This is a genomic window from Rhodococcus quanlei, assembly GCF_055231015.1.
Genome location: NZ_JBUYWD010000003.1, coordinates 57,672 through 152,869 on the forward strand (window position 1 = coordinate 57,672; position 95,198 = coordinate 152,869).

Annotated in this window: 92 protein-coding genes, 2 tRNA genes and 1 pseudogene (1 of these 95 only partly in view); 26 read left to right on the forward strand and 69 right to left on the reverse strand. The window is 64.4% G+C overall.

The genetic code is table 11. The features are described from left to right. A protein-coding gene (locus tag ACZI8Q_RS02080; RefSeq protein ID WP_463371844.1) for a glycoside hydrolase family 3 C-terminal domain-containing protein crosses the window boundary here: on the reverse strand, window positions 1-172 show its 5' portion. Its footprint begins 2,063 nt before the window's first position; the window shows 172 of its 2,235 coding nt (coding positions 1-172); the start codon lies at window positions 170-172; the stop codon falls past the left edge of the window. A 156-nt stretch (window positions 173-328) separates the two neighbouring features. Between ACZI8Q_RS02080 and ACZI8Q_RS02085 the strand changes: the two genes are divergently transcribed. Continuing rightward, a complete protein-coding gene (locus tag ACZI8Q_RS02085) occupies window positions 329-895 on the forward strand; it encodes a YdeI/OmpD-associated family protein (protein ID WP_463371845.1) in 567 nt (188 codons plus the stop codon). A gap of 10 nt (window positions 896-905) precedes the next feature. Here the strand turns inward: ACZI8Q_RS02085 and ACZI8Q_RS02090 are convergent. Further along, window positions 906-979 (reverse strand) — tRNA-Ile (locus ACZI8Q_RS02090). A gap of 126 nt (window positions 980-1,105) precedes the next feature. Then, a tRNA-Asn gene (locus tag ACZI8Q_RS02095) sits at window positions 1,106-1,178 on the reverse strand. A 137-nt stretch (window positions 1,179-1,315) separates the two neighbouring features. Here ACZI8Q_RS02095 and ACZI8Q_RS02100 point away from each other — a divergent pair. Further along, entirely contained in the window at window positions 1,316-1,564 is a 249-nt protein-coding gene (locus tag ACZI8Q_RS02100) for a hypothetical protein (protein WP_463371846.1), read from the forward strand. A 7-nt stretch (window positions 1,565-1,571) separates the two neighbouring features. Here ACZI8Q_RS02100 and dnaG read toward each other — a convergent pair whose 3' ends face one another. The 4 genes from dnaG to ACZI8Q_RS02120 form a co-directional block, all read right to left on the reverse strand. Next, on the reverse strand, window positions 1,572-3,500 hold the full coding sequence (gene dnaG / locus ACZI8Q_RS02105) for a DNA primase (RefSeq protein WP_463371847.1): 1,929 nt from the start codon (window positions 3,498-3,500) through the stop codon (window positions 1,572-1,574). A 50-nt stretch (window positions 3,501-3,550) separates the two neighbouring features. Then, window positions 3,551-4,849: a deoxyguanosinetriphosphate triphosphohydrolase gene (locus ACZI8Q_RS02110; RefSeq protein WP_463371848.1), complete on the reverse strand. Its 1,299-nt coding sequence runs from the start codon at window positions 4,847-4,849 to the stop codon at window positions 3,551-3,553. A 7-nt stretch (window positions 4,850-4,856) separates the two neighbouring features. Beyond that, window positions 4,857-5,465 (reverse strand): YdcF family protein, encoded by a 609-nt coding sequence (locus ACZI8Q_RS02115; protein WP_463371930.1) that lies wholly within the window; start codon window positions 5,463-5,465, stop codon window positions 4,857-4,859. 156 nt (window positions 5,466-5,621) lie between these two features. Further along, window positions 5,622-6,434: a helix-turn-helix domain-containing protein gene (locus ACZI8Q_RS02120; RefSeq protein ID WP_463371849.1), complete on the reverse strand. Its 813-nt coding sequence runs from the start codon at window positions 6,432-6,434 to the stop codon at window positions 5,622-5,624. A gap of 135 nt (window positions 6,435-6,569) precedes the next feature. On the opposite strand from ACZI8Q_RS02120, the gene ACZI8Q_RS02125 reads away from it, so the two are divergent. Further along, complete coding sequence (locus tag ACZI8Q_RS02125) at window positions 6,570-6,911, forward strand: DUF1330 domain-containing protein (protein ID WP_463371850.1); 342 nt, start codon at window positions 6,570-6,572, stop codon at window positions 6,909-6,911. Window positions 6,912-6,963: 52 nt separating this feature from the next. Here ACZI8Q_RS02125 and ACZI8Q_RS02130 read toward each other — a convergent pair whose 3' ends face one another. Continuing rightward, window positions 6,964-8,355, reverse strand: a complete 1,392-nt coding sequence (locus ACZI8Q_RS02130) for a glycine--tRNA ligase (RefSeq protein ID WP_463371931.1) — start codon at window positions 8,353-8,355, stop codon at window positions 6,964-6,966. Between the two features lie 125 nt (window positions 8,356-8,480). Further along, window positions 8,481-10,136: a glycosyltransferase family 39 protein gene (locus tag ACZI8Q_RS02135; protein WP_463371851.1), complete on the reverse strand. Its 1,656-nt coding sequence runs from the start codon at window positions 10,134-10,136 to the stop codon at window positions 8,481-8,483. Window positions 10,137-10,402: 266 nt separating this feature from the next. Here ACZI8Q_RS02135 and ACZI8Q_RS02140 point away from each other — a divergent pair, with 266 nt between their 5' ends. Beyond that, the gene (locus ACZI8Q_RS02140) at window positions 10,403-10,744 is read left to right on the forward strand and encodes an ArsR/SmtB family transcription factor (protein WP_463371932.1); all 342 of its coding nucleotides are present in this window, start codon (window positions 10,403-10,405) and stop codon (window positions 10,742-10,744) included. Between the two features lie 5 nt (window positions 10,745-10,749). Then, on the forward strand, window positions 10,750-11,163 hold the full coding sequence (locus ACZI8Q_RS02145) for a Fur family transcriptional regulator (protein WP_463371852.1): 414 nt from the start codon (window positions 10,750-10,752) through the stop codon (window positions 11,161-11,163). 89 nt (window positions 11,164-11,252) lie between these two features. On the opposite strand, the gene ACZI8Q_RS02150 is transcribed toward ACZI8Q_RS02145, so the two are convergent. Together ACZI8Q_RS02150 and ACZI8Q_RS02155 are read right to left on the reverse strand one after the other, a co-directional pair. Then, window positions 11,253-11,888 carry a hypothetical protein gene (locus tag ACZI8Q_RS02150; protein ID WP_463371853.1) on the reverse strand — a complete coding sequence of 212 codons (636 nt, stop codon included), beginning with the start codon at window positions 11,886-11,888 and terminating at the stop codon, window positions 11,253-11,255. 163 nt (window positions 11,889-12,051) lie between these two features. Then, window positions 12,052-12,909 carry a class I SAM-dependent methyltransferase gene (locus ACZI8Q_RS02155; RefSeq protein WP_463371854.1) on the reverse strand — a complete coding sequence of 286 codons (858 nt, stop codon included), beginning with the start codon at window positions 12,907-12,909 and terminating at the stop codon, window positions 12,052-12,054. A 269-nt stretch (window positions 12,910-13,178) separates the two neighbouring features. Between ACZI8Q_RS02155 and ACZI8Q_RS02160 the strand changes: the two genes are divergently transcribed. Beyond that, a complete protein-coding gene (locus ACZI8Q_RS02160) occupies window positions 13,179-13,829 on the forward strand; it encodes a DUF6636 domain-containing protein (RefSeq protein ID WP_463371855.1) in 651 nt (216 codons plus the stop codon). A 202-nt stretch (window positions 13,830-14,031) separates the two neighbouring features. Here the strand turns inward: ACZI8Q_RS02160 and ACZI8Q_RS02165 are convergent, their stop codons facing one another. The 6 genes from ACZI8Q_RS02165 to ACZI8Q_RS02190 are packed head-to-tail and all read right to left on the reverse strand — an operon-like array spanning window position 14,032 to window position 18,314. Next, window positions 14,032-14,424 (reverse strand): YbjN domain-containing protein, encoded by a 393-nt coding sequence (locus ACZI8Q_RS02165; protein WP_463371856.1) that lies wholly within the window; start codon window positions 14,422-14,424, stop codon window positions 14,032-14,034. Next, window positions 14,421-15,230 (reverse strand): isoprenyl transferase, encoded by an 810-nt coding sequence (locus ACZI8Q_RS02170; RefSeq protein ID WP_463371857.1) that lies wholly within the window; start codon window positions 15,228-15,230, stop codon window positions 14,421-14,423. Before ACZI8Q_RS02170 ends, ACZI8Q_RS02165 begins: the two co-directional genes overlap by 4 nt. Next, window positions 15,196-16,011, reverse strand: a complete 816-nt coding sequence (gene recO, locus ACZI8Q_RS02175; protein WP_463371858.1) for a DNA repair protein RecO — start codon at window positions 16,009-16,011, stop codon at window positions 15,196-15,198. The genes ACZI8Q_RS02170 and recO overlap by 35 nt, the downstream gene beginning before the upstream one ends. A gap of 46 nt (window positions 16,012-16,057) precedes the next feature. Next, window positions 16,058-17,011 (reverse strand): MBL fold metallo-hydrolase, encoded by a 954-nt coding sequence (locus ACZI8Q_RS02180; RefSeq protein ID WP_463371859.1) that lies wholly within the window; start codon window positions 17,009-17,011, stop codon window positions 16,058-16,060. 54 nt (window positions 17,012-17,065) lie between these two features. Further along, window positions 17,066-17,554 (reverse strand): mycothiol transferase, encoded by a 489-nt coding sequence (locus ACZI8Q_RS02185; RefSeq protein WP_463371860.1) that lies wholly within the window; start codon window positions 17,552-17,554, stop codon window positions 17,066-17,068. 10 nt (window positions 17,555-17,564) lie between these two features. Continuing rightward, window positions 17,565-18,314: a DUF998 domain-containing protein gene (locus tag ACZI8Q_RS02190; protein WP_463371861.1), complete on the reverse strand. Its 750-nt coding sequence runs from the start codon at window positions 18,312-18,314 to the stop codon at window positions 17,565-17,567. 137 nt (window positions 18,315-18,451) lie between these two features. On the opposite strand from ACZI8Q_RS02190, the gene ACZI8Q_RS02195 reads away from it, so the two are divergent. Together ACZI8Q_RS02195 and ACZI8Q_RS02200 are read left to right on the forward strand one after the other, a co-directional pair. Beyond that, window positions 18,452-19,903, forward strand: a complete 1,452-nt coding sequence (locus ACZI8Q_RS02195; protein ID WP_463371862.1) for an amidase — start codon at window positions 18,452-18,454, stop codon at window positions 19,901-19,903. Between the two features lie 30 nt (window positions 19,904-19,933). Next, complete coding sequence (locus tag ACZI8Q_RS02200; protein ID WP_463371863.1) at window positions 19,934-20,518, forward strand: TetR/AcrR family transcriptional regulator; 585 nt, start codon at window positions 19,934-19,936, stop codon at window positions 20,516-20,518. On the opposite strand, the gene ACZI8Q_RS02205 is transcribed toward ACZI8Q_RS02200, so the two are convergent. The 7 genes from ACZI8Q_RS02205 to ACZI8Q_RS02235 all read right to left on the reverse strand — a co-directional run bounded on the left by ACZI8Q_RS02205 (window position 20,471) and on the right by ACZI8Q_RS02235 (window position 26,147). Further along, window positions 20,471-21,148, reverse strand: coding sequence for a pyridoxamine 5'-phosphate oxidase family protein (locus ACZI8Q_RS02205; protein ID WP_463371864.1), 678 nt, complete (start codon window positions 21,146-21,148; stop codon window positions 20,471-20,473). The genes ACZI8Q_RS02200 and ACZI8Q_RS02205 overlap by 48 nt on opposite strands. Before the next feature lie 17 nt (window positions 21,149-21,165). After that, window positions 21,166-22,083 carry a GTPase Era gene (gene era / locus ACZI8Q_RS02210; RefSeq protein WP_463371865.1) on the reverse strand — a complete coding sequence of 306 codons (918 nt, stop codon included), beginning with the start codon at window positions 22,081-22,083 and terminating at the stop codon, window positions 21,166-21,168. A gap of 1 nt (window position 22,084) precedes the next feature. Continuing rightward, window positions 22,085-22,411 carry a cytidine deaminase gene (locus ACZI8Q_RS02215; RefSeq protein WP_463371866.1) on the reverse strand — a complete coding sequence of 109 codons (327 nt, stop codon included), beginning with the start codon at window positions 22,409-22,411 and terminating at the stop codon, window positions 22,085-22,087. Continuing rightward, entirely contained in the window at window positions 22,408-23,742 is a 1,335-nt protein-coding gene (locus ACZI8Q_RS02220) for a hemolysin family protein (RefSeq protein WP_463371867.1), read from the reverse strand. The genes ACZI8Q_RS02215 and ACZI8Q_RS02220 overlap by 4 nt, the downstream gene beginning before the upstream one ends. 23 nt (window positions 23,743-23,765) lie before the next feature. Beyond that, entirely contained in the window at window positions 23,766-24,311 is a 546-nt protein-coding gene (gene ybeY / locus ACZI8Q_RS02225) for an rRNA maturation RNase YbeY (RefSeq protein ID WP_463371868.1), read from the reverse strand. 37 nt (window positions 24,312-24,348) lie between these two features. After that, a complete protein-coding gene (locus ACZI8Q_RS02230; protein ID WP_463371933.1) occupies window positions 24,349-25,350 on the reverse strand; it encodes a PhoH family protein in 1,002 nt (333 codons plus the stop codon). Window positions 25,351-25,481: 131 nt separating this feature from the next. Then, entirely contained in the window at window positions 25,482-26,147 is a 666-nt protein-coding gene (locus tag ACZI8Q_RS02235; RefSeq protein ID WP_463371869.1) for a TetR/AcrR family transcriptional regulator, read from the reverse strand. A 140-nt stretch (window positions 26,148-26,287) separates the two neighbouring features. On the opposite strand from ACZI8Q_RS02235, the gene ACZI8Q_RS02240 reads away from it, so the two are divergent. Then, on the forward strand, window positions 26,288-27,904 hold the full coding sequence (locus ACZI8Q_RS02240) for an MFS transporter (protein ID WP_463371870.1): 1,617 nt from the start codon (window positions 26,288-26,290) through the stop codon (window positions 27,902-27,904). On the opposite strand, the gene ACZI8Q_RS02245 is transcribed toward ACZI8Q_RS02240, so the two are convergent. The 4 genes from ACZI8Q_RS02245 to hrcA form a co-directional block, all read right to left on the reverse strand. Continuing rightward, the gene (locus tag ACZI8Q_RS02245) at window positions 27,845-28,624 is read right to left on the reverse strand and encodes an alpha/beta hydrolase family protein (RefSeq protein ID WP_463371934.1); all 780 of its coding nucleotides are present in this window, start codon (window positions 28,622-28,624) and stop codon (window positions 27,845-27,847) included. The two genes, ACZI8Q_RS02240 and ACZI8Q_RS02245, sit on opposite strands and share 60 nt — an antisense overlap. 38 nt (window positions 28,625-28,662) lie before the next feature. Beyond that, window positions 28,663-29,424 carry a 16S rRNA (uracil(1498)-N(3))-methyltransferase gene (locus tag ACZI8Q_RS02250; protein WP_463371871.1) on the reverse strand — a complete coding sequence of 254 codons (762 nt, stop codon included), beginning with the start codon at window positions 29,422-29,424 and terminating at the stop codon, window positions 28,663-28,665. 3 nt (window positions 29,425-29,427) lie between these two features. Next, window positions 29,428-30,582: a molecular chaperone DnaJ gene (gene dnaJ / locus ACZI8Q_RS02255; RefSeq protein WP_463371872.1), complete on the reverse strand. Its 1,155-nt coding sequence runs from the start codon at window positions 30,580-30,582 to the stop codon at window positions 29,428-29,430. 80 nt (window positions 30,583-30,662) lie between these two features. After that, window positions 30,663-31,706 (reverse strand): heat-inducible transcriptional repressor HrcA, encoded by a 1,044-nt coding sequence (gene hrcA / locus ACZI8Q_RS02260; protein ID WP_463371873.1) that lies wholly within the window; start codon window positions 31,704-31,706, stop codon window positions 30,663-30,665. 137 nt (window positions 31,707-31,843) lie between these two features. Here hrcA and ACZI8Q_RS02265 point away from each other — a divergent pair, with 137 nt between their 5' ends. Further along, window positions 31,844-32,161 (forward strand): type II toxin-antitoxin system VapB family antitoxin, encoded by a 318-nt coding sequence (locus ACZI8Q_RS02265; RefSeq protein ID WP_463371874.1) that lies wholly within the window; start codon window positions 31,844-31,846, stop codon window positions 32,159-32,161. A gap of 3 nt (window positions 32,162-32,164) precedes the next feature. On the opposite strand, the gene hemW is transcribed toward ACZI8Q_RS02265, so the two are convergent. Then, window positions 32,165-33,358, reverse strand: a complete 1,194-nt coding sequence (gene hemW / locus ACZI8Q_RS02270) for a radical SAM family heme chaperone HemW (RefSeq protein WP_463371875.1) — start codon at window positions 33,356-33,358, stop codon at window positions 32,165-32,167. A 356-nt stretch (window positions 33,359-33,714) separates the two neighbouring features. Here hemW and ACZI8Q_RS02275 point away from each other — a divergent pair, with 356 nt between their 5' ends. From ACZI8Q_RS02275 to ACZI8Q_RS02300, 6 genes are all read left to right on the forward strand, one after another. Next, the gene (locus ACZI8Q_RS02275; protein ID WP_463371876.1) at window positions 33,715-35,424 is read left to right on the forward strand and encodes a nitrite/sulfite reductase; all 1,710 of its coding nucleotides are present in this window, start codon (window positions 33,715-33,717) and stop codon (window positions 35,422-35,424) included. Further along, complete coding sequence (locus ACZI8Q_RS02280) at window positions 35,421-36,161, forward strand: phosphoadenylyl-sulfate reductase (protein ID WP_463371877.1); 741 nt, start codon at window positions 35,421-35,423, stop codon at window positions 36,159-36,161. The genes ACZI8Q_RS02275 and ACZI8Q_RS02280 overlap by 4 nt, the downstream gene beginning before the upstream one ends. Further along, on the forward strand, window positions 36,158-37,114 hold the full coding sequence (gene cysD / locus ACZI8Q_RS02285; protein ID WP_463371878.1) for a sulfate adenylyltransferase subunit CysD: 957 nt from the start codon (window positions 36,158-36,160) through the stop codon (window positions 37,112-37,114). The genes ACZI8Q_RS02280 and cysD overlap by 4 nt, the downstream gene beginning before the upstream one ends. Window positions 37,115-37,116: 2 nt before the next feature. Beyond that, entirely contained in the window at window positions 37,117-38,439 is a 1,323-nt protein-coding gene (locus tag ACZI8Q_RS02290; protein ID WP_463371879.1) for a sulfate adenylyltransferase subunit 1, read from the forward strand. 7 nt (window positions 38,440-38,446) lie between these two features. After that, on the forward strand, window positions 38,447-39,223 hold the full coding sequence (locus ACZI8Q_RS02295) for a sirohydrochlorin chelatase (RefSeq protein WP_463371880.1): 777 nt from the start codon (window positions 38,447-38,449) through the stop codon (window positions 39,221-39,223). A gap of 166 nt (window positions 39,224-39,389) precedes the next feature. Continuing rightward, entirely contained in the window at window positions 39,390-40,277 is an 888-nt protein-coding gene (locus tag ACZI8Q_RS02300; RefSeq protein WP_463371881.1) for a universal stress protein, read from the forward strand. Between the two features lie 30 nt (window positions 40,278-40,307). Here the strand turns inward: ACZI8Q_RS02300 and ACZI8Q_RS02305 are convergent, their stop codons facing one another. The 9 genes from ACZI8Q_RS02305 to ACZI8Q_RS02345 all read right to left on the reverse strand — a co-directional run bounded on the left by ACZI8Q_RS02305 (window position 40,308) and on the right by ACZI8Q_RS02345 (window position 48,376). Next, complete coding sequence (locus ACZI8Q_RS02305) at window positions 40,308-41,312, reverse strand: sulfate/molybdate ABC transporter ATP-binding protein (RefSeq protein ID WP_463371882.1); 1,005 nt, start codon at window positions 41,310-41,312, stop codon at window positions 40,308-40,310. Further along, window positions 41,309-42,115: a sulfate ABC transporter permease gene (locus ACZI8Q_RS02310; RefSeq protein WP_463371883.1), complete on the reverse strand. Its 807-nt coding sequence runs from the start codon at window positions 42,113-42,115 to the stop codon at window positions 41,309-41,311. The genes ACZI8Q_RS02305 and ACZI8Q_RS02310 overlap by 4 nt, the downstream gene beginning before the upstream one ends. Beyond that, window positions 42,112-42,951 carry a sulfate ABC transporter permease subunit CysT gene (gene cysT / locus ACZI8Q_RS02315; RefSeq protein ID WP_463371935.1) on the reverse strand — a complete coding sequence of 280 codons (840 nt, stop codon included), beginning with the start codon at window positions 42,949-42,951 and terminating at the stop codon, window positions 42,112-42,114. The genes ACZI8Q_RS02310 and cysT overlap by 4 nt, the downstream gene beginning before the upstream one ends. 7 nt (window positions 42,952-42,958) lie before the next feature. Beyond that, window positions 42,959-43,987 (reverse strand): sulfate ABC transporter substrate-binding protein, encoded by a 1,029-nt coding sequence (locus ACZI8Q_RS02320; protein WP_463371884.1) that lies wholly within the window; start codon window positions 43,985-43,987, stop codon window positions 42,959-42,961. Window positions 43,988-44,107: 120 nt separating this feature from the next. Next, a complete protein-coding gene (locus tag ACZI8Q_RS02325; protein WP_463371885.1) occupies window positions 44,108-44,200 on the reverse strand; it encodes an Ms4533A family Cys-rich leader peptide in 93 nt (30 codons plus the stop codon). Window positions 44,201-44,322: 122 nt separating this feature from the next. Beyond that, window positions 44,323-44,514: a hypothetical protein gene (locus ACZI8Q_RS02330; RefSeq protein ID WP_463371886.1), complete on the reverse strand. Its 192-nt coding sequence runs from the start codon at window positions 44,512-44,514 to the stop codon at window positions 44,323-44,325. Window positions 44,515-44,548: 34 nt separating this feature from the next. Next, a complete protein-coding gene (locus ACZI8Q_RS02335) occupies window positions 44,549-45,517 on the reverse strand; it encodes an NAD(P)H-dependent flavin oxidoreductase (RefSeq protein ID WP_463371887.1) in 969 nt (322 codons plus the stop codon). Between the two features lie 20 nt (window positions 45,518-45,537). Continuing rightward, complete coding sequence (lepA, locus tag ACZI8Q_RS02340; RefSeq protein ID WP_463371936.1) at window positions 45,538-47,379, reverse strand: translation elongation factor 4; 1,842 nt, start codon at window positions 47,377-47,379, stop codon at window positions 45,538-45,540. A gap of 106 nt (window positions 47,380-47,485) precedes the next feature. Beyond that, window positions 47,486-48,376 carry an SGNH/GDSL hydrolase family protein gene (locus ACZI8Q_RS02345; RefSeq protein WP_463371888.1) on the reverse strand — a complete coding sequence of 297 codons (891 nt, stop codon included), beginning with the start codon at window positions 48,374-48,376 and terminating at the stop codon, window positions 47,486-47,488. A gap of 95 nt (window positions 48,377-48,471) precedes the next feature. Here ACZI8Q_RS02345 and ACZI8Q_RS02350 point away from each other — a divergent pair. Further along, window positions 48,472-49,035: pseudogene (locus tag ACZI8Q_RS02350) on the forward strand (type II toxin-antitoxin system PemK/MazF family toxin). Window positions 49,036-49,038: 3 nt separating this feature from the next. On the opposite strand, the gene ACZI8Q_RS02355 reads toward ACZI8Q_RS02350, so the two are convergent. Further along, window positions 49,039-49,917, reverse strand: coding sequence for an SGNH/GDSL hydrolase family protein (locus ACZI8Q_RS02355; RefSeq protein ID WP_463371889.1), 879 nt, complete (start codon window positions 49,915-49,917; stop codon window positions 49,039-49,041). 298 nt (window positions 49,918-50,215) lie between these two features. Between ACZI8Q_RS02355 and rpsT the strand changes: the two genes are divergently transcribed. Then, window positions 50,216-50,476, forward strand: a complete 261-nt coding sequence (gene rpsT, locus ACZI8Q_RS02360; RefSeq protein ID WP_012688238.1) for a 30S ribosomal protein S20 — start codon at window positions 50,216-50,218, stop codon at window positions 50,474-50,476. Window positions 50,477-50,562: 86 nt separating this feature from the next. Here rpsT and holA read toward each other — a convergent pair whose 3' ends face one another. From holA to ACZI8Q_RS02415, 11 genes are all read right to left on the reverse strand, one after another. Then, on the reverse strand, window positions 50,563-51,534 hold the full coding sequence (gene holA, locus ACZI8Q_RS02365) for a DNA polymerase III subunit delta (protein WP_463371890.1): 972 nt from the start codon (window positions 51,532-51,534) through the stop codon (window positions 50,563-50,565). After that, window positions 51,488-53,077 carry a ComEC/Rec2 family competence protein gene (locus ACZI8Q_RS02370; RefSeq protein ID WP_463371891.1) on the reverse strand — a complete coding sequence of 530 codons (1,590 nt, stop codon included), beginning with the start codon at window positions 53,075-53,077 and terminating at the stop codon, window positions 51,488-51,490. The genes holA and ACZI8Q_RS02370 overlap by 47 nt, the downstream gene beginning before the upstream one ends. Before the next feature lie 20 nt (window positions 53,078-53,097). Then, window positions 53,098-53,931, reverse strand: coding sequence for a ComEA family DNA-binding protein (locus ACZI8Q_RS02375; protein ID WP_463371892.1), 834 nt, complete (start codon window positions 53,929-53,931; stop codon window positions 53,098-53,100). 57 nt (window positions 53,932-53,988) lie between these two features. Next, window positions 53,989-54,897, reverse strand: coding sequence for a DegV family protein (locus ACZI8Q_RS02380; RefSeq protein ID WP_463371893.1), 909 nt, complete (start codon window positions 54,895-54,897; stop codon window positions 53,989-53,991). Window positions 54,898-54,899: 2 nt separating this feature from the next. Beyond that, complete coding sequence (octT, locus tag ACZI8Q_RS02385) at window positions 54,900-55,688, reverse strand: diglucosylglycerate octanoyltransferase (RefSeq protein WP_463371894.1); 789 nt, start codon at window positions 55,686-55,688, stop codon at window positions 54,900-54,902. After that, window positions 55,675-56,325, reverse strand: a complete 651-nt coding sequence (locus ACZI8Q_RS02390; RefSeq protein ID WP_463371895.1) for a histidine phosphatase family protein — start codon at window positions 56,323-56,325, stop codon at window positions 55,675-55,677. The genes octT and ACZI8Q_RS02390 overlap by 14 nt, the downstream gene beginning before the upstream one ends. After that, on the reverse strand, window positions 56,322-56,729 hold the full coding sequence (gene rsfS / locus ACZI8Q_RS02395; RefSeq protein ID WP_463371896.1) for a ribosome silencing factor: 408 nt from the start codon (window positions 56,727-56,729) through the stop codon (window positions 56,322-56,324). Before rsfS ends, ACZI8Q_RS02390 begins: the two co-directional genes overlap by 4 nt. A 23-nt stretch (window positions 56,730-56,752) precedes the next feature. Continuing rightward, on the reverse strand, window positions 56,753-57,517 hold the full coding sequence (nadD, locus tag ACZI8Q_RS02400) for a nicotinate-nucleotide adenylyltransferase (RefSeq protein ID WP_463371897.1): 765 nt from the start codon (window positions 57,515-57,517) through the stop codon (window positions 56,753-56,755). A 19-nt stretch (window positions 57,518-57,536) separates the two neighbouring features. Further along, window positions 57,537-59,000, reverse strand: a complete 1,464-nt coding sequence (locus tag ACZI8Q_RS02405) for a vWA domain-containing protein (protein ID WP_463371898.1) — start codon at window positions 58,998-59,000, stop codon at window positions 57,537-57,539. 13 nt (window positions 59,001-59,013) lie between these two features. Further along, window positions 59,014-59,916 carry an AAA family ATPase gene (locus ACZI8Q_RS02410; RefSeq protein WP_463371899.1) on the reverse strand — a complete coding sequence of 301 codons (903 nt, stop codon included), beginning with the start codon at window positions 59,914-59,916 and terminating at the stop codon, window positions 59,014-59,016. 71 nt (window positions 59,917-59,987) lie between these two features. Further along, the gene (locus tag ACZI8Q_RS02415) at window positions 59,988-61,349 is read right to left on the reverse strand and encodes a glutamate-5-semialdehyde dehydrogenase (protein ID WP_463371900.1); all 1,362 of its coding nucleotides are present in this window, start codon (window positions 61,347-61,349) and stop codon (window positions 59,988-59,990) included. Window positions 61,350-61,570: 221 nt separating this feature from the next. Between ACZI8Q_RS02415 and ACZI8Q_RS02420 the strand changes: the two genes are divergently transcribed. The 7 genes from ACZI8Q_RS02420 (at window position 61,571) to ACZI8Q_RS02450 (ending at window position 69,410) form a co-directional block, all read left to right on the forward strand. Continuing rightward, entirely contained in the window at window positions 61,571-63,034 is a 1,464-nt protein-coding gene (locus ACZI8Q_RS02420; RefSeq protein ID WP_463371901.1) for an MFS transporter, read from the forward strand. Window positions 63,035-63,067: 33 nt separating this feature from the next. After that, window positions 63,068-63,958, forward strand: coding sequence for a ribokinase (locus ACZI8Q_RS02425; RefSeq protein ID WP_463371902.1), 891 nt, complete (start codon window positions 63,068-63,070; stop codon window positions 63,956-63,958). A gap of 57 nt (window positions 63,959-64,015) precedes the next feature. Then, on the forward strand, window positions 64,016-66,118 hold the full coding sequence (locus tag ACZI8Q_RS02430) for a RecQ family ATP-dependent DNA helicase (RefSeq protein WP_463371903.1): 2,103 nt from the start codon (window positions 64,016-64,018) through the stop codon (window positions 66,116-66,118). 142 nt (window positions 66,119-66,260) lie between these two features. Continuing rightward, window positions 66,261-66,776 carry a diaminobutyrate acetyltransferase gene (gene ectA, locus ACZI8Q_RS02435; protein ID WP_463371904.1) on the forward strand — a complete coding sequence of 172 codons (516 nt, stop codon included), beginning with the start codon at window positions 66,261-66,263 and terminating at the stop codon, window positions 66,774-66,776. Window positions 66,777-66,799: 23 nt separating this feature from the next. Next, window positions 66,800-68,062 carry a diaminobutyrate--2-oxoglutarate transaminase gene (gene ectB, locus ACZI8Q_RS02440; protein ID WP_463371905.1) on the forward strand — a complete coding sequence of 421 codons (1,263 nt, stop codon included), beginning with the start codon at window positions 66,800-66,802 and terminating at the stop codon, window positions 68,060-68,062. 13 nt (window positions 68,063-68,075) lie between these two features. Further along, window positions 68,076-68,474 carry an ectoine synthase gene (locus ACZI8Q_RS02445; protein WP_463371906.1) on the forward strand — a complete coding sequence of 133 codons (399 nt, stop codon included), beginning with the start codon at window positions 68,076-68,078 and terminating at the stop codon, window positions 68,472-68,474. Window positions 68,475-68,483: 9 nt separating this feature from the next. Beyond that, window positions 68,484-69,410, forward strand: a complete 927-nt coding sequence (locus tag ACZI8Q_RS02450; protein ID WP_463371907.1) for a D-isomer specific 2-hydroxyacid dehydrogenase family protein — start codon at window positions 68,484-68,486, stop codon at window positions 69,408-69,410. A 159-nt stretch (window positions 69,411-69,569) separates the two neighbouring features. Here the strand turns inward: ACZI8Q_RS02450 and proB are convergent, their stop codons facing one another. The 15 genes from proB to ACZI8Q_RS02525 form a co-directional block, all read right to left on the reverse strand. Beyond that, entirely contained in the window at window positions 69,570-70,670 is a 1,101-nt protein-coding gene (gene proB / locus ACZI8Q_RS02455; protein ID WP_463371908.1) for a glutamate 5-kinase, read from the reverse strand. Beyond that, window positions 70,667-72,127, reverse strand: coding sequence for a GTPase ObgE (gene obgE / locus ACZI8Q_RS02460; RefSeq protein WP_463371909.1), 1,461 nt, complete (start codon window positions 72,125-72,127; stop codon window positions 70,667-70,669). Before obgE ends, proB begins: the two co-directional genes overlap by 4 nt. Before the next feature lie 187 nt (window positions 72,128-72,314). Continuing rightward, on the reverse strand, window positions 72,315-72,578 hold the full coding sequence (gene rpmA / locus ACZI8Q_RS02465; RefSeq protein WP_463371910.1) for a 50S ribosomal protein L27: 264 nt from the start codon (window positions 72,576-72,578) through the stop codon (window positions 72,315-72,317). Window positions 72,579-72,622: 44 nt separating this feature from the next. Continuing rightward, window positions 72,623-72,934: a 50S ribosomal protein L21 gene (gene rplU, locus ACZI8Q_RS02470; RefSeq protein ID WP_378577566.1), complete on the reverse strand. Its 312-nt coding sequence runs from the start codon at window positions 72,932-72,934 to the stop codon at window positions 72,623-72,625. A gap of 196 nt (window positions 72,935-73,130) precedes the next feature. Next, window positions 73,131-76,289: a translation initiation factor IF-2 N-terminal domain-containing protein gene (locus ACZI8Q_RS02475; RefSeq protein WP_463371911.1), complete on the reverse strand. Its 3,159-nt coding sequence runs from the start codon at window positions 76,287-76,289 to the stop codon at window positions 73,131-73,133. Window positions 76,290-76,750: 461 nt separating this feature from the next. Continuing rightward, entirely contained in the window at window positions 76,751-77,170 is a 420-nt protein-coding gene (gene ndk / locus ACZI8Q_RS02480) for a nucleoside-diphosphate kinase (protein ID WP_463371912.1), read from the reverse strand. Window positions 77,171-77,188: 18 nt separating this feature from the next. Next, a complete protein-coding gene (locus ACZI8Q_RS02485; RefSeq protein ID WP_463371913.1) occupies window positions 77,189-77,590 on the reverse strand; it encodes a DUF4233 domain-containing protein in 402 nt (133 codons plus the stop codon). After that, the gene (gene folC, locus ACZI8Q_RS02490) at window positions 77,587-79,017 is read right to left on the reverse strand and encodes a bifunctional tetrahydrofolate synthase/dihydrofolate synthase (protein ID WP_463371914.1); all 1,431 of its coding nucleotides are present in this window, start codon (window positions 79,015-79,017) and stop codon (window positions 77,587-77,589) included. The genes ACZI8Q_RS02485 and folC overlap by 4 nt, the downstream gene beginning before the upstream one ends. Further along, a complete protein-coding gene (locus ACZI8Q_RS02495; protein WP_463371937.1) occupies window positions 79,014-81,647 on the reverse strand; it encodes a valine--tRNA ligase in 2,634 nt (877 codons plus the stop codon). The genes folC and ACZI8Q_RS02495 overlap by 4 nt, the downstream gene beginning before the upstream one ends. Before the next feature lie 89 nt (window positions 81,648-81,736). Further along, on the reverse strand, window positions 81,737-83,173 hold the full coding sequence (locus ACZI8Q_RS02500) for an HAD-IB family hydrolase (RefSeq protein ID WP_463371915.1): 1,437 nt from the start codon (window positions 83,171-83,173) through the stop codon (window positions 81,737-81,739). Further along, window positions 83,170-85,458 carry a glycerol-3-phosphate 1-O-acyltransferase gene (locus ACZI8Q_RS02505; protein WP_463371916.1) on the reverse strand — a complete coding sequence of 763 codons (2,289 nt, stop codon included), beginning with the start codon at window positions 85,456-85,458 and terminating at the stop codon, window positions 83,170-83,172. The genes ACZI8Q_RS02500 and ACZI8Q_RS02505 overlap by 4 nt, the downstream gene beginning before the upstream one ends. Beyond that, the gene (locus ACZI8Q_RS02510) at window positions 85,459-86,916 is read right to left on the reverse strand and encodes a wax ester/triacylglycerol synthase domain-containing protein (protein WP_463371917.1); all 1,458 of its coding nucleotides are present in this window, start codon (window positions 86,914-86,916) and stop codon (window positions 85,459-85,461) included. It abuts the gene before it with no gap. A gap of 86 nt (window positions 86,917-87,002) precedes the next feature. After that, a complete protein-coding gene (locus ACZI8Q_RS02515) occupies window positions 87,003-89,039 on the reverse strand; it encodes a S9 family peptidase (protein ID WP_463371918.1) in 2,037 nt (678 codons plus the stop codon). Window positions 89,040-89,079: 40 nt separating this feature from the next. Then, on the reverse strand, window positions 89,080-89,682 hold the full coding sequence (locus ACZI8Q_RS02520; RefSeq protein WP_463371919.1) for a GNAT family N-acetyltransferase: 603 nt from the start codon (window positions 89,680-89,682) through the stop codon (window positions 89,080-89,082). Window positions 89,683-89,731: 49 nt separating this feature from the next. Continuing rightward, window positions 89,732-90,730, reverse strand: a complete 999-nt coding sequence (locus ACZI8Q_RS02525; protein WP_463371920.1) for an iron-siderophore ABC transporter substrate-binding protein — start codon at window positions 90,728-90,730, stop codon at window positions 89,732-89,734. A gap of 159 nt (window positions 90,731-90,889) precedes the next feature. Between ACZI8Q_RS02525 and fdhD the strand changes: the two genes are divergently transcribed. Continuing rightward, window positions 90,890-91,717 carry a formate dehydrogenase accessory sulfurtransferase FdhD gene (gene fdhD, locus ACZI8Q_RS02530; RefSeq protein ID WP_463371921.1) on the forward strand — a complete coding sequence of 276 codons (828 nt, stop codon included), beginning with the start codon at window positions 90,890-90,892 and terminating at the stop codon, window positions 91,715-91,717. Window positions 91,718-91,721: 4 nt separating this feature from the next. On the opposite strand, the gene aroQ is transcribed toward fdhD, so the two are convergent. The 4 genes from aroQ to ACZI8Q_RS02550 all read right to left on the reverse strand — a co-directional run bounded on the left by aroQ (window position 91,722) and on the right by ACZI8Q_RS02550 (window position 95,048). Then, window positions 91,722-92,162: a type II 3-dehydroquinate dehydratase gene (gene aroQ / locus ACZI8Q_RS02535; protein WP_463371938.1), complete on the reverse strand. Its 441-nt coding sequence runs from the start codon at window positions 92,160-92,162 to the stop codon at window positions 91,722-91,724. Window positions 92,163-92,186: 24 nt separating this feature from the next. After that, window positions 92,187-93,467, reverse strand: coding sequence for an ATP-dependent Clp protease ATP-binding subunit ClpX (gene clpX, locus ACZI8Q_RS02540; RefSeq protein ID WP_463371922.1), 1,281 nt, complete (start codon window positions 93,465-93,467; stop codon window positions 92,187-92,189). 292 nt (window positions 93,468-93,759) lie between these two features. Continuing rightward, the gene (locus tag ACZI8Q_RS02545) at window positions 93,760-94,422 is read right to left on the reverse strand and encodes an ATP-dependent Clp protease proteolytic subunit (RefSeq protein ID WP_463371923.1); all 663 of its coding nucleotides are present in this window, start codon (window positions 94,420-94,422) and stop codon (window positions 93,760-93,762) included. A 44-nt stretch (window positions 94,423-94,466) separates the two neighbouring features. Further along, entirely contained in the window at window positions 94,467-95,048 is a 582-nt protein-coding gene (locus tag ACZI8Q_RS02550) for an ATP-dependent Clp protease proteolytic subunit (protein ID WP_463371939.1), read from the reverse strand. Window positions 95,049-95,198: the final 150 nt, after the last annotated feature.

The window sequence follows — 95,198 nt, forward strand, 5'->3', positions numbered from 1 at the left end:
CGAGATTGTCACCTCCCTCCGTCTGCTTGCGCAGACCGTGCGGACCGTCGGTCATGAAGACGGATGCGATACCGACACGGTCGATTGCTTCGGTCTCCCAGAAGTTCCGGCCACTGGTGAGTGCCGCCTTCTCCTTCGTGCTCAGATCGGCGATACGCGGATGAGTCACCATCGAGTGGTCTCCGTTCGAAGTGCTGGGTAGGACAGAAGTCGCCCCCAGGCTACGGACCGGTAGCGTTTCGCGCCCCGGATGCAGACCTGCAGATCTCACCGATCCGATCAGGAATCGAGAAGCGCCAGGTACGCGACCCCGATTAGTCTCGGTGTCATGACGGAGAAAACACCTGGAAGGACGGACTCCGATCGGCCAGTGGTCGGTTTCGAAGGTCACATTAAGCAGATCGGTGACAAGACCATAGTGCGGTTCCCGGACGACGCGAGCACCAGGCTTCCGTCGCGAGGCCAGGTGGCGGTCACCGCGTCGCTGAACGATCGTCCCTTCTCCGCGGTTGTCGAACCTGATGGCAGGCGTGGGCACTGGCTCCCAATCGACGAGGAGTTGCAGCGCGCCTTGGGGCTCGGTACCGGCGACATCGTGACAGTCGAGGTCGAACCGACGAAGAACTGGCCCGAGCCCGACGTTCCGGAGGACTTGAAGTCTGCGTTGGCCGATACACCGGACATCGTCGAGGTGTGGGAGGACATCACACCGATGGCGCGCTGGGAGTGGGTGCGCTGGATCAAGGCCACCAGAAACCCTGCCACACGCGAGCGACGAGTCGAAGTCGCGATGTCGAAGCTGGAATCCGGTAAGCGCCGCCCCTGCTGCTTCGATCTCTCGTCCTGCACCGACCCGGACCTGTCGAAGAACGGCAAGCTGATGGACGCAGAGTGAGCGACTCTTGTGGGGCGGGCGGGGCTCGAACCCGCGACCAATGGATTATGAGTCCACGGCTCTAACCGACTGAGCTACCGCCCCAGCGCGAAGGTCCCCTCGCAGCGAGACTGAATGCTACCGCCACGCCGGCACCACCGGACACGCGGCACCCGCCCTCACATACGAGAGAAGGCCCGCAGATTCCATCTGCGGGCCTTCTCTTCGGTGCTCCCCCGGCTGGACTCGAACCAGCAACCGTCCGATTAACAGTCGGAAGCTCTGCCAATTGAGCTACAGGGGATTATTCTTGCGTGCTTCGCCGTCTCCGGCGTTGCGTGGAAGACTTTAGCCTATTGCCCCACCCAAGTACCAAATCGCCTGCCGAACGAGACATCAGGCAGGATGGTGGAAGTCCATGTGCACTGGGAGGAAGCGGGAATGATGCGGTTGTTGATCGGTATCGCGGCAGGGTACGTCCTGGGTACGCGCGCAGGACGCGCACGGTACGAACAGATCAGTAAGGCAACCAAAGCGGTGGCCACCAGTCCGGCCACCAAGAAGGCGTTGCAGATGTCGCGTCAGCGCCTGTCCGATTCGCTGAACACGAGACCGAAACTCGAGCCCATGCGTCCGATCGACGAGGACACGACGGTCATGGTCCCGCAGGACCAGCTGAAGAAGAAGTAGCGCAGGGTCAGCCCGCGAGTCCGTCGCTGCTGGTGTCGCCGATCGCCTGATCGAGCAGACTCCGACGGTACTGCTCGAGGGCCACCAGGTCGCCGAGCAACGAATGGAACTCGTCCGACTCCGTAGCGGGCGAGACTCGCTGCAGCCTCGACTTCAACTCGGCTACCTGCTCTCCCACCCACACTTCTTGCAGGCGCGCGAGAACCCCGGAAATGTAGCGGGGAACGGTGTCTTCCTCTGCCGGCAGCGACTCGACTGCCAGTTCGGACAACAACGAGGTCGTCACCGGATCTTCGAGACCACGGCCGACGGCTTCGAGCCATTCCGCACCGCCGAGCCCGGCGCTCGCGCCTCCCGCGGTGGTCATTGCGTGGCGAATGGCCGAGTACGCCGGGTGTGTGAACGTCTCGGCCGGCAACGAATCGAACACCGTCCCCGCAATCGCTGGGTACTGAAGTGCTGCCTTCACCGCTTCCCGTTGCGGCCACAATGCGGGGTCATTCGGCCGCGGTCGGGGAATGCCGACCGGCGCGGCAGACTGCGGTTCGGGTTCCTGGCGAATCCGACGCCGCGACGATGCCGGTGCTCCCCCACCCTTGGCTCGCCGTTGCGCCTCCTCACGAACCCGGCGCCGCACGGTCGGGATGTCGTCCCAACCCACCCAACCGCACAATTGGACGGAGTAGCTGTCGCGCAGCGTGGTTTCCTTGATCTGTGCGACCACGGGCACCGTCCGCTTCAACGCCTCGACGCGCCCCTCGGCTGTCTCGAGATCGTGCTCGGTCAGCATCGACTTGACGACGAATTCGAACATCGGAGTACGTCGGGCCACGAGATCGCGCACCGCACCATCACCCGACTGCTGACGCAATTCGCACGGGTCCATACCGGCGGGCGCGACGGACACGAATGTCTGCCCCGCCATCTTCTGGTCACCTGCGAAGGCCTTCATCGCGGCTGCTCGACCGGCGTCGTCACCGTCGAAGGTGTAGATGATCTCACCGCGAAAGTAGCTGTCGTCCATCAGAAGACGTCTCAGCATCGACAGGTGATCGTCTCCGAATGCGGTACCGCAGGCGGCGACAGCCGTCTTCACTCCGGCGAGATGCATCGCCATCACATCGGTGTAGCCCTCGACCACGACCGCTTGATGTCCCTTGGCGATGTCGCGTTTCGCGAGATCCAGCCCGAAGAGAACCTGAGACTTCTTGTACAGCATCGTTTCCGGCGTGTTGACGTACTTGCCGGGCATGGTGTCGTCATCGAACAATTTGCGGGCACCGAACCCGATCACGTCACCGGAGAGGTTGCGGATCGGCCACAACAGGCGCCTGTGGAAACGGTCGATGGGTCCGCGCCTGCCCTCACGCGAGAGTCCCGCCGCCTCGAGCTCTTTCACCTCGAACCCCTTGGACAGCAGATGCTTGGTGAGCACATCCCAGCCGGCGGGGGCGTAACCGCAACCGAAGGTCCGCGCGGCCTGCTCGTCGAAATTCCGCTCGGTCAGGTAATCGCGTGCCGCCTGCGCGTCCGGTTCCTGTAACCGCGCCGCATAGAACTCCTGCGCGGCTGCGTTGGCGGCCACGAGCCGGGCACGGGTGCCGCGATCACGCTGAACCGAGGTGCCACCACCCTCGTACGAGATCGTGTAGTTCACCCGATCGGCGAGTTGTTCCACCGACTCCACGAAGCTGACGTGGTCGATCTTCTGCAGGAACGAGTAGACGTCACCGCCCTCCCCACAGCCGAAGCAGTGATACGTGCCGTGATTCGGACGCACATGGAATGACGGCGACTTCTCGTCGTGGAAGGGGCACAATCCCTTCATCGAATCCGCGCCGGCGCGTTTCAGCGAAACGTACTCGCCGACGATGTCCTCGATACGGGTGCGGTCGCGGATGGCCGCTATGTCGCGATCGGGGATTCTGCCAGGCACGCCGACAGTCTAGGCGCTAGCGGTTCGAGGGAGCCGGTACGCCCACGAAGTCAGCCCCAGCCGGCCTGCGCTCCCAAACTCGCCTTGTCGACACGCTCGAGCCGGCTCTCGGTGTACGACGCAATCTGATCCACGATCACTCGCACCCGGGCGGGGTCGCTGTCCGCAGCCTTCCACGCCGGAAGCAACAACGGGTCGAGTCCGGCCGGAGCCGTGGTCAGCAACCATTCCGCCACCCGATGCACCCGGTCCCGCTGACGATCCTGGCGCGCCCGATGACCTCGGTCGGACATGACGTAGTGCAGCGCCACCGTCTTGAGAAGTGCGACCTCGGCAGCCACCACCGGCGGGATCTCGAGATCCGCATCGTAGCGCGTCAACAGCCCAGTCCCGTTCACCTTCAGCGTTCCGCCGATCGCTGCCGTAGCGAAGCGGCCGACGAGCTCGCTGGTGAGGTTCTTCAGCGCCACGGAACTGGTCAATGTGCCGTCGTAGCGGCCGACCTCCGACACGACAGGCAACCGCGACAGACGTCTCGCTGCCTCCACCAGGTCGTCCACGGCCAACCCGGAGAACTCGGATGCGCCCAGCGACGCCAGTGCACGCTGCTCCGTCGGGTCTGCCAGTGATCGCAGGTCGATGCGCCCGGCTATGACACCGTCTTCGACGTCGTGGACCGAATACGCAACGTCGTCGGCCCAATCCATCACCTGAGCTTCGAGGCAGCGCCGACCGGGCGGCGCATCGTCACGCACCCAGTCGAGAATATCCGCGTCGTCGTCGTAGGCGCCGAATTTGGCGCCCGGCTTCGGCCTCGTCCACGGGTACTTGATCGCGGCGTCGAGTGCCGCGCGCGTCAGATTCAGACCGGCGCTTCCGCCTGCCGCGTCGATCACCTTCGGTTCCAGGCTGGTGAGGATCCGAAGGTTCTGCGCATTTCCCTCGAATCCGCCGCAGGACTGAGCCACCTCGTCCAGGGCCTTCTCGCCGTTGTGGCCGTACGGCGGATGACCGATGTCGTGCGCGAGGCCGGCAAGGTCGACCAGATCCGGATCACACCCGAGTCCGTCCGCGATCCCCCGCCCGATCTGCGCCACCTCGATCGAATGCGTCAATCGCGTACGCGGTGTATCGCCGTCCCGTGGTCCGACCACCTGGGTTTTGTCTGCAAGCCGACGCAGGGCCGCCGAATGCTGAACGCGGGCACGGTCACGGGCGAAATCGGACCGGCGAGGCGCGATACCCTGCTCGGCGCCCGGTAGACCAGCCCGTTTGGCTGCCTCCGGTACTCGCCGTTCGAGATCGTGTTCGGAGTACACGCCGCGTGATGCCGAGAAAATTGCTGTCATCGAATGCTCAATATCCAACGTTGTAGTGGAAGTCTGCCGAGAAGTGTGTGAGCTGATACCACAGGAGTGCGCCGGTCTCGCGCACGATCCCGTGAAACTGCGACTCGCGCGTGAAAACTGCCGGACCCTGGCGTGTCGGCGAAGTCCAGGCATCGATGCCCGCGTCACGAGCCATGGTGCGCGCGCGCAGCGAATGCCAGGGATCGCTCACCAACACCGCCGTGTTGATTCCCTGAGACGCCATTTCGTCCCGGACGGCCTCGATACTGTGCAGGGTGTCCGACCCCGTTTCGACCGCGGTGATGTCGTCGGCAGGAACTCCGCGGTCGGTGAGAAACATCTTCCCCGAAGCGGCCTCCGTGTATTCGTCCCCCTCTTGCTTGCCGCCGACGGTGATCACTTGGGGCGCCACCCCACGTTCGAACAGCTTGTATGCCTGTTCGAGGCGAGCTTCGAACACCCAGGACGGCGTTCCGGAGTACTGGGCCGCCCCGAGCACCACGATCGCGTCTGCCGGGGTGGTGTCGTCGATGCGCGCCACCTGCCACACCCGTACCGCAGTGCCACCCACCAGAACGAGCGCCATGAGGATGCTCCCGAGCAGCAGACGCCGCATCCAACGGAAGAACCCGTCCACCGCACCGTTACGCGTGGAGGTATGCGTCACCGCGTGCTGCTTGCGATCCAGCGTTGAGTTCACTCCACGAGTCTGCCAGTTCGCGGCAAGGTGGCACGATCTCGACTCGCCAAAACTGACACATTCGCAGCCGGATCAACGCTGGTCTGCGCGGCGACGAAAGAAGTCTGCGGTCTCGTTGTCGGACGGATAGAACGCCTCGATGGCGATCTCGGACAGGGTGACCTCGCGCGGTGTTCCGAACACTGTCGTCGTACTGAACATGGACAGTTCGACGCCGTCCACCCGGTATCGCAGGGGAACAAGGAGAGACTGCGATGCCGGCGCCGACGAATCGTGCCCCCGCGATTCGTCGGCGCCACCCGGGTAGGTGCACAACTCGTCGTGCAGATTCGACAACGCTGCATCCCCAGCCGCCTCCGCCTCGTGTGCCAAGCGATCGAGAAGGTGTGCACGCCACTGTCCCAAGTTCACTATTCGCGGCGCCATTCCCTCGGGGTGCAAACTCAAGCGCAGGACGTTCACGGGCGGCTCCAACAGATGGCGCGAAGCCCCTTCCATCAGTATTCCGGCGGCATTGTTGCCGGCCATCAGTTCCCAGTTCCGGTCCACGACGACGGCAGGGAAGGGTTCGTGTGCTGCGATGATCCGGTCGATCGCGTCACTGAGAGCTGCCATCGGAATGTCCGAAAGCGTGTGCTGCGGATAAGCAGGCGCGTGCCCGCCCGCGAGCAGCAACGTGTTCTGTTGCCGCAACGGCACTTCCATGCATTCCGCGAGACGCAAGATCATGGCCCTCGTCGGCTGCGACCGACCGTTCTCGATGAAGCTCACATGCCGGGCAGAGACACCCGCACGTGCCGACAACCCCAGTTGGCTGAGACGACGGCGGTCACGCCACTCCCGCAACAGGATTCCGACGGGCCGCTCCAGATCGGTCGTGGTCATGAAACCAACCTATCGACCTGCGGTAACGCGGTCCATTACCTCTCGGGTAATCGACACTGCGCCACGGCGACTGCACTGTGGTCTCACACCGCTTCGCCGCCAAGGGCAAGCCTCCACGAGTGAAAGGCCGCACCCATGAATCATTTCCACGAACAGGCTCCGGCATACGGCGTCGCTCACCTGCGCAGCGTGAACATGGGACCCGAGATCGTCGAATATCTGGAACGGATCGATGCAACGCTCGTTCCGTTCGGCGGCAAGTTCCTCGTTCACGGTGCAAAGTCCGACGTTCGCGAAGGCGATTGGTCCGGCAATCTCGTCGTGATCGAGTTCCCCGACATGGCGAGCGCCGCCGGATGGTACGAATCGCCCGCATACCGCCAGCTCATCCCGCTACGCGCCGACAACTCCGATGGCACAGTCTTCCTGGTGAACGGTGTCGGCCAACCCCACAAGGCCACCGACATTCTTGATTGAACAGCACGAGAGCGGTTCCCCGGCAGGGAACCGCTCTCGTGTCGTGGTGTGGTCAGGCCCCGATGAGGCGTGCCGCCAGGTAGCTCTCGACCTGGTCCAACGCCACCCGCTCCTGCGCCATGGAATCACGTTCACGCACCGTGACCGCGTGATCGTCGAGCGTGTCGAAGTCCACCGTGATACAGAACGGTGTGCCGATCTCGTCCTGACGACGGTAACGGCGGCCGATGGCACCGGCGTCGTCGAACTCGACGTTCCAGTGCTGACGCAGCGTCGCCGCCAGGTCCTTCGCCTTCGGCGTCAGATCGGCGTTGCGCGACAGCGGGAGCACTGCCGCCTTCACCGGTGCGAGACGGCGATCGAGACGCAGCACGGTCCGCTTGTCGACCCCACCCTTGGCATTGGGAGCCTCGTCCTCGGTGTAGGCATCGACAAGGAACGCCATCAACGAGCGAGTGAGCCCTGCCGCAGGCTCGATGACGTACGGGGTGTAGCGCTCGCCGGTCGTCTGGTCGTAGTAGTTGAGTTCCGTACCCGAGTGCTTGGAGTGTGTGGACAGGTCGAAGTCGGTGCGGTTGGCCACGCCTTCGAGTTCGCCCCATTCACTGCCCTGGAAGTGGAAGCGGTACTCGATGTCGACCGTCCGCTTGGAGTAGTGCGAGAGCTTGTCCTGCGGGTGCTCGAACAGACGCAAGTTGTCGCGGTCGATACCGAGGCCGGTGTACCAATCCATGCGGTAGTCGATCCAGTACTGGTGCCACTCTTCGTCGTCGCCTGGCTTGACGAAGAATTCCATCTCCATCTGCTCGAACTCGCGGGTGCGGAAGATGAAGTTTCCCGGCGTGATTTCGTTGCGGAAGCTCTTGCCGATCTGGCCGATTCCGAAGGGCGGCTTCTTGCGCGAAGTGGTGAGTACGTTCGCGAAGTTGACGAAGATGCCCTGCGCCGTCTCCGGACGCAGGTAGTGCATGCCCTCTTCGCTCTCGACGGGCCCGAGGTACGTCTTGAGCATCATGTTGAAGTCACGCGGTTCGGTCCACTTGCCGACCGTGCCGCAATCCGGGCAGCCCAGGACGTCCATCGGCACGTCGTCCGGGTTGTCGAGGCCCTTCTTCTCCGCGTACGCCTCCTGCAGGTGATCCTGGCGGTGACGCTTGTGGCAGTTCAGACATTCGACGAGCGGATCGTTGAACACGCCCACGTGCCCGGACGCCACCCACACCTCGCGGGGCAGGATCACCGACGAGTCGAGTCCGACGACGTCCTCGCGGCTGGTGACCATGTTTCGCCACCATTGCTTCTTGATGTTGTCTTTGAGTTCGACGCCGAGCGGACCGTAGTCCCAGGCGGACTTGGTGCCGCCGTAGATCTCACCGCACGGGAAGACGAGTCCACGCCGCTTGGCGAGGTTGACGACGGTTTCGACTTTGGACTTGGGTGCCACTCGGGTGCTCTCCATCTGGGTAATAGATGCATGGTTCACGTGCGCTTTTCGGCATTCAGCCTATCTGTCCGAACTTCGCGCTCCTATCCGCCCGTTATCTCGACGACGCGGTGCAGCGTGTGGGTCTACCGGCAGCCGTCGCGGTAGACCCACAACTGGGCCGTGCCCGCGACCACGAGGGGCCGGTAGGTCCAGACCGTCACGGCGCCCTGGCCGGAGCGCTGCGCGGCGGTCACCAGGTAACAGGAACGGCTTCCGGGGAACTTCCACGATCCTGGCGGGGACATACCGACGGCCGAGTGGTGTCCGTTCCACTCCAGTCCGGAGTTGACGTCGGTCGCCGGGACACCCATCGCGACCATGCGCTCGGCTGCCTCCCATCGGGCGGAGTCATAGGCCAGACCGGCCGCGGTGATCAGCAGCGAGACAACGGCCAGAACTGTCAGAGCAGCCGCAGCAGGCACCCGCTCCGCCAGGCGGGCGAAGGGCCGGCGTTCCGAAGGCTCCGACGGGGCTTCCGTCCGTTCGGCCAGGATTATCGCCAGCATCGGCGGCAACGCCAGAAGCCAGTATCGATCGAACAGGTTCTGCCCGGTCAGCGCGGTCGCGAGATTGCCCAGCACCATCAAAACCCCGAACACGCCAAGCACCGGGTCGGCCCTGCGGAACCGCCGCATCATTATCCCGGCGAGCAGGACTCCCGAACCGCACGCGAGTGCCACGACAACCCACCACAGTGCGGTCGGAAAGACCACCTCGGGGCTGCCGTTTCCCGCGGCCCGGTACGGCCCGGCGGGGTCGAGGTAGTTGCCGAGGAAGAAGTTCTCCACACTGCCGTGGTAGAGCGCAACCGCGGCGACGACGGCGGCTACGGCGGAGGCGGCAAGCGCGCCACACCCCCAGCGCCAGGGGCGCGCGACCAGCAGCACCGCCGGCGCCGATGCCAGAGCCAGCAGGAAGTAGCCGTCGACCAGTGTGTTTCCGCCGACTTGCACCAGACCCTCCGGCACTGCCAGCACTGGTGGGTCACCCGCATCGTAGGAGCGGCGCCACAGTTCGAATCCCACGGCTGCGGCGAGGAAGATCGCGGTCGTGAAGGCCACCGTCCTGCGACGCACTCGCTCCGAGCGCCACGCGGCCACGGCAGCGAACAGCAACACTGCGGCGGGTGCTGCGAGCGCCTGCTCACGGATCGTGAAACCCCAGAATCCGACAGCAGTCGATACCGCCAGCAGCACCGTCGACTCGTTTCGCAGCGCCCTTCGCCCGACGGCGAGGCAGACCATCATCGCAGCCATGGCGGGCACGTCGAGCATGAAACTGGTGGCGAGCAAACCGAATCCCGGCCAGATCGCAACGATGAGCGCGGCGAACGCGGCACGCACCCGGTCCACCGTGTCGACGAGAAGGTCGTACACCGCCGCGAGCGTGACCACGCCCAGCAGGGCGACGAAGACGTGTTGGGCGATCAACCATCGGGCGAGCGGTCCCAACACCAAGAACTGCCCGAACAGTGCAGAACGGTTCCATCCGAGCAGTTCGATGTTTCCGGTACTACCGAATGTCTGCGCGATCCGGCTGTACGACCACGCATCGTTGTGCGGAATGGACAGGCCGCCAGTGATCATCGCCAGCGCCAACGGCACGAGTACTCCGAGCAGTCCGGCCGCAGCGAACGATAGCCAGACGATCCGGCTCGGAGTTGCAGCGCGGCTTCTCCCCGCACGTGGGAGCTCGTTCGGGGATGTCGACACGGCGCTGGGAAGCAGCGTCCGAGTCATATCCACCCTTTCGCCGTCAGATCACCCACCGGCCGACATTGTGGACGTTATCACCGCCTCGAGCCCCACCCTGGCAGGACACGAAGGCACTTCCGGGCAGGCGGGACGGCGGGAGGTACGTAGTTGACATGCGTGGTTATGCATATAAAAATGGAATCGGTTTGCAATAAGGTGACGGAAACCAATCCTCCGTCACCGCGAAGAAGGGTGCCACTGTGAGCGTTACCGAAACCGGTGAACCTGCCGTGGCCGATCACGCTGCCACCATGCACCCAGTCGACGCGCATCCCCACGACAGGTTCGACGCACCCCCCGCCCCGGTCCCGTCGAAAGAAACGTTGGCGGCGGCCGGTGACCTTTTGCGCGCGCTGGCCGCGCCGGTCCGCATCTCCATCGTGCTGCAACTGCACGAGTCCGACCGCTGCGTTCACGAACTCGTGGAGGCCTTGGGCGTCACCCAACCACTCATCAGCCAGCACCTACGTGTTCTCAAAGCCGCGGGAGTCGTACGCGGCGAACGGAACGGACGTGAAGTCATGTACCGACTGGTCGACGACCATCTGGCACACATCGTCGTGGATGCCGTCGCCCACGCCGAGGAAGGATAGAACTGTTGCCCCAGCACGCCGGCCGGGCGGAGGTGGGAATCCGCTCGACAAAGCAGCGCAGCGCGATCTCCGCTCTTCTCGACGACATCGAAGAGTTCCGTTCTGCGCAGGAGCTCCACGATGAGCTACGCAAGCGCGGCGAAGGAATCGGCCTCACCACGGTTTACCGAACACTGCAGGCCATGTGCGATTCGGGAACCGTCGACGTACTCCGCACCAACACCGGTGAATCGATGTACCGCAGATGCTCGTCGGGGCATCACCACCACCTGGTGTGCCGCGAATGCGGTTTCACCGTCGAAGTCGAAGGACCCACCGTCGAGCAGTGGTCGCAGTCGGTCGCCGAATCCAATGGGTTCACCGACATCAGCCACACCGTCGAGATTTTCGGTGTCTGCTCGGAGTGCGCGTCCGCATAGACGGCGCCGAATCAGCCGGTACGGCTCAGGGTCCTGGATATCCAGGCCCTTGAGCCGTGCCGCATCGTGCGCTCCGCACTTGTCGTCGATCAGGGCTGACCGGTGAAGTACTGGTAACCCGCATCGATGAGCGGTTGCCCACCGGTGTTCACCAGTCCGGCAACACCCCCGACAGCGGCGCCGATCAGCACACCCGGGATACAGCCCACGAAAACACCGACGACGCATCCGACCACGAGGCCGATACCGGCGCCTACCGCAGCGCCGACTCCACCACCGAACGACGCACGGTTCAGTTCGTTATGGAAGTTGGCAGCGGCGTTGATGTCCTGCAAGGACAGCGGACTCACCGCGGTCGCCTCGGACGGGTCGGTCTCGGGGGTGAGGGTAAGGCTGTGACCGTCCGCACCGAGCAGCGCCTCGATGTCGAACTCCTGATCGTTCACGCGGTAGCTCAGCGGCACCGATCCGACGATCTCGCCCTCCGCGTCGACCACCGAGACCACGTCCGAGTCCTTCTCGAGGCGGAACATGCCGGCATCGAGCACGGTGGTGATCGACTTCCCGTCCTCGGTCACGGCAACCTGATAGTCGACACCCTGATCCACACCCTGGACCAGGGCAGGTTTGTCAGATGCTGCGGGCTCTGCGTGAACCGTTCCGGCGGTGACCCCCATGGCGGCAACTGCAAGAGCAGCGGTTGCAGAAAGTTTCCCGAACTTCATCAATGCAATACTCCCCGGTCGGCCCGGGGTCGACTCCCCGGGAACTCCGAAGCACAATAGCCCATTTCGGACAAATTCGAGCCGCAGTTTCTGTCAGGAGCGGACAGTGCCCCCAGTGTTCTGCTGCCTCACAGATTGACATCGCCGACCCTGTTGTGGGCGACTAGGGCACGATCCCGATCCCGATGTTGATGCCGCAGTGCAGTTCGGCCACCCGCTCATCCGAACGCCCCTGCTCCCCCGCGCGCTCCTTCAACATTCCCCTCAACCTCTGTTCGACCGCTGACTTCTGCTCGGGTGTCAGGTCCGCAACGAAACGCGCGCCGATCGGATTGCTGAACATGAAGGTGTTCAACAGGTGTTCAGCAGAGTCGAATCTCGTGTGACATGTTCTGCGATGGACGGCCACATCACGCAGGCTCGCGTCGGTCAGCCTGCTGTACAAGACCTCCGGGTCGGCAACCTGAAACGGCAACGGCGGCGGGTCGACCGGCAGTGGTGTGAATGCGGGCACGACCGCCTGCATCGCCCTCATGACGAATCCGATGAACTCGACCATCGGCGGCGGCCCGAAACAGACGAGTACGACGCGCCCGCCGCGCCGGGTGACTCGCATCATCTCGGCGAGGCCCATTGCCAGATTCGGAAACGACGACACCCCGTTGACGGAGACGGCCACCTCGAAGTTGTCGTCGTCCAGGTCGAGGGCGGTGCCGTCCATCACCAGGCCTTCCACGCCGGTCAGCCCTTCGGCTTGCGCCCGTTCGTTCAGCAGATCGATCATGCGAGGCGAGATGTCGGTGGCAACCACTTGGGCACCGACTCGCGCGGCAGGAAAGCTCAGCGCCCCGGTTCCGGCGGCAACATCGAGCAATCGCATCCCCGGTCGGAGGTCGAGGATGCGTAGCGCTTCCTGCGCAATAGTCGCGGTTTCCGGGGTAACGAACTCGTCGAAGCCGCTCGCCAGCCCGTCCCAGGCAGTACGGATCCGGTCGGTTGTGGGCGTGCGCTGCGTTTCCATGACGTGCCCCCATCGGGCTTGATCGGACGATTCGGCCGAATCAACAGTCCTGTTCTCTGATGGTAGTCCTCGGGCAGACGAGCGACGACCTGCTCGACGATCACGTGGTCGCTCTTGCGTCGGGCGGTTGACGGCTGACCGCGAGCAGTGCCGAGCTGTGGAGCAGGGTTCACCGCGAGTTGGTTACTGTTCCATGAGCGCGGGAGACGTTATCGCTCGTACTCGCGATTGCGACTGGACTTTCGAGTGAAATACAGAGGGGACGACTCATGAGATCAGCGATAATGGTGGTCGCGCTAGTGGCGCTCGCGGGAGGACTCGTGGCGTGTGGCAACTCGGACAGCCCTGCCTCGAGCGGGCCGACGAGCCCCACCCAGGCGGCCGGGACATCAGTACGTCAGAGCGGCGTGCCGGTTGACGAGCCGACGGTCGTGCCCAGCCTCGATGCTACGGACCCGACGCCCGCCCCGTATTCTCCCGGCCCCAGCCCTGTCGATGTGCCACCTCACGAGGAGCCGACCGTCGATGCACGCGACTATCAGCAGCGTGACAGCTTCTACTTCCAGTCGCCCACCGGCAACATCATGTGCGGAATCGTCCCGACGGCCACACTCGGCGTCGGTTGCCAGCTCGGTTACGCGAATGTCATCCCGCCTGAGCTGCCCGACTGCACCGACGCCCCCGATCGCAAAGTCGCCGTGCACATCTACGGCGGCAAAGTCGAGTTTCTGTGTACCAGGCAGGGTATCTTCATCGGTGATTCCGTCGACGGCACGCGCAAGGGTGGCGGCAAGGTCCTGAATTACGGCGACACCATCGTCGCCAACGGCGCAGCCTGCACCTCCACCCGGCAGGGCGTGCGCTGCGATGCAGGCGGACGAGGCTTCCTGATCGCTACCGACAGCCAGACCACCTTCTGAGAACGACGATACGGGTGGCGCGGCCAGATGTCTGCCGCCCCGCCCGTTGAATCGCCCGAGGTTTCCCGGCACTTCCTTTCGGGCCAGGAAGCATGCGTGTGCCGCCAGTCCACCCGGCGCGTCCAATGGTGTTCTCGGGTCGAGCCTGCGTGGGCCGGCAGATCGACTTCACCGGCATACCTCGTCCAGGTAACCCCCAACGTTAAGGCAGGAGACCTTGCCGCGCTGAATCCGCTCCGGACAGAACAAGCAGCAACATGGTGGTGAGGGCTTCGTCGCTCAGCCCGGCGGCCGGGAACGTGTATCGCAAAATAACGTCACCGAACCTGCCGTGGGCGAACAACGCCACAGAACCGAACTGGACCGACTGATTACGCTGCGCCACCTTCTTGTGCAGTGCGGCACTGATCGGACGGTCCCAGGCGAGCACACACGTCAGCGACAAGACGTCGAGGCCGTCCGACAGCGTCATCGCGCTCAGCGAGCACAGCGCCCCAGCAAATTCGAACCCCAGCGAACCGTCGTCGACGGTGTCGACGGAGACGAAGTTCGCCAGGGCCTCGGAGGCCCGGCTCTGCAACTGATCCGCGGTCACTTCACTCCCCCGAACCGCCGATCCCGTGACGCGAACTCCACACAGGCGTCCCACAGGTCGCGTCGATCGAAATCGGGAAAGAGCTTCTCCTGGTACACCATTTCGGCGTATGCCGATTGCCACAACAGGAAGTTCGATGTCCGTTGCTCACCGGAAGGGCGGAGGAACAGGTCGACATCGGGCATATCGGGTTCGTCGAGGAAACGGCCGATGGTGGCCTCCGAGATCTTCTCCGGATCGAGCGTTCCAGCCGCAACACGGCGACCGATCTCACGAGCAGCGTCGGCGATCTCTGCGCGACCGCCGTAGTTGACGCACATCGTCAGGTTCATGACGGTGTTGTGCTTGGTCATCTCCTCGGCGATCTCGAGTTCCTTGATCACGCTGCGCCACAGTTTCGGGCGACGACCTGCCCACCGGACTCTTACGCCCATCTCGTGCATCTCGTCACGACGACGGCGGATCACGTCACGGTTGAACCCCATGAGAAACCTGACTTCCTCGGGGCTGCGCTTCCAATTCTCTGTGGAGAACGCGTAGGCGGACAACCATTCGACACCCATTTCGATGCAGCCACACACGGTGTCCATCAGGACAGCTTCGCCGCGTTCGTGTCCGGCGGTGCGGGGCAGCCCGCGCTCTTGCGCCCAACGCCCGTTGCCGTCCATGACCAGTGCTACGTGGCGCGGAATCAGTTCTGTCTGCAGCTTCGGAGGTGTGGCACCGGACGGGTGCGGGTCCGGAGGTCGAACTTTCCGGTCTACCGAGGCGTCATGCGCTGCTCGCGGTTCGCGTCGTCGAATCACGGCCCCCATCCTGCCTGACCGGGTCTGCCCCACCTACCGCCGCATGGGGGCGTGCCCGCTCGATCAGTGGCAACGTGCGCAGTTGTCGTTCCAGGTGCCATTGCAAGTGTGCGGCCACGAGCCCGCTGGCTTGTGCACGAAGCGATGCTGATGCCATCTCTGCGCCTGCCCACTCGCCGCGATACAACGCATCCATGTGGTCGAGAACCCCGGGCGACGGTGTCGCTGCACCGGGCGGGCGGCAGTGCACACACACCGCTCCCCCTGCTGCGACGTGGAAGGCCCGGTGCGGGCCCGGTGCCGCACATCGCGCGCATTCCTCCAGCGCCGGTGCCCACCCGGCATATCCCATTGCCCGCAACAGGTAGGCGTCGAGAATCAGCTCGGGTGCCCTCTGGTGTTGGGCGATCGCCCCCAAGGCACCCACGGTGAGGCGGTGTAGCTGCGGTGCCGGTGCGCGTTCCTCACCCGCCAGACGCTCCGCGGTCTCGAGGATCGCGCAGGCTGTGGTGTAGCGGCCGTAGTCGTCGACGATGTCGGTGGCGAACGCGTCGACCGTCTGAACCTGCGTGACGATGTCGAGATTGCGACCCGGATACAGCTGCACGTCGATGTGCGCAAACGGCTCGAGCCGGGCACCGAACTTGGACTTCGTCCGCCGCACCCCCTTGGCCACCGCCCGCACCAGACCGTGCTGCCGTGTGAGGAGCGTGACGATACGGTCGGCTTCCCCCAGCTTGTGCTGGCGCACGACCACCGCATTGTCTCTGTACAGCCTCACCTGCCCAGTCTCTCACGATGAGCCGACAACCAGGCCCAGCGAAGCGTCAGTTCAACGACTGCGCGGCATCGTGATCATGGGTCGGCACGATGCGCACCCGATCACGAACCGCGTGCAGTCGGTGCAAAGTCCGGAACGTCTCCTCGCGATCGGCGTCGACCAGCATCCCAGGAAACGACGCCTTGCTGCGAACGTTCTCGATCTGCAGGTGATGCCATGCGGCATCGCCCGAAAGCAACACCGGACCGCGCGCCGTGTTGAGCAGTAAACCGATGCTTCCCGGCGTGTGCCCCGGCAGGTCGACGAGCGTCACCGACCCGTCGCCGAACATGTCGTGACTGCGGGTGAACGTGAGAACCGGTGGCCCGCCCAGCACGAACTCGTCGATCTCCCGACCCTCGAGGGACGGCCGCACTCCACCGACCGGCGCCGTGACGTCGTCCATCACCCATGCTCGTTCGGGGGCATGCACCCGCACCGGAAGATCCGGCATGTCCAGCAAGCCGGAGACGTGATCCCAGTGCAGGTGCGTGGGCAACGCGAAATCGAGGTCGTCGGGCGACATCCCGACCCGATCGAGGGAGGTGCAGATGTCCAGCGCCCCGTCCGAAGGCCGAACCAGGGGCCGGAGAAGGCCCGGCAACTCGGCGACGGCACGATCGACCACGTCGGTGCAGATACTCGGGTCCACAACGAAAGTTGCTGCGGGATGCCGTACCAGATACGACGTCATCGAATTGCCGGACATCACAGGACGCCGGACACCTTCGGCAAGGATCGCGGTCGGCACTTGCCGTGAAACCTGCGGCAGTGCCAGAACCTGAACCTCCGCACGGGCATTCGGCAGACCCACGTCCTCGAGGCCACCCAGGAACGCCCCGTCGACCGGCCGTGGGCGAATCAGCCCGGGAACCATGCCACCGATGGCGGCACAACACGTCAACAGACTCGGCTTGGCTACGGGAGGTTTGGCTACGGGCTGGAGACCGTTTCGCGGCATGACCGCCACAGTACGTGGCCGAACCGGACCGATGCCGAACAAGTCGGTTCGGGGTCAATCTCGAGCGAGAAGGTCCCTCGTGATCTCCAATTGCCCCAGATGCTGAGCCAATTCACGGCTGATGTGCATGAGCACCCACTCCGGGGTCGCGCTCGCCACGCTTGCGGATCGAGTACTCCCCACTGCGTTTCGGTCGCGGATACCGTCCGTCAGCGCTATGTCGACCCACTCCGCGAACTGCGCTTTGACCAGACGAACATCGGCGACCAAGTCTTCGACAGACCCGCTCGCCGTGAACTCCGCATCCCGGTCGCGCGGTATCTGTAGGCCGGCGACCACCGATCCACCCCAGAACCGCAGCATTCCCACGCAGTGGAACACGATGGCGTAGGGCGAATTGGCTCCTGGCAGATCGGGCACTCGGTTGGCATCCGGATCACCGAGGTCCTGCAGGATCGTCACCATCGCGTCGAGGCTCTCGCCACAGATATCGAGTACCGCTGACGAGAGTCCGGATTCCGAATTGGTACGAGGCACGTCCATGAGTGTCAGTTCACCACGACCCCGGCCGGAGCGCAGCGGGGGAACCCGCGCAGGACGGGCACGCAATTGCGGTGACGTCGTGCAGCGTCAAGCCGCGACGCCATACCACCGGCCCGAATCCGGGCAGCGAGGACGCTGCCCGACCGAGCAGGTTCGACCGCACGACGGACACGAACACCGCCATACCGACCACGACCATCCAGATCGGGAACGGATACAGAATGATCCGTTCGGTCAGGCCGAAGTACATGTCGGGGAAGGCAAGGAGTCCCCCGCCTGCGATGCCGATCACCGCGCAGACCGTCGTCCATACGGCGGTCCAGCGCATCCGGCGCCACAGTGTCCACGCGACGAGAATCAACAGTATGTGCCTGCCGACGAACCCCGGCAGTACGGCAACGAAATGCCCGATCGGATTGTCGTTGGCAGGAAAGAACCCGGTGGCAGCCGTACTCACGCCGATCATCACGGCCAGAACCACCGACCATCTGCGTCTTCGGCCCGGGGGCAGATGGCGGCGCAGCAGCACGGCCCCTGCAATCACGAGCAGGCCCATGATCACGAACGAGATGTTCATGTACCAGTGCAACGGCGAACACACCTGCTGACAGTCGGTGACACCGAGATCGCTGATCGAGTTGCGGACGAAGCTGTAGGGCGTCGACCACGCCTCCGCGGTGAGGACCTCCGACACCAGATATCCCACTGCGAGAATCCAGAAGAGGCTGCCGACGAGTAGCCGAATGTCGTGCGCGTCCATTCCCTGCTTTCACGGTTGTCCGTCATCGATCTGGCCACGCTACCTGGTTTCGACCCGTGAGTGTTACCAATTCGTTATCACACCAACCGCTCGCCCTGATACTGTTCGTTCGAACGAACAACCGCGGAAGAGGGTAGATGAGCACTGAAAACGTGAGCGAGCGCGCACCGGATGCAACCGACCAGCGCGGTACATCGACGTCTCCTCGCCTGGTCGACCAGGTAGCGGACCTCGCGTCCGGCAAGATCACGTCGGTCGAAGCAACCCGCACGGTCCTCGATCGCATCGACGCCAGCCAGCCCACCCTCAATGCGTTCAGGATCATCCGCCGCGAAAAGGCTCTCGCCGAAGCCGCCGAGGCCGACCGCCGACTCGCTGCAGGCGAGCGTCTCCCCCTCCTCGGCGTACCGATGGCCGTCAAAGACGACATCGACGTTGCCGGCGAACCCACAGCCTTCGGCGCTCCCGGAAATTTCCCACCGAAGGCCGCCGATTCCGAAATGGTTCGTCGGCTGCGCGCGGCGGGGGCCGTCATAGTCGGCAAGACCAATGCACCCGAACTCGGATGGTGGCCGCTGACCGGAGGTCACTTCGGCTACACGCGCAATCCATGGCACCGCGATCACACACCCGGCGGATCCTCCGGGGGCACCGCCGCGGCCGTGGCCGCGGGAATCTTCCCAGCACTTATCGGGTCGGACGGTGCGGGCTCGGTCCGAATCCCGGCCGCATGGACCAACCTCGTCGGCATCAAACCCCAGCGCGGTCGCATCTCCACGTGGCCGCACGCCGAGGCGTTCTACGGACTGACCGTAAACGGCCCACTGGCCCGCACGGTCGGCGATGCCGCACTGCTCCTCGACGTCGCCTCGGGAAATCACGATGGCGACATCCACCGCCCCGACCCCGTCAGCGTGAGCGATGCCGTCGGCCGAGACCCTGGCGTGCTGCGGATTGCGCTCTCACTGCGAATGCCCTTCACCGGCACACCGTCAACCCTGCACCCCGAGATTCGCCGCGCAGTATGGAACACTGCGCGCGTCTTGCGAACACTCGGACACCATGTCGTGGTCGACGACCCGGACTACGGAATCCTGTTCGGCCTCAACTTCCTTCCACGGTCCTATTCCGGCTTGGACGACTGGCTGCGCACTTTCCCCGACGTCACTTTGGCCGACGCCAGGACACGACTCAAAGCACGGAACGGTCGGATCCTGCATGGGCTCCCCCTGCGCGCCGCACGCGCCGCCGAACCCCGAATGCGCCGCCGAATCGGTGCGATCTTCGACGAGTACGACATCGTTCTCGCACCGACGACCGCATCACCGCCACCGCACGTCGAGGCGCTGGACGGCATCAGCTCGTGGGAGACCGACAGGGCCGTCACCGCGTTGTGCCCCTACGCCTGGCCGTGGAACGTGCTCGGCTGGCCCAGCGTGAACGTGCCCGCAGGATTCACCAAGGAGGGACTCCCCGTCGGAGTGCAACTGATGGGTCACGAGAACTCCGAGCCACTGCTCGTTTCCGTTGCAGCACAGCTCGAGTCGGTGCTGCACTGGGAGCGATCCACTCCTGACCAGTGGTGGTAACGTGCCATCGATGACTACGGGTCCGCAATCGTGAGCGCCTCCACCGGTGCCCGCGAGAAGATTCTCGCGGCAGCACTTCATATCGTCGGTACCGACGGCATTCCCGCGCTCACGAACCGCAGCATTGCCGCGCGGGCCGAGGTGTCGCTGGGCTCGATCACCTACCACTTCCCGACTCAGTCGGATCTGCTCAGGTCGGCGTTGACGAGCTTCGTAGCGGAAGAAACCACCCGCATCACCGACATAGCACAGGAATACCGCGACAAAGGCCTGAGCATCGAGGATGCTGCCGAACTCACCGATCAGGTGGTCAAGGACCTCGCGTTCTCCGCCGAACGAATCGCACCGTTCGAATTGTTCATTCAGGCCGGCCGCGATCATTCTCTGCACGAAGCAGCGGCCGAGTGCTTCGCCGCCTACGACGAACTGACGTCGACGATCCTGTCCGCACTCGGCATACCCGAACCAGAAACGGTGGTTCCGACGGTCGTGGCAACCATTGCCGGCCTTCAACTTCGCCGACTCGCGACCGGGAACTCCGAGCAGGACATCACCGGCGCGCTGCTACTACTCCTGCGCGGGGCCATCGCCGCCGCTCTCGACCCGCAATCCTGATGCGCTGCGGTCGACGAGCCGTGCCACCGAGTCCGGTACCGTCGTTCCGCTCTTCACCCACGGGGCCGCAACGGGTGACCCTGCGACCGAGCGAACGGGAACGACCCCTGCCCAATTTCCGGTGAACTCAGCCGGCTCGCCCGGCGGCGCGTCGCGAACCTTGACGGTCCATTGACCAGGGGAAATCGGCAGAGCAAGCGCGAGCGTCGCGGCCAGTTCCTTGGGGAGGTGCCCACGCACTTCCTCACTGCGACCCGGAATCACCGAATCGGAAAGAGCGTTCAGTGCCGATACAGATTCGCCCCCGTCAAGACCGACGAGGTTGCCACGCACTACCGCCGACCGATAGTTGGCCGAGGAGTCGAACAGCGTGTCCGCCACCACGATGCCATCGAGCAGAGTGACGCACAGCGTGGCGGGCGCCCCTTCCGCCACGTGCCGCAATGCACCGGCACCGGTGGAGCCGTGCAGTAGGACTCGGTCTCCGTCGCGCGCGTACAGCATCGGCACGGCCCACGGCATACCGTCGACCACGGTGGCGAGGGTCCCCACCACCGCGGCATCCAGAACTGCATCGAGGTCCGCGCGTTCGGTCCGCGCGCGTTCAGGGTATCTCCGCACCTTGTCCATCTCAGACTCCCAAGAGGTCAGAATCCCAAGCGGCCCATTTGCTTCGGGTCGCGCTGCCAGTCCTTCGCCACCTTCACGTGCAGTTCCAGGAAGATCTTGGTGCCCAGGATCTTCTCGATCTGCCCGCGCGCGTTGGTGCCCACGTCACGCAAGCGGGCACCGCCCTTACCGATGACGATGCCCTTCTGACTCTGACGCTCCACATAGAGCAGGGCGTGCACATCGAGCAACTCCCCCTGCTTCTCCGTGCGCCCTTCGCGCGGGATGATCTCCTCGATCACGACAGCGAGCGAATGTGGAAGCTCGTCCCCGAGGCCCTCGAGCGCAGCCTCACGAATGAGTTCCGCCATCAGGACCTCTTCGGGTTCGTCGGTGAGCTCACCGTCGGGGTAGAAGGCAGGCCCGGGCTCCATCTGCGCAGACAGAACATCGACCAGCAGTTCTACCTGCTCCCCCGACGCCGCAGACACCGGCACGATCTCTGCATCCGGGCCCAGCAGCTTCGACACCTCGAGCAACTGCTTACCGACCGCGTCACGCCCGACCTTGTCGATCTTGGTGACGATGCCGACGATCTGCGTCTTGGGAGCAATCTGCCTGACCTGCTGGACGATCCACCGATCGCCCGGCCCGATTCGCTCGTCGGCCGGAATGCACAAGCAGATCACATCGACCTCGGAATAGGTGTCCTGCACCAGATCGTTGAGCCGCTGCCCGAGCAGGGTGCGGGGGCGGTGCAAGCCCGGTGTGTCGACGAGGATCAGCTGCGACGTCTCGCGATGCACGATTCCACGGATGGTGTGGCGCGTAGTTTGCGGACGCGACGACGTGATCGCAATCTTGCTCCCCACCAACGCATTCGTCAGTGTGGACTTGCCGGTATTCGGTCTTCCCACGAAACAGACGAATCCGGAACGGAATTCGGGCTCACTCATGTCACTCCTCGATCACGGATCCATCAGGTCGCGCGAAGACTAGCGTCGCCTCCGCGCCGAGTTCACGGAGCGCGGCCACTCCGGGATCGGTGTGGTCGCCGCCGACCACCACTGCCGCTTCGAAACCACGCGCACCGCTCGATACCGCCGCCGCAACAGCACCCTGAAGCGCTGTCAACGTCAACGAGTTCAGCCGTATGGCACCCGCCGCATAACTGCGCCCGTCCACGTCGCGAACCGCCGCACCCTCACCACTCTCGGTGCGCGCGAGCGCACCCCGGGCGAGAACCAACAGCTTCGTGTCCTCTTCTCCCAGCTCGGTCGTCATCGATCCCCGCTGTCGGCGTCCGCGACGTCCGTACCGTCATGCGTTTCGCCGAGTTCGGGTTCGCGCGGCGCACGATTCACGAGGACGGTATTGATCCGCACCCGTCCGCGAACATCGCTCGCTCCCTCTCCCCGCAGCACCAGGCCCGCCACGGTCACCTCGGAGCCGGGCAGCGGCACTCTGCCCAGTTCGTACCCGATGAGACCACCGACGGTCTCCACCTCGTCGTTCTCGATGTCGATCTCGTACAGTTCGCCGAGACTCTCGATGGGAAGCCGCGCGGAGACGCGATAACTGCCGCGCCCGAGGTCCTCGACCGGAGGTGTTTCGTCCTGATCGTATTCGTCGGCGATCTCACCGACGATCTCCTCGAGAACGTCCTCGATCGTCACGAGTCCCGCGATTCCTCCGTATTCGTCGACGAGAACCGCCATGTGGTTGCGGTCGCGCTGCATCTCGGCGAGCAGGCTGTCCAAGGCTTTCGAATCGGGAACGAACACGGCTTGCCGCATCACGTCCCCCACGCGCACACTGCGGCCGCCGTCACGCGAATGATAAGTCTGCTGCACCAAATCCTTGAGGTAGACGACACCGAGAACGTCGTCCACGTTTTCTCCGATCACCGGGATCCGTGAGTGTCCGCTGCGCACCGCCAGCGACGTCGCCTGACCGGCACTCTTGTCCGCCTCGATCCACACCATCTCCGTGCGCGGCACCATCACCTCGCGCGCCGACGTGTCACCGAGCTCGAAAACGGACTGGATCATCCGCCGCTCGTCGTCGGCGACCACTCCGCGTTCCTGTGCCATGTCGACCAGTTCGCGAAGTTCGATCTCGGATGCGAACGGGCCGTTGCGAAATCCGCGGCCCGGAGTGATGGCGTTACCGACCAGAATCAGCAACCTGCTGAGCGGCCCCAGCACCACGCCGATGACGTGCAGAGGCAGGGATGCGCCGAATGCGATCGAATACGCGTGCTGACGGCCCAGGGTTCGTGGGCCGACACCGATCACCACGTAGTCGACGAGGACCATGATGACAGCGGTGACCGTCAACGCCCACACCAGCGGGAACAGATCTATGAAGGCACCGGCCAGAACCACCGTTGCGGTGATCTCGCACAGGATGCGCAGCAACACCATCAAGTTCACGTAGCGCGGGCGATCTTCGAGAATTCGCACCACACGCGCGGCGCCTGTGCGACCGTCCTTGGCCATCTCGTCCACCCGCGCAGGTGAGATGGTGTTGAGGGCCGAGTCCACAGCCGCGAAAACCCCACCCAAGGGGACGAGAATCACCGCAAGAACGATCAACGGTATCGCGCCGGTCACCGGCGCACCTTCCCAGCCGGCATCTACTCGTGCCCCGTGCCGTCGAAGAATCCGGTCTTGCCGAGCAGCTTCTGGTCGCGTGCAGCGAGTGCGGCGTCGCGTTCGGCTCGACGAAGATCCTCGTACCACTCCTCGAGCAACCGGTTCTGCAGACCGAACATCTCCTTCTCTTCCCCCGGCTCGGCGTGGTCGTACCCGAGGAGATGCAAGACGCCGTGCACGGTCAGAAGGGCGAGCTCGTGAGCAAGTGGATGACCGGCTTTGTCGGCCTGGTCCGCAGCGAACGACGGGCACAACACGATGTCGCCGAGCATCGACGGACCCGGCTCGGGGGCATCCGGTCGGCCGCCCGGCTCGAGTTCGTCCATCGGGAACGACATGACGTCGGTCGGGCCGGGAAGGTCCATCCAACGCATGTGCAGGTCGGCCATGGATGCGGAGTCCACCAGCACCATCGACAACTCTGCCGCGGGATGGACGTCCATCCGCGCAATCACGAAGCGGGCGACACTGATCAACTCTCCCTCGGAGACGTCCATGCCCGATTCGTTCGAGACTTCGATGCTCATGTGTGGTGTTTCCTCCTGGTTCTTCGCGACGCTCACCCTACCGGCGCGGAGAGCGTGCGTGCGCCGACCGTCGCTGTGCGCGGTTGCCCAGTCGCACGTCGCTGTCACGCTCCTCCTCGAAACGTGCGTAGGCGTCGACGATGTCGGACACCAGGCGGTGCCGCACCACATCGCTGCTGTTCAGTTCTGCGAAGTGGATGTCGTCGATACCACCGAGAATCTCGGTGGCGGCCCGAAGACCGGACCTGGCGCCGCCCGGGAGGTCAACCTGCGTGACGTCGCCGGTGACGACCACCTTCGAACCGAAGCCGAGCCGCGTGAGGAACATCTTCATCTGCTCGGCCGTGGTGTTCTGGGCTTCGTCCAGGATGATGAATGCGTCGTTGAGAGTGCGACCACGCATGTAAGCCAATGGCGCCACCTCGATGACCCCGGATTGCATGAGCTTCGGGATCGCCTCGGGGTCCATCATGTCGTGCAGGGCATCGTGTAGGGGCCGCAGGTACGGGTCGATCTTCTCGTGCAGCGTGCCGGGCAGGAAACCCAGGCGCTCACCGGCTTCGACCGCCGGACGGGTCAGGATGATCCGCGACACATCCTTCGCCTGGAGAGCCTGCACAGCCTTCGCCATCGCCAGGTAGGTCTTGCCCGTGCCGGCCGGACCGATCCCGAACACGATGGTGTTCGCGTCGATCGCGTCGACATAGCGCTTCTGATTGAGAGTCTTCGGGCGAATCGTCTTCCCGCGACGGGAAAGGATGTCGAGTGTGAGGACCTCCGCAGGCGACTCTCCCACCCCCTCGGTGAGCATGCCCACCGTTCGGCGGACAGCGTCCGGAGTCAACGGCTGACGGCGAGCCACAATCGACGCCAGCTCGGCGATCACGCGCTCCGCCAACGCCACGTCGGCTGGGCGACCGCTGAGCGTCACCGTGTTCCCGCGAACGTGCACGTCGGCGTCCAGCACCCGCTCGAGCGCCCGCAGGTTCTCGTCCGACGATCCCAGGAAGGACAGCATCGACTCGGATGCGAGGTCCATCGTCGACTTCACCACACGCTCGGCAGGAGGAATGTCCTCGCGGTTCTCTTGTACTTCACTCACGTGGGGAATGTGGCCTACTTCCTGGTCCTTCACCGCAGCACGGCACTGCAGCGTCGATGCCCCAAAGTCTAACGCTCGCCGCCCGGGTCGCCCACCGAGTTCTCGGACAGCCGATCCACGACGCCGTCCACGACTGCTCGCGCCCGTTCGGGGGGCAGGCCCATCAGAACGAGACCGGTGACAGCGCACGTCTGCCCCCTGTCGGTGATCAACCCACGGTTTGCCTGTTCGAGATGCCCGAGAGTCACAGCTTCTGCGGTCGCCACGAGTACATCGACGGGCAGATACGTCGAAAACGTGCCGTTGTCTCGGCCGCGCTGGACGATGTCGCGGAGGAGACCCCGCATCGGTTCGAGCATGTGGTGAATTCGGGTATCGCCGATCTCCTTGCGTGCTACCGAGAGGAGCAGGCGAAACCTGTCGCCGACCGGCCAGATCTGCAGCGTCAGTTCCGCCATTGCGTCGGCAGGATCCCGAGAAGTCTCGTCGGCCTGCCCGGATGCGGCCATGAGTTCGGCGAACGCTTCCTCGGCAAGACCCTCCATCAGCTCGTGCCGACTGGGGAAGTGCGCGTAGACCGTGCGCCGCACCACTCCGGCCGCTCGCGCTACATCCTCCATGCTCGCATCCGGATCTGCGGCGAGCGCGACGATGGCCGCGTCCACGATGGCAATACGGTTCGCACGCGCATGGCGACGCCGCGGTGTTACCTCCTTCGGGCGTCCGATGGCCACCCGCCTCACCTCCTGGTGACAGCTTGCCTGTGAATCCGCGAATGTGATCCACGACAACAATACTTGCACAGTCGTGTGCAAGTTATTAAATTGCACAGCGTTGTGCAGTTTTCTGTAGCTGATATCGAGAGGGAAATGCGATGGTCACATTGGCAAGTCAGCCCGTGTCGCAGATGAACAGTCCATACCCACGGCGTTGGGCAGCACTCGGAGTGCTGTGCCTGAGCCTGCTCATCGTGGTGATGGCAAACACCGCCCTGATCGTCGCTGCTCCGAGCATGACCCGCGACCTGGGTCTGACGAGCGCCGACCTGCAGTGGGTGATCGACGGTTACACGGTTCCCTACGCCGCACTGATGTTGTTGTTCGGCGTGATCGGCGACAAGTACAGCCGACGCGGAGCGCTCCTGACCGGCCTCGGAGTATTCGGTGCCGGCGCAGTGTTCGGCAGCCTCGCAGACACCACCACCGTGGTCATCGCGGCGAGGATGGTGATGGGCGCCGGTGCCGCAATGATCATGCCTGCGACCCTGTCGCTGCTGGTCGCGACCTTCCCCCGAGCAGAACGCTCACGCGCTATCGCCGTGTGGGCCGCAACGTCCGGCCTTGCCATCGCCCTCGGACCGTTGCTCGCCGGATGGCTCCTCGAATCCAGCTCGTGGAACTCCACATTCCTGATCAATGTTCCGATCGCCGCCATCGCAGCGGTGGGCGCCCTCGCGTTGGTTCCACCGTCGAAGTCCGAGACCCAGGGCACCATCGACTGGATCGGCGGACTCCTGTCCGTGGCCACGATCGGCGGCCTGGTCTATGCGATCATCGACGGCTTCCACTTCGGAATCGGCTCGTCGACCGTCATTGCCGGACTCAGCGCAATCGTGGGCGCACTGCTGTTCCTGGCCTGGGAACTCGAACATCCACGTCCCCTGCTCGACGTCCGTAAGCTCGGCGACCGGACCGTCGGCGGTGCATCTCTCGCAGTTCTCATTCTGTTCCTCACCGCATTCGGGATCATCTACACCGTTGCTCAGCAGTTCCAGTTCGTGCTGGCCTACGGCCCTCTGGAAACCGGAGTCCGGCTTCTCCCGCTCGCGATCTGCGTGTCGATCGGCGCGGCCGTCGGCGGACGTCTGGTCGGACCGATCGGCATACGGTTCACGATCTCCTTCGGCATGGCTGTCGCTGCCGCCGGCGCGATGATCCTCACCGTCGTCGACGCAGACTCGGGATACGGCGTCTTTCTCGCCTCGCTCATCCTGACCGGCCTCGGAATCGGACTGTCAGTCTCGCCTTCCACGGACGCCATCATGGGCAGCTTCGCCGAACGCGACCTGGGCGCCGCCGGCGGCCTGAACGACACGGCCATCGAGTTCGGTGGTGCGCTCGGCATCGCGCTACTGGGGTCGGTGCTGGCATCGAACTACAAGGAGGGAATCGCAGGGTTCCTGGCATCCCTGCCGCTCGGTCAGCTGACCGGCCCGCAGGCCGAACAGGCGCAGCAGGCGATCGACATCGCCGGTAACTCGGTCGGTGGCGCGACTCTCGTGGCCCAAGAACTCGCCGAGAACCCCGTCGCCGCAGCGCTGGCAGAGCCCATGCTCGACGCGGCCGGGGTGGCGTTCACCGACGCAATCACACATGCGGGGCTGGTCGGCGGTGCCATGCTCGCCGTCGGCGCAGTCGTGGTCGCGTTCGTCCTACCCACCAACGCGCCGAGCGTCTCCACAGAGCAACCCCTCGAGCACAGCCTCGCGTGATACGGCCCAGCACCGGCTAGCGGTGTCCAAGAATGCGAAGTGGTCCTCCCCCTCGATCAGTTGGAGGGCCACTTCGTCTCCTGCGGCAACCGCAGCGTCTCGGTAGCGGGCACTGACCTCGGCCGGAATCTGCTGGTCTTCGGTGCCGTGAACGCACACCACAGGTACCCGGATCGGGACGCGATGGTGCGGTGAGGCCGACCGATACACATCCGGATTCTTGTCGTAGGTGACGCCGAAGAGCTGCTCGATGTAGCCGATTCGCCTCCCCCTCTCGCCCGCCGTGGCCAGATCGAGTGCCCCCGCCTGGGAAACCACACAATCGGGTGTATACGAAAGAGACTGTCCCGCAAGCCACACCGCCAGCTGTCCACCAGCAGAATGACCTACGATCCTCGACCGGGACACGTCCAGCCTCAGATCGGTGGACCCGGCGACCGGTCCGCCGATCGCCTCCCAGGCCGCCTTCACATCCGCCGCCATCTCCGGCCAGGCACCGCCTGCTCCGAGTCGGCGATATTCGATGTTCCAGACGGCAACCCCGTGTCGTGCCAGGTCGAGAGAGAACGATGTAGCCAGGTTCAGTTTGTAGTCACCGCTCCACGATCCGCCATGAATCACCATCACGACGGGAACCGGATCGCCTGCCGGCTCCTGCGGGATGTACAGGTGCCCGAACTGTTCGGGTTCGGAGCCGTACTCGATTCGAATGCGTGCCACGTCGGCGACAACCTTCCTGGTCATGACAGGCGGCGGACTCAGCCGACCGGCGGGTGCCCCCATCTGTGAGTCAATGCGCCGATCGCGCCGAGCGCTACGGCCGCCGCAGTAGACGTGCGCAGTACCTGCGGCCCCAACAGGACCGGAGAAGCACCTGCCTGCGCAAGCTTGTTCACCTCGTCGTCGGAGAGCCCGCCCTCGGGTCCGACGACGAGCACCAGCTCGGAAAGCTCCCGGAGTGGCAGCGAGGTCAACGACACCGTCGCCGACTCGTGCAACACCGCGACCGTGCCTCCCCGGGCGACCACATCTCGAACCAACGTCACCACGTCGGCAGTGCGACGGAGGTCGGCGATGTCGGGAACGATCGCCCGCCGCGACTGCTTGGCAGCCGCCTTGGCGGCATTTCGCCACCTGGCCAGGCCCTTCGCAATTTTGGGACCCTCCCATCGCGCCACGCACCGCGACGACTGCCACGGCACGATCGCATCGACACCGGCCTCGGTGGCCAGTTCGACCGCGAGTTCGGAACGATCGGCCTTGGGTAGCGCCTGCACCAACGTCACCCTCGGCGTCGGCACGGACACTCGGCGCACAGTGTGCACGATCAATTCCAGACGGTCCTTGCCCGCTGCGGTGACTTCGGAATCAGCGAGGCCACCCCGGCCGTCCGACAACACCACACGCTCGCCTACGGCGGTTCTTCTCACCGTCGCGGCGTGCCTGCCCTCGGGACCGTCGAGGACGGCAGCCGATCCGGCCTCCGGCAGCGGATCGAGGTAGAAGACCGTCGCGGCCACCGATCAGCGTCCGCTGAACGCTTCGCGCAACCGCGAGAACAGGCCACCCGTGTGCTGCGACTGGGTGGTGACGACCTCGGCTTCGTCGCGCGCCCGCAGATCCTTGAGCTCCCGCAGAAGCTTGGCTTCCTTGTTGTCCAACTTGGCGGGCACCACGACGTCGAGATGCGCATGGACGTCACCTCGGACACCGGACCGCAGCTTCGGCATACCGAAGCCGCGCACGATCGTGACAGCGCCGGGCTGTGTTCCCGGCTCGACCTCGATCTCCTTGGGTCCGTCGATGATCGACTCGAAGGTGACCTTCGTACCCAGAGCTGCGTCGATCATCGGTACGCGAACCGTGAAATGCAGATCTTCGCCGTCGCGGACGAACACCTCATGCTGCTTCTCGACGACCTCGACGTAGAGATCGCCGGCAGGGCCACCGCCCGGACCGACCTCCCCCTGCGCCGCAAGACGGATACGCATACCGCCGGCCACGCCCGCAGGAACCTTCACCGTGATGTCGCGGCGAGCCCGCACGCGGCCGTCACCGGCGCACTTGTGGCACGGATCCGGGATGGTTTCGCCGGCGCCGCGACAGGTCGGGCACGGCCGTGACGTCATGACCTGGCCGAGGAACGACCGCTGCACCGACTGCACTTCACCAGCACCGTTGCACGTCTCGCAGCGAATGGGCTTCGAGTTGCCGTTGGTGCCCGCACCCGTGCAGCTGTCGCACAGGACCGCAGTCTCGACGGTGACATGTTTGCTGACGCCCGTGGCGCATTCTTCGAGTGTGAGTTTGGTGCGGAGCAACGAGTCCGCTCCGGGCTGCACACGGCCACGAGGTCCGCGACCGGCTCCCCCGCCGCCACCACCGAAGAATGCCTCGAATACGTCACCGAGGCCGCCACCGAAGCCACCGCCGAAGCCTGCTCCGCCTCCGCCGCCACCCGAAGAGAGCGGGTCGCCGCCGAGGTCGACGATGCGACGCTTCTCAGGGTCCGACAACACCTCGTAGGCGGTCGAAATCTCGCGGAACCGGACCTGTGCTGCCTCGTCGGGGTTGACGTCGGGATGCAGTTCCCGGGCAAGCTTGCGGTACGCGCGCTTGAGCTCTTGGTCGGTCGCCTTCTGGTCGACGCCGAGCGTTCCGTAGTAATCCCGTGCCACGTTCGTCTCTCTCGTCCTTCTCTACAACTTGGTTCGATCACGTCTTGTTCGGTTTCGGTCGGCGCATCGCCGAACCGACGCTACCGCTCGGCGAGTACCTCGCCGACGTACTTCGCAACGGCTGCGACCGAGGCGATTGTTCCCGGATAGTCCATCCGAGTGGGTCCGAGCACACCCATACCGCCCAGCACGGTCCCTGCAGCGCCGTAGCCGGTCGAGATGACCGACGTTCCGCGCATCTGCTCGACCTTGGTTTCTTCGCCGATCTGCACCGTGACCTGTCCGCTCGTCTGCCTGGCGGCCAACAGCTTCAGTACGACCACTTGCTCTTCGAGCGCCTCGAGCACGGAGCGAAGCGAGCCCGGGAATCCGCCGATTCCAGGGAAATCCGCCGCATTGCGGGTCAGATTCGAGGTACCGCCGAGCACCAGTCGGTCCTCGGGATGCTCCACCAGCGTTTCCACCAACACCGTCGCCGACCGAATGACCGCATCACGCAAGTCGTCGGGCGCCTCGTCCGCCAGTTCGGACACGGCGATCGACGCAGCGGCCAACCGCTTGCCTTCGAGCGCGACGCCCAGCAGAGTCCGCAAACGCACCAGATCCTCGTCGTCGAGAACATCCCCGAGTTCGACGATGCGCTGATCGACACGGCCCGAATCGGTGATGAGCACCAGCAGCAAACGAGCCGGGGTGAGCGCCACCACCTCGAGGTGCCGGACAGACGAGGCCGACAACGTCGGATACTGGACCACCGCCACCTGCCGGGTGAGCTGTGCCAGCAGTCGCACACCGCGACGCAGCACATCGTCGAGGTCGACTCCGTTCTCGAGAAACTCGAGAATTGCGCGCCGCTCCGCCCCCGACAAGGGCTTCACATCCGCAATCCGATCCACGAAGAGTCGGTATCCCTTGTCGGTGGGGACCCGACCCGAACTCGTGTGCGGTTGAGCAATGTATCCCTCGTTCTCGAGCACTGCCATGTCGTTCCGGACAGTGGCGCTCGACACACCCAGATTGTGGCGGTCCACGAGCACTTTCGACCCGACCGGTTCCTGCGTGGAAACGTAATCGGCCACGATCGCGCGCAGCACCTCGAAACGTCGATCGTCGGTACTCGACACGCTGACCACCTCCGTTTCCGATTGCTACCGCCCAGACAGCGACTCCTTCACGCACGCCACCATCGGCGGTCGTGTCGCCTGCACCCAGTCTAATCGCCGACCGACCGCCATCCGGTCGAGGCCTTACTCTGGAGTCGATGATCTTCAAAGGCGTGATGGACGGCAAGCCGTATCCCGAGCACGGACTGTCGCTGCGCGACTGGGCCAAGATTCCGCCGCGCCAGGTACGACTCGACGAGATAGTGACGACCACGAAAGTGCTCGAACTCGACAGACTGCTGTCGGAGGATTCCACGTTCTACGGCGATCTCTTTCCCCACGCCGTGCAATGGCAGGGCGTGTTGTACCTCGAAGACGGATTGCATCGCGCAGTCCGATCGGCGCTCCGAAATCGAGTCGTTCTGCATGCACGCGTCTTCGACTACGACGAGATGCCGGGGATCATCACCGGCTGAGGCTCACGCGAGAACGGAGCGGACGACTGCGTCGGCGAGCAATCGCCCACGATCGGTCAGCACAAATCCTTGCCCGCCGCGGATCAGAAGCCCATCGACGACCAGTTGTTCCGCAGCCTGCACCTCTTCCGGTGCCAGGTCGCCCGACGGAATCCCGGTTCGCAGCCGGGCGGTGAGCATCACGCGTTCGGTGTGAATGTCCTCGGCGGTGAGCGTCTCACTTCCGCCCACGGGAAGTCGGCCCGCCGCGAGTTCCTCCGCATACCGGGCGGGGTGCTTGACGTTCCACCACCGCACGCCACCGACGTGACTGTGAGCGCCTGGACCGAATCCCCACCAGTCGCCCCCATCCCAGTAGCCGAGATTGTGGCGGCATGCACCGCCGGTCCCCTGCGCCCAGTTCGACACCTCGTACCAGGACATGCCCGCCTCGCCCAACCGAGCATCGATGCGCTCGTACCGGGTGGCCAGCACATCGTCGTCGGGTGAGGGAAGCTCACCCCTGCGAACCTTTCGCGCCAGCGCAGTTCCGTCTTCCACGATCAACGCATACGCCGATACATGGTCGACTCCGGCGGCCAGCACCGCGTCCAGGGAGGCGTCGAGGTCTTCGTCGCGTTCGCCGGGTGTGCCGTAGATGAGATCCAGGTTCACGTGGGCGAACCCGGCTGCACGCGCTTCCCGCGCTGCCGCCACCGCGCGCCCCGGCGTGTGCGTGCGGTCCAATACCCGCAGTACGTGCTGGGCAGCGGACTGCATGCCGAGCGAGACGCGAGTGAATCCGCCGGACCGCAGTGCGTCGAAGAACTCGGGCGACGTCGACTCCGGGTTCGACTCCGTGGTCACCTCGGTAGCGTCCGTCAGCGGAAAATGCGTCCGGACAGCGGCGAGTACGTCCGACAAACCGTCCCCGCCCAGCAACGAGGGTGTCCCGCCACCGACGAACACGGTGTCCACCGTCGGGGAGTCCGTCATCTGGGCAGCTGCCGCCAACTCACGGCGCAACCCCTCCATCCACGATTCGGGCGACGCCGAAGTGCCGAGTTCACCGGCCGTGTACGTGTTGAAATCGCAGTAGCCGCATCGCGTCGCACAGAACGGCACATGGATGTAGATGCCGAACGGCCGCGAGCCCACCCCGTCGGTCGCCGATGCGGGTAGACGAAACTCCGATTCGTGCGTGTTCACTGCGTTCACGACTCCAGTGTCCCAGCTTCCGGACACACCTCTGCCATGCCCGCGTACCGCCTATGTGTGACATTTCCCCCAAAATCGGTGGAAATATGTCCCCACTCTTCGTTTCACCGATCTGACGTGGCACAATCGTTGCCATGACTGGACCTGGGGTACGACTCGTGGCACGCCGCCATGTCGACCTCAAGCGTGTCTGCAGCTGCGCATGTCAGCGTCTCGGCGCGCGGTAAATTCAGCGCAGACCACCCTTCCAGCCCGTCACGCTCTTCCCGACATCCGGCCGGATTTGGATGCCCCGAGGCAGGACAGCCCTCCTCCTCGGCCCCGGACCGGTGCATCGTGAGATCCAGGAGTAATCCATGACGTCGACCACCGACGCCCCCGCGCCCGCGCCTGCACGGACGCGAAGCGCCAAGCCCGTGAAGCGCCGCGCCGAAGGCCAGTGGGCACTCGGCTACCGGGAGCCGCTCAATCCGAACGAGCAGTCCAAGAAGGACGACAACCCACTCAACGTGCGTCGCCGCATCCTCGACATCTACTCGAAGTCCGGCTTCGACAGCATCGACAAGGGTGACCTTCGCGGACGATTCCGCTGGATGGGTCTGTACACCCAGCGCGAGCAGGGCTACGACGGCACCTGGACCGGCGACGACAACGCCGACCTCCTCGAGGCCTCCTACTTCATGATGCGAATTCGCACCGACGGCGGCCAGCTCGACACAGACCAGGTCCGCACCATCGCCGGTATCTCCAAGGAGTTCGCCCGCGACACCGCCGACATCTCGGATCGGCAGAACATCCAACTGCACTGGGTCGAGATCGAAAACATCCCGGAGATCTGGCGGCGGCTCGAGGCCGTAGGCCTGCGGACCACGGAAGCATGCGGTGACTGCCCGCGCGGCATGCTCGGGTCTCCGCTCGCCGGATTGTCCCCCGACGAGGTCATCGACGCCAGCCCCGCACTGGCCGAGATCCAGCGCCGCTACATCGGTAACCCCGAGTACTCCAACCTGCCCCGCAAGTTCAAGACGGCCATCTCCGGCCTCCAGGATGTGGTGCACGAAATCAACGACGTCTCGTTCGTGGGCGTGAACCACCCCGAACACGGCCCCGGATTCGACCTGTGGGTCGGCGGCGGACTGTCCACCAACCCGATGCTCGCGAAGCGCACCGGCGCCTGGATTCCACTCGACGAGGTCCCCGACGTGTGGGAAGGCGTCGTCGCGATCTTCCGTGACTACGGCTACCGGCGTCTGCGTTCGAAGGCTCGGCTCAAGTTCCTGATCAAGGACTGGGGCATCGAGAAGTTCCGCGAGGTACTCGAGACCGAGTACCTGAAGCGCCCGCTCATCGACGGACCCGCCCCCGTTGCGCCCACCCATCCCATCGATCACGTCGGTGTCACCAAGCTCAAGAACGGACTCAACGCCGTCGGTTTCTCCGCGGTGTCCGGTCGCGTGTCGGGCACGATCCTCGACACCCTCGCCGATTCGATGGACAAGGTCGGCAGCAACTCCGTTCGTCTGACGCCCTACCAGAAGCTCATCGTCGTCGACGTTCCCGAGGACAAGATCGCCGGTCTGGATGCAGACCTCGAGGCGGTGGGCCTCACGTCCCGCCCCTCCCGCTGGCGACGCAACCTCATCGCCTGCACGGGGCTCGAATACTGCAAGTTGTCGTTCACCGAAACTCGCAGTCGTTCACAGGCACTGGTTCCGGAACTCGAGAAGCGTCTCGAGGAGCTGAACTCGCAGCTCGACGTCCCGATCACCATCAACATCAACGGCTGCCCGAACTCGTGCGCGCGCACGCAGGTCGCCGACATCGGATTCAAGGGCATGCTCGTCGACGACGGTAACGGCAACCACGTCGAGGGCTTCCAGGTTCATCTCGGCGGAAGCCTCGGATTCGACACCGCATTCGGCCGCAAGCTTCGTCAGCACAAGATCCTCGGAAACGAGATCACGGACTACGTGGAACGCATCGTGCGCAACTTCATCAAGAACAAGGACGACCGCGAACGATTCGCGCAGTGGGTCGTCCGCGCAGACGAGGAGGACCTGCGATGACAGACCTCACCACAACAACCCAGGACGACCTGCGCGCACTCGCAGAACGTGGTGCCGAAGAAATGGCAGGCGCCTCGGCACAGGAACTCCTGCAGTGGACCGAGAACACTTTCGGAGCAGCATCCGCCGGCACCGCAGACGCCCGTGGCGGCTACATCGTCGCGTCCAACATGCAGGACGGTGTGCTGGTCCATCTCGCCGCACAGGTTCACCCGGGCGTGGACGTGCTCTTTCTCGACACCGGGTACCACTTCGCAGAAACGCTCGGCACGCGTGACGCCGTCGAGCAGGTCTACGGAGTCAACGTCATCAACGCCCGCGCCGCGGCAAGCGTCGCCCAGCAGGATGCCGCGGAAGGCAAGGACCTGTTCGCTCGCGACCCGAACCGCTGCTGCGCGCTGCGCAAGGTTGCGCCACTGAAGCAGACACTGAGCGGGTACCAGGCGTGGGTGACCGGCATTCGCCGCGTCGAATCGCCCACACGTGCCAATGCTCCTCTGATCTCGTTCGACGACGCATTCGGTTTGGTCAAGATCAATCCGATCGCGGCATGGTCGGACGACGAGATGCAGGCCTACATCGACGAGCACTCGATTCTGGTGAATCCGCTCGTCGAAGAAGGCTATCCGTCCATCGGGTGCGCTCCGTGCACCAGCAAGCCAGCCCCCGGCAGCGATCCGCGCAGCGGACGCTGGGCCGGTCAGGCCAAGACAGAATGCGGGTTGCACGCCTCATGACAATCGACACCACACTCACCGACAGCACTCTCACCGAAACCGTGGCACGGCTGAGCGGACACCGCTTCGACACCCTCGACGCACTCGAGTCCGAAGCGATCCACATCTTCCGTGAGGTCGCCGGCGAGTTCGAACGCCCGGTCATCCTGTTCTCGGGAGGCAAGGACTCCACGGTGCTACTGCACCTCGCGATCAAGGCATTCTGGCCAGCGCCGCTGCCGTTCGCGCTGCTGCACGTGGACACCGGACACAACCTGCAGGAAGTGCTCGACTTCCGCGACCACGTCGTAGAAAAGTACAACCTGCGACTGCACGTCGCGAAGGTCGAGGACTACATCGCCGACGGCCGCCTGACCGAGCGCCCCGACGGCATCCGCAATCCGCTGCAGACGGTTCCTCTGCTGGACGCCATCTCCGAGAACCGCTTCGACGCCGTGTTCGGCGGCGCGCGGCGCGACGAGGAGCGTGCCCGCGCGAAGGAACGCATCTTCTCCCTCCGCAACGCGTTCGGCCAGTGGGATCCGAAGAAGCAGCGTCCCGAGCTGTGGAATCTGTACAACGGCAAGCATTCTCCGGGCGAGCAGGTGCGCGTGTTCCCGCTCAGCAACTTCACGGAACTCGACATCTGGCGCTACATCGCCCGCGAGAACGTCGAACTGGCCAGCATCTACTACGCCCACCAGCGACCGGTCTATCAGCGTGACGGCATGTGGATGACGCCCGGTGTGTGGGGCGGCCCTGCCGAGGGTGAAGCGCTCCAGACCCTGTCCGTGCGTTACCGCACCGTCGGCGACGGCTCCACCACGGGCGCCGTACTGTCCGAGGCCGCCGACAACGAGGCCATTCTCGCCGAAGTTGCGGCATCGCGTCTCACCGAGCGTGGCGCCACCCGTGGCGACGACCGAGTTTCCGAAGCGGCCATGGAAGACCGCAAGCGAGAGGGCTACTTCTGATCATGAGCGAAACCAATTCGCAGCTCGCCGAGGGTGCACAGCTACTCCGACTGGCGACCGCAGGAAGCGTCGACGACGGCAAGTCCACACTCGTCGGCCGTCTGCTGTACGACACCAAGTCGGTTCTCGCCGATCAGATCGACGCGGTGACTCGCGCATCCGTCGACCGTGGCCTCGACACTCCCGACCTTTCGCTGCTCGTCGACGGTCTGCGGGCCGAGCGGGAACAGGGCATCACGATCGATGTCGCGTACCGCTACTTCGCGACGCCGAGCCGGACCTTCGTCCTCGCGGACACCCCAGGACACGTGCAGTACACCCGCAACACGGTGTCGGGCGCGTCCACGGCACAGCTCGTGATCCTGCTTGTCGATGCCCGCAAGGGTGTCATCTCGCAGACTCGCAAGCATGCAGCGGTGCTCGCCCTCCTCGGTGTCCCGAAACTCGTGCTCGCGGTGAACAAGATCGATCTCGTCGAGGACCCGGAAACCGTGTTCCGCGATATCTCGGCCGAGTTCGGCTCGCTCACCAACTCGCTCGGTTGGAACTCCGAGGACGTACTCGAGATTCCGGTGTCGGCACTGCACGGTGACAACGTTGCCGTTCGGTCGGAGAACACCCCCTACTACGACGGACCGACCCTCATCGAGCACCTCGAGTCTGTGCCGGTCGACGCAGAACCCCACCGCGTGGGACTGCGTTTCCCCGTCCAGTACGTGATTCGTCCCCGCACCGCCGAGTTCCCGGACTACCGCGGGTACGCCGGCCAGATCGCAGCAGGCGAGGTCGCTCCCGGTGACGAGGTGGTGGTCCTGCCGTCCGGTGTGCGTACCACCGTCACCCGCATCGACACCGCGGACGGTGAACTCGACACCGCTCACGCCGGTCGCAGTGTCACGCTTGTTCTCGGCGACGACGTCGACGTCTCGCGCGGCGACACGATCACGTCCGTCGCCGATGCACCGACTCCCATCGACGAATTCGATGCGACCGTGTGCTGGCTCGCCGAGAAATCACTGCGCCCCGGCGCCCGTCTGCTCCTCAAGCACGGAACCCGGACCACGCAGGCGATCGTCGGCGGACTGGTCGAACGCTTCGACGAGCAGAACCTCACGTCGGTGCAGGGCCCGGAGTCGTTGGAGCTCAACGAGATCGGCAAGATTTCTGTCCGAGTTGCCGAGCCGATCGTTGCCGACGACTACACCGTCAACCGGCACACGGGCAGTTTCCTCCTCATCGACCCGTCTGGTGGCAACACCCTCGCCGCCGGACTCGTCGGCGACGCCATTGCCGCTGTCGAACTCGGTGACCCCACCCCGGCATGATCGCCCGATGATGGGACCGGCGACGACACCGATGGTTGCCGTCGCACACGGCAGCCGTGATCCCCGGAGTGCCCGGATGGTCTCGGCTGCGGTGGCGGCCGTTCGCCGTCGCCGTCCGGATCTGGATGTGCGGCTGTGCTTCCTCGACCTCAATGCGCCGTCGGTCGAACAGGTGCTGCACGGGCTGGCTGCCGAAGGTCACACCTCGGCGGCCGTGGTACCGCTGCTGCTCGGGAACGCGTTCCACGCCAGGGTGGATCTGCCCGCGATCCTCGACCGTGTTCGGGTTCGGCAGCCGGGATTCACCATCGTGCAGTCCCCCGTCCTCGGCCACGACGTGCGGCTGGTCGCAGCCGTCCGTGACCGCGTCGTCGAAACCGGATTCGGCGAGAGCGACTCCACCGTCGGCGTTGCGTTCGCTGCGGTGGGTTCGTCGGACGCATGCGCGAACGACCGTACCCTGCGTCTCGGAGCCACTCTCGGTCACGGAACGAATTGGGTCGGAGTGCAGACCTGCTTCGCAACCGCGAGCGAGCCGCACATATCCGAGGCCATGTTGCGACTGCGCGACGCGGGTGCCGAACGAATCGTGATCGCACCCTGGTTCCTCGCCCCCGGACTGCTCACCGACCGACTCGGTCGTGCGGCCCGTGAAACGGCACCCGACGCGGTGTTCGCACCTCCGATCGGGGCCCACGGCAACCTCGTCGACGTCGTACTCGATCGGTACGCGGAATCCGTAGCGGTCAGCCCTCACCCGCACCTGCTCACCCGATCTGCCTGACCTGCCTCACCCCGCCGCCACCGTCTGACCACCCTCCCCCGACGAATGTCACAGCCGTTCGACGGAGTAGAAGCCGTGTGACATTCGTCGGGTGCGGACCTTTCGTTTCACTAGCGCAGAGCTTCCTGTCTGCTTCAGACTGGAAGCAAGGCTAGGAGAGACGATCATGACGACAGCACCGGTTCGACACGGGATCGTGGCGGGCATCGATGGATCGGACAGCGCACTCGAGGCTGCAAGATGGGCGGCTACGGCAGCCGAACGGTTCGGCGAACCCGTCCATCTGACCCATGTGGTTCGCGGAAACACCGATCTCGCCTCACACGGAGACGACGAAGTCGCGACACGAGACGCACACCCGAACAGCCACGCGTTCCTCGACGCCGCCGAGACCGCAATCCGCGACGGTGCCGCGAACGTCACCCTCGAACGGCGAATCCGGCAAGGGCCTCCGGCGAAAGCGCTGGTCGAGATGTCACGCACCGCCCGGATGCTGGTACTCGGCCCAGCGGAAACAACCGAGATGCAGTCGGTGTTCGTCGGCTCCAACGTGGTCCGCATCGCGAATCACGCCAAATGCCCCGTCGTGGTCTGGCGCGGACCTGCAGTGCCCGCCGACCAGGACCGACGTCCGATCGTCGTCGGTGTGGACGGCAGCGACCTCAGCGACATGGCTGTGGCCCACGCCTTCGAGTTCGCCGCGTTCTTCGGGGCACCGCTCATCGCCGTGCACACCTGGTCCGAGCACTCTTCACTGGGCGGATACTCGGAGGCACGGCGCTTCATCGACTGGGGCCCCCACGAGCAGCACGAGCACGCCGTGCTTGCAGAAGCACTTGCCGGGTGGAGCGAAAAATACCCCGATGTCGAGGTCACCCACAGTGTTCAGCGCGGCGGCCCGATGCGCATTCTTCTGGAACACTCCGCCGAGGCGCGAATGGTCGCCGTAGGAAGCCACGGCCGCAATCCGTTCATGGCCTCCGTGGTGGGCTCTACGAGTCAGGCACTCATTCACCGCGCGTGGTGCCCGGTGTTGATCTGCAGAGAGGGCTGACACATCACCGACGATGACACTGCTACAGCTTCACGACAGCGCCATCTCCGGGAGTTGGGGAACCCGGGTCGCACGGGCATACACCGTCTCGCCCGCTTTGAGGCCCAGGGCTTCGCTGTCACCGCGGGTCACTTGCGCAGAGAACAACTCCCCCGTCGCAGCATTCACCAGGTCCACCCGCACCTCGAATCCGAGATGCACCACGCGCTGTACGGTGGCTCGGGTGATGCCGAGCGTTTCGGCTGTTCCTGATTCCTGCGCCAACGCCAAGCTCGAATCCCGGCCGAGCCGAATATCGTGCGGCCGCACCAGCTGCCCGTTCAGCTTGGCGACGGGACCGAGAAACGACATCACGAAGCCGTTCGCCGGGCGGTCGTAAAGGTCTTCGGGCACGCCGACCTGCTCGATCCGCCCCTTGTTCAGTACGGCGATCCGGTCGGCGACGTCGAGTGCCTCTTCCTGATCGTGCGTCACCAAGACCGTCGTGACGTGCACTTCGTCGTGCAGACGCCGCAACCAGGTGCGCAGGTCTGTACGCACCTTGGCGTCGAGAGCTCCGAACGGTTCGTCCAGAAGGAGAACCTGCGGATCGACCGCGAGCGCGCGTGCCAAAGCCATCCGCTGACGTTGACCGCCGGACAACTGTGCCGGGTACCGGTGCTGAAATCCGTCCAAACCGACGATCTCGAGCAGCTCGTCCACGCGCGTAGCGATCTCGGACTTGGGGCGCTTACGAATCTTCAATCCGAATGCGACGTTGCCGCGAACCGTCATGTGTTTGAACGCCGCGTAGTGCTGAAAGACGAAACCGATGTCCCGTTTCTGCGGTGAAACGCCGGTGACGTCCTTCCCGCCGATCGTGACGATCCCGGAATCGAGCCCCTCGAGGCCGGCGATAGCGCGGAGCAATGTCGACTTTCCCGAACCACTAGGACCTAGCAGAGCGGTCAGACTGCCCGCCGGAATGTCGATCGTCACGCCGTCGAGGGCCGCGAAGTCCCCGTAGTTCTTGCGCGCGCCGGTGACCGTGATCATGTCGTGCCCCTCTTTCGGTCGAGCAGAGTCATCAGCAGCAGAGCGACAAGCGCGATCCCCATGAGCAGCGTTGCCGCACAGTATGCGCCGAACGTGTTGTGGTCGTCGATGTACCGCGCGTGCACCAGGAGAGTCAGAGTCTGGGATACGCCCGGAAATCCGGAGGACACCATGATCACTGCCCCGAACTCGCCGAGTGCACGGGCAATCGTGAGAACCACCCCGTATGTGAGACCCCACCTGATCGCCGGCAGAGTCACGAGCCAGAAAGTCTGCAATTTGGTTGCCCCGAGTGTCGCGGCCGCCTGTTCTTGCTCGTCACCGATTTCGTGCAGGACGGGTTCGACCTCTCGGACAACGAACGGCAATGTCACGAATATCGTGGCCAGCACCATCCCCGGCAGGCCGAATATCACCTTGAAGCCGAGGGATTCGATCCCGCCGAACCATCCGTGCACTCCCCACAACAGGATGAGCGAGACACCCACGATGATCGGTGACACTGCGAACGGCAGATCGACCATCGCCTGAAGAACCCCACGCCCGCGGAATCGGCCGCGCACCAGCGCCAGCGCCGTCACGACACCGAACACCACATTGATCGGGACGACGATCGCAACGATGAGCAATGAGAGGTTCAGCGCGGAAATGGCTGCGGGCGTGCTGATCCAACCGAAGAACGTACCGATACCGTGCTCGAACGCACGATAGAGAATCATCAGAATCGGAACGAAGACCAGTCCGAACAGGTACAGCAGGGCAGCGGTGCGCAGCCCGAGCCTGACCGGCGTCGACGTCTTCACGCGGCCTGCTCCTGTCGCCTCTGGTTGCGCCCCGCGAGGATCCGTAATACGAAGAGCACCACAAAGGCGATCGCAAGGAGCGTCACCGAGACGGCGGCTGCGTTCACCTGTCGGTCGATCTCGATCTGCTGCTGAATGTATTGCGACGCAACCTGGGTTTCGCCGGGAATGTTTCCGCCGATGAGCACCACGGAACCGTATTCTCCGATTGCCCGGGCGAACGCCAGCCCTGCACCACCGAAGATCGCCGGCGCCAACGTGGGCAGGACGACCCGTCGAAAAATCGTCAAATTGTTCGCACCGAGCGACGCAGCCGCTTCCTCCACATCCAGGTCGAGTTCGATCAGTACCGGCTGAACGGACCGCACGACGAAGGGCAGCGTCACGAAGGCGAGCGCCACGACCAGCCCGGGCTGCGTTGCGTTGAGGTGAATGTCGATCGGACTGTCGGGACCGTACAGCGACAACAACACAATGCTCGCCACAATGGTGGGCAACGCGAACGGGAGGTCGATCAACGCGTTGACGATCCGTTTGCCGGGAAAGTCGTCGCGCACCAGGACCCAGGCGATGAGTGTGCCCATCACGACATTGATCAGCGCCACGACAGCGGAAACCAGTACGGTCACCTGCAAGGTAGCCAACGCGGCCGGCTCGGTCACAGCGTCGACGAACCCGCCGATCCCGTCATCGAGCGAGGCCACCGTCAACGCGGCCAGAGGCAGCAACACGATCACACTCAGCCAGAGGGTCACGATTCCGATGCCGATCGGCCCCACGGCCCCGGTGACATTCGTCAACCGCGAGCGACCACCGGCAGGCACTGTCGATGTCATGGCGGCATCACCTGGTTGCGTCACCGTAGATCCTCGCGATCGCGCCCACATCCTGCTGGAACAGATCGGCGTCGACAGTCGGCCAGCCCCCGAGGTCGTCGATCGTGTACAGCTGCTCCGGCTCGGGGAACTTGTCCGCGAACTCCTTCGCGACCCCGGGATCGACCGGGCGGAATCCTGCCTCGGCCCACAAGCGTTGTGCCTCCGTCGTGTAGAGGAAGTCTTGGAAGGCGCTGGCCTTGTCGAGGTGAGGACTGTTCTGAATCACCGCCACCGAATTCTCGATGTCGAACGTTGTCGGCGGCGTGACGTGCTCCACGGGTTCGCCCTCTGCTTCGATGAACAGGGCTTCGTTCTCGTAGCTGAGCAGCGCGTCGCCTGCCCCCTGTAGGAATGCCTCCGTCGCCTCACGCCCCGACTTCGGCTGAATCCGGACATGCTCGTCGATCAACTGCTCCACGTAATCGAGCCCTGCCTGTGGGTTCCGGCCGCCATCACTCTTGGCTGCATACGGCGCCAAGAGATTCCATTTGGCCGAGCCCGAACTGAAGGGGTTCGGCGTGACCACCTCGATCCCCGGTCTCAGGAGATCATCCCAGTCGCGAATTCCCTTCGGGTTACCCTCCCGCACCACGATCGTGACGACAGATCCGAACGGGGCGCCGCCGTAGGCGTCCTCGTTCCAGTCCTCCGCAACGAGCCCTGCATCCACCAACCGGGTCATGTCGGGCTTCACGGAAAAGCTGACGAGATCTGCCGGCGCGCCGTCCTTCGTCTTGCGTGACTGGTCCCCCGATGCCCCGTACGACTGATGAAACTCGACGTCCTCGCCTGCTTCGGTCTCCTGGAACGCCGGGATCACCTTCTCGAACCCGACTTTGGCCACCGCGTAGGCATACAGGTTGACCGTTCCGGCTTCACCGCCCGAGTCCGGCTCGGCACCCGGAACATCACTCGAACCACCGCTGCACGCACTCACCGTCATCGCGGTCACCGCAGCCAGTACGGCGAGCACCAGACGGGAGCGTCGTCTCATGTCGAGCAACCTTTCGGATGGGGCCACGCGCGCAGCCGTCGGATGGATGGGAATCGAACGATCAACTGATCGAACGGCATTCGTTCGTCAATCGAAGGCCGGATCAGCCCACCGAAAGGGCTATCGGTAACAGGCGATATCGGCGACTGCCGACACGCCGACTGCAATCAACGCCAACTCGTGGCGGACCTGGTGGGCGGCAGTATCGGGCACGGAGCCGACTTTATCAGGTGGTCGGCGCGCCACCCGAAACGACGTCAGAGTGTCAACAGCCATGCGACGACGACGAGGATCAGCAGTGCGATCAGCGCCAGTGTGACTCGTGAACGCGGCATCTATGGATCCTCCGATTTCGACGTGTCTCTGCGTAGCAGGACGAAGACCGCGGCAAGCCCGCGATCGAGTAGCCGCGCGACGGCGGCACACAGCGGGACGAGGACGAGCAGCACCAAGACCACCTGCGGTACGAACGGGAGTCCGACAACCCACAGCTCGAAGCTGTCCCACCACCCGGCCGCGCGTTCCATTCGCCCAGCTTAACGTCCGGGCACACCGGTACGCCTAGCCGGTGCGCGGCGACCGACGACGTGGGTGAGTGCGCAACCGTGCAAGCATCTCGTCCGCCTGATCGGCAATGCCGCGGACCACATCTGCCGCGGGAACCGATTCGTGAACCAACCCTGCCGCCTCGCCCGCGTAGACCACTCCGATGCGCGGATCTGTCGGATCATAGGCATCGGCCAGCGTGCTCTCTTCCGCGTCGGTCCCGTGCCAGCGGGCGGTGAAGTCGTTGGTCAACGCCCGACCGCCCCACCGCTGCGGCCACGGCTGGCTTCGGGCGCGGTCGAAGATTGCGGTGTACACGGTATCCGCACTCCCTGCGGATACCACGCGATCACGGGCGTAGTCGGGACCGATCGTTTCCGGGCTTGCCAGCAATGCCGTCCCGATCAAGGCTCCTTCGGCCCCTGCCGCGAGCACGGCTGCCAGTCCCCGGCCGGTGGCGATACCACCTGCAGCGAGCACTGGAAGGCTTGTCGACTCCAACACCTCCTGAAGCAGCGCAAGTGTGCCGATCCGACCCGTGTGGCCACCTGCTTCACCGCCCTGTGCCACCACCACGTCGACGCCGGCCGCCTCCACCACGCGGAGGTCGTCCACCGAGTTGATCTGTGACATGACCAAGGCACCTGCCTCGTGCGCACGAGGCACGTACGGGGCGGGGTCACCGAACGACAACGAGATCAACGGCGGCCGATGTTCCAGTGCGGCATCGAGCAGCGAATCGTCGTCGTCCAACGCCCACGTCATCAAGCCGATTCCGAACGTGTCACCGCCGATCTCGCGTGCCGTGGCCACTTCGTTTGCAATCCATTCCGGCGTGGCATACCGCGCCGCACCGAGTAGACCTATTCCGCCGGCTTTCGACACTTCACCGGTCAACGCACCACCGGCCCGGCCTCCCATCGGCGCGCCGACGATCGGATGATCGATCCCCAGAGTTCGAGTGAGCCACGTATCGATTGCCACGGTGTCAGTCCTCTCGCACGCTACTTCTTCGACTTCTCCTGTGCCGTGTCGGACGACAGCGCAGCCACGAAGGCTTCCTGCGGAATGTCGACTCGTCCGATCGTCTTCATCCGCTTCTTGCCCTCCTTCTGCTTCTCGAGCAGTTTGCGCTTACGGCTGATGTCACCGCCGTAGCACTTCGCGAGCACGTCCTTGCGGATCGCCCGAATGTTCTCACGCGAGATGATCTTCGACCCGATGGCAGCCTGAATCGGCACCTCGAACTGTTGACGCGGAATCAACTCCCGCAGTTTGGTTGTCATCTTGCCGCCGTATGCGCCGGCCGCGTTGCGATGCACAATCGACGAGAAGGCGTCGACAGCCTCACCCTGCAACAGGATGTCGACCTTCACCAGGTCTGCCTGCTGTTCACCGGACTCCTCGTAGTCGAGGCTCGCGTATCCCTTGGTACGAGACTTCAGGGCATCGAAGAAATCGAACATGATCTCGCCCATGGGGATCTCGTAGCGCAGTTCCACGCGACTCTCGGAGAGGTAGTCCATTCCCCCGAGCTCGCCGCGGCGGCCCTGACACAACTCCATGATGGCCCCGATGAACTCGCTCGGGGCGATCACCGTGCATTTGACCATCGGTTCGTACACCTCACGTACCTTGCCTTCCGGCCAGTACGACGGGTTCGTCACCGTATGTTCGACCCCGTCCTCCATCACGACGCGGTACACGACGTTGGGTGATGTCGAGATCAGGTCGAGGCCGAATTCGCGCTCGAGCCGGTCACGGGTGATCTCCATGTGCAGCAGCCCCAGGAATCCGCAGCGGAACCCGAACCCGAGAGCCACGGATGTCTCGGGCTCGTATGCGAGCGCGGCATCGTTCAGGAGAAGCTTGTCGAGCGCATCACGCAGTACCGGGTAGTCGGATCCATCGAGCGGATACAGACCGGAGTACACCATCGGTTTCGGATCGCGGTATCCCACCAACGGATCGGACGCGCCGCCGCGGGCTGACGTCACGGTGTCACCGACGCGAGACTGACGGACGTCCTTCACACCGGTGATCAGGTAGCCCACCTCGCCGACCCCGAGACCGGCGCTGGCCTTCGGTTCGGGCGAGATGATTCCGACCTCGATCAGGTTGTGAGTGGCACCGGTGGACATCATGGTGATCTTCTCGCGTGGCGATATGCGGCCGTCCACGACACGGACGTACGTGACCACGCCGCGATACGCATCGTAGACAGAGTCGAAGATCATCGCCCGCGCAGGACCATCCGCGTTTCCGACCGGGGCCGGCACCTGCTTGATCACCTCGTCGAGCAACTCGGCGACACCGACACCGGTTTTACCGGACACCCGCAACACATCACCCGGTTCGCAACCGATGATGTGCGCGATCTCTTCCGCGTACCGATCCGGATCAGCGGCGGGGAGGTCGATCTTGTTGAGCACCGGGATGATGGTGAGGTCCTTCTCCATCGCCAGATACAGATTGGCCAGCGTCTGCGCCTCGATACCCTGCGCCGCGTCGACCAGCAAAATCGCACCCTCGCACGCCTCGAGCGCCCGCGACACCTCATAGGTGAAGTCGACGTGCCCGGGAGTGTCGATGAGGTGCATGACGAAGTCTTCGCCGTCGACCGTCCACGGCAGCCGAACGTTCTGCGCCTTGATGGTGATGCCGCGCTCACGCTCGATGTCCATACGGTCCAGGTACTGCGCGCGCATCTGCCGTTCCTCGACCACACCGGTCAGCTGAAGCATGCGGTCGGCCAACGTCGACTTGCCGTGGTCGATGTGGGCGATGATGCAGAAGTTCCGGATCTGCGCAGGATCCGTGAACGTCTTGTCTGCAAAGCTGCTGATGGGGAACCCCTAACCTGGACCGGCACCGACCCGAATTCGGGCCAACTGTCACACCACAGGATATCCAAGGTGGACCGTGTGACCACAGGGCACCCTGGCGAGCGAATCAAATACCCAATTCATCCACGATCATCTCGGCAACGGCCTGCATTCCCTGCTCGTTGAAGTGACCCGGTTGCGCCCAGGATGTGGGGACCAACCCCTCGAACCACTTGTCCTCCGGGGCAGCGCACGGGTCGTGATCACCTTCGACGGTGGCGGCACCGATGTCGATGTAGTGCACGCCGTACTTCTCGGCCGCATCCACATACACCTGATTGAACCGTTCGAAGTAGGTGACCAGCCACTTCGCATCCTCGTCCGAGTAGGGCAACGAGGGCCAACAGCCCCGGTTACCGACCGCACCGCCGTGACCGACGATCACGATCTCCGCGTTGGGAGCCTTGTCGACGATCGCGCCGATCACACGGTCGATCTTCGGTGCGACCTTCGCGATCCCTTCGACGACCTTCTGTTCCACCTCGGGATTGCTGCGGCAGCGGCGATCCATACCGGGCAACGGAATGGCGCAGCTCTCCCGCGTGATGACGACATGGTTGGAATCGACACCGCCGATACTGATGGTCACGAGATCGGTATCGGCATCCACAACGTCGAGTTGTGGAGGCGCCGTCGTGGTCCCCATCCGCTGCGGGGTGTCGATCACATGCTTGACCTGGGCCGCGATGCAGGAAACGTCGGTGAATTCCGAAGCACCGATCCGACGGGCCAGCTTGGATGCGTAGTTCTCGTCCGAGCGCATGCAGAAGTCCTCGTGGGAGGTCGGGTCGATGAACGGGCCGGCAGCGCGCGAATCACCGAGAGCGACGTACGTCAGCCCGGTGCCGGTCGCCTCACTCTCGGTCGGCCCCGCCACGGCCACGGTGCCTGCACTCCCCCACAGCACCAAACCCGAAACTGCCACTGCAGCCGCCCTCACTACGAAACGCTTCGCCATCTCACCCACTCCACACTCGGTCGGCCCGCCCATCGCGCCGCCCGGCAAATCATGCCGTATTCGCGGTCGATGCTCACCCGCTAGGCTCGGGAACCATGGCAGGTGCGTGGAGCAGCATAGGCAGAGACCTCGGCAGGTTCGCGGTGTCGCGAGGGCCGCAACTGCTTCGTCGATTGCAACGGTCAGGGGTACTCGAGCTGGCCGGCAGAGCACTGACCGGCTCGGAGTCCGGTGCGCCGGCGACCACACCCGGTCGCCCGGTGGCGTCCACCTTCGTCCCGACGGCGCAGCGCGCCCGGCGTATCGAATACTCGCCGCAACTGGACGGCCAGGCAGATCCCGGAGAAATCGTGTGGACCTGGGTCGCATACGAGGACGACCCCACACAAGGCAAGGATCGCCCCGTCCTCGTCGTCGGCCGTGACGGCCACACCCTCCTCGGCTTGATGCTGTCGTCGTAAAGCAAACGCGACGGTCATCCCGATTGGCTCCCCATCGGGTCCGGCAGTTGGGATGCAGAAGGGCGCCCGAGTTGGCTACGCCTCGATCGCATCCTCGATGTTCCCGAAGCCGGCATCCGCCGCGAGGGCGCCATCATGGAGCCCAGCAGGTTCGATGTCGTCGCACAGCGTCTACGCAACGACTTCAGCTGGAGTTGACGCTTATCGCTGCGCCAGGTCCGCGGCTACCATCTCGGCGATCGCGGTCATGGCCAATTCGTTCGGGTGCGCCGGCTCTGCGGACGCTTGCGGGATGATCCCTTCGAACCACCGCTCCCCGGTAGGCGCACATGCATCGTGACCGCCTTCCACCGCAGCCTTCGCGATGTCGACGTAGTGCACTCCGTACTTTTCCGCAGCCTCGACGTAGATCTGGTTGAACCGTTCGAAGTAGTCGTGCAACCACACGACGTCCTCCTCCGACACCGGCATGATCGGCCAGCAACTGCGTAGCCCGACCGATCCACCGTGCCCGATGATGTACACCTGCGCGTCAGGTGCCTTGTCGACGATGGCTGCCACGGTGGCGTCCACCTCTGCCCGCATCTTGTCGATGCCCTCCACCGCAAGCCGCTCGGCTACGGGGTTGTTGCGGCATCCGGAATCGAGTCCGGGTGCCGGAATCGCGCACCGCACCGACACCGGCATGTGGTTCGAGCCACCGCCGCCGATGCTCAGTGTCACCAGTTCGGTATCCGGATCGAGCGCCTCGATCTGCGGGGGAGCAAAGCCGGTCCCCACGAACTGCGGGGTGTCGATGACGTGCTTCGGCTTGGCTGCAGCGCAGGTCACGTCCGTGAAGGTGCTGGCGTCGACCAGTTTCGCGAGTTGCGCCGGATAATTCTTGTCGGCAGAACGCAAACAGAAGCTACGGTGCGACGGCGCGTTGACGAACGGCCCCGACGCGCGCGAATCCCCGAGCGCAACGTAGGTGGGGCCGTCCCCCGTCTCGTCTGCCGCAGCGACAGCGCCGGACGACAGCACAGCGGTGAAAGCGACGCACACCGCTGCCGTTGCAGCGAACAACCGATTCTTCGTCACACCAACCACCAATCCGTACCACTGTGGCCACGTACGTCGATGGCCGTCGACGCCTCATCATGCCGCATGTTCGGCAGACGGTCGCTGCAGGCGTGAGGTCCGACTCCGCGAGCGGTCGAACCGGCCAACCTTGCCGCCTGCGAACACCAACCTTGTCGCCTGCGAAGACCGGTCCGCGACCCTGTGGACGATCCACGGTTTGGGATCGGGCCCCCAACACTGGTAACCTCGTCTGTCGGTGCGTGTGCACCCACAGCTTTCTCGACCGAAACCAGCTAAAGACGACAGGATTTTACGCGTGGCCAACATCAAGTCCCAGGTGAAGCGGATCCGTACCAACGAGGCAGCTCGACTGCGCAACCAGTCGGTGAAGTCCTCGCTGCGCACGGCGATCCGCTCGTTCCGCGAGGCTGCGGCGGCCGGTGACAAGGACAAGGCCAACGAGCTCCTCGTCGCTACCAGCCGCAAGCTCGACAAGGCAGCCAGCAAGGGCGTCATTCACGCCAACCAGGCTGCAAACAAGAAGTCCGCACTTGCGCAGGCCGTCAACAAGATCTGACGACCTCTTCATCGCGGAAGAGCCGCCGATCCCTCGTGGATCGGCGGCTCTTTGCTGTCAGCGCGGGACCCGTCCGAACGAACCACTCACCGGTGTAGGAGTGACACCCTGCGAACAGCCGCCTCCACGGCGTAATCGGCGTCGGCGGCCGCGCCCTTGACATCGGCATTGAGCGCCGCGACGACGCGTAGTGCTTCCCCGACGGTGGCCGGTGTCCATCCGCCGACGAGTGCCTGCGTCTTCTTGATTTTCCACGGTGGCATTCCGAGCTCCGAGGCCATCCGGAACGGATCGGCCCGTGCCACCGGCGCGACACGGGCGATCGCGTGCACAGCGTCCGCCAGAGCATCGGCCAAGAGCACGTGGGGTACTCCACGGAGCATCGCCCAGCGCAACGCCTCGAGAGCTCCGGCACTGTCACCCGCAACAGCCTTCTCCGCCACCTCGAAGCCCGTCACCTCAGCCTTGCCCGAGTAGTAGCGCTGGACCGCGGAAACGTCGACACGCCCTCCGGTGTCGGCAACCAACTGCGAACAAGCTGCCGCCAGCTCACGCAGATTCGAACCGACACTGTCCAGCACCGTCTGCACCACCTCCGGCGTGACCTGAACCCGGTGCGCACGAAACTCTGCCCGCACGAAGCCCACGAGTTCGCCCTGCTTCAGCTTGGTACACGGATGAACGGCGGCCCCCAGCTTCTCGAGCGAACCCGCGAGTGACTTCGCGCGTCCTCCACCCGAGTGCACGACAATCATCACGACACCATCGGGTGGATCCGCCGCAGCGTCCTGTACCAGCGCGACAGCATCCCTTCCTGCTTCGCCGGCCGCCTCGAGCACGACAATCCTGTCCTCGGCGAACAATGACGGGCTCAGCAGTTCCGCAAGTTCGGTCGGCGTGGCGTCGCCGGCCCGAAGCCGGGTGACCGGTATGTCGTCGTCCGATCCGCCACCCGCCCCGCGCACATCCGAAACGATCTTCGATACGGCACGTTCGACGAGAAACTCCTCGTCACCGAGCACGAGATGCAGCTGATCGACCTGAGCGGAATTCGGCACGGGACGATCGTGCCACGCCACACCGACGGGTACGCCGCAGGGCCGGGTTCATCCATCTCACCACAAGCCACACCGCTACCCCTGCACCAGTGAGAACAGCAACGGTGAGCACGGCTCCGTACATGCCGGACGGCACCGCCACCCCAGAACCAGGGAACCCGGAAGCCTTGTCCGCCACGGTGAGGAGCCACCACAGCGGTAACGTAACCGAGCGAGCGCCCCATTCTGCGACCGGAATCGACACCACTGCTACCAGTGCGGTGATGCCGCCGCACACGGTGATGATCGCCACCACGGGCGCCACCAGAATGTTCGCCGCAATCGATACGACACTCACAGTCCCTGCCATCGCCGCAACCAGAGGTGCCGTCACCACGAATGCCGCTGTCGCGACTGCCACGGTCTCTGCAACCGAACGAGGCCAACCACGTGCACGCAAACAGTCGGACCACACCGGTGCCATGACGACCAGGGCGAGTGTCGCCACCACCGACAACGCGAACCCGAAATCCACCGCCAGTTCCGGGTGCAGAAGCAACAACACGACGACGGAACCGGACAGTGCGGGTAGCGCCTGCCGCCTGCGCCCGGTGATCATCGCCAGAATCGTCACCGATCCCATCGCCGCTGCACGCACAACACTCGGTGACGGTCGTGCAATCACCACGAATGCCACCAACGCCAGTGCAGCAAGCACCGCGGCGGTACGTGGCCCCACCCCGACCGCCGACACGACAAGGAGCACTGCCCCGAGGACGATCGACACGTTGGCACCCGACACCGCGGTCAGATGTGTCAGGCCCGCAGCGCGGAATGCGTCCTTGACCTCACCATCGAGCCCTGATGTGTCACCGACAACCAGCCCGGGCAGCAGCCCCGCCTGATCCGGCGGCAATGCCCGCTCCGCCGCCATCGCGAAGCGCCCCCGTATGGTCGCCGCCCACCGCTGATACCAGGACACCGAGCCCACCTCTTGCGGCGCACCATCGGTGTACGCGACCGCAACGGTGAGATCGGGCCGACGGGGAACGTCGAACTTCGCCCGGAACCGAACCTTCTGGCCAGGAAGAAGCTCCGACCACCCCTCGGCCGGCGCGAGCACCGTCACCGCTCCCCCGACCCGAATATTCCGATTGTCGATACGCACTTCCTCCACACGCACCTGCACACGAACCTGCTGCCATCCGCCGGCACCGGACGACCGGAGTGCAGTCGGGTCCTCGGCAATAGACGCGCGTACCGCGGCCGAAGACCGTTCGGATGCAACGACACCGAGTGGATGAGCCTCCACCGCCGCGACCTGCCATCCGATTCCGCAACATGTCAGCGCGCCGAACAGCAGCACCGACGCCCCGGAGAACACCGCCGCAGATCTGGTCCTGCTCCAGAGCGCGAGAAGCACCGCGAACAGCGTCAGCATCACCACTGCTCCGATCGATGCCACCCGGGAACCAGCCAGAATCCCGAGCAACGTTGCACCCCAACAGATGACCGCGAACGGAACCAACCGGGCATCCAGAACGCTCCCGGTCTCGCCGGTCACACCGCGACCTTGCACACCGGTCACACCGCAACCAGCGACCGCAGCTTTCCCAGTCGAGCCGGACCGATCCCGTCGACCTCCCCGAGTTGATCCACGGACACGAACTTTCCGTTGGCGGTACGCCACGCGACGATGGCAGCGGCCGTCACGGGTCCGACACCGGGCAACGTTTCGAGGGTGCTCGCGTCGGCAGAATTCAGATTCACCATCTGCGGCGTCGCTCCCGCATCACCGTCTGCACCTCGACGACCGGCAGGCCCATCAGAGACCGGCGGCTCCCCGGTTTCGGCACCGACAACCACCTGATCACCATCCGACAGCGGCTGAGCCAAGTTCAGACTCAGGGTGTCGCCGCCCGCTCTGGCACCGCCAGCCGCCGCCAGCGCGTCGGCGACCCGGGCCCCGTCCGGCAACTCGACGAGGCCTGGGACGTGCACGAGGCCCACGACGCTGACAACCAGCATCGGAGGCGCGGAGGGCGAATCGCTCACGTCGAGGACGCTGGTTGGCGGCGGAGCGACAACCGCCTCCACCTCTTCGACCGACGGAAGCGGTGGCACGGCATGCGCAACAGGACGATCGCGCCACACGGAGAAACCCACCACCGCCAACGCGATCGCGCCGACCAGAACCAGGGTCGCAGCGCCGTGCCGTTCGGGGTCGAACCGGACCGCGCGCCAACGGTCGGGCAGCCAGGACGGAGCTCTAGAGGCCGGCGTGTCCAGTCGCGGCCAGTCCGCTGTGTCGAACACTTCGACGAATCGGTCGTCGTCGAGGTCCGTCGACCGTTCCCTGCGGCCGATCGTCGTCAAGCGGTCTCGTCCGTCGGCGTACTGCTTCGCGCTCTCCCCCATACCGACGACTCTACGAGGGGCCCGGGCCCGTCCCCCTGCTCCTGCGACGGTCCGACATCAACCTGTGGACGAATCTCCACCTGTGGAAGATTCCGGTTCCTGCTGGGACGAATCAGGTGACGGCGACGACTCCGGCGATTGCCGGTCGCGAGTGCTGATCACGGCACCTACGGCTCCCGGTCCGACGTGCGCACCCAGCACAGCACTGAACTCGGTGACATGGATCTCGTCGATCTGCGGAAGCTTCTCTGCCAGTCGACGTGCGATGTCTTCGGCGACATCGGCTGCGTCCATGTGATGAACGGCGAGCGCTACCGGGGCATTCCCAGCACGTGCTACCACAAGGTCCACGAGGCGGGCGCGAGCCTTCGTCGATGTCCGCGTCTTCTCCTTCAGGAGCAGCTTCCCGTCCCGGACGTGCAGAACCGGCTTCATCGACAGGGCGGTGCCGAGAAGCGCCGCCGCTGCGCCGATTCGTCCGCCCTTCCGCAGTTGATCGAGACGCTCGACGACGATGTACGCACGGACGCGCGTCGCTGCGTCCACCGCACGCTCGTAGACGGCGTCGAGGCTCGCTCCCTCGCGTGCCGCTCGGGCGGCCTCGAGGACCGGGAACCCGACACCCATTCCGGCCGATCGGGAGTCGACGACTCGAACCTCGCCACTGCAGTCGTCGGCGGCCGCGCGAGCCGCGTCCCAGGTCGCCGAGAGGTCGCGCGAAAGGTGTACTGCGAGAACTCCGTCGCCACCACTACGTGCGAGAGCTTCACCGAAAGCATCGCGCATCGTCGCCGGCGAGGCGCCCGAAGTCGACACGTGTCCCGCATCGAGGTCGATGTCGTCGATTCCGTCGCGATAATCGTGTCCGCCGACGAGGACGTGCAGTGGCACCACGACGATCCCGTAGTCCTCGACGAGATCGGCGGGGATGCATGCCGACGAATCGGTGACGATCACTACCGGCACTGTCAGAGCCCCCCATCCGTAACCATCCGACCGAAAGCACTGCGGTCGGATGCCCCGCTGCCCCGGATCGTGCGAACCATCGCCTCGGCAACCTGCACGTGCGCGTCCCACCCCCAATGGATTCCGTCCGGGTTTGCATCGCCGGACTCGATGTTGTCGCGCACAGCTTCCCCCAGGTCCACGAGTGGAACGTCGTTGCCTTCTGCCCACTCCGTGATGGCGGAGACCGCTGCCGGGCGGCCGGTATGCACTCCGCCGTAGGCCTGACTTCGGTGCACGGAAGGCAAGGTGCCGATCACCGGCAGGCCGGGACGCATGTACGCAAGAGCCGCACGAGAACTCTCCAGGTATTCGATGCTGAGCCGAGGTGGCAGGGCGACCGGCCAGCCCACCGGTGCAAGTCGCGGCTGTAGCCATTGGTATCCGGCGCGCACGATGCGGCGCACCACGGGTGGCCGGATGTAGCGCAACTGCTCCCGGAGCGCGGTCGGCAGAGGCGACGGCAACGAGTCCATCCCCCCCACAGCGAACACGACGGCAGCGGCGCGCGGCACGGCGGACCACACTCGTGGATCCTGCGTCAGAGCCCACCACACGTCTCGGCTCGTCCACCCGATTCGAGCAACCAACTCGACGTCCCAACCGAGTTCCCGCCCAACAAGATTCGGCCAGATCTGGGGATGGTTCGACGGCAACCCACCCTCGGGACCGTAGTAGGCGAGCGAATCCGCCAGGACCAGGAGAACCGGCCTCTCCGACTTCGGCGCCGGTGTGCTGTCAGAGGACGTCATGAGCCACCTTCGCGGAAGCGTTCCAGACGTCGAGACGCCAGCGCTCGGCCCCCGCCCCATAGGCGCTGAGCTGAACCCACCTCACGTTTCCGAGACCACCGAGCACCGGCCATCGCTCGACTGGCAGATCGAGCAGTGTGGCAGTCAGTGCCGCTATCAGTCCGCCGTGCGCAACCAACAACACGGGATCGGTTTCCCAGGCGTCGAGTTTCGCCACCAGTTCGTCCACGACCGGCTTGCTTCGCTGAGCGACGTCGATACGGCTCTCACCGCCCGGCGGGGCCCACCTGGTATCGCCGCGCCACGCGACACGCGCTCCCGGGAACTGCTCGTCCACCTCCGCGTGGGTCATGCCCTGCCAATCCCCCAGGCAGGTCTCGCGCAGACGCTCGTCGACCTGCACCGACATTCCCACGCAATCCCCCACCGCGTTGGCGGTATCGAGCGCACGGCGCAGATCGGAAGATATGACGGCAATCGGTGACAACTCACCCATCACCTTTCCTGCGGCTTCGGCCTGAGCGCGTCCGAGGTCCGACAGTTCGGTGTCGAGTTGCCCCTGCATCCTCGCGTCGGCGTTGTATCGGGTCTGACCGTGCCGCAGCAAGACGAGTCGACGTACGCGCGGCACACTCACTGCCCGGGTTCGCCTTCGCCTGCGGAACTCTTCGTGGGGTGCTCGCCGATGCCCTCGACCTCGACAGTCGGGCAGTCCTTCCACAACCGTTCGAGGGCGTAGAAGTTGCGTTCGTCGTCGTGCTGCACGTGAATCACCACGTCGACGAAATCGAGTAGTGCCCAACGGCCCTCACGGGTACCTTCACGACGCACCGGCTTGTGCCCAGCTTCACGAAGGCGGTCCTCGATGTTCTCGACGACTGCGTTGACCTGACGTTCGTTGGGCGCGGACGCGATGACGAAGCAGTCCGTGATCACCAACTGTTCGGACACGTCGAGCACCATGACGTCGGATGCCAGCTTCTCGTCCGCCGCAAGGGCGGCGATCTTTGCCACCTCGATGGCCTCGGTGGTTGCGCTCACTCGAATTCTCCAGTTCTGCCGAGTTACGACTCAGTGGTGGTGTGGGGGTGATCATGTGACGGTGCAGCGCCCCCGGAACGATTCGGTTCGCTCGTCTGCTCGGATCTGCCGGGCGCCGGTTCCGACATCGTTGCAGCTCCATCCAGTCTTTGCGCGTCCTGCGGGCGGTACAGGTTTCTCTTCGAGATGTATTGAACGACACCGTCCGGCACCAGGTACCAGACCGGACGATCCTGCGACGCCCGCCTGCGGCACTCCGTGGACGAAATGGCCAGGGCAGGAATCTCGATCAGAACAACCGCGTCTTTCGGACGGTCGCCGAGGTGCTCCGCGAGATGCGCGGTGTCGAGATCGAATCCCGGACGGGACACTCCCACGAACTTCGCCAACGAGAAGAGCTCTTCCCAATCCTGCCAGGACAGAATGCTCGCCAGCGCATCCGCCCCCGTGATGAAGTACAGTTCGGCATCGCGATGTGTCGCTCGCAGATCGCGCAACGTGTCGACCGTGTAGGTCACTTTTTCGCGGTCCACGTCCACACGGCTGACCGAGAAGCGAGGATTGGACGCCGTGGCGATCACCGTCATGAGATACCGGTCCTCGGCGGGACTGACGTAGCGGCTTTCTTTCTGCCACGGTCGACCGGTGGGTACGAAAACGACCTCGTCCAGCCCGAATCGGTCGGCGACTTCACTGGCCGCAACCAGGTGGCCGTGATGAATCGGGTCGAAGGTGCCACCCATGACGCCCAGCCGACGTCTCCTGGTGACCTGGGTTCCGTGTTCCACGGGTGTCGAGTTTACGTGCTCACACCGGAAGCAATCCCGCGACCACCGCCGCCAGCTGCTGTGCCGATCGGCATTCGTGCATGCTGACGAGCTCGCGATACACGTGCGCGGCCGAGTCGCCGGTACCCCACTGCCCTACCGGTTCGGGGTTCAACCAATGGGCATGCCGCGCGACGGAGACGAGGTGGGCGAGCGCGGCGGTGTTCGGGTCCCGATAATTGTTGCGGGCATCGCCGAGGATCAGGAGCGAACTTCGGGCAGTGACGGAGTCCGCGAAACGCTCCGCGAAGACACCGAGCGCATGACCGTAATCGGAGTGCCCGTCGTATCCGACGAGTTCGGCCTCCCGAATCATCCTGGACATGGCGGTACCCAGATCCGATCCACTGTCGAAGAACCTGGTGACCTCGTCGGTGGTGTCGATGAAGGCGAACACCCGAACCCTCGAGAACTGTTCACGAAGGGCGTGGACCAGAAGGAGCGTGAAGTGGCTGAACCCCGCCACCGAACCGGAGACGTCACACAGGACCACGAGTTCGGGGCGCGCGGTTCTCGGCTTGCGATGCACGAGATCGATGGGCACGCCGCCGGTGGACATCGACTTGCGGAGGGTTCGGCGAAGGTCGATCGCTCCTGCCCTGCTGCGACTGCGCCGCACCGCAAGCCGACTGGCGAGCAGCCTGGCGAGGGGCGTCACATTTCGCCGAAGCGCCGTGAGTTCGGTGTCCGACGCACGCAGGAAATCGACCTCTTCCGCCAACTTCGGAACGCCGTACGTCGCTACCCGTTCCTTACCCAGGTGTTCTGCCGAGCGACGCCGGGTCTCCGAGGCGACCATCTTCCGGAAATCCGCGATCCTGTGCGCTGCGGTGCGTCGCGCGATCTCCGACTGGTGTTCGTCGACGAACGGCGCCACCGAATCGTCACCACCGCCACCTCCCAGAAGACCGTCCAGGATTTTCTTCAGCAGCGTATCCGGTGACACGTCCTTGAGCGCTTGGTACGCGGAGAACGACGGTCCGTTGGTCGACTCGTAACGGCCCAGTTCCTCCACCATTTGCGTGGTGAGCAGTTCGGTGAGTTCGATCGCTTCGGCGGATCCGTCGATCAACAATTCCGCGATGAGATCGCGCAGTACTTCTATGTCGACGTCACCGTTCTCGTCCCGAGGCAAGGAAGTATCGATCTTGCCACCCGAACGGACACCGATCGCCGGCGGAAACCACAGGTCGAACAATGCGTCGAACGTGCTGCGATGCGTCGGCCGCCGAAGTACGGCGCAGGCGAGGCCTTCGCGCAGAGCCTCGCGGTCCAGCAGATCGAGTACCGACATCACCTTGCCGGCGTCGACGGTTTCGGAAGGGCCGACAGAAATACCCCGGGCCCGCAGCGCTTCGACGAAGCCGACGAGGTGGCCGGCCAATCCGTGCGGAGCCGCCGGTCCGTGTGGTCGGAATCGCGGTGATCGTGATGACGCAGCCATGTCGGTGGTGCCTTCAGTTCAGGCGCAGTTCGGCGGCTGCGCGCTGCTGATCCGAACGATGCTTCAGCACCACACCCAGGGTGTCACGCACCGCGTCGGTGTCGAGCGTGTCATCGGTGAGCGTGTCGAGGCCGAGAGCGAGCACGGTGCGCCCCCAGTCGATTGTCTCTGCCACCGACGGGGTCTTCTTCAGCCCCATCGAACGCAACACCCGAATCGTGCGTACCAGCTGCTCGGCAATGCGCTCGGGCAACTCCGGAACACGGCTCGCCAGGATCCGGAGCTCGAGGTCGGCGTCCGGGAAATCCAGGTGCAAGAACAGGCAGCGACGTTTCAGCGCTTCGGACAGTTCCCTCGTGGCATTCGAGGTCAGCACCACGAACGGCTTCCGGTTGGCGGTGATCGTGCCCAACTCGGGAATCGTGACGGCGAAATCGCTGAGCACCTCGAGGAGCAGCCCCTCGATCTCGACGTCCGCCTTGTCCGTTTCGTCCACGAGCAACACTGTCGGTGCATCTCTGCGGATCGCCTTGAGCAGCGGGCGCGGAAGCAAGAATTCTTCGGAGAACACGTCGAGCTTCGTGGAGTCCCAATCGACTCCGCCACTTCCGCCTGCCTGAATACGCAGGATCTGCTTGGCGTGGTTCCACTCGTACAGCGCCCGCGCCTCGTCCACACCCTCGTAGCACTGCAACCGAACCAGTTCCGCATCGGTGGTCTGGGCGACGGCACGAGCCAACTCGGTCTTACCGACACCGGCCGGCCCCTCCACCAGCAGCGGCTTACCCAGCCGGTCGGCCAAGAACACTGCAGTGGCCGTCGCCTTGTCCGCCAGATATCCGGTCTTCGCCAGTTTGGTGACGACATCGTCGACGCTCGCGAAAAACGGCCGGGTTTCCGGAAGTGCTCGATCCACGCTTGCTCCTCTTGCTGTACTACTGCGTTGCTGTACTACTGTGCCGCTACCGGCGAGGGCCGACTGTCGCGTTACACGGGCCGAGTGTGACCGTCACCCCACACGATCCACTTCGTGGAGGTGAGTTCGGGTAGCCCCATCGGTCCGCGCGCATGCAGTTTCTGCGTCGATATTCCGATCTCGGCACCGAATCCGAACTGCTCGCCATCGGTGAACGCAGTCGACGCGTTCACCATGACTGCTGCCGCGTCGACTCGCGCCGTGAACTCGCGAGCCGCGGACAGGTCGGTGGTGACGATGGCTTCGGTGTGGCCGGTTCCGTACCGATCGATGTGCTCGACCGCTGCGTTCAGATCGTCCACGACTCGCAGCGCAATGTCGAGAGCGAGGTATTCCTCGGCCCAGTCCGCTTCGGTGGCGGGGACCGTGCCGGGCAGCTCACCGTGCACCGTCACGTCGTGCGCTGCGAGAGCCTCGAGAAGTTTCGGGACGGCGGTGTCGGCGATCGCCGCGTCCACCAACACCGTTTCCGCGGTGTTGCACACGCTCGGACGCCGAGTCTTGGCGTTGAGCACGATTCGCTGCGCCACCGCGGTGTCGGCCGACGAGTGCACGTATACGTGGCAGTTGCCGACTCCGGTTTCGATCGTCGGCACGGTCGCGTCTTCGACGACCGCTGCGATGAGGCCGGCGCCACCTCGCGGGATCACGACGTCGACGAGACCACGTGCCTGGATGAGATGTGTGACGCTGGACCGGTCGTGGCTGGGCAGCAATTGGACCGCATCCTCTGATAGCCCCTGCCCGGCCAATGCGCTACGCAGTACGGCCACGAGAGCCCGGTTCGACTCCGCGGCGGACGACGAACCCCTCAGCAACGCGGCGTTCCCGGACTTCAGGGCGAGCCCGAAGGCATCGACGGTGACGTTGGGACGCGCCTCGTACACCATGCCGACGACACCGAGAGGTACTCGTTGCTGTCGCAGTTCCAGTCCGTTCGGCAACGTGGAACCCCGAAGAACCTCCCCGATCGGATCGGGCAGTTCCGCGACCTGAAGCAGTCCGGAGGCAATACCCGCGACCCGCTCCGATGTGAGGCGTAGCCGGTCGAGCAGCGATCCCTCGGTCCCTGCTGCTCGCGCAGCATCGATGTCCTTCTCGTTCGCCGCGAGGATGTCGGCCTCGTTCGCCGAAATCGCGTCGGCGGCGGCACTGAGCGCGGCGTTCTTCTGCGCGGTCGTGAGCAGCGCGAGCGACCTGGCAGCGACGCGCGCCCTTCGAGCCGCCGCATGTACGGCTTCGCGCGTGTCGTCTCCTGTCGAGCTCACGCTCGCCTGGATGTCGGGAGTGGACGGCTCGGGAGTGGACGACTCGGGAGTGGACGGCTCGGGAGTGGACGACTCGGGAGTGGACGACAAGGACACGGAAGTCATGGTCACAGCCTATCTGCGGCCGCAATCGACGCCACCGCAGCATCAGCCGCATTCAGCGCTTCCAAGAGTTCGACCACTTCCTTTGTTACGGTAACGGACTCGACGGAGGGCGTCGGGAGCACCAAGCCCGACACCCACATCGCGGACCGGGTAACGAAAAGATGCGTGCATCGGGTACGTGCCCCGTTCCGTCGATGACCGCGCTGGGGAGCGCACAACCTATGAATGCACCAGATCAATCGATCACCGCTGAAGAGATTGCCCATTCTCCCGACGTCACAGTCACCGACGAACGTGCCGTCAACCGCGCAGTCAAAGCGACCATGCTCGGTAACGCGATGGAGTGGTTCGACTTCGGTATCTACGCGTACTTGGCGACCACGATCGGCAAGGTCTTCTTCCCGGATGTCGACGGCACGGCCCAGCTCCTTTCCACGTTCGCCATCTTCGCCGCCGCATTCCTCGTTCGGCCGCTCGGCGGACTGTTCTTCGGCCCCCTCGGTGACCGGATCGGTCGTAAGAAGGTTCTCGCGACGACCATCATCATGATGGCGGGCAGCACGTTCCTGATCGGGCTGATTCCGAGCTACGGGTCGATCGGCATTGCTGCTCCGATCCTGCTGGTGGTCCTGCGCCTGATCCAGGGATTCTCGACGGGTGGCGAGTACGGCGGCGCGGCCACCTTCGTCGCCGAGTACGCCCCCGACAAGCGTCGCGGCTATTTCGCCAGCTTTCTCGAATTCGGCACGCTCGCCGGCTACGCCGCGGCGGCGGCGCTCGTCACCGTCATCAGCACGGTTGCCAGTGAGGAAACTTTGGTGGACTGGGCATGGCGTATCCCATTTCTTGTCGCCGGCCCCCTCGGCCTGATCGGCCTGTATCTTCGTCTGAAGCTCGAGGAAACCCCCGCCTTCCAACAGATGGAGCAGGCTGAAGCGAATTCGGCGGCTTCGGAATCGGCCGGCAAGAAGCTCCGGGAAACTCTCCTGGAGAACTGGCGCCCTCTGGTGCTGTGCATCATGCTCGTCGCCACCTACAACATCGCGCACTACGGTCTGCTCAGCTACATGCCGACCTACCTCAGCAACACGCTCGGGTACGACGAATCACACGGACTCGTGCTCATGATCATCGTGATGGTGCTGATGATGCTGGCCATCACGTTCGTCGGGAAGTACTCGGACAAGGTGGGCCGTAAGCCACTCTTGCTGGGGGGATTCGTCGGGTTCTTCCTGTTGTCACTACCGGCCTATCTACTCATCGGCATGGGCAGCTACGTGACGATTTTCCTCGGCCTCACCGTGCTGGGCGGACTACTTCTCCTGTTCGTCGGTGTGTTCCCGTCCGTGTTGCCCGCCCTGTTCCCGACAGGCATCCGCTACAGCGGGCTCGCCATCGGCTACAACCTGGCGGTGTCGATCTTCGGAGGTACGACACCGCTGATCCTCACGGCACTCGGTGATGCCACCGACAGCGATCTCGTTGCCCCCGGATACATGATGGTCGCGGCGGTGATCGGTACCGTCACCGTCCTGCTGATTCCGGAAACGGCACGCAAGCCACTCGACGGATCGCCACCGTCCGTGGCGACCGAGAAGGAAGCACGGCGCATTATCGAGCGCAGCCGTGTCCTGAACGCCGAGAAGGAGCGCTCGCAACGCGGAGACGACATCCGAGTCCAGTGACCGGAGACCAACCGATAGAGCTAGCCTCGGCTCATGCCCGAATCCGCAGGCACTCCGGCGAACGACCCACGCGTCGTCGTGGTCGGCAGTATCAACATGGACCTGACGACTGCGACGGCTCGTTTACCGGAACGGGGCGAAACGCTGCTCGGTGAATCCTTTGCCGCGAGGCCGGGCGGGAAGGGCGCGAATCAGGCCGTAGCAGCGGCGCAGGCGAACGCCACGGTCGATTTCGTGGGCGCGGTCGGGTCGGACCCGTTCGCCGCGGATCTGCGCCGCTGCCTCACAGACGCCGGCGTAGGTACCGCACGCCTGCGGGAGGTGGACGGCCCCAGCGGGATCGCTGCGATCACCGTGGACGCACGCGGGCAGAACACGATCATCGTGGCTGCGGGATCGAATGCGCAGTTCGACGATCTCGACGCCGACGATCTGGCAACCATCGCTTCCGCGGACGTCTTGTTGTGCCAACTCGAGATCCCCTTGAAGACCGTCACGGCTGCAGCACGGCATGCGCATACCCACAGCACGATCGTGATGCTCAATCCTTCTCCGATGCGAGACCTCCCGCAGGACCTGTTGGCATCCGTCGACGTGCTGGTCGTCAACGAATCCGAGGCGGAAGCTCTCGGCCGCGACGCGGTCGCCGCCGTCCCACATGTGGTGACCACGCTGGGGGAAGCCGGTGCGGATCACCGCGGACCCGACGGACGTGTGCGACATGCGCCGTCACCCGCCGTCGATGTGGTCGACACCACCGGAGCCGGGGATGCCTTCACCGGCACTCTTGCCGTCGCATGGCATCTGGGACCGGACGAGGCTCTCGAGTACGCGTGCGCAGCGGGCGCTCTGGCCACTACTCGCGCCGGTGCGGGCGCGGCAACCGCATCCGCATCAGACGAACGGGACGTTCGCACGATCTGACGGGACGGAAGTTCCATTCGTCCAGCGCTGTCGGGCCCGTCGTGCACCATGGGTGCCATGACTACTGCGACTGCGCCCGACTTGCGTGACGAGGCCCAGCGTCTGCTCCAGGAACTCGCCGGGCCCGATGCCGAACTGCGCGACGATCAGTGGGTAGCCATCGAGGCACTGGTGGTGGGGCGTCGTCGGGCCTTGGTCGTTCAGCGCACCGGCTGGGGGAAGTCCGCGGTCTATTTCATTGCCGCAAAATTGCTGCGGTCGGGAGGCCACGGCCCGACTGTGATCGTGTCTCCCCTCCTGGCCCTCATGCGCAACCAGGTGGCAGCAGCAGAACGTGCCGGTGTCCGCGCGGCGACCATCAACTCCGGAAACGTCACCGAATGGGACGAGATCCACCGGCAGGTGGCAGCGCGCGAACTCGACGTACTTCTCGTAAGTCCCGAGCGTCTCAACAATCCGGACTTTCGCGACGCGGTACTGCCGTCGCTCGCCTCGGACGCCGGACTGGTCGTGGTCGACGAGGCCCACTGCGTATCGGACTGGGGTCACGACTTCCGCCCGGACTACCGGCGGATCAAAACTCTGATCAGCGAACTCGGAACCGGCATTCCCGTCCTCGCGACCACTGCCACAGCGAACGACCGGGTGGTCGACGACGTTTCCACTGCACTCGGGGTCGGTGGTGGCGAAACTCTCGTTCTCCGGGGCGGCCTCGAACGAGAGTCACTGCACCTGTCTGTTGTGCACATACCCGAGGTCACGGCACGGGCGGCCTGGCTGTGCGATCGGCTCGCCGACCTACCGGGGTCCGGCATCATCTATGCCCTCACCGTGTCCGCTGCTCGCGATCTCGCCGCACTTCTCACCGACCGCGGCCACAGCGTTGCCGCCTACACCGGACAAACCGACGCCGCCGAGAGAGAAACGCTCGAACAGGACCTCTTGAACAATCGCGTCAAAGCACTGGTCGCCACGTCCGCCCTGGGCATGGGCTTCGACAAGCCCGATCTGGGATTCGTCGTGCATCTCGGGGCACCGTCCTCCCCCATCTCGTACTACCAGCAGGTCGGCCGTGCTGGGCGCTCGACGGACCGGGCAGAGGTCGTTCTGCTGCCCGGGGCGGAAGACAAACAGATCTGGAGCTACTTCGCGTCCGTCGCCTTCCCGCGTGAGCATCTGGTCAGGCGCGTCATCGACGTTCTGGACGACACCCGTCCACAGTCCACGCCCGCTCTCGAGCCGCTTGTGGAACTCGGTCGAAGTCGCCTCGAGATGGTGCTGAAGGTGCTCGACGTGGATGGCGCGGTTCGCCGCGTCAAAGGCGGGTGGATCGCGACCGGTCGGCCGTGGGAGTACGACGCGCAGCGATACGAACGGCTCGAGCAGGCGCGCGAGGCCGAACAGCGCGCCATGGTCGAGTACCAGCACATCACCACCTGCCGCATGAACTTCCTACGGCGGCAATTGGACGATCCGGGCCTGCGTGCCGATGCCGAGGGCTGCGGCCGTTGCGACAACTGCACCGGAACGACGCACGACACCACGGTCGATCCGAGTTCGCTCGGCACCACCCGTGCGCGGCTCGAGCGGCCCGGCTTGGATCTGGCGCCCCGTAAGCAGTGGCCCACCGGATTGACGAAGCTCGGTGTGGACCTGTCGGGCAAGATCACCGACGGTCCGCAACCAGGTCGAATCCTCGGGCGTCTGTCCGACCTGGGCTGGGGACAGCGCCTGCGTGCACTCTTGGACGAGGGCGACGGACCCGTCCCCGACGAGATCGTCTCGGCGTGCATCACGGTGCTGGCCGCGTGGGACTGGGAGCAGCGCCCCACGTCGGTCATCGCTGTGGAATCACCCACGCATCCGAGTCTGTCTGCGTCCCTCGGCGAGGCGCTCGCACGAGTGGGTCGCCTCGACTACCTGGGTGTTCTGCGGCTGCGCCAGGGTCATCCCCCGGTTTCTGCTGCAAACTCGGCCTATCGCGTGGCAGGGTTGGTGGACAACTGGGAAACACGGGACGATCTCGATGGCACAAGCGGTCCGGTCCTGCTGGTCGACCCGCTGACCGATACCGGTTGGACCATGACGATGGCGGCACGAACTCTTCGCCGAGCCGGTGCGGACAGCGTGTTGCCGTTCGCGCTCGCGAGCCCGCGCTGACCCTCCGCGCCACACCCGAACAGCCCGGGAATGTGATGTAGCTCACATCCGCCGTCTCACCTGCAGGGGCACCGTGTCTGGAGTGTCCATTTCCGTGGGTCGGATGAAATCGACACCGATCATTGTTACGTTCATAGTTCCAATGAAGCCTGATCAAAAGAGTGGTATCCCGACCACCGCGCCGGACGCGGTGTTGTTTCGCAGCCCACAGATCGCAGACGGAGTCCGGCTCTGGGAGATCGCCAGGAATACGGAAGTGCTCGATCTCAATTCGAGCTACGCGTACCTGTTGTGGTGCAGAGATTTCAGCCGCACGTCGGTTGTCTCGGTTGTCGCCGACCGGGTCGTAGGGTTCGTGACGGGGTTCATCCGCCCCGACGCTCCCCACACCGTGATGGTCTGGCAAGTCGCCGTTGACGCCGATCAGCGCGGAAAAGGCCTTGCCGGCCGTATGTTGAGCGAACTGCTCGATCGTCTCGCCCCCGAGGAAGTGACACATCTCGAGACGACGATCAGCCCCGACAACGAGGCGTCGATCGCGCTGTTCACCGCGCTCGCGCGCCGCCGCAACACGACCATCACTCGGCAGGATTTGTTCCTGCCCGAGAATTTTCCCGATGGACACGAAGCCGAGGATTTGTACACAATCGGCGAATAGCATGCCCCGGAGGAATGCAGAACATGAATGCAGTTGATAACAGTATTTTCGAGAATCTCGAATCCGAGGTTCGTAGCTACAGCCGCGGCTGGCCTGCCGTTTTCGAGTCGGCATCCGGATCGTGGATCAAGGCCGAGTCCGGCCGCGAGTACCTGGACTTCTTCGCCGGAGCCGGCGCCCTCAATTACGGTCACAACAACCCGATCCTGAAGAAGGCGCTGCTCGACTACATCGCCTCGGACGGTGTCACGCACGGCCTCGACATGTACACCCCCGCGAAGCGGAACCTGCTCGAGTCGTTGGACCGGAACATCCTCAAGCCCCGTGATCTCGACTACAAGGTCCAGTTCCCCGGCCCCACCGGCACGAACGCTGTCGAGGCGGCCCTGAAGCTGGCCCGAAAGGTCACTGGCCGGTCGTCGATCATCAACTTCACGAACGCCTTCCACGGCATGACGCTCGGCGCCCTCTCTGTGACCGGCAACTCGATGAAGCGCGCCGGCGCCGGAATCCCGCTGGTCCACGCCACCCCCATGCCGTTCGACAACTACTTCGACGGTGTCACCGAGGACTTCCACTGGTTCTCCCGTGTGCTCGACGACTCGGGTAGTGGCCTGAATCGTCCTGCCGCCGTGATCGTCGAGACCGTGCAGGGTGAGGGCGGCGTCAACGTCGCTCGTCCCGAATGGTTGCGCGCACTTTCCCAGCTGTGCGCAGAGCGCGACATCCTGCTGATCGTCGACGACGTGCAGATGGGCTGTGGCCGCACCGGCCCGTTCTTCTCCTTCGAGATCGCAGGCATCAAGCCCGACATCGTGACTCTGTCCAAGTCGATCGGCGGCTACGGACTGCCGATGGCGCTGACGCTGTTCAAGCGTGAACTCGACGTGTGGGGACCGGGCGAGCACAACGGCACCTTCCGTGGAAACAACCCGTCGTTCGTGACCGCCGCGACCGCCCTCGACACCTACTGGTCGGACGACAAGCTCGCGAAGGAAACGCCTGTCAAGGGCGAGCGCATCAGCAAGGCCTTCACCCAGCTTGCGGAGAAGTTCCCGGACAACGTGTCGACCCGTGGCCGCGGACTCGTTCAGGGGTTGGTCTTCGCCAACGCCGAAGACGCCGGAAAGGTCTGCAAGATCGCGTTCGACCAGGGTCTGCTCGCCGAGACTTCCGGCCCGTCCGACGAAGTCGTCAAGCTTCTACCGCCGCTGACCATCACCGAGGACGAGCTCGACAAGGGACTGTCGATCCTGTCCGAGGCAACCGTCGACGTCTGCAGCTAGAAAGGACCCTGACATGATCGTTCGCACCACCGAAGAGATCACCGACACCGAACGCGACGTCTCCGCCGAGAACGGTAACTGGCGCAGCAAGCGCATCGTGCTGGGCGGCGACAAGGTCGGATTCTCGTTCCACGAAACCGTCATCAAGGCGGGCACGGTCAACGAGTTCCACTACGCCAATCACTACGAAGCAGTCTGGCTCGTAGAGGGCACCGGTAAGTTGGTCGACCTCGACAACGACAAGACCTACGATCTCGGCCCCGGTTCGATGTACCTGTTGAACGGCCACGAGCGCCATCGCGTGGAGCCGGAGACCGAAATGCGCATGCTGTGCGTGTTCAACCCGCCGGTCACCGGACGTGAGGTCCACGACGAGAACGGTGTCTACCCACTCATCGAGGAACCCGCGTAACGTCGGGGCATGTCCGCCACGACACCGATCGCACTCGGCCCCGCCCCGGATCCACTTCTCACCGAAGCAGTGGTCCGGGGCGGGGCCGTTGTTGCGCCGGTCGACTCGGCGGATGCACTGATCTGGGCGGGAGGTGTCGAAGACTTTCCGCGCACACTCCCCGGCCGAATCCGGTGGATTCAGCTGCCCGCGGCCGGCGTCGAGGACTGGTTCGACGCCCATCTGATTCCCGAGAATTCCCCGATCACGTGGACGTCGGCAGCCGGTGCGTTTTCGGCCACGGTCGCCGAACACGCACTCACGTTGCTTCTTGCTGGAGTACGCGCACTCCCCGCCCACCTGGCCGCGACCACATGGAGTCAACAAGAGCTGTTCCATCGTGTGGGTACCCTGCGCGGAACCATGGTTGCCGTGATCGGCGCAGGAGGAATCGGTAAGGCGCTCATCCCGATGCTTGCGGCGCTGGGCGCCAGCACCATTGCCATCAATCGATCGGGCAGTCCCGTGCCGGGCGCCGTCGAAACACTGCCCACCAACAGGCTGAACGAAGTGTGGTCGCGTGCGGACCATTTCGTGATTGCCGCGCCGGCGACCACCGCCACCTATCATTTGGTCGGTGCGCAGGAGTTCGCACAGATGAAGCCTGGCGCCTGGGTGGTGAACGTGGCTCGCGGCAGCCTGGTCGACACCGACGCACTCGTGGATGCGCTCCGCGACAACACGATCAGCGGAGCGGGATTGGACGTGACCGATCCCGAACCGCTCCCCGACGGGCATCCACTCTGGACACTGACCAACGTGATCGTCACACCACACGATTCGAATCCCCCTGCGGTACGTCCCCCCGCGTATGCGGAGCACGTGGCGCTCAATGTCGCACGGTTTGTCGCGGGCGAGCCACTCGCAGCACGAATCGACCCGGTTGTCGGGTACTGAAATCAACCTCGAGTCATGATCCTCGGTGCTCGATCAGCAACACGACAGCCGAGTGCCGACATCGGTCTTCTGCTGGACATGATGCGCGGCCGGAAGTCATGTGCCCTCACGGGAGCCGAGTTGTCCACAGATTCCGCGGAAGCCCTGATCTGACAGTGGTCAGAGCGAGACCAGGTCGTCGGCATGCACTACCGCTCGTTGCATCTCCGCCGGCAAGTCACGCGTCGAGCGACCACACATCTGCTCGATTTCGTGGGAGTCGTACGAGACCACTCCCCGTGCCACCGGGCGGTCGTGCGGTCCGACGAGCGCAACGACATCACCACAATAGAAGGTTCCTGTCACGGCCGTGACCCCGGCGGGAAGCAGTGACCTTCGCCCCTCCACAACGGCACGTACCGCACCGGCGTCGAGATGTACCGTGCCGCTCTCCTCCGCGGCATGCCGCACCCAGAACCGACGCGCAGACAACCTCGTCGGTCGTGCGGCGAACGCGGTGCCGACGTCGGCGCCGCTCAACGCGAACTCCGCCTCCGAGGCGGCAGCCAGTAGGACCGGGACGCCCGCATCCGCCGCCAAACGCGCAGCGGACAGTTTGGATGCCATGCCGCCCGTCCCGAGCGCACCCCCTGATCCGGCGACCACTCCGTCGAGGTCTTCTGGACTGTCCACCTCGCGAATCAGTTCTGCGCCGCCTTTGCGTGGATCGCCGTCGTACAGCCCGTCCACGTCCGAGAGCAGCACCAAGGCATCTGCCCCCACCAGATGTGCGACGAGAGCGGCGAGACGATCGTTGTCACCGAAACGCAGTTCGGTGGTGGCGACGGTGTCGTTCTCGTTCACCACGGCGACCGCATGTAGTGCCCGCAATCGGTCGAGCGTGCGTTGTGCATTCCGGTGCTGTGCGCGACGCGCGATGTCGTCGGCAGTCAGCAACACCTGGCCGACGGTGCGGTCGTACCGGGCGAACGAGGTACCCCACGCGTGGGCGAGCGCGAGTTGCCCGACGCTCGCCGCCGCCTGCTTCGTGGCGAGGTCACGCGGGCGCTTGGTGAGTCCCAGGGGAGCGAGCCCGGCACCTACCGCTCCGGAGGAGACGACGACGACGTCGGACCCCGCTCGCATCCGCGCCTCGATGGCGTCGGCAAGCCGATCCAATCGGCCCAGATCCAACCCCCCGACGAGACTCGTGATCGCAGACGATCCGATCTTGACCACGACGCTGTTCGCGGAGGCGACCGCGTCGCGTGTGGCGCTCATCGATCGTCGGCGTCGAGGCCCTCGAGACCGCGACGGATCCGATGTGCATGCTTGCGCTCGGCGGCGCCGATGCGGTCCACCTGATCGATCCGTGGGTCGGTTCCACGTCCTGTGCGTGTGAGGTCGACACCTGCGGGGGTCTGGGGTTCCCATTCGAAACTCACGTCGCCGATGGTGACGGAGCAACCCGGTTCGGCGCCGTGCTTGACGAGGGCATCCTCGACACCGAGTCGGGCCAGACGGTCGGCGAGGTAGCCGACGGCTTCGTCGTTGGAGAACTGTGTCTGCGCGACCCAGCGCTCGGGACGACGACCGCGGACGACGAAGCCACCGGGCACCTCGGGATCGGCGAACACCTCGAAGCCGGTCTCGTTCTGCGCGACGGGGCGAATGACCTGACGCTTGGGCTCGGCCTTCGGGTGCGCCTCTCGGTACTCCTTGACCATCGCTGCCAATGCGAAGGTCAGGGGACGCAATCCGTCTCGACTGACCGCCGAGATCGTGAACACCGGCCAGCCGCGTTCCTCGAGTTCGGGGGTGACCATTTCCGCGAGTTCGGCTCCCTCCGGAACATCGGCCTTGTTCAGGATGACGATGCGGGGACGATCGGCGAGATCACCGAGACCCGAGTCACCGGACAGTGCCGGTTTGTAGGCTGCGAGTTCGGCTTCGAGCGCGTCGATGTCGGAGATCGGGTCGCGGCCGGGTTCGAGCGTCGCACAGTCGACGACGTGCGCGAGGACCGCGCACCTCTCGAGATGCCGCAGAAAGTCCAGGCCCAGACCGCGCCCGTCACTCGCGCCGGGAATCAGACCAGGAACATCGGCAACGGTGAACGTCGTGTCGCCACTCGATACCACACCCAGGTTCGGAACCAGCGTCGTGAAGGGGTAGTCGGCGATCTTCGGTTTCGCCGCAGACAACACCGACACGAGCGACGACTTACCCGCCGACGGGAAACCCACCAACCCGACGTCCGCTACAGACTTGAGTTCGAGGACCAGGTCGCGTTCCACGCCTTCCTCGCCCAGCAACGCGAAACCGGGGGCTTTGCGCGCCCTCGACGCCAGCGCCGCATTACCGAGTCCACCTCGGCCACCTTGCGCAGCCTCGTATCGAGTGCCGACACCGACCAGGTCGGCGATCACACGCCCGTCCTTGTCGAGGAGAACGGTGCCATCGGGAACCTTCAAGACGAGATCGTCGCCCTGGGCACCATCCCGATTTCCGCCCATCCCCTGCTTGCCGTTGGTTGCCTTGGCATTGGGGTGAAAGTGGAAATCGAGGAGGGTGTGAACGTTTCGGTCGACTTCGAGGATCACGTCGCCGCCGCGCCCCCCGTTGCCACCGTCCGGACCACCGAGTGGCTTGAACTTCTCTCGGTGGACGGAGGCGCAACCATTGCCGCCTTTTCCAGCGCTGACGTGCAGCACAACGCGGTCAATGAATCGGGACATGACTGCCGGATCCTTCCTCAGTCAATAGTGCTCTGGTCGAAAGTCGCGACGATCGTCGTCGAGCGACCTGGTGTGAACAACGAACCTGATGAAACAACAATAGGGACGGACCGGGTATTTCGACCCTGGTCCGCCCCTATTGGAAGCGTGAAACACCCCTGGAGGGCGATGCGCACTTACGGCAGGCCTAGGCCTCGACCGCCACCGGAACGATGTTCACGGTCTTGCGTCCGCGCTTGGTGCCGAACTCGACTGCGCCTTCCGCGAGCGCGAACAGGGTGTCGTCGCCGCCACGGCCGACGTTGACGCCGGGGTGGAAGTGCGTTCCGCGCTGACGGACCAGGATCTCGCCTGCGCCGACTGCCTGACCACCGAAGCGCTTCACACCGAGGTGCTGGGCGTTCGAATCGCGACCGTTACGGGAGCTGGATGCACCCTTCTTATGTGCCATGTTATAGACCCTCCTCGGGTGAAATCAGCTGAAGAACGCTCTGACTACTTGATACCGGTGACCTTGAGGACAGTCAGCTTCTGCCTGTGCCCCTGGCGCTTGTGGTATCCGGTCTTGTTCTTGAACTTGTGAATGCGGATCTTCGGGCCCTTGGTGTGCTCGACAACCTCGCCGGTGACCGACACCTTGGCCAGCTTGGCGGCGTCGGTGGTCAGCTCGGAACCGTCGACGACGAGAACCGGAGCAAGCGAGACAGCAGTGCCGGGCTCACCCTCGATCTTCTCGACCTTGACGAGGTCACCAACAGCGACCTTGTACTGCTTTCCGCCGGTCTTGACGATCGCGTACGTTGCCATCGGAGGGCTACCCCTTGCTTCTTCGAACTTGCTCGCATCGCTGCCATGAGGCTGCGATGCGACTGGTCTGGTGTACTGGCCCCGCCAGCTTGCGCTCACGTGCAATCGAACACAGCGGAGCACTATCGCCGGGGAGCGACTGGTCAAGGTTACAGGACGGCAACCTGCTGGGACAAATTAGCTGCCGTCCCTCGCCTCAGTCGTCCGTGTCCACCGGCGGCCCGGCCGGCCGCGCCGCGGCGCGGCGACGGCGTGGACGCGACGGAACGGCCGGAGCAGGCGTGTCGACGACTGTACCTCCAGACGATTCCGCTTCGACCGCAGCCGTGGAGCCGGTGTCGGCCGTCTGTGCAGCTGCGGGAATCACGACGACCGTGCCCGACGACGCACCTGCACCGCCGGACGGCGCAGACGCAGCACGTGAAGCGCGGCGACTCCGACGGCGAGGCCTCTCTGGAGCGACCGCAACGGATGCCGACTCAGCCTTTTCGACCTCAGTCGAGTCCGGCCTGCGGACCTCGGGTGTCACCGGTCGGGCCTCTGCGGCCTCGGACGCCGGGGCCTCGGACGCCACCGCCTCGGCAACCTTCGACCTGGGGTCATCAGTCGACGTGTCGGCGGTCGACCTCTCCTGCTTCGGCGCCTCACCCGCCTTGGAATCGTCGTGCGCGTGGTGCGCCATTGCCAGTGCAACAGGGTGGGCGCGTTTGGCCGTCGCCTCCGCAGTCGAATCGGCGGCCTGTTCGTTCGACGACTGGCCGTTACCGGTTCCCTGGCCCGAAGTCTTGTCACTGGAGTTCTTGTCGGTCGAGCCCTTGTCGCGCCCACGCCGCTTTCGAGATCCGCCCGACGATCCGGATCGGGAACTCGAATCGTCCGTGGTCTTCACCTCGACGGGGTCGGCATGCACGATGATTCCGCGGCCGTGGCAGTGCTCGCAGTTGGTGGAGAACGCCTCCACCAGACCGGTACCCAGCTTCTTGCGTGTCATCTGAACGAGCCCGAGCGATGTCACTTCGGACACCTGGTGACGAGTCCGGTCACGCCCGAGCGATTCGGTGAGCCGACGAAGCACCAAGTCACGGTTGACTTCGAGCACCATGTCGATGAAGTCGACAACAATCATTCCGCCGATGTCACGCAACCGCATCTGCCGCACGATCTCCTCCGCGGCTTCGAGGTTGTTGCGTGTCACGGTCTCCTCGAGATTACCTCCCGCACCGGTGAACTTTCCGGTGTTGACGTCTACGACGGTCATCGCTTCGGTACGGTCGATCACCAGCGTGCCACCGGACGGCAGCCACACCTTGCGGTCGAGTGCCTTGCTCAGCTGCTCGTCGATGCGGTGCGTGACGAAAACGTCACCGCTCCCGTTGTCGGTGAATTGCTCGAGTCGCGGCAACAGGTCGGGCGCAACCGACTCGATGTACGCCTGGACCGTCGACCACGCTTTGTCACCCTCGATGACGAGCTTCGAGAAGTCCTCGTTGAACAGGTCGCGGATGACCTTCACCAGCAGGTCGGGCTCTTCGTAGAGCGCCTGCGGGTTGCCGGACTTTCCGGCGTCCGCCTTGGCTGCCTTGTCCTCTATGTCCGCCCACTGCTTCTGCAGACGCTGGACGTCACGAGACAGTTCCTCCTCGCTGACGCCCTCCGAGGCGGTGCGGATGATGACGCCCGCATCGGAAGGAACGACCTCGCGGAGGATCTCTTTGAGCCGCTTACGCTCGGTATCGGGCAACTTGCGGCTGATTCCGGTCGACGTGCCACCCGGCACGTACACCAAGAAGCGGCCGGCGAGACTGATCTGAGTGGTCAGACGCGCACCCTTGTGCCCGACCGGATCTTTGCTGACCTGCACCAGCACCATGTCGCCCGGCTTGAGTGCCTGTTCGATCTTGCGTGAATTACCGCCGAGACCGGCCGCCTCCCAGTTGACCTCGCCTGCGTACAGAACGCCGTTTCGCCCACGACCGATATCGATGAACGCAGCTTCCATGCTGGGCAGAACGTTCTGAACGCGGCCGAGGTACACGTTGCCGACCATCGACGAGGACGACGAAGTCGTCACGAAGTGCTCGACGAGAACGGAATCCTCGAGCACGGCAACCTGAGTCGTGGCGTGTGGCTGGCCGGTTCCCGCACGGTCCCTTACCACCATGACGCGATCGACGGACTCGCGGCGTGCAAGGAACTCCGACTCCGACAGTATCGGCGGCCTACGGCGGCCTGCGTCGCGTCCGTCGCGACGGCGTTGACGCTTCGCCTCGAGGCGCGTCGAACCGGTGATTCCCTGAACCTCGTCCTTGGAACGGTTCTTGTTCCGTGGTTCGCGTTCGTGAACGACGGTGTTCGGCGGATCGTCTTCCGATCCTGCAGCGGCCGACGAATCTCCACCCGACTTGCGACGGCGGCGGCGACGACGACGACGGCTGGTGCCCTCCCCTGCCTCTTCGGTGTCGTCCTTCTTGCCTGCGGTGCCGGCCTCGGCCTCTTCCTTGGCACTCTCGGTCTGGTCCGACTTGGACCGATCTGCTGCGCCGCCGGAAGTGGACTCGTCACCCTCCCGGTCGCTCCCGTCATCACTCTTGGAGTGGTCGCCCGAGCCGGATTCGGCCTTGGCGTCGGCGTCGTCCGCGTTCTGGTCGTTCTGTTCGCCGCGACCGCGACCACGACCACGACGGCCTCGGCGACGGCGTCGGGGCTGATCGTCTTCACTGTCTGTCCGGTCGGAATCGTTGTTGTCCGACTCACTCACCGAAACACCGTTGGCAGGCTCGCCGTCGGTGTCGGAGGGGATCTCCTCCGCACCCTGGTCTTCGGCGGTGTCCGGGGCAGCGGCTCCGCGCCGACTACGGCGGCGTCGCGGAGCTGCGGGAGCGGCAGTGGGATCCGGCTGCAGGAACAGGGGAACATCAGCGGCCGGTGCCGGCGCTGTGTTCTGTTCGGAGACCGCATCGGCCGACTCGCGGGAACTGCCCGAGTCGGGTTCACCCGGTGCGGGCGAGGTGAACAGCGAAGGCGCAGGGGTGGTCGGCCCCTCCGGCGCGGCGGCAGCGGGCACCTCCGGTGCTGGTGTGGCGTCCGCGGATGCCTCTGCCTCCGGCTCTGCATCCGGGCTGGTGGGCTCGGTAAGGGCAGTACGAATCTGCTCGGCTGCCTCTCGCACGACGCTCGAGTGGGCGCTGCGCAGCTCCGTACCGAGTTTCGCGGCCTCCGCCATGACCTGCTTGCTGGTAACCCCCAACAGCTTCGCCAGGGCGTGCGCACGGATCTTCGCAGGAAGCGCAGGAACATCGCTCCCGGCTGCAACCGAATTCGACTCCGAATTGGTGGGCGGCTCTAGTTCGGCCACGTAAGTCTCCTCAGCCCCCGGGCGCGTCCACTCCATGCGAAGTGTCACGCGGCCACACGAGGGCGCAGTATGTGTACTCGCACCCCATTTGTGAGCACGAGATTGTCTGGTCTCGCTCCACGCGACCGGCAGTGTCCGTTAGCACTGCACTCCACGTAGTGCCTGGCGGATGAACTTCGACCTCTCTGCGAGCGCCTGATCATCCAGCGTGCGTACCGTCCAGGAATCTCCCGTTGACGGTGCGCAGCGATGAAGGGCATCGCAGCAAGGTGCCATCCGGTCGGATACGCGTAATGCTCGAATTGCGGTCCGACCGCATTCAGTATCCCACACCCGCAAGGGCTGCCCTGACAACGGCGCACCGAATGTCATCGCATTTCATGAAGTTCGGTCCCGCTCACACCCCGCAAAGGGGTGAGCGGGACCGAAAGTGTCGAGGTCCAGGCGTGAGACGCCGAGGTTCAGCCCTGTGCAAGCTCCGGGAACCAGAGCGCGATTTCACGTGCCGCGGACTCCGGCGAGTCCGATCCGTGCACCAGATTCCGCTGGGTCTCGAGACCCAGGTCGCCGCGGATACTGCCGTTTGCAGCCTTCTCGACCGGGTCGGTGCCACCGGCCAACTGACGGAAAGCAGCGATTGCTCTGGGGCCTTCCAGCACCAGGGCAACCAGCGGTCCGGACGTGATGAAGTCCAGCAGACTCTGGTAGAACGGGCGCTCTGCATGCTCCGCGTAGTGACTTTCCGCCACGTTCAGCGGGGCAGTCTTCAGCTCGAGTGCTGCAATCGTCAGGCCTTTCCGCTCGATGCGAGAGAGGATCTCTCCTACATAGCCACGGGAAACGGCGTCGGGCTTGATCAGTACAAGGGTGCGCTCAGTCACGGCTGAGAGCCTAGAGGGTCAATCGCGTTGCCCGGGAAGCAGGCCTTGGTCCGACCGGCGGATAATATCTCGACGCAGGTAGATCAGGTATCCCCACACTCCAGCAAAGATCAGGCCCAACACACCGAGTGCCGGGTGGACCAGGAACCCGACGATCATCGCAGCCTGCAAGACCAGGTTGTAAGTCATTGCCCACGACCTCCCTTGCAGACCGGCGCCCAGCACCATCGCGAGGGCCAGGACTCCGATATAGCCGCCCGACAGCCAGGACAGACCTCCGCCGACGGTGGCCGCCACCGGTAGCGCCAGCAAAACCACGATGACTTCGAGAATCAAGGTACCGGCGCACACTCCGCGGAACCCCTTCCAGGGATCCTTGGCCGGAGGCCCGAAGTCTTCCGGTTTCTGCGACTCGCTCACGCCGGGTCCTTTCCGAAGAGGGTGCGGGCAGCGCCCGCGGTTACAACCGATCCCGTCACGACGACACCGGCACCGGATACCGACTCACCGGGGTCACCGACTTCCTCGGCCAGCCTGATCGCAGTCTCGAGCGCGTCGGCCAGATCTCCGGCAACCACGACGCGTTCGTCACCGAAACGAGCGACCGCACGATCGGACAGAGCTTCGACGTCCATGGCCCGGGGCGAGCCGTTGTTGGTGACCACGAGCTCGTCGAACACCGGCTCGAGGGCCGCGAGAATGCCATCCACATCCTTGTCACCCATCACGCTCACGACTCCCACCAACTTACGAAAGTCGAATTCCGCGGTGAGGGCGGCAGCGAGCGCTTTGGCGCCGTGCGGATTGTGTGCTGCATCGAGGAACACGGTCGGTGCGGTGCGCACTCGTTCGAGTCGACCAGGTGTGGTCACTGTTGCGAATGCCTCCCGGACAGCCTCGGCGTCGAGCTGCCGATCCGGCCCGGCGCCGAAGAACGCTTCCACTGCGGCGAGAGCGAGCGATGCGTTCCTCGCCTGATGCTCTCCGTGGAGCGGGAGGAACACGTCGGTGTACACGCCGCCGAGCCCTTGGAGCTCGAGCTGCTGACCGCCCACGGCAACCTGGCGGGCGAGAACTTTGAACTCGGCCCCCTCACGGGCGACTGCGGCCTCGGTTTCCACTGCGCGACGCAGCAGCACATCCATGACCTCGGGCGTCTGCTCCGCGAGGATCGCCACGGCCTCGATGGGGGCGAGCGGATCCTCGCGCGGCTTTTTGATGATCCCGGCCTTCTCGGCGGCGATCTCGGTCACGTCGTCGCCGAGAAGATCGGCGTGGTCGAGACCGATGGGGGTGATGACGGCGACCTGGGCGTCGATGACGTTGGTGGCGTCCCAACGGCCGCCGAGTCCGACCTCGACCACTGCGACGTCGACTGGGGCCTCCGCGAACGCGGCATACCCCATCGCGGTCAGCACCTCGAACTTGCTCATCGCAGGACCGCCGGCCTCGGCCGACTGCTGATCGACCATCTGGACGTACGGCTCGATCTCACGGTAGGTGTCGACATATGCCCGCGGTGTGACGGGCTTGCCGTCGATGCTGATCCGCTCCGTAGCCAATTGGAGGTGCGGGCTGGTGGTCCGCCCGGTGCGACGGTGCAGCCCCCGCATGAGCGCGTCGACCATCCGCGCCACGGACGTCTTGCCGTTGGTCCCGGTGATGTGGATCGACGGATACGTATCCTGTGGCGACCCGAGCACGTCCATCAGCGCAGAAATGCGAGTGAGCGACGGTTCCATTTTCGTTTCGGGCCAGCGCTTGTCGAGTTCGGCCTCCACCAGCGCCAGCTCCGCCATGTCTACGGGCGTTGCCGGCTCGTCGGGCACCGGTTCCGGAGTGCTCATACATCTCCCAATTCGGCGAGACGGGCGGAGATCCGCTCGATCTCTTCGTCCGCGACGTGTTTGCGGCTACGGATCTTCTCGACCACCGCCTCCGGCGCTTTCGCGAGGAATGCCTCATTGGACAGCTTCGCCTCGGTGCCGGCCAATTCCTTCTGCGCGGCCGCGAGGTCCTTCTCCAGACGCGCCTTCTCCGCGCCGAGGTCCACCGTGCCGGACGTGTCGAGCTCGACGGTGACCGTCGCCGTGGACAGGCGAACCTCCACCGACGCCGTCGCCGCGAAGCCCTCCCCCGGTTCGGTCAACTTCGCCAACGACGTAATGGCGGGCAGCTGAGCTTCGAGATCCGCGGCCGCCGTCCCGTGGACGAGCGCACCCACCTTCTGGGACGGCTTCAACCCCTGGTCACTACGGAATCGACGGACCTCGGTGACGAGCCGCTGCATGTCCTCGATGCGTTGTGCGGCAACCGGGTCCGGGGCGGCATCGCTGGCGCCGGGCCACTCGGCGACGACCACCGACTCACGGCCGGTGAGTACCTTCCACAGCGTTTCGGTGACGAATGGGATGGTCGGGTGCAGCAGGCGCAGCAGCGCATCGAGCACGTTCCCGAGCACGATCTTGGTGGTGTCGCCAACTGTGTCACCCTGCGCGAACTGCACCTTGGCGATTTCGAGGTACCAGTCGCAGACCTCGTCCCACGCGAAGTGGAACAGCGCCTCACAGGCTTTGCTGAATTCGTACCGGTCGAACGCGATGTCCACATCGGATCGCACCTGCTCGAGTCGGTCGAGAATCCAGCGATCGGCGTCGGTCAGCTGCGCGCGGTCGGGAAGACTTCCCGGTGCCGCACCGTTCATCAGTGCGAACTTCGTGGCGTTGAACAGTTTGTTCGCGAAGTTCCGCGACGATTGCGCGTGGTCCTCACCGACGGAGAGGTCGCTACCTGGGTTCGCGCCTCGGGCGAGAGTGAACCGAAGTGCGTCGGCACCGAAGCGGTCGACCCAGTCGAGGGGGTCGATTCCGTTGCCACGCGACTTCGACATCTTCTTGCCGAACTGGTCGCGGACCAATCCGTGCAGGAAGATGTCACGGAACGGCACCGAACCCTGCGCCGAGCCGTCACCGGCAACGTAGGTGCCGAACATCATCATCCGGGCCACCCAGAAGAACAGGATGTCGTAGCCGGTGACCAGGACACTGGTCGGGTAGAACTTCTCGAGTTCGGCGGTCTTGTCGGGCCAACCCATCGTCGAGAACGGCCACAGCCCCGACGAGAACCACGTGTCCAGCACGTCGGGGTCCTGTTCCCAGCCCTCGGGAACGGTGTCATCGGGTCCGAAGCACTCGACCTCACCGCCTGGCCCGTACCAGATCGGAATGCGGTGGCCCCACCACAGCTGACGTGAGATGCACCAGTCGTGCATGTCGTCGACCCAGTCGAACCAGCGCGGCTCTTGGCTGGTGGGGTGAATCACGGTGTCACCGTCGCGGACTGCGTCTCCCGCAGCCTTGGCCAGCGTGTCGACCTTCACCCACCACTGGAGCGACAGTCTGGGTTCGATCGATTCGCCGCTACGCTCGGAATGACCGACACTGTGCAGGTAGGGGCGCTTTTCTGCGACAACCCGCCCCTGCTCGGCGAGCGCCTCGCGAACCTTCACGCGCGCCTCGAACCGGTCCATGCCGTCGAACTGCGTTCCGGTGTCCGCGATCTTGCCGGTCTTGTCCATGATCGTGGGCATCGGCAGCTTGTGCCTCAGGCCCATCTCGAAATCGTTGGGATCGTGCGCTGGTGTGATCTTGACCGCGCCCGTTCCGAACTCCGGATCGACGTAGTCGTCGGCGATGATCGGGATCGCCCGTCCGGTGAAGGGGTGCTCGAGGGTGGTCCCGACCAGGTGCGCGTAACGCTCGTCCTCGGGGTGCACTGCGACTGCCGTGTCACCGAGCATGGTCTCGACTCGGGTGGTCGCGACGATCACGTGTGGCTCGTCGTCACGAAGTGAGCCGTATCGCAGCGAAACGAGCTCACCCTCGACGTCCTCGAACTTCACCTCGATGTCGGAGATGGCCGTCTGCAGGACCGGTGACCAGTTGACGAGTCGCTCCGCACGGTAGATCAGGCCCTGGTCGTACAGTCGTTTGAAGATGGTCTGCACAGCACGCGAGAGTCCGTCGTCCATGGTGAAGCGGTCACGGCTCCAGTCGACGCCGTCGCCGATGCGCCGCATCTGACCCTGAATCGTTCCGCCGGATTCGGCCTTCCACCGCCACACCTGGTCGACGAACGCCTCGCGTCCGAGATCTTCCTTCTTCTTCCCCTCGGCGGCAAGCTGCTTCTCCACCACCGATTGGGTGGCGATACCTGCGTGGTCCATGCCGGGCAACCACAACACCTCGAAGCCCTGCATTCGCTTGCGACGCGACAGCGCATCCATCAACGTGTGGTCGAGTGCGTGGCCCATGTGCAGGCTGCCGGTCACGTTGGGGGGCGGCAGCACGATCGAGTATCCGGGCTTGTCGCTGGCCGGATCGGCCACGAAGTAACCGGCATCGACCCAACCCTGATAGAGATCAGCCTCCACCGCGCTGGGGTCCCAGCTCTTCGGAAGGGCATCGGCCGGCGTCATGGGGTTCTCTGGAGCTGCACTGGTCACCCGACGAGTCTAATGAACGCCCGCAATGCAACGAACGCGGCGTTCTCGGATTGCGTCGCCGGTCACCTGTGTCCCTCGTGAATGGTGGCCACGAACTTCGCCCGCACTTCTGCGACATGTCGGTCGAGGTCCTCGATCTTCCAGTCGTCGGTGGGGATCGGTTCGAGCACGGTGACCTCGACTGTGCCGGGGTGCGCGACGAAGGAATTGCGCCACATCAGCTCGCCCGCGTTGTGGACGACAATGGGAACGATCGGCACGCCCGCCTCGATTGCGAGGTGAAAGCCTCCCTTCTTGAAGCGGCCCACCTTCGGAGTGGGAGTTCGGGTTCCCTCCGGTGCGATCACTATCGACACGCCCGATTTCAACTTTTGCACCGCCGGCTTCAACGCCGCTCTCGCCTTCGTACTGTTGGCGCGGTCGACATACGCGACGTCGAGAAGAACCCCGACCGGCACGAATCGGGGATCGCGTGCGGCCTCTTTCTTCGCCACGCCGGTCACGTCTCGACGAACCACGCTCCCGACCACCAGCATGTCGAGGGAGCTCTGGTGGTTGAACATGAACACCGCAGGCCGGTGTGACCATGCATTCTCCTTGCCGGTGACATGCACGTCGATCCCACAGATCGCGAGTGCAAGGTTCGGCCCGAATGTGCCGACCAGATTGGCGGCCCGCTGACGATCGCCGGTCAGCACACCCACTGCCGCCGCACCGGTGGCCGTGGCCAACAGGGCGCCGAGCGCGCCGGTGGTCCGCACGGTCGATGCGACCGAGGCGCTGTTCCCGGGCTCGCGCAGGCGCACGGTAGCCCATCCGCGCGCGCGTGCACGCGACGTCAGCTTCCGGTCCGGGTTGAGGGCAACCGGGTGTCCCACGGATTCGAGCATGGGAACGTCTTCGAAACCGTTGGAGTACGCGAAGGAACGATCCAGGTCACCACCGTGTTCGGTCGCGTAGGTGCGCACCGCGTCCGCCTTCGCCTGTCCCCACAACGGTGGCCCCGACAGCAGTCCGGTCACCATGCCGTCCACCACCTCCGGTGCCGTACACAGAATGTCATCGATATCGAGGTCGTCCGCCACGAAAAGTGCTTGATAGGGCGTCGCGGACGTGGCCATCACCACTCGATGTCCGGCCCTGCGGTGCGCGGCGAGAATCCCCCGAATCTCGGGGTAGATCATTCCCGCGATCTCCTGCCGGAAGAGGCGCAGCCCCCATTCGTTCAGTTCGTCGTCCAAGCGGCCCGCGAGACCCTTGACACCGATCTCCATGAGCCGATCGACGTCGGCACCTCGCAGCTGCGTGTCCATCGCGGCCCCTGTGGTCTGCAGCAGTTCCGACACGCCGATATCGAATCGTCGTAGCCGGTCCCGGTACACCACACTGGCCGAATATCCGCTGATGATCGTGCCGTCGAGGTCGAATGCCGCCACCGTCTCGGGACCGGGCGGTGCCGCCGCGATCGCTGCGTGAAGATCCGCGATGGGGGCGGTCACCGAGTGCCCTCCACCTTGGCGAGGCGCTCGTTTGCCAATGCCCTGATACGCCGGACCCGGGCCACCGTGGTCCGGATCTCTTGGACGAAGGCCCGGCGCCCCGCCCCGATGTCCAGGTCGTCGTTCCCGCTGGCCCCCTCGACCAAGCCCCGGTTTCTGGCGAGCTTCAGGGCTGTCGCGAACAATTCGTTCGAAATCGATTCTGTGCTGGCGATCTGCTGACGAAGCCGGTATTCCTCGGCGAGCTCGAGACAATCGGACATGAAGCGAGCCTCGTCGAACTCGCAGTCCACCGGACACCTCGACAACTGCTCTGCAACAACGAGATACGCCTCCAAGAATGGCTGTAGCACCCGGTGGGCCAAGTAGGGCGTCACAGCGGACAATGTTTTCTGTGCGATGTTCTCGCCCCTCAGCTGCTCCTCCCAGGCTGGGTTGATCAGCGATAATTCGGACCGCACCTGTTCCCGAAACTCTTCTTTCTCGCCGAAGAAGAACTCGAACTTCAGCAGATCGCGCAATCGCAGCGCCTCCGCCCACCCGTCTGCCCGCGGATCGGCGGGCGGGTGTTCTGTCGCCGCCATCAACGCCATTTCGGTGATCGCTCGTACGACGAGGAAGTGAATCGTGTTGTTGCGGTAGAACGCTGCAACCAGATGCTGATTGCGGCCCAGGTAGAACACGCGATCGTCGCCGGCGCCGAAACTTCGGAGGACACCCGAATCGAGGTGAGTCTGCACCGCAGTGCGAATGACCTGAGGATTGGTCAGATCGACATCGCCCGCGCTGGGTAGAGCTCGATCGGTGATGTAGGTGACCATCGGGCCGAGCATCGCCTGCAACTCCCCCACCGTCAGTGCACGATCCTCGATTCCGAGGAACGCCAGCATCACCAGCGACGATGCGGTGACGGGAGTAACCTCGTTGATCCGGTGACAGACTTCGAACGCCGTCTTCTGCACGGCAAGCCGCTGATTGCTTTCCTGCTGCAAGCGCTCGCCCAGCGAGAATGGTCGGCCGATCGACACGTGCGCCACCCCGCGGCGCTCACCCTGCGCACGTACGTATCCCATCAGCCAACGCAAACCCTCCTTGGTTTTCGCTTCTCCGTGCGCTTCGGCAGCCATTGCCGACACTTCGTAGAGTTGGTCATAGGTGATGGACACGGGCACGAGGTAGACGTCGCCGTCCGCACTGTCCTGCAATGCACGGGAAAGGTAGTTGAGCAGCCCGTAACGGGGTGGCCGCAGCTTCCCGGTGCGGCTACGGCCGCCCTCGATGTACCACTCGAGATTGAATCGCTTGCCGATCAGATAACGCATGTACTCGCACAGCGACCACTTGTAGATTTCGTCGCCGTCCATCTTGCGGCGAATGAACACCGTTCCGCTCCGTTTGCTGATCGGTCCGATCGGCCAGAAACTCACGTTCAGTCCGCCCATCACATGGTTGAGCGGAAGGTTGTTGGCCACCAGAGCGGGCCGCAGAACCAGGGGGTCGAGATACGAGCGGTGGCTGGGTAAGAACACCAACGAATGGTGTTCGTTCAGGCGCCTGAGTTCGTCGAAGCCCTTCGTATTCACGTCCAATCGATACGCTCTCGAAAAGTAGCGACCCAGCTGATCCCACACAGCTATCGCGCGACGGCTCTGCGTTGCGACCATCTCGGTCAGCGCGTCGCGGGCAACCGACGCAACCTGATCCGGTGCAGACTTCAGGCCCAGCGCCAACTCCTGCGTGCCGTCACGAAAGCGGCGACTCTCGGCAATATCGTCGACGACGAATCTGGCAACCTTGTACTGCTTGCCCAGCAGAGACCGCTCAGCACGCTCGAGAGCCAGGGCCGCCTGCCGGCGAATGAATCGTGGCAACGACCCCCCACCGCGCGCTTCGAGCCGATGCTCGAGATCACTCAACGGTGCTGCCTCACCCTCGAGTACCCGACAACGGTCCGGTTTCGCGCGCAGAAGTCGACGTTGGGAGGTGCGAGGTGGATGCAGGGGATCCCGATTCGACAGCACATCTCTGAAACGGTGATGACTGCCACCGTCGCGGTCCGGCATCCATACGACGCGCACCGGAGTCAGCAGCGGGTCACCACCGTCGCGTACCAGTTCGGCGAGTGCTTCGTCGGTGACCTGTACCACTCGTGGGGCAGGTCCGCCGCCAGTGCGACGGTCGCCGAGCCACCTGCTCATCACATCAGCTTCTGCACGCGACATCGATTCGGTGAGGTAGACGCGAGTGCGACCGGAGACGTCCTCCGTGGCGTGGACAGTCATCATTCACCCTTTCCGTCCGAGCTCGACCACCTCGTCGAGGCTTTCGTGAAGGCAATCCATGAACAGTGCGGGTTCGGTCACCGCCGCCGTATCGAGATTGACCCCGATACAACACACCCCCGCGTGGGAGACGAGCGTGGCCATCACCGCGCATCCGGGGACGGGACCGAACGGAAACATCCGCTCGATGCGGGCACCGGCGAGATACACCGGAACAGGCACGCCGGCCACATTGCTTGCCTGGAGGTCGATGGCTGTCGACTGTGACAGGTACCAACTCGCGAGTATCCGCGTCGGGACTCGGACCAACAACGGAGCGAGAAGGTCGAGGGCACCGAGAGCCGGTTCTTCGCGCAGTCCGAGAATGATCGCTCGCACTTTCTTCATGCGCTTTGCAGGATCGTGTGTGCCGACCGGCGCCGTGAATCGCGCGGCCGCAAAATGGTTGCCGCCCATACTGTCCGATGCAGATCGCATACTGATCGGCATGCCCACCGGAATCGACGCCACGGGCTTGCCCAATGTTTCGTGATACCGCGCGATCCCGCCGAGGAGGGCAGCGAGATAGGCGTCGTTGACCGAGCATCCGACTGCGTTTGCCGCAGCCTTCAGATCACCGAGTTCGACCTCCAGAGTGCCGAACCACCGGCCCAAACCTCTCGACGACATCAGTTGCGAGCCCCGAACCTGGTGTGGGGCCGCTATCCGGCGCAGCGAGTTCGCATACCCCCATACGTCGCCGGCGAACGACAAGGGTGCGGTGGCAGCAGCAGTTGCGGCCGGAACGAGACCGCGAGCGAATCCGCCCAACCTGGCCGACCCATCCCTGATTTCCCGTCCGATCTGCGCACCCCACACCGCGCCGGGAGTTGCCGACTCCGGCTCGGGCGGAGGCCGATCCGGTTTGTCGACCGTCGGCTCCGCACGGCGACTGTGCAGCAGGGTCATGAGCGCTATCCCGCCGAGACCGTCCGTCATGCTGTGGTGAGTTTTCACCACGTAGACGGCGCGTCCGTCGTCGAGACCTTCGATCAAGAGCGCATTCCACGGTGGACGAGCCTTGTCGAACGGCTCGGTCGCCAGGTGTCGGCACATCCGCAAGGCATGGTCGAACGTCGCCGGCTCGGGTAGCCGCACCCGGCGTAGGTGGAAGTCGAGATCGAACTCGGGGTCCACCGACCACACCGGATTCGCAATCCACGGGAGCGGATCGAGCACCCGCATCCTGATTCGCGGAACGATGTGAGACGCCCATTCGTGCGCCGCAACCAGACGGTCCCAGTCGGGCGCTCGGTCCAGTACGTCCACCGCCACTATCGGCGACCGCAGATGGGGGCGAACGTCCTCCATCCGCCACATCCCGGTTTCGAGGTCCGACATCGCGCGGTCCGCACCCCACGTCAGACCCGAAAGGTCGACGTCCACCGCACTCGGTGGCAGCAGTTGCTCGCCGTTGGACATGCGCGACCCCCTGATGGCGTAGGTGACTCACCTCACATTCTGTACCTCCCGCAACGAACTCGCACCCAACTTCGCCAACCGGACACTCAACCGAGAACCGACGGCATCGTCGCAGACTCACCCAACACGTGTTCCGAGAGGAACACCTCGACGACCTCGTACCAGACCTTCGTGTGTTGCGGCGCGAGTATCCAATGGTTCTCCTCCGGGAAGTACAGGAAACGGTGCACCGTCGACCCGTCGTGGTCAGCCGGTAGGCCGGACTCCGACAGCAACTCGTACCACAGGCGAAGCCCCTCACCGATCGGTACGCGATAGTCGCGGTCACCGTGAATCACGAGCATCGGTGTCGAGATGTCGGCAACGAACAAATGCGGCGAATTCTCCACCGCCATCTCGGGCGTCATCTCACGCTGCCAGTACCAGGCCGCATCCGTGGTGGGTCCGAACTGGTCCAGCGCCCACAGACTCGCGTGAGTGACGATTGCCCGGAACCGATCGGTGTGACCGGCAATCCAATTTGCCATGTAGCCGCCGAAGGATCCGCCCATCGCCGCGGTTCGTTTCTCATCGATCTCGGACAACGCCACCGCCGCATCGGTCAACGCCATCAGATCGGTGAACGGCGCACGCCCCCAGCGTCCCCACCCACGTTGCACGAACTCCTGGCCGTACCCGGTCGACAACGCCGGGTCCGGCAGCAACACGGCATATCCCTTCGCTACCAGCAACCACGGACACCAGCGCCATGACCAGGAATTCCATGATCCGAGCGGACCGCCGTGTATCCACAACAGCAGCGGCACGCGAGCGTGTGGGGTCGCACCGTTCGGGACAGCCAGCCAGCCTCGGAGCGGTGTTCCGTCGTACGCAACCGTCGTCACTTCCGTGAGTGTGCCCGGCAACTCGGGCACCGGGGCCGGTGAGCGAAGTTCGGTGACGTCTCCGGTGGTGAGATTCACCTTCACCGGGTACGGCGGCCGTTCGTATGACGTGCGCAGCGCGAACACACTCACTCCGTCCGGACTCATCTGTACATCGGTGTAGGCAGCGTCGTCTGTCGTGATCTGCTCGGGCGCCCCGCCGTCCCGAACCAGGAACATCGGCCCGCGCCCCCGGTCATCGGCAGTGATCACGAGCCCCGATCCGTCGGGCAGCCATGCCGCCGACGTCGGCCATCGGTCCCAGCCCTCGGCGACCTGGGTGATTTCGCCGGTGCCGAACCGAATCTGCTGCAGAGTGACCCGTGGGGCGAGGTCGGGGGTCGATGCCGATTCACGCGTGTACACCACCCGGGTGCCGTCCGGCGACACCACCGGATCCGTCAAGTCTGCGTTCTCCTCGTCGAGTAACATGGTTCGTTCACCGCTCTCGACGTCGATGCGTACCAGGATCGAACGCAACGATGCCAGCGGACCCGGCTTCGTCCACGAGGTCACGAGGAAGGTGCCGTCCGAGCTGAGGGAGAAGCTCGTCTCGCGCAGGGCGGCGCCGACGTCCGGGACAAGGTCTTTCGGTGTGGCCGTATCGGAATCAGCGGGCAGGTCGGCGGCCAGCAGGTGCGGGACCTCGGGGCCGAGATCGTGATCCCAATGCCGCACCGGGTAGGCGGAGTGCAGCAAGGCCGACACCTTCTTGTCCTTGCGCTCGTCACGTATCCGATCGTCGTCCTCGTCACCTGTCGCGGATGCCATCAGTGGTGCGGTCACCACGAATCGATCGGCGCGACGCGCGGTACGCACACCGGACACACCACCTTTGCGCTGGAGAACAGGCCAAGCTTCGCCCCCACCGGCCGACAGACACCACAGAGCGGTCGGCGGCTTGTCGTCCTCACCGGTAGGCCGTGCCGCCAAGAAGAGAAGATCCCCTCCGGCAGTGAATGCCGCCCCCGACTCCCCGGTACTCCCGCGGGTCAGTCTGCGAGGCTCCCGTTCTCCCGTGACGTCCACATCCCACAGTGCCGTCACGTATTTCGTGGACTCACCGTCGAGAACCGACTGTGCAACCACAAGTCGCTCACCGTCGGGTGACAGCACCAACCCGCTGAGGCGCCCGAGTTGCAGATAGTCGTCGATGTCGTCGAAGGGCGTACCGGCATGAAGTTCGGGAATCGAAGTCACAGATTGTTGGTATCACGCCGCACTCGGCCGCGTGCGCAATCTATCGAGCGTCACGCCACATTGCGTACAGCGTCGGCCCACCATCCGGCACCACGATCTCTCGAGTCACGGCGAACCCGAAACGCTCGTAATACGGAACATTCGATTCCTTGCTCGACTCGAGATAAGCGGACGCGCCGGAGGCGTCGCACCTCGCCAGTCGCGAGTTCAGCAACGCCGTACCGTACCCGGCCCCGCGGACTGCGGAGCCGATCGTCGACAGGTACCAGTGCGGCGCCTTCGGATGGGCATCCTCCATGACCCCGTCGAGCTGTGCACCTGCACCTACCCGGCGACCCAGCGCCCTGAATATCGATGGGAACATCATCAGGCTGGAAACCGGCGATTGTTGCCACTTCTCAGGCGGATCCCACAGGGTAGCGCCACCGATCATGCCGGCGTGGTCGGTTGCCACCTCGCTACCGCCACCTTTCAGGTGATGGTAGCGGGTGATCGCGGAGAAGAACCGACTCATGCGTATCGCGCGATCTTCGGGGTTCGGCAACATCCAGGTCATCACCGGATCGTCGTCGAACGCTTCAGCGAGCACCCCCGACAACTCGATGATGTCGTGACTCTGGGCGGGGCGGACGTTCACAGCCATACAGCAAACCTACAGCCGATCGCCGCTCTACCCCCGGGAATAATCGCGATCAACGAACCAGAGGCGCGATCCGTCCGGGAATCTCTTCCAAGGCGAACGGAAGGCTGAGCACCGTACTCCACGTCATCGCCTCGGCTGCTTCGTCCTCGAGAATGATCGCCCGACCGTCCTTCACTACGTCCAACTGCTGGTAAAGCGGAGTCTTGTCGAGTTCGGCGCGCAACTTGTCACCGAAGCCGCCGCCCGCGTACCACACGAGCAGGTCCACATCGGCGAGCGTGAGTTGCTCGGTACTGATCTCGGCGAAGTTCGCGTTCATCTCCTCCAGCACAGGAGGGTTCACGAATCCGAGCTCGGTGAAGAATCGAACCTTCGGGTCCTCGGCTCCGTACACACCGAACTGTCCCGGCCCCTTCAAGGCGCCGACCATGACCGTCTTTCCTTCGAACGCGGCGTTGTTCGTTCGCGCAGTCACGAAGCCGCCTTCCACCTCGGCCACAAGCGAGCCGGCCTTCTGCTGCTGCCCCAGCGCATCGCCGAGGATCGCGGCCTGTTCCTGCCACGGCACTCCGTAATCGGCGTACTCCTTGGGCTGTGCCACCGTAGGAGCAATCGCGCTGAGCTTGTCGTACTCGGAACTCTTCAGGCCCGAGTATGTGGCCACGATCAGATCAGGGGCCGCGACAGCCACCTTCTCGAAATCGATGCCGGTGGATGCCGACGCCACGATCTCGGGCACATTGTCACCGGCAATGTCCTTGGCCCAGGGCCACAACCCGCCCGGATAGTCCCCATACCAGTCGAATGTGCCGACCAGCGTTCCACCGAGCGCGAGTACGGTGTCGTGGTCGTTGTATCCCACGCTCACGATCCGCTGCGGAGCAGCAGGAACCTCCGTCGTACCGTACTTGTGCTCGATGGTCGCCCCCGTGGCACCGCCACCACTCCCCGAGGAATCGCTGCTGCATGCAGCGGCGAACGCGAGCATGGCGCCGCCCGACGCAATCAGGAATCCTCGTCGGCTGAGGGGGGTGTTCACGGCACTCATTCGGTGAGCCTCTCGGAAGAGTCGGACTGATGGTCGAGCCGACACTACCGCGCAGTACCTGCGCGATGGTGAGGCACGTGCCGTCCGCTGGACCAGAATGGGCGGCTTACCCTTGGACATACTGCCGAAGAGCGACACCACGTGGTGAAAGGAGGTCCGATGGGTCGAGTCACCACACGTAGACGAGTCCTTCGTATCACCCCGGCGGGAGCCTCCCCGCGACCGGACACCCTCGCTGTCGAGGAGCCGTTCGAGATGCGGGTCGCCGGCCGCGCGCTGTCGGTGACGATGCGCACTCCGGGTGCGGACATCGACCTCGTACACGGGTCACTGTTCACCGAGGGCATCATCCACAGCCGCGAAGATGTGTCGAGTGTCCGCTACTGCAACGGCGTCGACGCAGCGGGCCTCAACACCTACAACGTCGTCGATGTCGACCTGGCCGGGGGCATCACCATTCCGGAGCAGGAGCACCGCCGTACCGTCGTCAACTCGGCGTGCGGGGTGTGCGGCAAGACTGCAGCCGAGGACATCGCACAACGGTCCCGATTCTCGAATCTCGCCGACCACCTGTCCGTCACCGCCACGGCGATGTCGACGATGCCAGACACCCTGCGGCACGGGCAGCGAGCATTCGCGTCGACCGGTGGATTGCACGGCGCTGCCCTGTTCACCGCGGACGGCTCACTACTCGTGCTACGTGAGGACGTGGGCAGACACAACGCGGTCGACAAGGTAATCGGGTGGGCTGTCCGGCAGGACCGTCTCCCACTTTCGGACGCGGTCCTCATCGTCAGCAGCCGGGCTTCGTTCGAACTTGTCCAGAAAGCCGCAATGGCCGGTGTGCCGGTCCTCGCAACGTTGTCCGCCCCATCCTCGTTGGCAGTGGATTTGGCCGACGAAACGAGCATGACGCTCCTCGGATTTCTCCGGGGCGAATCGATGAACGTCTACACCCACCCCGAACGCGTGAAAGCCGGTCGGTGACGGCTCACTGCAATCGGCAGATGTAGTCGATTGCAGCGCGGTACCCGTCGACTCCCAGTCCGGCGATCACCCCCGTGGCAATCCCCGAAACATACGAGCGATGGCGAAACTCTTCGCGCGCGTGAATATTGCTGATGTGCACCTCGACGAGCGGAACCTCGAGCGTCACCAGCGCGTCCCGCAAGGCAACCGACGTGTGTGTGTATCCCCCCGGATTGATCACGACGCCGGAAGCGGACTGCCTCGCCTCGTGCACCCAATCGATGAGGACACCCTCGTGGTTCGACTGACGCGCATCGATTTCGCGCCCCGCCTGCTCTGCCGCACTCCGGCACAATTGTTCGACGTCATCGAGAGTGGCAGAACCGTACAACGCAGGTTCACGAAGACCCAGCAAATTCAGATTGGGCCCGTTCAGGACGAAAATCGGTCGATCGGGAGCCATCTGTCGCTCGGCCGCCATCGTGCGCTACGCGCTCTTCTCGCGCCGCTCGCCCCGTTCGGGCTTGCGCGGAACAATCGTGGGAAGAACATTGTCCGTGACCGTCTCCGCACTGACCACAACGCGTGCGACATCGTCGCGGCTGGGGATGTCGTACATCACGGGAAGTAGGACCTCTTCCATGATGGCCCGCAGTCCGCGAGCACCGGTACCGCGCAGGATCGCCTGATCCGCGATCGCTTCCAGACCATCTTTGGTGAACTCGAGTTCGACGTTGTCCATGTCGAACAAGCGCGTGTACTGCTTCACGAGTGCGTTCTTTGGTTCGGAAAGAATCTGGACGAGCGACTCCTTGTCCAGGTTTGTCACCGACGCGACGATCGGCAGGCGCCCGATGAACTCGGGTATCAGACCGAACTTGATCAGGTCCTCGGGCATGACCTCGGCGAAGTGATCCTGCGTGTCGATCTCGGCCTTGGAACGCACTTCCGCCCCGAAACCGATACCGCGCTTACCGATACGATCCGAAACGATCTTCTCGAGACCCGCGAACGCGCCGGCCACGATGAAGAGCACGTTCGTGGTGTCGATCTGGATGAATTCCTGATGGGGGTGCTTGCGTCCGCCCTGCGGGGGAACGCTCGCCTGCGTGCCCTCGAGGATCTTCAACAGTGCCTGCTGAACACCTTCACCCGAGACGTCCCGAGTGATCGACGGGTTCTCGCTCTTGCGCGCGATCTTGTCGACCTCGTCGATGTAGATGATGCCGGTCTCGGCGCGCTTCACGTCGTAATCCGCAGCCTGGATCAGCTTGAGGAGAATGTTCTCGACGTCCTCACCGACATAGCCGGCCTCGGTCAGCGCCGTGGCGTCGGCGATCGCGAACGGAACGTTCAGCATCTTGGCCAACGTCTGCGCAAGGTAGGTCTTGCCGCAGCCGGTGGGCCCGAGCATCAAAATGTTGGACTTGGCCAATTCGACGGATTCGCCGTGGGCGTCGCGGTTCTTGTCACCCGCCTGGATCCGCTTGTAGTGGTTGTAAACGGCAACGGCCAACGATCGCTTGGCGGAGTCCTGGCCGATCACATAGTTCTCGAGGAAGTCGCGAATTTCCGCAGGCTTGGGCAGTTCGTCGAGCTTGACGTCACTGGTTTCGGCCAGTTCCTCTTCGATGATCTCGTTGCACAAGTCGATGCACTCGTCGCAGATGTACACCCCAGGTCCTGCAATGAGCTTCTTGACCTGCTTCTGACTCTTGCCACAAAAAGAGCACTTGAGCAGATCCCCGCCGTCTCCGATGCGTGCCATCTCGTCAGGCCCCTACTTCCTTCGTTTCCGTGCAACCCTCGTCCCGAAGTGGATCCGAACGAAAGCCCGTCATGTGACCGTACCCGCAGATCGGGAACAAGGTCGACTGGTTACCACCGATTCGCCGACCGAGTATCGGAACACTCTGCCGATCGAACCCTTTCCGACCCGAAACTGGACCGCTCGCGCGGTCGCCTCCGGCGGATTCAGCCTCGCGGATTACACCCCGGGCTCGCGGGAACCACCCAAACCGGGCGTGTCGCGCGAGCCGGGGCGCAGCAGTCCGAGCGACCTACTTCTGGGCGCTGAGCTTGCGGTACTCGAGTACGTCGTCGATGATCCCGTACTCCTTGGCCTCCTCGGCGGTGAGGATCTTGTCGCGGTCGGTGTCCTTACGGATCACGTCGGCATCCTTGCCTGTGTGCCGTGCCAATGTCAGTTCCATCTGGCGACGCATACGTTCGATCTCACCGGCTTGGATCTCGAGATCGGAGACCTGCCCCTGTATGCCCTCGGTCGCCGGCTGGTGGATCAACACACGAGCGTTCGGCAGAGCCAAGCGCTTTCCGGGAGTACCGGCGGCCAGGAGCACTGCGGCAGCGGACGCGGCCTGTCCGAGGCAGACGGTGTTGATGTCGGCGCGTACGTACTGCATGGTGTCGTAGATCGCCATCAACGACGTGAACGAACCACCAGGCGAGTTGATGTACATGGTGATGTCACGGTCCGGATCGAGCGACTCGAGAACTAGCAACTGGGCCATGACATCGTTCGCAGACGCATCGTCCACCTGCACGCCGAGGAAGATGATGCGCTCCTCGAACAGCTTGTTGTACGGGTTGGATTCTTTGACTCCGTAGCTCGAGTGCTCGATGAACGACGGCAGGATGTAGCGGCTCTGCGGGCCGGCCGGGGCCTGGCCACCGAGCTGACGGGGATCGAACATGTTGGTCATCGGTTCTCCAAATGTTGGTGGGGCGCAGGACTCGAGGGCAGCCGCTAGCTGCCCGACGTCTGACGCGCGCGGGACACGACGTGGTCCACGAAGCCGTACTCGAGTGCCTGGGTCGCCGTGAACCAACGATCACGATCCGAGTCCTCGAGAATCTGCTCGAGAGTCTGGCCCGTGTGTTCTGCGATGAGCTCGGCCATTTCGTGCTTGGTGTGCTTGAACTGCTCGGCCATGATCGCGATGTCGCTGGCCGTGCCGCCGATTCCGGCCGATGGCTGGTGCATCATGATCCGTGCGTGTGGCAGCGCGTACCGCTTGCCCTTCGCGCCTGCCGACAGCAGGAACTGTCCCATCGACGCGGCAAGACCCATCCCGAAGGTCGCGACGTCGCACTCCGCGAACTGCATCGTGTCGTAGATCGCCATACCGGAGGTGACCGAACCACCCGGGGAGTTGATGTACAGGGAAATGTCCCTGGTGGGGTCTTCGGCCGACAACAGCAGGATCTGGGCGCACAACTTGTTCGCGATGTCGTCGTCAACCTGGGTACCGAGGAAAATGATGCGCTCGCGCAGCAGGCGTTCGTAGACCGAATCGCTGAGGTTCAATCCAGCGGTGGCCGAGGTCATGGCGGGACTCTGCAAAGTCTCCAGGTGATTGGAAGTCACGGTACCTGCCTTCTCGATAAATCGTCGATTGCTGACACTGACCCTAACGAAGTGGGGGGGGGCCCCCGTGCCCCGGGGGCCCCCCCCACCGCGCAAACGGGAAAACAAAAA

Bases quoted from the DNA above. Each gene is read 5' to 3' on its own strand.
- ACZI8Q_RS02180 (WP_463371859.1), bottom strand. From the start codon at position 17,011: ATGCCGCGAAACGGTCTCCAGCCCGTAGCCAAACCTCCCGTAGCCAAG.
- ACZI8Q_RS02120 (WP_463371849.1), bottom strand. From the start codon at position 6,434: ATGACCACGACCGATCTGGAGCGGCCCGTCGGAATCCTGTTGCGGGAG.
- ACZI8Q_RS02520 (WP_463371919.1), bottom strand. From the start codon at position 89,682: ATGGCTGTGAACGTCCGCCCCGCCCAGAGTCACGACATCATCGAGTTG.
- ACZI8Q_RS02545 (WP_463371923.1), bottom strand. From the start codon at position 94,422: ATGACCAACATGTTCGATCCCCGTCAGCTCGGTGGCCAGGCCCCGGCC.
- ACZI8Q_RS02275 (WP_463371876.1), top strand. From the start codon at position 33,715: ATGACGTCGACCACCGACGCCCCCGCGCCCGCGCCTGCACGGACGCGA.
- ACZI8Q_RS02290 (WP_463371879.1), top strand. From the start codon at position 37,117: ATGAGCGAAACCAATTCGCAGCTCGCCGAGGGTGCACAGCTACTCCGA.
- cysT (WP_463371935.1), bottom strand. From the start codon at position 42,951: ATGACATCGACAGTGCCTGCCGGTGGTCGCTCGCGGTTGACGAATGTC.
- ACZI8Q_RS02160 (WP_463371855.1), top strand. From the start codon at position 13,179: ATGAGATCAGCGATAATGGTGGTCGCGCTAGTGGCGCTCGCGGGAGGA.
- ACZI8Q_RS02415 (WP_463371900.1), bottom strand. From the start codon at position 61,349: ATGACTTCCGTGTCCTTGTCGTCCACTCCCGAGTCGTCCACTCCCGAG.
- ACZI8Q_RS02230 (WP_463371933.1), bottom strand. From the start codon at position 25,350: ATGGACCTCGCATCCGAGTCGATGCTGTCCTTCCTGGGATCGTCGGAC.
- ACZI8Q_RS02295 (WP_463371880.1), top strand. From the start codon at position 38,447: ATGATGGGACCGGCGACGACACCGATGGTTGCCGTCGCACACGGCAGC.
- clpX (WP_463371922.1), bottom strand. From the start codon at position 93,467: ATGGCACGCATCGGAGACGGCGGGGATCTGCTCAAGTGCTCTTTTTGT.
- ybeY (WP_463371868.1), bottom strand. From the start codon at position 24,311: ATGAGCATCGAAGTCTCGAACGAATCGGGCATGGACGTCTCCGAGGGA.
- ACZI8Q_RS02300 (WP_463371881.1), top strand. From the start codon at position 39,390: ATGACGACAGCACCGGTTCGACACGGGATCGTGGCGGGCATCGATGGA.
- ACZI8Q_RS02330 (WP_463371886.1), bottom strand. From the start codon at position 44,514: ATGGAACGCGCGGCCGGGTGGTGGGACAGCTTCGAGCTGTGGGTTGTC.
- ACZI8Q_RS02110 (WP_463371848.1), bottom strand. From the start codon at position 4,849: ATGACAGCAATTTTCTCGGCATCACGCGGCGTGTACTCCGAACACGAT.
- ACZI8Q_RS02280 (WP_463371877.1), top strand. From the start codon at position 35,421: ATGACAGACCTCACCACAACAACCCAGGACGACCTGCGCGCACTCGCA.
- obgE (WP_463371909.1), bottom strand. From the start codon at position 72,127: ATGTCCCGATTCATTGACCGCGTTGTGCTGCACGTCAGCGCTGGAAAA.
- folC (WP_463371914.1), bottom strand. From the start codon at position 79,017: ATGAGCACTCCGGAACCGGTGCCCGACGAGCCGGCAACGCCCGTAGAC.
- ACZI8Q_RS02140 (WP_463371932.1), top strand. From the start codon at position 10,403: ATGCACCCAGTCGACGCGCATCCCCACGACAGGTTCGACGCACCCCCC.
- ACZI8Q_RS02505 (WP_463371916.1), bottom strand. From the start codon at position 85,458: ATGATGACTGTCCACGCCACGGAGGACGTCTCCGGTCGCACTCGCGTC.
- ACZI8Q_RS02420 (WP_463371901.1), top strand. From the start codon at position 61,571: ATGAATGCACCAGATCAATCGATCACCGCTGAAGAGATTGCCCATTCT.
- aroQ (WP_463371938.1), bottom strand. From the start codon at position 92,162: ATGGCTCCCGATCGACCGATTTTCGTCCTGAACGGGCCCAATCTGAAT.
- ACZI8Q_RS02190 (WP_463371861.1), bottom strand. From the start codon at position 18,314: ATGGACGCGCACGACATTCGGCTACTCGTCGGCAGCCTCTTCTGGATT.
- ACZI8Q_RS02135 (WP_463371851.1), bottom strand. From the start codon at position 10,136: ATGACTCGGACGCTGCTTCCCAGCGCCGTGTCGACATCCCCGAACGAG.
- octT (WP_463371894.1), bottom strand. From the start codon at position 55,688: ATGACGTCCTCTGACAGCACACCGGCGCCGAAGTCGGAGAGGCCGGTT.
- ACZI8Q_RS02430 (WP_463371903.1), top strand. From the start codon at position 64,016: ATGACTACTGCGACTGCGCCCGACTTGCGTGACGAGGCCCAGCGTCTG.
- ACZI8Q_RS02205 (WP_463371864.1), bottom strand. From the start codon at position 21,148: ATGGACAAGGTGCGGAGATACCCTGAACGCGCGCGGACCGAACGCGCG.
- ACZI8Q_RS02155 (WP_463371854.1), bottom strand. From the start codon at position 12,909: ATGGAAACGCAGCGCACGCCCACAACCGACCGGATCCGTACTGCCTGG.
- ACZI8Q_RS02320 (WP_463371884.1), bottom strand. From the start codon at position 43,987: ATGAGACGACGCTCCCGTCTGGTGCTCGCCGTACTGGCTGCGGTGACC.
- ACZI8Q_RS02495 (WP_463371937.1), bottom strand. From the start codon at position 81,647: ATGACGCCGGCCGATGCCCTTCCGAAGAGCTGGGACCCCAGCGCGGTG.
- ACZI8Q_RS02085 (WP_463371845.1), top strand. From the start codon at position 329: ATGACGGAGAAAACACCTGGAAGGACGGACTCCGATCGGCCAGTGGTC.
- ACZI8Q_RS02345 (WP_463371888.1), bottom strand. From the start codon at position 48,376: ATGGCGAAGCGTTTCGTAGTGAGGGCGGCTGCAGTGGCAGTTTCGGGT.
- era (WP_463371865.1), bottom strand. From the start codon at position 22,083: ATGAGTGAGCCCGAATTCCGTTCCGGATTCGTCTGTTTCGTGGGAAGA.
- rpmA (WP_463371910.1), bottom strand. From the start codon at position 72,578: ATGGCACATAAGAAGGGTGCATCCAGCTCCCGTAACGGTCGCGATTCG.
- ACZI8Q_RS02240 (WP_463371870.1), top strand. From the start codon at position 26,288: ATGGTCACATTGGCAAGTCAGCCCGTGTCGCAGATGAACAGTCCATAC.
- ACZI8Q_RS02305 (WP_463371882.1), bottom strand. From the start codon at position 41,312: ATGATCACGGTCACCGGCGCGCGCAAGAACTACGGGGACTTCGCGGCC.
- fdhD (WP_463371921.1), top strand. From the start codon at position 90,890: ATGGGTCGAGTCACCACACGTAGACGAGTCCTTCGTATCACCCCGGCG.
- ACZI8Q_RS02195 (WP_463371862.1), top strand. From the start codon at position 18,452: ATGAGCACTGAAAACGTGAGCGAGCGCGCACCGGATGCAACCGACCAG.
- ACZI8Q_RS02100 (WP_463371846.1), top strand. From the start codon at position 1,316: ATGATGCGGTTGTTGATCGGTATCGCGGCAGGGTACGTCCTGGGTACG.
- ACZI8Q_RS02375 (WP_463371892.1), bottom strand. From the start codon at position 53,931: ATGGGGGAGAGCGCGAAGCAGTACGCCGACGGACGAGACCGCTTGACG.
- ACZI8Q_RS02265 (WP_463371874.1), top strand. From the start codon at position 31,844: ATGATCTTCAAAGGCGTGATGGACGGCAAGCCGTATCCCGAGCACGGA.
- ACZI8Q_RS02425 (WP_463371902.1), top strand. From the start codon at position 63,068: ATGCCCGAATCCGCAGGCACTCCGGCGAACGACCCACGCGTCGTCGTG.
- ACZI8Q_RS02215 (WP_463371866.1), bottom strand. From the start codon at position 22,411: ATGACGACCGAGCTGGGAGAAGAGGACACGAAGCTGTTGGTTCTCGCC.
- proB (WP_463371908.1), bottom strand. From the start codon at position 70,670: ATGAGCGCCACACGCGACGCGGTCGCCTCCGCGAACAGCGTCGTGGTC.
- ACZI8Q_RS02510 (WP_463371917.1), bottom strand. From the start codon at position 86,916: ATGTCCAACGGCGAGCAACTGCTGCCACCGAGTGCGGTGGACGTCGAC.
- ACZI8Q_RS02405 (WP_463371898.1), bottom strand. From the start codon at position 59,000: ATGGCTGCGTCATCACGATCACCGCGATTCCGACCACACGGACCGGCG.
- ectB (WP_463371905.1), top strand. From the start codon at position 66,800: ATGAATGCAGTTGATAACAGTATTTTCGAGAATCTCGAATCCGAGGTT.
- ACZI8Q_RS02125 (WP_463371850.1), top strand. From the start codon at position 6,570: ATGAATCATTTCCACGAACAGGCTCCGGCATACGGCGTCGCTCACCTG.
- ACZI8Q_RS02450 (WP_463371907.1), top strand. From the start codon at position 68,484: ATGTCCGCCACGACACCGATCGCACTCGGCCCCGCCCCGGATCCACTT.
- rplU (WP_378577566.1), bottom strand. From the start codon at position 72,934: ATGGCAACGTACGCGATCGTCAAGACCGGCGGAAAGCAGTACAAGGTC.
- ACZI8Q_RS02525 (WP_463371920.1), bottom strand. From the start codon at position 90,730: ATGAGTGCCGTGAACACCCCCCTCAGCCGACGAGGATTCCTGATTGCG.
- ACZI8Q_RS02550 (WP_463371939.1), bottom strand. From the start codon at position 95,048: ATGACCTCGGCCACCGCTGGATTGAACCTCAGCGATTCGGTCTACGAA.
- cysD (WP_463371878.1), top strand. From the start codon at position 36,158: ATGACAATCGACACCACACTCACCGACAGCACTCTCACCGAAACCGTG.
- ACZI8Q_RS02445 (WP_463371906.1), top strand. From the start codon at position 68,076: ATGATCGTTCGCACCACCGAAGAGATCACCGACACCGAACGCGACGTC.
- ectA (WP_463371904.1), top strand. From the start codon at position 66,261: ATGAAGCCTGATCAAAAGAGTGGTATCCCGACCACCGCGCCGGACGCG.
- ACZI8Q_RS02115 (WP_463371930.1), bottom strand. From the start codon at position 5,465: ATGCGGCGTCTGCTGCTCGGGAGCATCCTCATGGCGCTCGTTCTGGTG.
- ACZI8Q_RS02150 (WP_463371853.1), bottom strand. From the start codon at position 11,888: ATGAAGTTCGGGAAACTTTCTGCAACCGCTGCTCTTGCAGTTGCCGCC.
- ACZI8Q_RS02185 (WP_463371860.1), bottom strand. From the start codon at position 17,554: ATGGACGTGCCTCGTACCAATTCGGAATCCGGACTCTCGTCAGCGGTA.